The sequence below is a fragment of the Chryseobacterium sp. Y16C genome, assembly GCF_022488405.1.
GTDB classification, from domain to species: Bacteria; Bacteroidota; Bacteroidia; order Flavobacteriales; family Weeksellaceae; genus Chryseobacterium; species Chryseobacterium geocarposphaerae.
This window is the reverse complement of record NZ_CP092711.1, coordinates 633,307-748,649: the sequence shown is the minus strand read 5'-3', so window position 1 is coordinate 748,649 and position 115,343 is coordinate 633,307. Positions and strand designations below refer to the sequence as shown.

117 protein-coding genes, 1 tRNA gene and 1 pseudogene (2 of these 119 only partly in view) are annotated in these 115,343 nt (G+C 35.3%); 49 read left to right on the top strand and 70 right to left on the bottom strand.

Going from position 1 to position 115,343, the window contains the following annotated elements; all coding sequences use genetic code 11:
• Positions 1–549: the 3' portion of an aminotransferase class V-fold PLP-dependent enzyme gene (locus tag MKS83_RS03260; protein ID WP_240581946.1), read on the top strand. It extends 630 nt beyond the left edge of the window; 549 of the gene's 1,179 nt are visible here — the last part of the coding sequence; the start codon falls outside the window, past its left edge; its stop codon occupies positions 547–549.
• A gap of 85 nt (positions 550–634) precedes the next feature.
• On the opposite strand, the gene MKS83_RS03255 is transcribed toward MKS83_RS03260, so the two are convergent.
• The gene (locus tag MKS83_RS03255) at positions 635–1,288 is read right to left on the bottom strand and encodes a metal-dependent transcriptional regulator (protein WP_100375708.1); all 654 of its coding nucleotides are present in this window, start codon (positions 1,286–1,288) and stop codon (positions 635–637) included.
• Positions 1,289–1,373: 85 nt separating this feature from the next.
• Here MKS83_RS03255 and MKS83_RS03250 point away from each other — a divergent pair, with 85 nt between their 5' ends.
• Positions 1,374–2,405, top strand: a complete 1,032-nt coding sequence (locus tag MKS83_RS03250; protein WP_240581945.1) for a threonine aldolase family protein — start codon at positions 1,374–1,376, stop codon at positions 2,403–2,405.
• A 33-nt stretch (positions 2,406–2,438) separates the two neighbouring features.
• Here MKS83_RS03250 and MKS83_RS03245 read toward each other — a convergent pair whose 3' ends face one another.
• The 6 genes and pseudogenes from MKS83_RS03245 to MKS83_RS03220 form a co-directional block, all read right to left on the bottom strand.
• Entirely contained in the window at positions 2,439–2,939 is a 501-nt protein-coding gene (locus MKS83_RS03245) for a hypothetical protein (RefSeq protein ID WP_240581944.1), read from the bottom strand.
• A 73-nt stretch (positions 2,940–3,012) separates the two neighbouring features.
• Positions 3,013–3,567 (bottom strand): annotated as a pseudogene (locus MKS83_RS03240) (DUF4256 domain-containing protein).
• A 20-nt stretch (positions 3,568–3,587) separates the two neighbouring features.
• The gene (locus MKS83_RS03235) at positions 3,588–3,986 is read right to left on the bottom strand and encodes a DoxX family protein (protein WP_240581943.1); all 399 of its coding nucleotides are present in this window, start codon (positions 3,984–3,986) and stop codon (positions 3,588–3,590) included.
• Between the two features lie 18 nt (positions 3,987–4,004).
• Positions 4,005–4,583, bottom strand: coding sequence for a YdeI/OmpD-associated family protein (locus MKS83_RS03230; RefSeq protein WP_240581942.1), 579 nt, complete (start codon positions 4,581–4,583; stop codon positions 4,005–4,007).
• A gap of 95 nt (positions 4,584–4,678) precedes the next feature.
• Entirely contained in the window at positions 4,679–5,137 is a 459-nt protein-coding gene (locus MKS83_RS03225; RefSeq protein WP_240581941.1) for an SRPBCC domain-containing protein, read from the bottom strand.
• A 4-nt stretch (positions 5,138–5,141) separates the two neighbouring features.
• Complete coding sequence (locus MKS83_RS03220) at positions 5,142–5,465, bottom strand: ArsR/SmtB family transcription factor (RefSeq protein WP_240581940.1); 324 nt, start codon at positions 5,463–5,465, stop codon at positions 5,142–5,144.
• A gap of 515 nt (positions 5,466–5,980) precedes the next feature.
• Between MKS83_RS03220 and MKS83_RS03215 the strand changes: the two genes are divergently transcribed.
• The 11 genes from MKS83_RS03215 to MKS83_RS03165 all read left to right on the top strand — a co-directional run bounded on the left by MKS83_RS03215 (position 5,981) and on the right by MKS83_RS03165 (position 16,401).
• A complete protein-coding gene (locus MKS83_RS03215) occupies positions 5,981–6,454 on the top strand; it encodes a Dps family protein (protein ID WP_240581939.1) in 474 nt (157 codons plus the stop codon).
• Positions 6,455–6,511: 57 nt separating this feature from the next.
• Entirely contained in the window at positions 6,512–7,207 is a 696-nt protein-coding gene (locus MKS83_RS03210; protein ID WP_240581938.1) for a LytR/AlgR family response regulator transcription factor, read from the top strand.
• Positions 7,208–7,457: 250 nt separating this feature from the next.
• Entirely contained in the window at positions 7,458–9,680 is a 2,223-nt protein-coding gene (locus MKS83_RS03205) for a hybrid sensor histidine kinase/response regulator (RefSeq protein WP_240581937.1), read from the top strand.
• Between the two features lie 3 nt (positions 9,681–9,683).
• Positions 9,684–10,742 (top strand): NADH:flavin oxidoreductase/NADH oxidase, encoded by a 1,059-nt coding sequence (locus MKS83_RS03200; RefSeq protein WP_240581936.1) that lies wholly within the window; start codon positions 9,684–9,686, stop codon positions 10,740–10,742.
• A 20-nt stretch (positions 10,743–10,762) separates the two neighbouring features.
• Positions 10,763–11,311, top strand: coding sequence for an antibiotic biosynthesis monooxygenase (locus MKS83_RS03195; protein WP_240581935.1), 549 nt, complete (start codon positions 10,763–10,765; stop codon positions 11,309–11,311).
• Between the two features lie 326 nt (positions 11,312–11,637).
• Positions 11,638–12,195 (top strand): hypothetical protein, encoded by a 558-nt coding sequence (locus tag MKS83_RS03190; RefSeq protein WP_240581934.1) that lies wholly within the window; start codon positions 11,638–11,640, stop codon positions 12,193–12,195.
• A 493-nt stretch (positions 12,196–12,688) separates the two neighbouring features.
• A complete protein-coding gene (locus MKS83_RS03185) occupies positions 12,689–13,735 on the top strand; it encodes a cupin domain-containing protein (RefSeq protein ID WP_240581933.1) in 1,047 nt (348 codons plus the stop codon).
• Positions 13,736–13,740: 5 nt separating this feature from the next.
• Positions 13,741–14,433 carry a YoaK family protein gene (locus tag MKS83_RS03180; protein ID WP_240581932.1) on the top strand — a complete coding sequence of 231 codons (693 nt, stop codon included), beginning with the start codon at positions 13,741–13,743 and terminating at the stop codon, positions 14,431–14,433.
• A gap of 5 nt (positions 14,434–14,438) precedes the next feature.
• Positions 14,439–14,900, top strand: coding sequence for a redoxin domain-containing protein (locus tag MKS83_RS03175; RefSeq protein ID WP_240581931.1), 462 nt, complete (start codon positions 14,439–14,441; stop codon positions 14,898–14,900).
• Positions 14,901–14,902: 2 nt separating this feature from the next.
• The gene (locus tag MKS83_RS03170) at positions 14,903–15,421 is read left to right on the top strand and encodes a DsbA family protein (RefSeq protein ID WP_240581930.1); all 519 of its coding nucleotides are present in this window, start codon (positions 14,903–14,905) and stop codon (positions 15,419–15,421) included.
• A 158-nt stretch (positions 15,422–15,579) separates the two neighbouring features.
• On the top strand, positions 15,580–16,401 hold the full coding sequence (locus tag MKS83_RS03165; protein WP_100375689.1) for an alpha/beta fold hydrolase: 822 nt from the start codon (positions 15,580–15,582) through the stop codon (positions 16,399–16,401).
• Positions 16,402–16,572: 171 nt separating this feature from the next.
• Here MKS83_RS03165 and MKS83_RS03160 read toward each other — a convergent pair whose 3' ends face one another.
• From MKS83_RS03160 to MKS83_RS03150, 3 genes are all read right to left on the bottom strand, one after another.
• Positions 16,573–16,857: a bacteriocin-like protein gene (locus MKS83_RS03160; RefSeq protein ID WP_157798719.1), complete on the bottom strand. Its 285-nt coding sequence runs from the start codon at positions 16,855–16,857 to the stop codon at positions 16,573–16,575.
• 327 nt (positions 16,858–17,184) lie between these two features.
• Complete coding sequence (locus MKS83_RS03155) at positions 17,185–18,105, bottom strand: DUF3078 domain-containing protein (protein ID WP_240581929.1); 921 nt, start codon at positions 18,103–18,105, stop codon at positions 17,185–17,187.
• 58 nt (positions 18,106–18,163) lie between these two features.
• Positions 18,164–19,549 (bottom strand): MFS transporter, encoded by a 1,386-nt coding sequence (locus MKS83_RS03150; RefSeq protein WP_240581928.1) that lies wholly within the window; start codon positions 19,547–19,549, stop codon positions 18,164–18,166.
• A 146-nt stretch (positions 19,550–19,695) separates the two neighbouring features.
• On the opposite strand from MKS83_RS03150, the gene MKS83_RS03145 reads away from it, so the two are divergent.
• Positions 19,696–20,166 (top strand): Lrp/AsnC family transcriptional regulator, encoded by a 471-nt coding sequence (locus MKS83_RS03145; RefSeq protein ID WP_240581927.1) that lies wholly within the window; start codon positions 19,696–19,698, stop codon positions 20,164–20,166.
• A gap of 37 nt (positions 20,167–20,203) precedes the next feature.
• On the opposite strand, the gene bioA is transcribed toward MKS83_RS03145, so the two are convergent.
• From bioA to MKS83_RS03120, 5 genes are all read right to left on the bottom strand, one after another.
• The gene (gene bioA / locus MKS83_RS03140; protein ID WP_240581926.1) at positions 20,204–21,475 is read right to left on the bottom strand and encodes an adenosylmethionine--8-amino-7-oxononanoate transaminase; all 1,272 of its coding nucleotides are present in this window, start codon (positions 21,473–21,475) and stop codon (positions 20,204–20,206) included.
• A gap of 18 nt (positions 21,476–21,493) precedes the next feature.
• The gene (bioB, locus tag MKS83_RS03135) at positions 21,494–22,507 is read right to left on the bottom strand and encodes a biotin synthase BioB (RefSeq protein WP_240581925.1); all 1,014 of its coding nucleotides are present in this window, start codon (positions 22,505–22,507) and stop codon (positions 21,494–21,496) included.
• Positions 22,504–23,154 carry a dethiobiotin synthase gene (gene bioD, locus MKS83_RS03130; RefSeq protein WP_240581924.1) on the bottom strand — a complete coding sequence of 217 codons (651 nt, stop codon included), beginning with the start codon at positions 23,152–23,154 and terminating at the stop codon, positions 22,504–22,506. Before bioD ends, bioB begins: the two co-directional genes overlap by 4 nt.
• A 116-nt stretch (positions 23,155–23,270) precedes the next feature.
• Positions 23,271–24,380 (bottom strand): aminotransferase class I/II-fold pyridoxal phosphate-dependent enzyme, encoded by a 1,110-nt coding sequence (locus MKS83_RS03125; RefSeq protein ID WP_240581923.1) that lies wholly within the window; start codon positions 24,378–24,380, stop codon positions 23,271–23,273.
• Complete coding sequence (locus MKS83_RS03120; RefSeq protein ID WP_240581922.1) at positions 24,373–24,996, bottom strand: hypothetical protein; 624 nt, start codon at positions 24,994–24,996, stop codon at positions 24,373–24,375. The genes MKS83_RS03125 and MKS83_RS03120 overlap by 8 nt, the downstream gene beginning before the upstream one ends.
• A 65-nt stretch (positions 24,997–25,061) precedes the next feature.
• Between MKS83_RS03120 and MKS83_RS03115 the strand changes: the two genes are divergently transcribed.
• Entirely contained in the window at positions 25,062–26,543 is a 1,482-nt protein-coding gene (locus MKS83_RS03115) for a PLP-dependent aminotransferase family protein (RefSeq protein ID WP_240581921.1), read from the top strand.
• Between the two features lie 64 nt (positions 26,544–26,607).
• Here MKS83_RS03115 and MKS83_RS03110 read toward each other — a convergent pair whose 3' ends face one another.
• From MKS83_RS03110 to MKS83_RS03080, 7 genes are all read right to left on the bottom strand, one after another.
• Positions 26,608–27,126 carry a GNAT family N-acetyltransferase gene (locus MKS83_RS03110; protein ID WP_240581920.1) on the bottom strand — a complete coding sequence of 173 codons (519 nt, stop codon included), beginning with the start codon at positions 27,124–27,126 and terminating at the stop codon, positions 26,608–26,610.
• A complete protein-coding gene (locus tag MKS83_RS03105; protein ID WP_240581919.1) occupies positions 27,126–28,133 on the bottom strand; it encodes a S41 family peptidase in 1,008 nt (335 codons plus the stop codon). The genes MKS83_RS03110 and MKS83_RS03105 overlap by 1 nt, the downstream gene beginning before the upstream one ends.
• A 62-nt stretch (positions 28,134–28,195) precedes the next feature.
• A complete protein-coding gene (locus MKS83_RS03100) occupies positions 28,196–28,990 on the bottom strand; it encodes a helix-turn-helix domain-containing protein (RefSeq protein WP_240581918.1) in 795 nt (264 codons plus the stop codon).
• Positions 28,991–29,058: 68 nt separating this feature from the next.
• The gene (locus MKS83_RS03095) at positions 29,059–29,640 is read right to left on the bottom strand and encodes a nucleosidase (protein ID WP_240581917.1); all 582 of its coding nucleotides are present in this window, start codon (positions 29,638–29,640) and stop codon (positions 29,059–29,061) included.
• 15 nt (positions 29,641–29,655) lie between these two features.
• Positions 29,656–30,354, bottom strand: coding sequence for a DsbA family protein (locus tag MKS83_RS03090; RefSeq protein WP_240581916.1), 699 nt, complete (start codon positions 30,352–30,354; stop codon positions 29,656–29,658).
• 57 nt (positions 30,355–30,411) lie between these two features.
• Positions 30,412–31,578: an MFS transporter gene (locus MKS83_RS03085; protein ID WP_240581915.1), complete on the bottom strand. Its 1,167-nt coding sequence runs from the start codon at positions 31,576–31,578 to the stop codon at positions 30,412–30,414.
• Positions 31,579–31,584: 6 nt separating this feature from the next.
• Entirely contained in the window at positions 31,585–32,586 is a 1,002-nt protein-coding gene (locus MKS83_RS03080) for an alpha/beta hydrolase (RefSeq protein ID WP_240581914.1), read from the bottom strand.
• 90 nt (positions 32,587–32,676) lie between these two features.
• Between MKS83_RS03080 and MKS83_RS03075 the strand changes: the two genes are divergently transcribed.
• Positions 32,677–33,078, top strand: a complete 402-nt coding sequence (locus MKS83_RS03075; RefSeq protein ID WP_240581913.1) for a winged helix-turn-helix transcriptional regulator — start codon at positions 32,677–32,679, stop codon at positions 33,076–33,078.
• Between the two features lie 9 nt (positions 33,079–33,087).
• Here the strand turns inward: MKS83_RS03075 and MKS83_RS03070 are convergent, their stop codons facing one another.
• Positions 33,088–34,269: an MFS transporter gene (locus MKS83_RS03070; protein WP_240581912.1), complete on the bottom strand. Its 1,182-nt coding sequence runs from the start codon at positions 34,267–34,269 to the stop codon at positions 33,088–33,090.
• Positions 34,270–34,419: 150 nt separating this feature from the next.
• Between MKS83_RS03070 and MKS83_RS03065 the strand changes: the two genes are divergently transcribed.
• Positions 34,420–35,151: an MBL fold metallo-hydrolase gene (locus tag MKS83_RS03065; protein ID WP_240581911.1), complete on the top strand. Its 732-nt coding sequence runs from the start codon at positions 34,420–34,422 to the stop codon at positions 35,149–35,151.
• Between the two features lie 226 nt (positions 35,152–35,377).
• Here MKS83_RS03065 and MKS83_RS03060 read toward each other — a convergent pair whose 3' ends face one another.
• Positions 35,378–37,360: an LTA synthase family protein gene (locus MKS83_RS03060; RefSeq protein WP_240581910.1), complete on the bottom strand. Its 1,983-nt coding sequence runs from the start codon at positions 37,358–37,360 to the stop codon at positions 35,378–35,380.
• Positions 37,361–37,521: 161 nt separating this feature from the next.
• On the opposite strand from MKS83_RS03060, the gene MKS83_RS03055 reads away from it, so the two are divergent.
• Complete coding sequence (locus tag MKS83_RS03055) at positions 37,522–38,688, top strand: hypothetical protein (RefSeq protein ID WP_240581909.1); 1,167 nt, start codon at positions 37,522–37,524, stop codon at positions 38,686–38,688.
• Between the two features lie 66 nt (positions 38,689–38,754).
• Here the strand turns inward: MKS83_RS03055 and MKS83_RS03050 are convergent, their stop codons facing one another.
• Positions 38,755–39,381, bottom strand: coding sequence for a chloramphenicol acetyltransferase (locus MKS83_RS03050; protein ID WP_240581908.1), 627 nt, complete (start codon positions 39,379–39,381; stop codon positions 38,755–38,757).
• Positions 39,382–39,430: 49 nt separating this feature from the next.
• On the opposite strand from MKS83_RS03050, the gene MKS83_RS03045 reads away from it, so the two are divergent.
• From MKS83_RS03045 to MKS83_RS03020, 6 genes are all read left to right on the top strand, one after another.
• A complete protein-coding gene (locus tag MKS83_RS03045) occupies positions 39,431–39,721 on the top strand; it encodes a DUF3861 domain-containing protein (RefSeq protein WP_240581907.1) in 291 nt (96 codons plus the stop codon).
• A gap of 38 nt (positions 39,722–39,759) precedes the next feature.
• On the top strand, positions 39,760–40,623 hold the full coding sequence (locus MKS83_RS03040; protein ID WP_240581906.1) for an NAD(P)-dependent oxidoreductase: 864 nt from the start codon (positions 39,760–39,762) through the stop codon (positions 40,621–40,623).
• A 165-nt stretch (positions 40,624–40,788) separates the two neighbouring features.
• Positions 40,789–41,379 (top strand): TetR/AcrR family transcriptional regulator, encoded by a 591-nt coding sequence (locus tag MKS83_RS03035; protein ID WP_240581905.1) that lies wholly within the window; start codon positions 40,789–40,791, stop codon positions 41,377–41,379.
• Positions 41,380–41,445: 66 nt separating this feature from the next.
• On the top strand, positions 41,446–41,907 hold the full coding sequence (locus tag MKS83_RS03030; protein WP_240581904.1) for a hypothetical protein: 462 nt from the start codon (positions 41,446–41,448) through the stop codon (positions 41,905–41,907).
• 2 nt (positions 41,908–41,909) lie between these two features.
• A complete protein-coding gene (locus tag MKS83_RS03025; RefSeq protein ID WP_100375665.1) occupies positions 41,910–42,212 on the top strand; it encodes a DUF3817 domain-containing protein in 303 nt (100 codons plus the stop codon).
• Complete coding sequence (locus MKS83_RS03020) at positions 42,209–42,583, top strand: rhodanese-like domain-containing protein (RefSeq protein ID WP_240581903.1); 375 nt, start codon at positions 42,209–42,211, stop codon at positions 42,581–42,583. Before MKS83_RS03025 ends, MKS83_RS03020 begins: the two co-directional genes overlap by 4 nt.
• A 141-nt stretch (positions 42,584–42,724) precedes the next feature.
• On the opposite strand, the gene MKS83_RS03015 is transcribed toward MKS83_RS03020, so the two are convergent.
• Both MKS83_RS03015 and MKS83_RS03010 read right to left on the bottom strand, forming a co-directional pair.
• A complete protein-coding gene (locus tag MKS83_RS03015) occupies positions 42,725–43,549 on the bottom strand; it encodes a tyrosine-protein phosphatase (protein ID WP_240581902.1) in 825 nt (274 codons plus the stop codon).
• A gap of 6 nt (positions 43,550–43,555) precedes the next feature.
• Positions 43,556–46,471 (bottom strand): TonB-dependent receptor, encoded by a 2,916-nt coding sequence (locus MKS83_RS03010; protein WP_240581901.1) that lies wholly within the window; start codon positions 46,469–46,471, stop codon positions 43,556–43,558.
• A 257-nt stretch (positions 46,472–46,728) separates the two neighbouring features.
• On the opposite strand from MKS83_RS03010, the gene MKS83_RS03005 reads away from it, so the two are divergent.
• Positions 46,729–47,880: a helix-turn-helix domain-containing protein gene (locus tag MKS83_RS03005; RefSeq protein WP_240581900.1), complete on the top strand. Its 1,152-nt coding sequence runs from the start codon at positions 46,729–46,731 to the stop codon at positions 47,878–47,880.
• A 54-nt stretch (positions 47,881–47,934) separates the two neighbouring features.
• Here the strand turns inward: MKS83_RS03005 and MKS83_RS03000 are convergent, their stop codons facing one another.
• The 5 genes from MKS83_RS03000 to MKS83_RS02980 form a co-directional block, all read right to left on the bottom strand.
• Entirely contained in the window at positions 47,935–48,528 is a 594-nt protein-coding gene (locus tag MKS83_RS03000) for a Crp/Fnr family transcriptional regulator (RefSeq protein ID WP_240581899.1), read from the bottom strand.
• On the bottom strand, positions 48,528–48,914 hold the full coding sequence (gene ytxJ, locus MKS83_RS02995; RefSeq protein WP_100375659.1) for a bacillithiol system redox-active protein YtxJ: 387 nt from the start codon (positions 48,912–48,914) through the stop codon (positions 48,528–48,530). Before ytxJ ends, MKS83_RS03000 begins: the two co-directional genes overlap by 1 nt.
• Positions 48,911–49,276 carry a hypothetical protein gene (locus MKS83_RS02990; RefSeq protein ID WP_240581898.1) on the bottom strand — a complete coding sequence of 122 codons (366 nt, stop codon included), beginning with the start codon at positions 49,274–49,276 and terminating at the stop codon, positions 48,911–48,913. Before MKS83_RS02990 ends, ytxJ begins: the two co-directional genes overlap by 4 nt.
• Before the next feature lie 89 nt (positions 49,277–49,365).
• The gene (locus MKS83_RS02985; RefSeq protein ID WP_240581897.1) at positions 49,366–49,902 is read right to left on the bottom strand and encodes a YfiT family bacillithiol transferase; all 537 of its coding nucleotides are present in this window, start codon (positions 49,900–49,902) and stop codon (positions 49,366–49,368) included.
• 150 nt (positions 49,903–50,052) lie between these two features.
• Positions 50,053–51,195, bottom strand: coding sequence for a DEAD/DEAH box helicase (locus MKS83_RS02980; protein ID WP_240581896.1), 1,143 nt, complete (start codon positions 51,193–51,195; stop codon positions 50,053–50,055).
• A 164-nt stretch (positions 51,196–51,359) separates the two neighbouring features.
• On the opposite strand from MKS83_RS02980, the gene pncA reads away from it, so the two are divergent.
• Positions 51,360–51,965, top strand: a complete 606-nt coding sequence (pncA, locus tag MKS83_RS02975; RefSeq protein ID WP_100375656.1) for a bifunctional nicotinamidase/pyrazinamidase — start codon at positions 51,360–51,362, stop codon at positions 51,963–51,965.
• 140 nt (positions 51,966–52,105) lie between these two features.
• Here the strand turns inward: pncA and MKS83_RS02970 are convergent, their stop codons facing one another.
• Entirely contained in the window at positions 52,106–53,068 is a 963-nt protein-coding gene (locus MKS83_RS02970; protein WP_100376985.1) for a pseudouridine synthase, read from the bottom strand.
• A gap of 295 nt (positions 53,069–53,363) precedes the next feature.
• Between MKS83_RS02970 and aroB the strand changes: the two genes are divergently transcribed.
• The 3 genes from aroB to MKS83_RS02955 all read left to right on the top strand — a co-directional run bounded on the left by aroB (position 53,364) and on the right by MKS83_RS02955 (position 56,137).
• Positions 53,364–54,410, top strand: a complete 1,047-nt coding sequence (aroB, locus tag MKS83_RS02965; protein WP_100375655.1) for a 3-dehydroquinate synthase — start codon at positions 53,364–53,366, stop codon at positions 54,408–54,410.
• A gap of 260 nt (positions 54,411–54,670) precedes the next feature.
• The gene (locus MKS83_RS02960) at positions 54,671–55,324 is read left to right on the top strand and encodes a porin family protein (RefSeq protein ID WP_240581895.1); all 654 of its coding nucleotides are present in this window, start codon (positions 54,671–54,673) and stop codon (positions 55,322–55,324) included.
• 225 nt (positions 55,325–55,549) lie between these two features.
• Entirely contained in the window at positions 55,550–56,137 is a 588-nt protein-coding gene (locus tag MKS83_RS02955; protein ID WP_240581894.1) for a porin family protein, read from the top strand.
• A 75-nt stretch (positions 56,138–56,212) separates the two neighbouring features.
• Here the strand turns inward: MKS83_RS02955 and purF are convergent, their stop codons facing one another.
• The 5 genes from purF to MKS83_RS02930 all read right to left on the bottom strand — a co-directional run bounded on the left by purF (position 56,213) and on the right by MKS83_RS02930 (position 60,890).
• Positions 56,213–57,712, bottom strand: a complete 1,500-nt coding sequence (gene purF / locus MKS83_RS02950; RefSeq protein WP_240581893.1) for an amidophosphoribosyltransferase — start codon at positions 57,710–57,712, stop codon at positions 56,213–56,215.
• A gap of 103 nt (positions 57,713–57,815) precedes the next feature.
• Complete coding sequence (gene purC / locus MKS83_RS02945) at positions 57,816–58,535, bottom strand: phosphoribosylaminoimidazolesuccinocarboxamide synthase (protein ID WP_100375651.1); 720 nt, start codon at positions 58,533–58,535, stop codon at positions 57,816–57,818.
• 17 nt (positions 58,536–58,552) lie between these two features.
• Positions 58,553–59,251 (bottom strand): DUF3307 domain-containing protein, encoded by a 699-nt coding sequence (locus MKS83_RS02940; protein ID WP_240581892.1) that lies wholly within the window; start codon positions 59,249–59,251, stop codon positions 58,553–58,555.
• A 1-nt stretch (position 59,252) separates the two neighbouring features.
• Positions 59,253–59,858 carry a SatD family protein gene (locus MKS83_RS02935; protein ID WP_100375649.1) on the bottom strand — a complete coding sequence of 202 codons (606 nt, stop codon included), beginning with the start codon at positions 59,856–59,858 and terminating at the stop codon, positions 59,253–59,255.
• Between the two features lie 126 nt (positions 59,859–59,984).
• Complete coding sequence (locus tag MKS83_RS02930) at positions 59,985–60,890, bottom strand: AraC family transcriptional regulator (protein ID WP_240581891.1); 906 nt, start codon at positions 60,888–60,890, stop codon at positions 59,985–59,987.
• Between the two features lie 123 nt (positions 60,891–61,013).
• On the opposite strand from MKS83_RS02930, the gene MKS83_RS02925 reads away from it, so the two are divergent.
• The 3 genes from MKS83_RS02925 to MKS83_RS02915 are packed head-to-tail and all read left to right on the top strand — an operon-like array spanning position 61,014 to position 66,198.
• Complete coding sequence (locus MKS83_RS02925; RefSeq protein ID WP_240581890.1) at positions 61,014–62,243, top strand: MFS transporter; 1,230 nt, start codon at positions 61,014–61,016, stop codon at positions 62,241–62,243.
• A 2-nt stretch (positions 62,244–62,245) separates the two neighbouring features.
• Positions 62,246–63,724, top strand: a complete 1,479-nt coding sequence (locus MKS83_RS02920; RefSeq protein ID WP_240581889.1) for a trehalase family glycosidase — start codon at positions 62,246–62,248, stop codon at positions 63,722–63,724.
• Positions 63,725–63,750: 26 nt separating this feature from the next.
• Positions 63,751–66,198: a TonB-dependent receptor gene (locus MKS83_RS02915; protein WP_240581888.1), complete on the top strand. Its 2,448-nt coding sequence runs from the start codon at positions 63,751–63,753 to the stop codon at positions 66,196–66,198.
• Between the two features lie 74 nt (positions 66,199–66,272).
• On the opposite strand, the gene MKS83_RS02910 is transcribed toward MKS83_RS02915, so the two are convergent.
• Positions 66,273–68,141: an endonuclease gene (locus MKS83_RS02910; protein ID WP_240581887.1), complete on the bottom strand. Its 1,869-nt coding sequence runs from the start codon at positions 68,139–68,141 to the stop codon at positions 66,273–66,275.
• Positions 68,142–68,332: 191 nt separating this feature from the next.
• Between MKS83_RS02910 and MKS83_RS02905 the strand changes: the two genes are divergently transcribed.
• The 9 genes from MKS83_RS02905 to MKS83_RS02865 all read left to right on the top strand — a co-directional run bounded on the left by MKS83_RS02905 (position 68,333) and on the right by MKS83_RS02865 (position 76,757).
• Complete coding sequence (locus MKS83_RS02905) at positions 68,333–69,472, top strand: acyl-CoA dehydrogenase family protein (RefSeq protein WP_240581886.1); 1,140 nt, start codon at positions 68,333–68,335, stop codon at positions 69,470–69,472.
• Positions 69,473–69,488: 16 nt separating this feature from the next.
• The gene (locus tag MKS83_RS02900) at positions 69,489–69,986 is read left to right on the top strand and encodes a DinB family protein (protein WP_240581885.1); all 498 of its coding nucleotides are present in this window, start codon (positions 69,489–69,491) and stop codon (positions 69,984–69,986) included.
• Positions 69,987–70,190: 204 nt separating this feature from the next.
• A complete protein-coding gene (locus MKS83_RS02895; RefSeq protein WP_240581884.1) occupies positions 70,191–73,124 on the top strand; it encodes a reprolysin-like metallopeptidase in 2,934 nt (977 codons plus the stop codon).
• Positions 73,125–73,580: 456 nt separating this feature from the next.
• The gene (locus tag MKS83_RS02890) at positions 73,581–74,288 is read left to right on the top strand and encodes a glycohydrolase toxin TNT-related protein (RefSeq protein WP_240581883.1); all 708 of its coding nucleotides are present in this window, start codon (positions 73,581–73,583) and stop codon (positions 74,286–74,288) included.
• A 12-nt stretch (positions 74,289–74,300) separates the two neighbouring features.
• A complete protein-coding gene (locus MKS83_RS02885) occupies positions 74,301–74,717 on the top strand; it encodes a hypothetical protein (protein WP_240581882.1) in 417 nt (138 codons plus the stop codon).
• A 192-nt stretch (positions 74,718–74,909) separates the two neighbouring features.
• On the top strand, positions 74,910–75,377 hold the full coding sequence (locus MKS83_RS02880) for a nucleoside triphosphate pyrophosphohydrolase family protein (protein WP_087710124.1): 468 nt from the start codon (positions 74,910–74,912) through the stop codon (positions 75,375–75,377).
• A 1-nt stretch (position 75,378) separates the two neighbouring features.
• Positions 75,379–75,942: a thioredoxin family protein gene (locus tag MKS83_RS02875; protein WP_240581881.1), complete on the top strand. Its 564-nt coding sequence runs from the start codon at positions 75,379–75,381 to the stop codon at positions 75,940–75,942.
• A 5-nt stretch (positions 75,943–75,947) separates the two neighbouring features.
• The gene (locus MKS83_RS02870; protein WP_100375637.1) at positions 75,948–76,553 is read left to right on the top strand and encodes a DUF4230 domain-containing protein; all 606 of its coding nucleotides are present in this window, start codon (positions 75,948–75,950) and stop codon (positions 76,551–76,553) included.
• 12 nt (positions 76,554–76,565) lie between these two features.
• On the top strand, positions 76,566–76,757 hold the full coding sequence (locus tag MKS83_RS02865) for a hypothetical protein (protein WP_100375636.1): 192 nt from the start codon (positions 76,566–76,568) through the stop codon (positions 76,755–76,757).
• 170 nt (positions 76,758–76,927) lie between these two features.
• Here the strand turns inward: MKS83_RS02865 and leuB are convergent, their stop codons facing one another.
• The 4 genes from leuB to MKS83_RS02845 all read right to left on the bottom strand — a co-directional run bounded on the left by leuB (position 76,928) and on the right by MKS83_RS02845 (position 81,331).
• Positions 76,928–78,049 (bottom strand): 3-isopropylmalate dehydrogenase, encoded by a 1,122-nt coding sequence (gene leuB / locus MKS83_RS02860; RefSeq protein ID WP_240581880.1) that lies wholly within the window; start codon positions 78,047–78,049, stop codon positions 76,928–76,930.
• Positions 78,039–78,638 carry a 3-isopropylmalate dehydratase small subunit gene (gene leuD / locus MKS83_RS02855; protein ID WP_100375634.1) on the bottom strand — a complete coding sequence of 200 codons (600 nt, stop codon included), beginning with the start codon at positions 78,636–78,638 and terminating at the stop codon, positions 78,039–78,041. Before leuD ends, leuB begins: the two co-directional genes overlap by 11 nt.
• A gap of 116 nt (positions 78,639–78,754) precedes the next feature.
• Positions 78,755–80,137: a 3-isopropylmalate dehydratase large subunit gene (leuC, locus tag MKS83_RS02850; RefSeq protein ID WP_240581879.1), complete on the bottom strand. Its 1,383-nt coding sequence runs from the start codon at positions 80,135–80,137 to the stop codon at positions 78,755–78,757.
• A gap of 30 nt (positions 80,138–80,167) precedes the next feature.
• The gene (locus MKS83_RS02845) at positions 80,168–81,331 is read right to left on the bottom strand and encodes a 2-isopropylmalate synthase (protein ID WP_240581878.1); all 1,164 of its coding nucleotides are present in this window, start codon (positions 81,329–81,331) and stop codon (positions 80,168–80,170) included.
• Between the two features lie 147 nt (positions 81,332–81,478).
• On the opposite strand from MKS83_RS02845, the gene MKS83_RS02840 reads away from it, so the two are divergent.
• On the top strand, positions 81,479–83,023 hold the full coding sequence (locus tag MKS83_RS02840; protein ID WP_240581877.1) for a hypothetical protein: 1,545 nt from the start codon (positions 81,479–81,481) through the stop codon (positions 83,021–83,023).
• A gap of 153 nt (positions 83,024–83,176) precedes the next feature.
• Here the strand turns inward: MKS83_RS02840 and MKS83_RS02835 are convergent, their stop codons facing one another.
• On the bottom strand, positions 83,177–84,364 hold the full coding sequence (locus MKS83_RS02835; RefSeq protein WP_240581876.1) for a DUF4932 domain-containing protein: 1,188 nt from the start codon (positions 84,362–84,364) through the stop codon (positions 83,177–83,179).
• 93 nt (positions 84,365–84,457) lie between these two features.
• Between MKS83_RS02835 and thrS the strand changes: the two genes are divergently transcribed.
• The 5 genes from thrS to MKS83_RS02810 all read left to right on the top strand — a co-directional run bounded on the left by thrS (position 84,458) and on the right by MKS83_RS02810 (position 89,203).
• Complete coding sequence (thrS, locus tag MKS83_RS02830) at positions 84,458–86,395, top strand: threonine--tRNA ligase (RefSeq protein WP_240581875.1); 1,938 nt, start codon at positions 84,458–84,460, stop codon at positions 86,393–86,395.
• Between the two features lie 149 nt (positions 86,396–86,544).
• On the top strand, positions 86,545–87,045 hold the full coding sequence (gene infC, locus MKS83_RS02825) for a translation initiation factor IF-3 (protein ID WP_185116753.1): 501 nt from the start codon (positions 86,545–86,547) through the stop codon (positions 87,043–87,045).
• A gap of 223 nt (positions 87,046–87,268) precedes the next feature.
• A complete protein-coding gene (gene rpmI, locus MKS83_RS02820; protein WP_034676300.1) occupies positions 87,269–87,466 on the top strand; it encodes a 50S ribosomal protein L35 in 198 nt (65 codons plus the stop codon).
• Between the two features lie 121 nt (positions 87,467–87,587).
• A complete protein-coding gene (gene rplT / locus MKS83_RS02815) occupies positions 87,588–87,932 on the top strand; it encodes a 50S ribosomal protein L20 (protein ID WP_100375628.1) in 345 nt (114 codons plus the stop codon).
• A gap of 104 nt (positions 87,933–88,036) precedes the next feature.
• Positions 88,037–89,203, top strand: a complete 1,167-nt coding sequence (locus tag MKS83_RS02810; RefSeq protein ID WP_240581874.1) for a M28 family peptidase — start codon at positions 88,037–88,039, stop codon at positions 89,201–89,203.
• Positions 89,204–89,262: 59 nt separating this feature from the next.
• Here the strand turns inward: MKS83_RS02810 and hisIE are convergent, their stop codons facing one another.
• The 13 genes from hisIE to MKS83_RS02745 form a co-directional block, all read right to left on the bottom strand.
• Positions 89,263–89,850 (bottom strand): bifunctional phosphoribosyl-AMP cyclohydrolase/phosphoribosyl-ATP diphosphatase HisIE, encoded by a 588-nt coding sequence (hisIE, locus tag MKS83_RS02805; protein WP_240581873.1) that lies wholly within the window; start codon positions 89,848–89,850, stop codon positions 89,263–89,265.
• A complete protein-coding gene (hisF, locus tag MKS83_RS02800) occupies positions 89,847–90,599 on the bottom strand; it encodes an imidazole glycerol phosphate synthase subunit HisF (protein ID WP_240581872.1) in 753 nt (250 codons plus the stop codon). Before hisF ends, hisIE begins: the two co-directional genes overlap by 4 nt.
• Complete coding sequence (gene hisA / locus MKS83_RS02795) at positions 90,592–91,314, bottom strand: 1-(5-phosphoribosyl)-5-[(5-phosphoribosylamino)methylideneamino]imidazole-4-carboxamide isomerase (RefSeq protein ID WP_240581871.1); 723 nt, start codon at positions 91,312–91,314, stop codon at positions 90,592–90,594. Before hisA ends, hisF begins: the two co-directional genes overlap by 8 nt.
• Complete coding sequence (gene hisH, locus MKS83_RS02790; protein ID WP_240581870.1) at positions 91,311–91,895, bottom strand: imidazole glycerol phosphate synthase subunit HisH; 585 nt, start codon at positions 91,893–91,895, stop codon at positions 91,311–91,313. Before hisH ends, hisA begins: the two co-directional genes overlap by 4 nt.
• 1 nt (position 91,896) lies before the next feature.
• Positions 91,897–92,991, bottom strand: coding sequence for a bifunctional histidinol-phosphatase/imidazoleglycerol-phosphate dehydratase HisB (gene hisB / locus MKS83_RS02785; protein WP_240581869.1), 1,095 nt, complete (start codon positions 92,989–92,991; stop codon positions 91,897–91,899).
• A 60-nt stretch (positions 92,992–93,051) separates the two neighbouring features.
• Complete coding sequence (gene hisC / locus MKS83_RS02780) at positions 93,052–94,086, bottom strand: histidinol-phosphate transaminase (RefSeq protein WP_240581868.1); 1,035 nt, start codon at positions 94,084–94,086, stop codon at positions 93,052–93,054.
• On the bottom strand, positions 94,073–95,365 hold the full coding sequence (hisD, locus tag MKS83_RS02775; protein WP_240581867.1) for a histidinol dehydrogenase: 1,293 nt from the start codon (positions 95,363–95,365) through the stop codon (positions 94,073–94,075). The genes hisC and hisD overlap by 14 nt, the downstream gene beginning before the upstream one ends.
• A 1-nt stretch (position 95,366) precedes the next feature.
• Entirely contained in the window at positions 95,367–96,224 is an 858-nt protein-coding gene (gene hisG / locus MKS83_RS02770) for an ATP phosphoribosyltransferase (protein ID WP_240581866.1), read from the bottom strand.
• A 250-nt stretch (positions 96,225–96,474) separates the two neighbouring features.
• A complete protein-coding gene (locus MKS83_RS02765) occupies positions 96,475–97,575 on the bottom strand; it encodes a glycosyltransferase family 4 protein (protein ID WP_240581865.1) in 1,101 nt (366 codons plus the stop codon).
• Positions 97,559–98,233, bottom strand: a complete 675-nt coding sequence (locus MKS83_RS02760) for a glycosyltransferase family 32 protein (RefSeq protein ID WP_100375617.1) — start codon at positions 98,231–98,233, stop codon at positions 97,559–97,561. Before MKS83_RS02760 ends, MKS83_RS02765 begins: the two co-directional genes overlap by 17 nt.
• 15 nt (positions 98,234–98,248) lie before the next feature.
• A complete protein-coding gene (locus tag MKS83_RS02755) occupies positions 98,249–99,061 on the bottom strand; it encodes a 2,3,4,5-tetrahydropyridine-2,6-dicarboxylate N-succinyltransferase (protein ID WP_100375616.1) in 813 nt (270 codons plus the stop codon).
• A gap of 149 nt (positions 99,062–99,210) precedes the next feature.
• Positions 99,211–99,711: a C40 family peptidase gene (locus MKS83_RS02750; protein WP_240581864.1), complete on the bottom strand. Its 501-nt coding sequence runs from the start codon at positions 99,709–99,711 to the stop codon at positions 99,211–99,213.
• A 200-nt stretch (positions 99,712–99,911) separates the two neighbouring features.
• Positions 99,912–100,286 (bottom strand): hypothetical protein, encoded by a 375-nt coding sequence (locus MKS83_RS02745; protein WP_100375614.1) that lies wholly within the window; start codon positions 100,284–100,286, stop codon positions 99,912–99,914.
• 243 nt (positions 100,287–100,529) lie between these two features.
• Here MKS83_RS02745 and MKS83_RS02740 point away from each other — a divergent pair.
• Positions 100,530–100,603, top strand: a tRNA-Ala gene (locus MKS83_RS02740).
• A 55-nt stretch (positions 100,604–100,658) separates the two neighbouring features.
• Here the strand turns inward: MKS83_RS02740 and MKS83_RS02735 are convergent.
• From MKS83_RS02735 to MKS83_RS02690, 10 genes are all read right to left on the bottom strand, one after another.
• Positions 100,659–101,144: a MarR family winged helix-turn-helix transcriptional regulator gene (locus tag MKS83_RS02735; protein WP_240581863.1), complete on the bottom strand. Its 486-nt coding sequence runs from the start codon at positions 101,142–101,144 to the stop codon at positions 100,659–100,661.
• A gap of 3 nt (positions 101,145–101,147) precedes the next feature.
• The gene (locus tag MKS83_RS02730) at positions 101,148–101,636 is read right to left on the bottom strand and encodes a GNAT family N-acetyltransferase (RefSeq protein ID WP_240581862.1); all 489 of its coding nucleotides are present in this window, start codon (positions 101,634–101,636) and stop codon (positions 101,148–101,150) included.
• A gap of 237 nt (positions 101,637–101,873) precedes the next feature.
• The gene (locus MKS83_RS02725; RefSeq protein ID WP_100375611.1) at positions 101,874–103,289 is read right to left on the bottom strand and encodes an efflux transporter outer membrane subunit; all 1,416 of its coding nucleotides are present in this window, start codon (positions 103,287–103,289) and stop codon (positions 101,874–101,876) included.
• A gap of 84 nt (positions 103,290–103,373) precedes the next feature.
• Entirely contained in the window at positions 103,374–106,520 is a 3,147-nt protein-coding gene (locus MKS83_RS02720) for an efflux RND transporter permease subunit (protein ID WP_240581861.1), read from the bottom strand.
• 1 nt (position 106,521) lies between these two features.
• A complete protein-coding gene (locus tag MKS83_RS02715) occupies positions 106,522–107,706 on the bottom strand; it encodes an efflux RND transporter periplasmic adaptor subunit (RefSeq protein WP_240581860.1) in 1,185 nt (394 codons plus the stop codon).
• A 1-nt stretch (position 107,707) separates the two neighbouring features.
• On the bottom strand, positions 107,708–108,163 hold the full coding sequence (locus MKS83_RS02710; RefSeq protein ID WP_240581859.1) for a transcriptional regulator: 456 nt from the start codon (positions 108,161–108,163) through the stop codon (positions 107,708–107,710).
• Between the two features lie 115 nt (positions 108,164–108,278).
• On the bottom strand, positions 108,279–108,791 hold the full coding sequence (locus tag MKS83_RS02705; protein WP_240581858.1) for a GNAT family N-acetyltransferase: 513 nt from the start codon (positions 108,789–108,791) through the stop codon (positions 108,279–108,281).
• A gap of 258 nt (positions 108,792–109,049) precedes the next feature.
• The gene (locus MKS83_RS02700; RefSeq protein WP_100375606.1) at positions 109,050–109,280 is read right to left on the bottom strand and encodes a DUF2007 domain-containing protein; all 231 of its coding nucleotides are present in this window, start codon (positions 109,278–109,280) and stop codon (positions 109,050–109,052) included.
• A 61-nt stretch (positions 109,281–109,341) separates the two neighbouring features.
• Positions 109,342–110,670 (bottom strand): L-lysine 6-transaminase, encoded by a 1,329-nt coding sequence (gene lat, locus MKS83_RS02695; RefSeq protein WP_240581857.1) that lies wholly within the window; start codon positions 110,668–110,670, stop codon positions 109,342–109,344.
• A gap of 97 nt (positions 110,671–110,767) precedes the next feature.
• Positions 110,768–112,318, bottom strand: a complete 1,551-nt coding sequence (locus MKS83_RS02690; RefSeq protein WP_240581856.1) for an aldehyde dehydrogenase family protein — start codon at positions 112,316–112,318, stop codon at positions 110,768–110,770.
• Positions 112,319–112,455: 137 nt separating this feature from the next.
• Between MKS83_RS02690 and MKS83_RS02685 the strand changes: the two genes are divergently transcribed.
• Positions 112,456–112,653: a hypothetical protein gene (locus MKS83_RS02685; RefSeq protein WP_100375603.1), complete on the top strand. Its 198-nt coding sequence runs from the start codon at positions 112,456–112,458 to the stop codon at positions 112,651–112,653.
• A gap of 146 nt (positions 112,654–112,799) precedes the next feature.
• Here MKS83_RS02685 and MKS83_RS02680 read toward each other — a convergent pair whose 3' ends face one another.
• The 3 genes from MKS83_RS02680 to ccsA form a co-directional block, all read right to left on the bottom strand.
• Positions 112,800–112,988 (bottom strand): Arc family DNA binding domain-containing protein, encoded by a 189-nt coding sequence (locus MKS83_RS02680; RefSeq protein ID WP_100375602.1) that lies wholly within the window; start codon positions 112,986–112,988, stop codon positions 112,800–112,802.
• Positions 112,989–113,041: 53 nt separating this feature from the next.
• A complete protein-coding gene (locus tag MKS83_RS02675; protein WP_100375601.1) occupies positions 113,042–113,908 on the bottom strand; it encodes an SPFH domain-containing protein in 867 nt (288 codons plus the stop codon).
• A gap of 154 nt (positions 113,909–114,062) precedes the next feature.
• Positions 114,063–115,343 carry the end of a cytochrome c biogenesis protein CcsA gene (gene ccsA / locus MKS83_RS02670; RefSeq protein WP_240581855.1) on the bottom strand. 1,965 nt of this gene lie beyond the right edge of the window, so only the last 1,281 of its 3,246 coding nucleotides appear in the window; its start codon lies off the right edge, out of view; its stop codon occupies positions 114,063–114,065.

Genomic DNA, 115,343 nt, shown 5'->3' with positions numbered 1-115,343 from the left:
GGAAGGAAATTTATGAGAGGACCGAGAGGAACAGGATTTTTATATGTTTCGGATAGAATTCTGGAGCAGAATTATGCTCCCTTACTTTTAGATATGAGAGGTGCCAACTGGACGGAGTATGATAATTATGAATTATTTAAAACGGCAAAACGATTCGAGCATTGGGAAGTTTCCTATGCATCTTTACTGGGTTTTACTGAAGCTTTAAAATATGCCAATACGATCGGAATACATGCTATTGAACATTATAACAAAGGCTTGTCTGAGAAACTGCGGGAAAATTTGAGAGATAGTGGTTTCCAGATTTGGGATCAGGGAAATCGTCTTAGCAGTATCATTACTTTTTGCGGTCCGGATGGAGATTTAGAAAATATTCAGAAAGTCTTGAAAGAAAATAATATATTCTTTTCAGTGACTTATAAAAACTCAGCCTTAATAGATTTTACGAATAAAAATATCAACGGAATTGTAAGATTATCACCACATTATTTCAACACGGTTGAAGAAATCGAAAAGGTGTCAGAAATTTTAAATAATAGCTTGAGATAGGTATTCCATTGACTTATCGAAAATATTTCAGTAAAGGAATCTGTAGAATTACAGACATAAAAAATAGATTGAAACACAGTTCGATCTATTTTTTTACTAATATTTTATCAGTTGCTTTTCTGCTCAGAATTTCATTCTTCCCGTCAATTTCAATAGTAATTGATTTGTCGAAACTTTCAATTTTGATGACCTTGATCTTTTTATTCAAAAGCAGATTTCTCTCTGTTAAATAATTAAGAAAAGCATCATCAGAAAGGGTAACAGAAGTAAAGACTACCACTTCTCCAGGCTCGCAATTGCTTAATTTTTGTAAATCCTGAGCAATGATATTGCCGTCTTTATCGGGAATAGGTTCTCCGTGAGGGTCAAATTTAGGATAATTAAGAATTTCATCCATCTTATCAAAGAAAATAGTAGAATGTACGTGTTCCAGCTGCTCTGCAATCTCATGAACATTTTCCCAACCGAAATTCATTTTTTTTACCAGAAACATTTCTGTAAGCCTATGCTTTCTTACCACCAAAGCCGCTTCGCGATGTCCTTTTTCAGTAACGATAAGCGGTTTATAGGTTTCATAGATTACCCAGCCTTTTTCGGCAAACTTCTTCATCATATTGTTAACACTCGGCATTTTCACCGTTAAGAATTTGCTGAGCTCATTAATCGTTACTTTGCTTTCGGTATCAACCAAATGAAATAAAGCTTTCAGATAGTTTTCTTCGGTTAATGTTGTTTTCAAAATGTTAGATGATTTTCATTACAAATCTAACAAAATATTATGAATTATTGATGTTGGATATTTTAAGTTTTTTTAATTTTACTTTATGAAATTTTCATTCAAAAACGATTATTCGGAAGGTTGTCACTCCAATATTCTAAAAGCTCTTTTAGAGCATAATACCGATCAGCAGGCAGGGTATGGAGAAGATCAGTACTCTTTACAGGCTAAAGAACTCATTAAGCAAAGAATAAAAAAAACAGATTCGGAGATCTATTTTGTTTCCGGCGGAACTCAGGCCAATTTATTGGTAATTTCTTCCGTCTTAAGACCTTATCAATGTGCTATTTCAGCATCTACAGGTCATATTCTCAATAATGAAACCGGAGCCATTGAAGCGACTGGACATAAAATTTTAAGCATAGAGAAAGAGGATGGAAAACTGGCTCCTGAAGATATTATTCCGGTTCTGGAAAACCACAGAAATATTCCACATCAGGTAATGCCGAAGTTGGTTTACATCTCAAATTCTACAGAACTGGGAACAGTTTATACCTTAAAAGAATTAGAAGATCTTTCGAAATTCTGTGAGGATAATAATTTATATCTTTTTATGGACGGCGCAAGAATGGGACACGGTCTGACTTCCGAAATCAGTGATCTGACATTGGAAAAAGTTGCGGAACTGACTGATGTTTTCTATTTAGGCGGAACTAAAAACGGTGCATTAATTGGAGAGGCAATTGTAATTAATAATAAAGAGCTTCAGCAGGACTTTGCTTTTAATATTAAACAAAAAGGAGCTTTATTGGCAAAAGGAAGACTATTAGGAATTCAGTTTTTAGAACTGATGAAAAATGATCTTTATTTTGAGTTGGCAAAGCATGCCAATCAGCAAGCCATGAAAATCAAAAATGCAATGCAGGAAAGGGGAGTACAGTTTTTATCCGACACCTATACCAATCAGATTTTCCCGATTCTAAGTAATGATGTAATTCAAAAGCTCTCGGAGAAATTTGAATTTTATGTCTGGAAGAAAATAGATGAGAATTTTTCGGCTATCCGTCTTATTACTTCCTGGAATACTGATGATGAGCCCGTTAATGAATTTATTGAAATTATTAAAACGGAACTATAAAAAAATGCAACTTGATAAAGTTGCATTTTTAATTTATTTCAAAGCTTTATTAACAAGGTTGCAATCAGCAGTTTCCAGTTTTTGGCCATCTTTATAGCTGATGTTTTTTTCACTGGCATATTTTATCTGTCCGTTTTCTTCTTTATGGGCTCCGATACCTTCTACCAAAGTATTATCTTTTTGAATAAAGAAAATATCTCTTGCGCTTTTTTTGCCTTCAGATTCGAATTCATACGTCAGTTTTATGGTATCTCCCGATTTATAGCCGGAAATATCTCCTTTATTGCTGTCTTTTTCGAAGTTTTTGTAAGACATTTTCCCTGTAATGGTTCCCAGATTATCATCAATACTGGCAAATACAGAATCTTTTCCGGTAACTCCCATATAGCAGAACGATTTTGGGCCTAAAGTATCAATTACTTTTTCAGTAGTTGCAGTAGAATCTGTTTCTAACTTTGGAGCTGCTGTTTCTGTTTTTTTATTACAGTTTATTAAAAAAACAGATAATGTACTTAATAAGATCAACTTTTTCATAATCCTTTTGTTGTATTAGCTAAATTTCGAAGTTGCTAAAATAATCATTTTATTATTGAATTGATATTAAAAATTATACCTTCAAACATCCCCGGAAACCCCTGGCTGCATAATAAGAATCAGCTCCGTTGTGATAGGTGAAAACAGTATTGTAACGTCGGTCACAGAAAATTGCTCCTCCCAATTCTCTTATTGATACAGGAGTTTTTACCCAGCTCGAAGTTTTCAGATCAAATTTTCCTAATTCCTGAAGCTGACGGTACTGTTCTTCTGTTAACAATTCGATGCCCATTTCAGAAGCCTTATCGACTGCATTGCTTTCCGGCTTGTTGGCCTTTCTGCTTTCCCATGCAGGATAATCGTAGCACAGGCTTCTGCGTTTCGGGCTTTCTGGTGAACAATCAAAGAAGAAATATTCATCTGTTTTTTTATCATAACCAACAACATCAGGTTCACCTTCGGTTTCTTCCATTTCGTTTAAAAACTAAAGTTTTTCCGGATTTTTCTGCAGTTTTGATTGAATTTTTTCCCAATCCAAATTTTGATGACGATGCATATTTTTCTCAAAACGGGTTTTCAAAATCTTCAAAAGTTCTTCGGCTTGTTCCGAGGTCAGTTTCTTTTTCATATTAATTCAGTTTAAGTGGTTTAATTATTTACAGAAATTTTCCTATCGGCAGGTCTGAAATACCAGGAAATAATAACTAATATAAGCAATAAAACAGCAGGAAATGTTTTGCTGACCGGATCATTAACAACAATATGCGAAATGACAGCTCCCGACATTACAAAGAAAAACCCTGAGTAAGCCCATTCTTTTAATAAAGGAAATTTCGGAATTAAAATTGCAATAACGCCTAAGATTTTCCATACTCCAATGATAGTCATTAGATAAGAAGGATAACCCAGATTTGTAAAATTGGCTAGTTCGTCCTTATTTTTCATGAGCTGCACAATGGCTGTTGAAACCATTCCCAGAGCCATCCAAAGCGTAAAAAACCAATAGATGATTTTATTTCTTTTCTGGAATTTATTTTGTGTTTCCATTTTTATCTGTTTTTAAGTTTAATCATTCAGGCCTTTTCCATTAAGAATTTCGGGAATGTATTTTTCAATTCTGGAAGCTCTGGTTTTGGATTGTTTGGCGGAAGAAAAATAGAGTAGGTAAGCACGTTGTCTTCCTGGTGTTAAAGCTTTAAAAGCTTCTTTTAATGCTGAGTTTTCATCCAGTTTCTGTTGAAATTCTTTAGGCATTTCAAATTCTTTGGTCTTCTTCATCTCGACTTTTGCACCTGATTCTTCAACATCAACAGCTTCAAATAGATATGATTTAATAACTTCTTTTAAATCAATAATTTGCTGTAAACTGGTAAAACGGATTTGTCTTGCAGCTTGCACATTTTCAGTTTGTTGGATTAAGATGTTTTCAGGATCTTTCATTAAAGCACCTTTGAAAAAGAGTAGTGCACAATATTCTTTAAAACCGTGAATTAAGAATATATTTTTTCCCTCATAAGTATAACATGGACATCCCCATTTCAAATCTTCTACAAGCTCGGTTTCTAATGCAATTGCTCTTAATTTTTCGAATTCTTTTTGCCATTGTGTGGCCTTATCAAAGAAGAAATCAACTTTTGGGTTCATATAATTTGGATTATAATGTTTCGGGATATGTGTTGCGGGTTATATCAGCAATATAATTGATGGATTCAATCTCGAATCTCGTATCCCGCATCTTGTTATTTAAATAATTCTTGCAGACGGTTATGGGCCATATTGATGCCTTGTGCGAAAGGTAATTTCAACATCTGATCTCTGAAATCCAATGATTTATAAATAGTCTGAATGGTTATTTTGCTGATATCATCCGTAATTTTTTCAAATTCTAAAAATTCAAGCTGAACTGGAAAAGGCGTATTTTCCATTTGAAAAGTCCTTATAATTTTCTTATTCTGAACAATTTCATGAATGGTTCCATTGGCGCTGAAAACTACGTCGCCTTGAGGATTTGAGGTCTCAAAACGGTAGCTTCCGTGTTGTTTATTTTCAAATTTTGTCACTTTTGTACCCATCCATTGTTCGAAAAGTTCAGCTTCTGTATACGCTTTGAACAACAATTCGACAGGCAGGTCAAATTTTCTGGTGATGAAGATTTCCTGCTTGCCATCTTCAGCGTGTATTTTGGTTCTCAGTTCCATATTTCTACTTTTTTGATTGGTAATTTTTCATTAAGTCTTCAAGCTTATTGAATCTGTCATCCCACATTTTGCGGAAGGGCTCGATAAAGTCTGCAATTTCTTTCATTTTTACAGGATTTAAATGGTAGATAATTTCGCGTCCGTTTTGTTCAGGTCTTAATAATTCGCATTCTGTTAGGATTTGAAGATGTTTTGAAACAGTAGGTCTTGCAGTATCAAAATTCGAAGCAATTGCACCAGCTGTCATAGATTGAGCGGCAACCAACATCAATATGGATCTTCTGGTAGGATCTGCAATCGCCTGAAATACATCTCGTCTTAAATTCATTATGTAGTTATTTGACTACAAATTTAAATGAAGTTATTTGGCTACGCAAATTTTATTGATGATTTTTTTTATTAAATATTAAATTTTGACAGATTGCTGTGATTTATACATTGTAATAGTATTATTCAAATTAAACTATAAGAATCTAGCTTTGAATCTGCGGAGTTTTTTCTCGTACAGCGGAATCTCAGCAGTTTTAAAATATTGAAGAAAATGATTGGAGGAAATAAAGCTTGTACCAAATAGCAGAAGGCTTCTAGAAGAGTACGAAATAACAAAGTAAACTCTCCTATATTCATATTAAAAAAAATCCTATAATTTATATTATGTTAAATTGTATTTATGACCATAATCTATAATAGCACTGCTATTTAAAATTGCCTACATAATAAATTCAACATCTTTATATCCCATTCAACGACTCATTTTGCCCGTTCATCGAAAAATCTTTCAATTCCGCAATATTCCATCCGAACTTTACATCATTAAAAAAGAACAACTTAAATCTTACTATTATGAAAACAAAAATCGGAATTACAGAAAACAACACACGAGCTGTTGCTGATCAACTGGCAAAACTTTTAGCTGATGAAACTTTACTTTACATCAAAACCAGAAACGCTCACTGGAATGTTACCGGAGATAATTTCCACGCCAATCACCTTTTTTTCGAGGAGCAATACAAACAATTGGATGAACTGATTGACAGCGTTGCAGAACGTATGCGTAAAATCGGACATTATGCACCGGCAACAATGAAAACCTATCTGGAACTGACACATCTTACAGAATACAGCGAAAGAACCAATGACGGTTTAGGCTATATGAAAGACCTGTTGAGCGACCACGAAAGCATCATTGAATTCCTACGAGGAAACATTACCCCTTTTGCTGAAGAATTCAAAGATTACGGAACCAGCGATTTCATTACGGGTTTGATGGAAACCCACGAAGAAATGGCCTGGATGATCCGTTCATATTTCAGATAATTGGGAAAAGAAAAAAGGAATAATTATATTTGTGTAAAATCATAAATAACTATCCCTATGAAAGCTTTAATCGTCGATGATAACGACATTGCAAGAACAACATTATCACATTTGGCAAAACAAATTCCGAATCTTACGATTGTCAATGAATTTTCCAACGCGATTGAAGCTTACAATTATCTGCAGACCCATCCTGTTGATCTAATTTTCTTAGACATCGAAATGCCTGAAATGTCAGGGATAGAACTCACCAAAAATCTCTCAGGAAAAGAAACGATCATCATTTTCACTACATCTAATAAAGAATATGCACTCGAAGCTTTCGAATTGAATATCGCAGATTATCTTTTAAAACCTGTGATGCCGGCAAGATTTTTACAAGCGGTGAGCAAAGCACAGGCTATTCTTGAAAGCAGAAAGGAAAATGTAGAAGTCACGAAAGATGAGTTTCTTTTCGTGAGAGATTCCAATATTACAAGACGTTTGAAACTGGACGATATTTTTTATGCAGAAGCAATGGGTGATTACGTTAAGTTCTATACAAGAGAAAAAATGTTTGCTATCCACGGCAAAATGAAAACTGCGGAAGAACGTCTTCCAAAAGATCATTTCATCAGAGTTCATCGGTCTTACATCGTTTCTGTCGGTAAGATAGATACGCTTCAGGATGGTGGAATTATGATTAATGGAAAATTCATTCCCGTTGCAGATGCGTACAGAAAAGCGCTCAACTCGAGAATGAATGTTTTTTAAAATTTTAATTTTTATTGGGGCAGCTTAATCCGTCTTCCGCTCCCGCTTTTTTGTCATTGCGAAGAAATGAAGTTAGCACTTGAACTATTCAGTAATCGCAATGACAAAAAGAGCTCCGCTCAAGCCGGGCTGCAACAATGCGCCGTTCCAATTGCAATGCAAAATTCCCCTCCTTTGGAGGGGTGGCGAAAATTCAAAGAATTTTTAACGGGGTGGTTAACAATAATTTTAAAGTCAACATAATAGACTTATGAAAAAGATATCCTCAGTAATGGACAACAGGAGATTCAGTTACTTCATTATTCTCACATTTATTGCGGGGTCTCTCCTATTGATAGCCGTTCAGATTAATTCAGCCCAAAATACAAAGGAACTTATCCGTAACAATAACAAACTTCTCGAAGAATTACGTTCAAGCAATCATTTGCGTGAAATTGACCGTGATATTTTAGGTGTTGAAAGCAGAATCAGAGCCTCCATTGCAACCAATGACACCACTCACCTTGAAGGCATCGACCAAAAGATCAATCAGATAGAAAACTTTCTGGATTCCCTTTCCAAAGACAATGCCGATACAGAGGAAGAAAGATTAATTCACCGGTTGAGTGTTCTCGCGATGGACAAGAAAACAACGAAGGATAAATTATTGCTGCGTTATCATACCCTCGGAAATATGGACGATCAGACTTCCATTGCTAATCCAAGAGCCAGAAAAATATCGAACGAAATCACTTCTATCACTGCAAAGATCTATGAAAGTCGAAAAATTCATATGGTAGATCTCAGTAAAAAAAACGAGGAAATGGGACAGAAAGCCAGATTGTATGATATTTCCTTGCTGATTCTTTTGATCTTAAGCGGATCTATCGTTGGCTATCATATTCTTCGCCAGTTTAAACGTCAGAGATTGCTGATCCAGGAATTGGATATTGCGGAGAAAAAAGCTTCGGTTGCCGCACAGACCAAAGAAAATTTTTTAGCCAATATGAGCCACGAAATCAGAACACCTCTGAGCGGAATCTTGGGCTTTACTAACCTTTTACAAAAAAGACCATTGGATGAAACTTCAAAAGAATTTGTATCATCCATTCAACGTTCAGGAGAAAATCTGATGGCCATTATCAATGACATTCTGGATTTATCCAAAATCGAAGCCGGAATGATGCGTATTACCAAAGGAATATTCAGTATCAACGGATTGGTGAATTCTGTCGAAACGTTTTTTGTGGAACGTGCCAAAGAAAAAGGATTAGCGATTTCCAGCAAAATAGATTCCTCGATTCCTGATACTTTGAACGGTGATGCAACAAGGTTAACTCAAATTTTAGTCAACCTCATCGGGAATGCCATCAAATTTACCCATCACGGAAATATCAGTATCGAAATTTACAATAAGCAACAGACCAAAAGTGAAGTCATTGTCGGTTTTAAAGTCTCGGATACCGGAATTGGAATCGATAAAGAAAAGCTTAGCGAGGTTTTTGAAAGATTCAATCAGGGTGAAGATTCTACAACAAGAAATTATGGCGGAACCGGGCTTGGTTTATCCATTGTGAAAAGTTTAATTCAATTGCAAAATGGCGATATTGAGGTAATGAGTGAACAGGGAAAAGGTACGACTTTTCATTTTTTCATTCCTTATGCCATTGCGAAAGAACAGATTAATGTGGCGCCTTCTGTTAACATCAATTATTTCAAAGATAAATCCAATGTACCTTTAAAAGTTTTAATTGTAGATGATAACGCGATCAATCAAAGCCTGATGAAACATCTTTTGTCACAATGGAACATCGATTTCGACACTGCAAACAATGGTCTGGAAGCAGTAGAATATCTTAAAAATAATGATTGTGATCTTGTTTTAATGGACATTCAGATGCCACAAATGGACGGCTATACTGCAACACAAAAAATCAGGGAAGAATTGAACCTGAACCTTCCAATTATTGCAATGACCGCACATGCACTGGCTGGAGAAAGAGAAAAATGCCTGAGCCGGGGAATGAACGAATATATTTCCAAACCCGTCAATGAAGATGAATTATTTAAATTAATTTCAGGTTTCGGATTGAAAAAAGATAAAAATAATGGAATAGAAAGTAAAGGATATACTACTGTTTATCAGTATATTGATCTTACTTATATGAAATCCATCAGCAATGGTGACAAAGATTTTGAAAGAACAGTCACACAGCAGTTTTTAGACAAAATTCCGGATCATGTTCAGGAAATGGAATCGGCTTATGAAAATGTAGATTTTACGATTGTAAAACTGAGAGCGCATGATCTGAAATCCAGTGTTGCCATCATGGGATTATTACCTTTATTAGAAGAAAAACTGGAGTTTCTGGAAATGACCTCCGGACAAAATCAGCAATCAGCAGAAGCTTTGAAAATGGTGCAAAGTATTATCACATCATCACTTTCAGAAGCTGAAAAGTTTTTGCATCAATTACAGAATATTAAACCTTAAACAATGAATTTATTTAGCCCGATACAACTACGCAGTCTTGAACTTAAAAACAGGATTGTATTATCTCCCATGCAGCAATACAGCGCAAAAAACGGAGTTCCCGGCAACTGGCATCTTGTCCATTTAGGAAGCCGTGCCGTTGGTGGCGCAGGTCTTATCCTTACCGAATGTACCGCGGTTTCCGAAGAAGGCTTAGCCACTTTAAGCGACGTGGGAATCTGGAACAACGAGCAACAAAATGCCTGGAAAAACGTTGTAGATTTCGTTCACGAACAGAATGCTAAAATAGGAATTCAGCTTTGGCATTCTGGAGGAAAAGGAAGCCTAAAGCATCCCAACGAAAGAATGAAACCCCTTACCGTGGAAGAAGGCGGATGGATTGTAAAATGTTCCTCACCCACAGAGATCAACGGAGTGATTCCCGAGGAGTTATCCGTTGCAGAAATTCAGGAGCTTAAAAATAAGTTTGCCCAAGCTGCTGTAAGAGCGGTGGAAGCAGGTTTTGATACGATTGAGCTTCACGCAGGACATGGTTATCTTTTTCATCAGTTTTATTCTGCATTAATTAATAAAAGAACAGATGAATACGGTGGAAGTTTTGAAAACCGAATCCGTTTTTTAGTGGAAACCGTTCAGGAAGTGAGAAAAGTGATCCCTGAAACAATGCCTTTACTCGTAAGAATCTCTGCTGTAGATTATGTAGAAACTGAGGAAGGCTGGACACTTGATAACAGCATCCGGCTTGCAGAAATCCTCAAAAGCGAAGGTGTAGATTTTATTACCGCATCAGGCGGCGGCTTTACCAATGTAAGCAAAGACAGAGTTTTTCCGGGTTATCAGGTTCCTTTTGCTACTGCCATTAAAGAAAATACAGGGCTTTTAACAGGTGCTGTCGGAATGATCACATCTGCAAAACAAGCCAACGAAATTATCAGCGACAACAAAGCAGACCTGGTTATCATTGCAAGAGAGCATTTAAGAGATCCTTATTTTGCCATTCATTCTGCAATCGAACTGGAGCTTGATACAGAAATCCCTTGGCAATACAAAAGAGCTTTTTAAATTTGTAAAAAACTGATGATATGGAAAATCAAGGTGCATCTGTAGTAATTTCACATCATATTCTGGATGGAAAACAGCAGGAATACGAACAATGGCTGGATGAAATTGTTCCTTTAACCAGAGATTCAAAAGGTTTCATAGACCATCAGATTGTACGCCCAATTAAAGGTCTTACCTTTGTCTATACTGTTATTATCAGGTTCGATACGATTGAAAATCTCCGAAGCTGGATGGATTCTGATGCCCGTAAAAGGCTCATTGACAAAGCTGCTCCACTTTTCCGAAAAAATGACCATTATAAAATAAAATCCGGGCTCGACTTTCTTTTTGAAACTGAAAATGAAACAAAGGTTCCTGTACGTTGGAAGCAGTTTCTGGTAACCTGGTCAGCCATTTATCCTTTGTCATTAGTGATTCCATTGGTACTTCTCCCCTTTTTAAGGTTATTAAAAATTCCTGCTAATCATTATTCAGACGGACTTCTGATTTCAGGATGTATTGTTTTCCTGATGGTTTTTGCCGTAATGCCTAATTATACAAAGCTGATCAGAAAATGGCTTTTTAAATAATATTAATGACATAAAGAATCACTGTAAAATGCAGTGATTTTTTGTTTATAATAAAGGCTTTCCGCTTTTGTCTTTCCGTAGGAATCTCAACAAAGTATTTAAAATAATAATTTAGATTGACTTCGTCGAACCACTTCGTTAGGTTTCTTACGGAATGACAAACTTGATATATATTAAAAATTGTTACTATTTCTTTCTATTCATTAATAAATATCGCGCATCCCAACGACAGTTTCTGCCTGTTCATCGAACACCCATTGATTTTCAATTAAGTTGCCTGTAGCTTTACATCATCAATTAATACAAACAATTAAAACCAAAACATTATGGAAATTCTACAAACACCAGAAAACGCACTGTCTCACTCAAGTGTAACCGCTATCATCAATGCACCATTCGAAAAAGTTAACATCGCAGATTGGTTATTAAACTTACCCGATGCCGAATATCAAAGATGCTCAACACAGCACATCGGAGCCGCTATTTCTACTACTTTTGACGGCGAACCGGTTTCGTTAAATGTTGAAACAATCGGAGATGCTTTGATGGTTCAGCATTATGTAGCCACAGTGTATCGCCCGGATTATTGCAGAATGTTATCGATCTCCGATTCCATTACCAAAAACGGAAGAACGAAAGTTCAGGTTTTATGGGAGCTGAAAGCCACAAAAATTGATGACAACACGACTTTGTACACCAACGAAATTCACGCAACAGCAACTCCCGAGATGTTTGAATATCTGAAAGAGCACAATATTAATCTTGCAGATGCTGCAACGTCAAGACAAGCGGCCTCCGACGCTCACAACCACGAAGAAACACCCAACTTTGCAAAAAGTATCGAGAACAAAGCTTTGACAGGTAAATACAATCAGCCTTTTTAAAATAAACAATACATATTTTCATTAAAATCATTGGGTTTATCCGGTGATTTTTTTGTTTAAAAACAATCTGTTTGTAACCAAACGACTTTGCATTTTATTTCCCGCAATTTGTTTGGAACAAAATACATTTTACTTTAGTTTAAAACAACCCTGATTGCAACATAATAACTTTGCATTTTGTTTCCCGCAACTTGTTTGGAATAAAATGCGTTTTACATTAGTTTAAAACAACCCTGTTTATAACCAAACAACTTTGCGTTTTGTTTCCCGCAATCTGTTTTAATCAAATGCATTTTATACTAGTTTAAAACAATCCTGTTTGTAACTCAACAAATTTCAATTTCTTCTGCAACAATTCACCATCTGTCTCATCATAAAACTCAACGACTGATTTTGCCTGTTCACCGAATAGAAACTGAAAAAAGCCAGATTTGGAAGTAGCTTTACCATAGAAATTAAGAACAAGAGATAATCACTAAAAAATAATAATATTATGAAAACTTCAACTTTAAGCTTCAAATATGAGTTAGAAAAACAAAATCCCCGCACCAATGACGGTGGAACTACAAGAGGCGCTTCTGTAAAAGATTTCCCCGCTTCTATCGGTATTGCCGGAGTTTCTATGAGACTGCAGCCCGGAAGTATGAGAGAATTGCACTGGCACGCCAACGCAGCAGAATGGGCGTATGTGATTTCGGGAACCGTTCGTACAACGATTATTCATCCGGACGGAAAAAGCTATACCGATAATTTCGAACCGGGAGATGTATGGTATTTCCCCAAAGGGTACGGTCACTCGATCCAGGCGACAGGAACAGAAGAGTGCCATTTCATTCTGATCTTTGATAACGGTAATTTTTCCGAAGACCATACGTTCAGCGTTACAGATTTTGTATCCAGTGTACCGCCGGAAATTGCCGCTCAGAACTTAGGTTTAACCCTTGAAGAAGTGGCAGCATTACCGCAGAAAGAAGCCTATTTCGCAGCAGGAATTGTTCCGGATGAATTATCTTTCAATGCCACCCCAAGACCTGAAGAATCTGATATTGAATTAACCAATCTTCACCGTTATCCACTGCATTCCCAGCAACCGAGAATCATTCCTGGAGGTGGTTTGCAGAGATTGGTAACAAGTAAAGAATTTCCCATCAGCAAAACAATGGCTGGTTCTGTTCTGGAGTTGCAACCAGGTGCTTTGAGAGAAATGCACTGGCATCCGAATGCGGATGAATGGCAGTATTTTATTTCCGGACAGGCCGAGATGTCGGTTTTCTTAGCGGAAGGTACGATTGTTACGGAGCAGTTTAACGCTGGTGATGTCGGTTATGTTCCGATGGGAGCCGGACATTACATCAAAAATACAGGCGATACGGTCTGCAAAGTATTGATTGGATTCAACAGCGGAACTTATGAATCCATTGATCTAAGCGAATGGCTGGCCGGAAATCCAAAAGATGTTGTCATAACGAATTTTGGTTTAAAGGAAGGCGAAATTGAGAAATTCCCTTCGAAAAAAGTATTTATTCAACCTGAAAAATAACGGTTTTGATTGCGGAAAAATCTCTTCTGTCTTCCAAAGAAATCAAAGTACAGGAGAAATTGGCCATCTTTTTAGCCTTCATCGCAGGATATATCGACGCAACGGGATTGATCAAATGGAAAACCTATGTTTCCTTTATGAGTGGAAATACCACGCAATTGGGAGCGGCTTTTTCCAGTGAGAAATATGGAATCATCATTACATCAGTTACGGTAATTGGAAGTTTCTTAATTGGGATTTTTGCCGGGACATGTTTATCATTATGGAAAAAATGCAAGGTTAAAAGCATCGTTTTTTATATTGTTTCGGGAATTTTGATTCTTTATACTTTTATGAATTATTATCGTCGAATTCCTGTGATTCCTTCGATTGCCATCATCGGTTTTGCAATGGGAATGATGAATACGATTGTAACGACTGTTGGAAACCTGAAAGTGAATACAGATTTTGTAACCGGTACATTGAACAGCCTTGCTAAAAATATGGCAATATTCACGATGAGTAATGATGAAAATGAGAAGAACGAGGCTAAGGAAAATGCAATCTATCTCTTGCTTTTGTGGATGGGATTTTTGTCAGGTGCTGTGACAGCTCCCTTCTTATTAAGTATATGGAAAAACTGGATTTTGCTTTTACCTGCAGTTTTATTGCTAACTTGTAGAGGATTAATTTTCAATTCAATAACACCCAAAAACTAAATATTATGTTACAAAAAGGCACTGTTGCTCCTGATTTTACATTGTTTGCAACACCAGACCAGAAAATAACTTTATCTGAATTTAAAGGAAAGAATGTAATCCTAGCATTTTATCCCGCGGACTGGAGCCCGGTTTGCAGTGATCAAATGGCCCTATACAATGAAACTTTAAACTATTTCAAGAAATATAATGCTGAACTCTTTGGAATTTCCGTAGACAGCAAATGGTGTCATCTCGCATTTTCGCAATCCCGTAATCTACACTTTCCGTTGTTGGCAGACTTTGAAACCAAAGGAGAAACGGCAAGAAAATATGGGGTTTATGATGACGAAGAAGGAGAATGTAAACGCGCATTGTTTGTCATTAACAAAGAGGGTATCATCGAATGGAGTTACCTGTCTCCTACCGCCGTCAATCCAGGCGCAGACGGAATATTAGAAGCTTTAGAAAACCTTAACACACAATAATTATGTCACTAAAACCATCTGTCAGTACAACTGACCATGCCCAAGGTAACGATAATGCCGATCTTGTGATTGTAGAATACGGAGATTATCAGTGTCCGTATTGCGGAGCCGCTTATCCTGTTTTGAAAGAATTAATGAAAGAATTCGGAAGTCAGGTAAAATTTGTTTTCAGGAATTTTCCTTTGTCGGAAATGCATCAATACGCAAGACCTGCCGCAATCGCAGCTGAGGCCGCCAATCTTCAGGGAAAATTTTGGGAAATGCACGATGCGATCTACGAAAATCAGGGATCTCTGAATGAATTGTTCTTATTTGAGCTTGCAGAAAAAATAGGATTAAATGTTTCTCAGTTTAAAACAGATATTCAGAAGGCTGAACTGGAAGATAAAGTAGATTCGGATTTTGAAAGCGGAATTATGAGCGGTGTGAACGGAACACCTTCATTCTTCGTTAACGGTAATAAATTCAACGGCAGTGCGATGGATTTGTTTCAGCTGATACGTGAGAATGCGTTTGATTAACCACAAAAGGACTTTTAAGCAGTTTGTACTGCCCAAATAATTTTATATCAAATGAACGATTTTAACTTAGGTTAAGATACATTGAATTTAGCCGACCTACATTTGCTAAAGAATTAAGACAACAAAAATATTAATCACAACAATAAAAAAAGTAAATTATGAGCACACTAAAATTAAAAGACGGAACAGAGATTTTTTACAAAGACCAAGGCCAAGGACCAGTATTGATGTTTCATCACGGATGGCCATTATCTTCAGACGATTGGGACGCACAGGTTATTTTCTTCCTTCAGAGAGGTTACAGAGTCGTTACCCACGACAGAAGAGGTCACGGAAGATCCAGTCAGAATATTTATAACCACACGATTGAACAATATGCTTCTGACGCAGCAGAGCTGGTTGAATTCTTAGGTCTGAAAGATGTAATTCATATCGGTCACTCTACAGGGGGTGGTGAAGTGATCCGTTATGTGAACAAATATGCTAACGGAAGAGCGAAAAAAGCTGTGCTAATCAGTGCGATTCCTCCAGTAATGGTAAAAAGTGAAACCAATCCTGACGGTGTTCCGATTGAAGTTTTTGACAACATTCGAGACCAGACGATGAATAATAGGAATCAATTCTATTATGATTTGACTTTCCCATTTTACGGTTATAACAGAGAAGGAGCAAATATAAAAGACGGAATTCAGAGAAACTGGTGGAGACAAGGATTAATGGGGGGAATTGTAGCTCATTATGACGGAATCAAAGCTTTCTCTGAAACAGATCTAACGGAAGATCTTAAAGCCGTGGATATTCCTGTTTTAGTTATGCATGGTGAAGATGACCAAATCGTTCCTATTGCGAATGCGGCATTAAAATCAATTAAATTATTAAAGAACGGAAAACTGATTACCTACCCAGGTTTCCCTCACGGAATGCCGACTACAGAGCACGAAACTATTAATAAAGATTTGTTGGAGTTTATAGAAAGCTAACAATAAGGCAATCTCCATGAAAGCAAAAACCTTCTTTAAAATCATTAAAGAAGGTTTTTTATTTTTTTTAAAATTTATTCTGGTTATTCCTAAAACTGACATCTCCAATTTTAATAATAAAAAAACCGCTCTTTTAAAGAGCGGTTATACCATACTAAACTTAATTTTTTCTTAACAAGTAGATCCGCAAGCAAGTACTTTGATCGTAACAATACCGTTAACAACGCACTGAACATTGCATAATGTAGTTCCTACAACACCAACAGTACCTGTAACAGCACCGCCAACTGTTCCTACTACGCCACCTACAACACCACCAACTACTCCTCCTAAACCACCAATAGCACCACCTACGGCACCAACAGTACCTGTAACAACACCAGTAATGTTGTCTAGTAGCCCGTTTCCTGAAATAGTTTTCAACTCATTTCTGTTTAATTTTTTCAAATTTTTCATGTGATTGTAATTTATATGATTAATACATCACTAAGATATGAATAATAATGATATGTTTATATCTTTTTATAAAAAATAATTATTTTTTTTTATGATTTAATATTTCGTTAATATAATTGATATTTTATGTGAATTTCACTTTTGTTGCTATTTCGTTGATTTTCTAAATGTTAAAAAATGTGAAAGTATAGTTTGAGTTGTTTTTAAGGTTAATTTTTTTTCACTAATTGAATTTCTATTTCATATAAAATGGAATACAGCGTCTTTTTATAGATACAAAAGTGTTGTTTCAGGGGAGATCTAATAGTTTTTAGCTACCTGTTTACTTTACTTTTTGAGCCAGGATTGATTTTCTTTGTTCTCAGATCTCTTTTTTCCGTTATCAAAATTGTAAGCGAACCCAACTCCCAATGTCTGTTTCAGCTGTGTTTTCTCGATCTGGTTATGATCATACAATAAATCTAAGGTAACATTTGTGGAAATAAATTTATTGATCTTCATATTAAGAACACCACTATAGGAAAGAACTAATCTTTCAGGATGGTCGAGGTAATTAGAAAAAACCGAACCTGTATTGATCAGATTGATGTTCTCCATGATTTTTACCTTATATATAGCAGTACCTAGAAAACCAAATTGAAATAATGAAGAATCTCCATCGTTTTTAAGCCCATAAGTTCCTGCATATTGTAAATCTTTATCCAGTACGAAAGTCCATCTGGCATTGGCAGGTCTTAGGGTCATTGTGAAATTGTCATTCGGGCGATAGGTAACCCCTGCTCCCAAGTTCAAGTAACCCGGAGCCATAAAGTTGGAGATCTTTGGAGCTTCAGGATTATTGCCGTCTTCATAACCTGCTGCAAACTGAGTCTGTAAACTGGCTCCTGCAGAAATATACCAGTGTTCCGCGAATTCTCTACCATAATTGGTGGACAAATTGATGACATCCTGTGTTTTTCTCGTCCCTACTCCTTTAGTATTGTTTTGTCCATAACCTAAAATGATAATATTTTCCCAAAGATCTTTTCCTTTTTCATAAGTGAGATTGTAGTTGACCCCGGCAAGCCAGCCCACATTGTTGGCTCCACCACCAACCCAGTTTGAGAAGGCTGCCTGATTAAGCATTAATGTATTCTGACCTTGTATGCTCCATGCTTTTGTGGTGTCAATAACTGGAGCTTCAGACTTTTCCTGAGCTGATAGAAGCGCTCCCAAAGAAATACTAAGTGGTAATAAAATCTTTTTCATAGTCTATTAATTTCTATAAAATTAAAAATATTATTTCACTTATTGGTTATTAATTATGTTAATAATGGAGAGATGTTCGTACAGTTTTATACTCTTTTATAATAAAGTACAGTAGGAAAACCACTGCGATAAAACCGTATATGAAAAGTATAGATAAAGATAAAGTACTTACTGCCCATTCGGAAGGAAAAAATTGTGTCATTAATGTCATCAATGATAAACCGATTCCTGCACCTAAAAAATAACTGGTGCTTGTTAAGCTGGATGCGACTCCGTACTGTTGGGGTTCAGCATCGCGAATTCCCAATACGGATAAGCTCGTAAAGCATAATGTCATTCCGACTCCGGAAATGCAGGCTGCTCCGGTTAAGACCAGAACCGTTGGGTGATTAAGGTAAATGGCAAAAATTAAACATAATGCTCCTGTAAGCATAAATGACCAGCCTAAAATTCCAATTTGTACGGAATTTAGCTTTTTTGAGACAGCTGGAAGAATAAACTTGGCGATCAAGGCGGATAAAATACTAAAAGGAACAAGCATAAGTCCTGAATCGGCAGCGCTGTAGTCCATATCTTTTTGCAGCATCAGAGAAATGAGGAATAAAAAGGAGATGAAAAAAGCACCCAGGGAAAAGAAAGTAAGATTGGAAATTACCAGGGATCTGTGAGAGAACAGCTTAAGATCAACTAACGGATTGGAAATATTTTTTAAACGATAGATAAATGCACTCAATAAGACAAGAGACAGAATAACAGAACCTAAAATTAAAACGGGATTTTCCTGAATGTGAATGAATTCATGAGTGCCATAAGTCATTAGTAATAATCCCGAAACTAAAAGAATACCTGAAATCATATCTGTAGATTTCTGATTCTTGTTTTGTATATCCGAGGGAAGAAACTTATAAGACAATATAATTGTTATAAAAAGTATAGGTACATTAATTAAAAATACCCAGTGCCAACTCAGATACGTACTGATAATTCCTCCAATTGACAGACCACTCCCCGATCCGATGGCTGCAAAAGCACTGAAGATGCCTAATGCACGGTTTCTCTCCTGATCTTTCTGGAAAGTATGAGTAACAATGGATAATGCTGAAGGCATAATAAATGCGGCACCTAATCCCTGCAGTGCTCTGAATACTGCTAAAGTCTGAAAATTAACCGACATTCCTGCTCCTAAAGATGTGAGCATAAAGATTGCTCCTCCTATGATGAAAATCTTTTTACGTCCAATCTGGTCTGAAAGTTTTCCGCCAATAATTAAAAACCCACCAAAAAAAAGAACGTATAAGGTCTGCAGCCATTGTACGGTATTTGCGGTGATGTTGAACTGTGACTGAATAGAAGGTATGGTTAAATTAATAATCGCAATATCTAAAGCTTCAACAAAAGTTCCGATAGATGCTAATATTAAAATCAGGTTTTTTCTAGGCTGCATTATAACTATTTTTGTGTTTGCAAAATTAAATTTAATAGAACTTTTTATAAAATTTTAATATTAATTTAGAACGATTTTGTTATATTTATATGTTTAAAAGAATAATTGTTCTTTTTAATGTGTGATTATAATATAATACAGAACGTATGGCAACTGAAATATACACTCCGGATGAAAAAGACCTGTCCATTTTACGGATTCTGCAGAAAGATGCAAAACTGAGTATTCGTGATATTGCGGTAAGAATCAATTTAAGTCCTACTCCAACTCATGAGCGTATAAAGCGACTGGAGAAAATGGGAATCATTAAAGGATATACAACAGTTGTGGATCGGAAGAAGATCAATAAAGGCATGATGGTTATTTGTATGGTGGCTTTAAATGTTCATAACAAAAAAACGGCAGGTGCTTTTATTGAACAGGTTGGCAAGCTTAAGGAGGTAGTGGAATTTTACAATATAAGCGGAGAGTTTGATTTCATGCTGAAAATCCTGGCGGCAGATATGGATGATTTCCATGAGTTTTTCATTAATAAACTTTCCGAGATTGAGGGTATCGGCCAAACGAAAAGTATTTTTGTGATGAACAGCATTAAAGAAAGCTTTCAGATCATATAAAAAATGTCTCCAGTATGGTTGGAGACATGTATTGATTTTAATTTGGTTTTATCTGCAAGACCTGTAAGATAGTCTGGTAAATATATTCCATATCTTCAGCGGTAATGCAATAAGGAGGTACGAGATACATTACATTTCCTAAGGGCCGCATAATAATTCCCTTGTTTAAAAATTCCTTATAAAAGAATTTTCCAACCAGATTGAAATATGAAGTGTCTTGTTCTGTCTTAATATCCCATGCTAAAATAGTTCCTGTCTGACGGACATTTTCAACTTTCGGATGTTGACTTAAAATTTGAGAAAATTCTTTGTGCTTTTCAGTAATCAAACGAATATTGTCCTGGGTTTCTTTATTCAGTAAAAGCTCCATGCTTGCCAAAGCTGCTGTACATGCTAATGGATTTGCCGTGAAAGAATGCCCGTGAAATAAGGTTTTGTATTTGTCTTCCGACAAAAAAGCATTGAAAATTTTATTGGAAGACGTGGTAATTCCCATAGGCATGGTTCCGCCTGTCAATCCCTTTGAGAAACACATAATATCAGGTTTTTCCGTAAGATAATTGGCTGCGAATAATTTTCCTGTTCTTCCAAAGCCTGTGAAAACTTCATCCTGAATCAGTAAAATGTTTTGCTTTTTACAAAATTTCATTAATTCGGATAAGTCTTCAGGATTATGCATCAGCATTCCTGCTGCTCCCTGAACGAGTGGCTCATAAATAAAACAGGCAATTTCATCAGCGATATGTGAGATTTGAGATTGTAGGCTCTGTAAGTTCTCGGAAGTTGGCGTATCAATGAAGGTAACGTCAAACAACATATCTCCAAAAGGTTTTGTCCATATGCTTCTTCCGCTTACAGACATGGCTCCGAAAGTATCACCGTGATAGGCATCTTTAAAAGCGAGAATTTTTGTTTTTTTCTTTCCTTGGTTGTGAGCGAATTGAATACACATTTTTAAAGCGACTTCCACTGCAGTTGAACCATTGTCGGAGTAAAACACTTTTTCCTGATTATCTGGTAAAAGTTTCAATAAATTTTCCGAAAGCTGAATGGCTGGTTGATGGGTAAAACCTGCAAAAATAACCTGTTCTAATGTGTGTAGTTGTTCAGAAACTTTTTGAGCAATGTAAGGATGAGCATGACCATGTAAGGTAACCCACCATGAAGATACGGCATCAATATACTGTTTTCCTTTATCGTCAAAAAGATAAACTCCTTTTCCTTTCACAATAGGAACTGCGTCTTCTGCGGTCTTCATTTGGGTGTAAGGATGCCAGTTGACAAGCTTATCACGTTGCTGTAAATTCATATTTTAAAATTAAAAGAATTAACAGGTTGATTTCCAATTTTCAAACTGATTCATAGCTTTATCGACTTGTCTTTTCATTGGTTTTAATCCTAATGTCTGCAACAGTTGCATATCTTCCGAAACTCCGGGGTTTGGTGTTACCAATAAGGTTTCTCTTTCTCCTGTAAAAATGGAATTAGCTCCTGCCATAAAACACCATCCCTGTTCAAATTCTGTCATTTCTATTCTTCCCGCACTTAAACGGACCATTGAGGATGGCATGATGATTCTTGCTGTGGCAATCATTCTTACCATTTCCCAGGTATTTGTTTTTTCGTTATCCTGAAGCGGGGTTCCTTCTACTCTGGCTAATGCATTGATGGGAACTGACTCGGGGTGCTTAGGCATAGTTGATAAAGTCAGGAGCATAGAAATTCTGTCCTTATGAGTTTCTCCTAATCCGATAATTCCCCCTGAACATACTGTGATTCCTGCTTTTCTCACATTATTGATGGTGTTAATTCTGTTATCGAAAGTTCTTGTGGAGATGATTTCTTCGTAATATTGTTCAGAGGTGTCCAAGTTATGATTATAAGCATATAATCCGGCTTCCTGAAGGCGAATTGCCTGTTCTTCTGTCAGCATTCCCAAGGTACAGCAAACCTCCATTCCTAAATCATTGACTCCTTTTACCATGTCGATTACTCGGTCAAAATCACGGTTGTTGCGAACTTCTCTCCATGCTGCAGCCATGCAGAAACGGGATGATCCTCCTTCTTTTGCTTTTTTTGCGTGCTCAATTACCTGTTCTGTCGGAAGTAATGCCTGAACCTTGATATTGGTGTGATAACGGGCGGCCTGTCCGCAATATGAGCAGTCTTCAGGGCATCCACCGGTTTTTATGGATAATAAAGTTGACATTTGTACTTCTTCAGGATTGTGCCACTCACGATGAATTGTTGCTGCTTTATAGATGAGTTCAAGAAGCGGGAGGTTGTAAATTTCCTCTATTTCTTCCTTTGTCCAGTCATTTCTTAGTTGATTCTTATTCATGAGTCTATTTTTTCTAATTGTTTTACAATATTTTCTATACAGTCTTTCGTAATATTTTTCACATCAGGAATTCTGATGACTTTTGCTTCGGATGGCATATTTTTACAAATTACTCTTTCGGTATCTTGTGGGAAATCTCCGTTAAGGATGAGGTATTCAAGCTTTATTTTCCTTTGTGCTAAAGCTGAAATGGATAATAAAGTATGATTGATGCAGCCTAAGTAATTTCTTACCACCAATGCAGCAGGAATGTTTAGTTTTTCAATTAAATCAATGATAAATTCATGATCGTTTAAAGGAACCATCAAGCCTCCTGCTCCTTCTACGATGAGGTTGTTTTGAGTGTGAGGAAGACTGAATTCATTTAAATCAATGGTGATTCCTTCTTCTTTTGCGGATTGATGGGGTGAAGCGGCAAGCTGAAAGCAATACGTTTCAGGATAACAAATGGTGTTCTCTCCTGTCCATTCACTGATTTTGTTAGAGTCAGAATAATCCAGATCCCCTGACTGAACTGGTTTCCAGTAATCTGCATTGAAGTATTTCGTTAAAACTGCTGAACAAACGGTTTTTCCTACCTCGGTTCCAATTCCGGTGATGAAAAGCTGTTTTTGTCTAATGTTTTTTACTTCTATTTCTAAGTTCATGATTTCAAATATATATATCTACTTTGTAGCGGGTTTTTGTCATTTCGACGAAGGAGAAATCTATTCACGAATAGATTCTTCATTTCACGGCGTTTCATTCATAATGACAAACTACTTTAAATAAAGTCTTTAATAATCTTTGTCAATCCGAGAATCTCCTCTTCTGTATTGAAACTATGTAGGCAAATTCTTAATCGCTCTGTTCCTTCTTTTATCGTTGGACTAAAAACAGCGTATGTTAAAAATCCATTTTCAAACAAGGTTTCCTTTAAACTTCTCAATTGATGATTATCAGGAATTAGGATCGCCTGAATTGGACTTTTTTCTGAAGATGGACTGCTTAAATTCTGATCCCGGAAAGTTTTAATATTTTCCTGAAGTTTATTGGGTAATCCGTTATTCATATTTGAAAATTGATATCCTTCCCGAATGCTGTTCCAGAGAAAGTCATGGGCAGAAGTTGTATAAATAAAAGGAGATGAAAAATTAATGAGGTAAGATTTTATCAGATTATTACTTAAAACTGCGGCTCCATGACTTCCAAGAGCTTTCCCGTAAGTAATAACTGTTGCTAACACTTTATTTTGAAGCTGAAATTCATTGATCAAACCATATCCGAAAACTCCAAAAGTATGCGCTTCATCTACGATCAGGTGAGCATTGTATTTTTCTGTGATTTCAATAATTTCATGAATGGGAGCAAAATCTCCATCCATAGAATACAAGCTTTCAATGGCAACATAACAACGTCCGTTTTGCCTTTTTAAAATCTGTTCTAAATCTTCAATATCATTATGTTTGAACTTCAGTTTTTTAGCATTTGAAATTTTACAGGCATCATGTACCGAACGATGGATCATTTCATCGACAATAATAGTATCATGGCGTGTCGGAAGTGTTGAGAACAAAGAAAGATTGGCGTTGTATCCTGAAGGGAAAAGTAAAGAGGATTCGTATCCGTGCTCTTTTGCAATATATTCTTCAGTTTCATGTATAATCGTACTGTTTCCGCTTATCAACCTTGATCCGGTACTTCCCTTCAGTAGATTAGGGTTCTCAAGAATCTTGTTTAATAAGATATTTTGGAAATCTGTATTTCTCGCTAATCCCAGATAATCGTTAGAATAGAAGTCGGTTCCCTTTTGCTGAGGTTTTAAAACTCTTAAAGTCCCGTTTTCTTTTCTTTTTTCTAAAGCTTCCTGAAAATGAAGAGATTGACTAAGCATAATTCAATTGTAAAACCTCCTGTGAAATAGCGTTAATCCATTTTTCATGAAGTTCTTTTTCAATAGTTAGAACAGTATCAGCATGAGTTTTCCAGTCTTCTGAAAATTCATCCAGTTGATTGATCATTTCCTCCAAATGTCCTTCCTCTTCAAGAATAATCGACTTTACCATGATTTTTGAAGAAGTTTTGGTAAGGATTTCCTGGTAAACAGGATATAATTCATCGGCACGAACCTCGATTGCATAGGTTACAAATAGATAAGCCGCATATTTTAGTTCTTCTTTTGTTAATTGGAATACCTGCTGAAGATATTTACAGGCTTTGATGTCAAGAGAATGAAGGTATTGTCTGGTTGCTATGGGAGCTAAGAGCTCATTGCTGTTATATGTTTTACAATATTCAGGATTGATTTTCAGAATTTGCTTTTTCAGATAATAGGCATGGCGATGTTCTTCAGCGGCGTGTTTTAGCTGAATTAAGCTAACTTCCGTCGGATGTTCACAAGCAGAAATTTTCCTTGCACCGGCATTTTCCATGAATGAAAGTGTATTCAGCCATTTTGAATGAATCTCATCATGCTGAATTATTTTTTCTAAAAGATTGTAAAGTCCCATTCTCTTTTGTTTTGGTTCAAAAGTAGTATATTGCCGGATGGTTTAATGGTGCCAGTTTTTATGTTATGAGTAGTCCGGTTGAAATTCCTTATAAAAGTTTCATTAAAGTCGACAGAAATTCTGAATCTGCAATCTATATGCAGATCACTAATCAGTTAATCAATGCGATTCAAAGAGGTTTTTTACCTTTTGGAACCAAACTTCCGGGAACCAGAACGTTAAGCCAGAATTTAGAAGTTCATAGGAATACCATTGTTGCAGTGTATGATGAGCTTTTTGCTCAAGGCTGGGTAGAAAGCCTGCCCAATAAAGGAACTTTCATTATCGGTAAAAATGATGAAAAACCGATTGATTTTAATGATTTCGATAAAATAAACCTCAAAAACTATCCAAAATCCACTGGATTTAGTTTTAAAACCTCCAATATTTTAGACAATCCTTTTGAGCATTCAGATTGTGAATTTATTTTAAATGATGGCTCTCCTGATATCCGTTTAACCCAAATCGATCAGCAGTCCAGAATTTACAGCTCGACTTTAAAGAGAAAAGCCCATAAAATGGGACATTATAATCAGGACGGAAGTGAGTTTTTCAAAAAACACCTTTCCCAATATCTCAATTTATCAAGAGGATTACCGATTTCCAACAATAACCTGCTTATTACCAGAAGCACAGAAATGAGTATTTATATTGCTTCCGAGATCTTGTTGTCAGAAGGAAATACCGTTTTGGTGGGAGCTTTAAGTTATTTCTCAGTGAATATGATTTTCCAGAAAACGGGTGTTAAAATTGTTACAATTCCGATTGATAATGAAGGAATTGATGTAGAAAAAGTAAGAGAAATATGCAAACGGCAAACAATAAGAATGCTGTATCTTACTCCGCACCATCATTATCCTACAACAGTTACGTTAAGTGCTCAGCGAAGATTGGAATTGCTGAATCTTGCCCATGAGTTTGGATTCATTATTCTGGAAGATGATTACGATTACGATTTCCATTATGACAAAAGCCCCATTCTTCCTCTTGCCAGTGCAGATACAAACGGGATGGTGATTTACATCGGTTCTTTTGGGAAGTCTCTGGCTCCGGGGTTTCGTACCGGATTTATTGTAGCTCCCGAAAATCTTATGACTGAAATGAGAAAATATCTGGGAATTATCGATAGACAAGGAGATATTCTGATGGAGCATGTGTTGGGAGAAATGATTGCAGAAGGAGAAATCAACCGATATTTAAAAAAGTCATTGAAAGTTTACCAGGAAAGGCGGGATCATTTTGCAGATATGATTCAGGAGAATATTGGAGAATTTGTCCGTTTTCAAAAACCTGCGGGAGGTCTTGCAATATGGATGGAACTTGATGTTAAAATCAATCTTATGCAGCTCAGTAGAAACTGCTTGCAGAATAATCTTTTTATTCCTAAAACCCTTTTATATCAAAATCAGGAACTAACGGCAATGAGGCTTGGATTTGGTAATCTGAATATCCATGAAATGGAAAAAAGCGTGGGAATTCTTTCTGAAAATCTAAGGAAGTTACTATAATCACTTTTATTTAAAAACCGTAAAAGTACTATTTTATGCTTTTACGGTTTTTAAATTTATACTTTTAATGAAGTGTTTTTTTCATCATCAGATCAGTCTGCTCTTCATTCCCTAATTTGAAAATATGGGTATCAAACTGAACAAAACCATTTTTCTTGTAGAAGTTTACCGCTCTCAGGTTTTCTTCCCAGACTCCTAACCAAAGGTATTTTTTATTTTCTTCCTGAGCGATTTCCAATGCTTTTTCGTAGAGGATCTGTCCTACTTTTTTACCATGATGACTGCTTTTTACATAGATTCTTTCAATTTCCAGAGAAGTTTCATCCTGTAATTCTGTCTGCGCTTTTCCTGAGTTTACTTTTAAATACCCAACCGGAAGGCTTTCTTCCCAGGCAATAAAGAATTGAGAATCGGGATTATTGATTTCTGTGGTTAGTTTTTCCGTCGCAAAGCTTTTATTCAGATAGTTTTGCATTTCTTCTTCGGAGTTATGGGCAGAAAAAGTTTCATAAAAGGTTTTTCTTCCCAAGCTTTGTAGGGTTGATAAATCTTGTATCGATGCTTTTTTGATGAGTATTGACATTATTGGTTTAATTTAATGATAAGTTTTTTGATTTCGCTTTCTGAAAGTTCAGTTTTTGTTTTATGATTTATAATTTCCTGCAAAGCTAATAGATAAGCTGCCTTAAATGCATTTTCCTGACTTACAATTTTGTCTGGAATGATTCCGATATGTTCCCAGTTTTTCCCCGAATAAGTAGATGTTATTTTTCCGTCCGGAACCAATAAAAGATACTTGTTCTGAATATAATAAGGATCGACAGGATTAGCGGCGCCTCCGGTTTTTTCACCAATTACTTTTGCTAATTTTCTTTCCTGTAAAAAATAAGCCAAAGCCTCTCCGGCAGAAAATGTTTTCGGGCTTGTAAGAATATAAATGTTTTTGTTGAGATATTTTTTACCTGCAACGTTTGATTGTATTCTGTTTTTTACTGTTTTTCCTGAATTTCGGAAATAGGTGGTGTATAAAATTTCTTTTTCATCTAAAAAATAACTACAAAACTCAACAAGCATTGCATTGTCCCCGCCTCCATTTTCCCGCAGGTCTATAATTAGAGAATTAGTGTTAGTGACAAAATTCATGGCCGCTTCCAGGGGTTTCTTACTGGATTTCAGTTCTGCAAATCCTTTGTAATTAATATATCCGATATTGCCTTCCAGTCTTTCAACTTTTTCGAATCCATAATTCTCAAGACTGTTGCTGAAGTTGTCTTGCTTTTCCCGTTCTTTCTCGTTAATAGGATTTTGAGCGGAGTAATTGTCTAAATATTTAACAAAAAAATGTTTGTCTTTTGTCACTGTTCTTAACTTTTGAGTCAAATTTTTAGCAAATTCTTTTTCATCTAATGAATTGAAGTTTCCGGATTTAATTTCGATTTGAAATAAGGAGTCTATGCTTTTAAAAACCTTTTCGTCAATATAATTCTCTTTGATTTTGTCCGAAATTTCAGTGAGTATTTTTGTTTTATCATTTTGTGCAAATAGTAATGAACACAATAAGATCGAGCTTAGTAAGCCTATTTTTTTCATTGATGATTAATTTGATGCAAAAATATCTGAACGGGCAAAGTTAGAATTGTAAAAATGTAAACTCAGATAAAAAGCCAAAGATTTTTATCTTCCGTATTTACATTTTCAAAAAATTTATGAGGCTGAATTTTCGTTAAATCTTTAAAATTTTTAATGAAATGTGATTGATCATAGAAGAGGTTTTCATAAGAAAGCTCGGTCAAATTTTTCACACTTTTATTTAAACTAACAGAATTTCTAAACCGTTGAATTTTTCTAAATTCAGAAGCTGACTTACCTAAAAATTTTGTACATAGTTTGTTTACATATTGCCTTGAAATACTATGTTTTGCTGCAATCTCCTCAATTTTTAAATCTGAATCTAAATCATTAACAATAGACTGAACAGTGGTTAATTCTTTTTCCTGATATTTTGAAAGAAAATACTTTTCCAGCATATCAATCTGATTTTTTCTGTCTTGTTTAGTCAAGATAGTTTTCATAACTTCTTTACAATCTGATGAAATGATTTCCTGTTCTAAAAAACGGCTTTCAACCGAACTAAAAAAATGATAGATTCCTAAAGGCTTAAAATAAACGGTAATTTCATTGATGGGCTGTTTGTAACGAATTTCCACAGGAGAATTGCAACGCGAAACAAAGTCAATAAAAATATTTTCCTCATTGGATGCAGAAATTTCCACCTTGTTTTGATCGCGAAAAAACAAAACATTTTCACAAGCTGAAATAATAAAATAATTATCAGGAAATGTGATATAATTCAATGTTGCATTGGAATCATCTTTTGCAATAAAGTAATACCCTTCAATATATTTTTCAAGAACCGGGTGATTAGGTTTGTAGAAATTAACTTTCATTTTAAAATATCTGGACTGTAGAAATCATTTAAAAATAAAATCTGAAGAAAAGTCTTCAGATTTTAAATTTACGAAAATAGAATTTTGTTAAACGCTTCAGAAGCTAAATGAACCTGTACCGTCCAGTCATCAGCTGCATCGCTTCCTGCGTCGTCAGAAATATACTTTAAGCACAGAAACGGAATATTCTCTTTCATGGCAATTAATGCTAAAGGATAAGCTTCCATATCAACAATATTATAAACGGTTTCAGAATGGTTCATTTCAAAGCTGTCGCCACTTCCGCAAATCCCTTCGGGAAGGTCATGTTTTCTGAGTCCATATTCCAAAACGGGAGGTATTCCGGAAAGTGGAGTTTCATACAATTTAAATCCAAGACCTCTTACATCCATATCACGCTGAATGAATTTTGTGCAGCAAATAACCTCTCCCTTGTGAAAATTTTTGCTTCCTGCAGAACCTAAGTTTACGATTAGTTTCGGTTTTCTCCTGTGGATTTCTTTTGTAAGCTCCATAGCAGCATTTACTTTACCAATGCCTGTAATTAATTTATTTTTATCGTTAAAAACCTTTCCCGCTTCAGAATCTAAGGCAAAAACGAAAAGAATATCTTCAAGAGCAAATTGATGTTCTTTATTTATTGTTATCATGTTTTCCTCCTAAAATTAAATTTCACATCCGTCTGTATCACAAGAAGCTCCTTTATCAGAAAGGTTTTTTAGAGGACTTACTGTTTCATTATAAGTTTGTTGAAGAGCATTTTCAAAAAGTTCTACAGGCTGTGCTCCGGAAACCGCATATTTACCGTTCAAGACGAAGAAAGGAACTCCAGAAACTCCATTATTTCTTGCTTCCAGAATATCCTGGTTGATCTCATAATCAAAGTCTTCAGAGGTTAAAGCCTGTTTTGCTTCCTCTTTGTCAATACCCAAAGATTCGGCTAAAGAAATTAAGGTTTCAAGATCTCCCACGTTTTTCCCGTCAATGAAATGAGCAATAAAGAGCGCTTCTTCCATTTCGTTGGCTTTATTATATTTTTTTGCCAAATGCAATAGCTTGTGAGCCGAAAAGGTATTCGTAATTAAAGCTTTTTCAAAATTAAAATCAATTCCTGCTCCTTTTCCCATTTGCATAACCTGGCCAATCATTTGCTGTGCCTGAGCTTCAGGAAAACCTTTTTTCTCTTTGAAATATTCCGTAGTATTTTTGGTTTCTTTCGAGTCTAAAGTAGGATCAAGCTGAAAACTCTTCCACTCTACTTCCACTTCGTCTTTGAACGGCATTTTTTCCAAAGCCTTTTCAAAATTGTTTTTTCCTATATAACAAAACGGACACATTACATCCGACCAGATTTCTATTTTCATATCTTAAAAAGTTTATTCAAAATTAAGACATTTAATCCTCGCCAAAAAATTATTAAACTATTCTTTACAGACAATCGCCGTATTTTCTTTTTTCTCCAGAATGCTTCTGAAGATCATCATTAGAAATGCCAGTAAACCAAATATAAAACCAATCCAAGGGATATATTCTACTCCTTTTGTAACAATAACCCAACCTCCGATTGTTGTTCCTAAAGTAACCCCTAGATTTCCGAATGAAGTCGCTAAGCTATTGGCAAATTCTAAAGAATCGGGAACAGAAGAAATCATATAGGTGGAAGCATTTAAAAAACTAGGAGAATACATGAAACCCCAAATTCCGATAACGACGATTGTCGAAAATACATTTCCGTTTGAAATATATAATAATACTGGGATTAATACAGTTCCCGAAAGAAAAAATGCCGTTGTTTTTGTAACATTTTTATTCAACATTTTACCTGCAATCCAAGTCGATAAAACTCCTATGATTCCAAATACAAAAAGCATATAACTTATCATGGTTTCGTTCATGCCTTTAGCTTTATTCAGATAGTCAGCAAAATAACTATAGGTGGAAAACCAAGCCGTAATCATAAAAAAGTTAGTAGCCGTACTTAAAATAAAAGTAGGCTGAGATAAAATTTTAAGCTGACTTCCTGAAGATTTCTTCTCTTTTACAGGCATGGAGGGAAGCATAAAATAGATGGCTAATAATGCAATAAGGCTTACAATTGTTTGAATGAAAAAAGAATATTCCCAGGAATATACACTTGAAATCCATGTGGCAAAAGGGACGGTTGTTACCATTGCGACAGTTACTCCGCTAAATACGATACTCATTAATTCATTTTTTTTCTCTGGTGCTGCCTTTGAAACTGCAACGGATAAAGCTGTTGCTATATAAACAGGCTGTAAAAAAGCAGGAAGTATCCGTACCAGGATCAATATCCAAAAAGGTGGAGAAAAAGCGGAGATAATTCCTGTAACAAGAAACAGAAAAATAGAAATAAACATTATTTTCTTACGGTCGAAACTGGCAGTCAGTAAAGTCATAAACGGACCTGTAAGTGCTATAATCAATGCAAAAGCGCTTAAAAGATATCCGGCTTTATCAATACCTATTTTATAATGCTCTGCAATTTGCGGTAAAATCCCGATCACTCCGAATTCGGTTGTAATGACTGCTACAAATCCTAAAAATCCTATATAAGCGTATTTTTTCATTACTCTTTATCTTAAATTTTCTTTTACAAATGTTGCTATTTCATCAGTAGCTAACTTTGCTTCCTTTAAACTTCCCATATGCATAAAGCCGTGAACCATATCTTTGTAAAAGACAATCTTAACATTGATGCCGAAAGCTTCCATATTGTTGGCAAGTTGCTGGCCTTCATCTTTTAAAGGATCATGTTCAGCTAACAAAACAAGTGTTGGTGGTGTATGCTTAAAATTTTTAATTAATATCGGAATGGCTACAGGATTTGCCTGGTTTTCCGGTTGTGGTAAATACCAATTCCAGGCTCGGATTCCTTCTTCTTTATTAATAATTGGCCCGTTTTCGTAATCTTTCCATGATTGGGTATTCAATTTGTTATCGGCAGCTGGATAAATTAATACCTGAAATTTTAATTGATCTCCGAGCTGAGTGGAGATACTGGCCGCTAAAGCTCCGCCTGCACTATCCCCAATGATTCCTATTTTACTTTTATCTATATTTAAATTTTCTGCATTTTTAATGATCCATTCAACCGTTGATATACAGTCTTCAAACCCTGCAGGAAAAGGAAATTCAGGAGCGAGACGATAATCAATAAATACAATAGTTGATCCTGTTGCATTTGCCAATTTACGGACAATTGAATCATGGGTTTCAAAACTTCCCGAAACAAACCAGCCTCCATGAAGATAAATAATTGCTGATGACTTCTCATTCTGGCTTCCATTTGGTTTATACATTCTTAGAGGAATCTGATGGTCTTTCTGAGGAATATTAAATTCCTCAATTGTTTTTACGGCTTCTTTTTTACCGTTTAACTGAACTGCCATTGTTTCATATCCTTTTCGGCTCATGTCGACTTCATTTTGTGCGTCAAATACCTGTATTTTTTGTAGATGTTCCGTTATTTTTATGATTTCGGGGGTTAATTTCATTTCGTTGGTTTTATAATTATTCTTTATGGTGGTACAGGAAATTAATCCGGTTAATAGTAATATGCTGAAGAGTTTCTTCATGTTTTTGTTAATTGTGATACAAAATTAAAAGGAAGTCTTAAATTTGCATAGTACACAGTCAATTGTATGGTACTAACAAATTTCTAAGTAATGGCAAAAAGAAAAGAAAATTCAACGAACAGTATTAACGAACTATATATTACTCAGGAATGTGATCTTACCTATGCCGTATGTAAAATTGGCGGAAGATGGAAACTTTTAATTTTATGTAAGTTGGAGGATGGTAAACTGCGTTTTAGTGAAATTCGTAAAAGAATTAACGGAATTACTGAACGAATGCTTACTCTTCAACTCCGGGAAATGGAAAAAGAAGGTTTGGTAAAAAGAACTGTTTATGCAGAAGTGCCTCCAAGAGTGGATTATGAACTGACTGAAATAGCAAAAGAGCTGATCCCAATCTGGAAACAGCTCGATAAATGGGGTAAAAAACACCGTGAATTAATTCAGGGAGAGGTTATTACTGTTGATTGTGCTCAGCAGGATTTGAATTAAGTTTACCGATCAGTTACCAACAGAAATTCTTTTACTGAATATCAAATGGGCTATTAATGCTAATATTGCCATGGTTGCTCCTATAAAGCAGACACCGCTCCACTGTGCGTACTGCCATGCTACTGAAGCTGTCCAGGTACCTAAAGAACCACCAATAAAATAAGAAACCATATAAACAGTATTCAATCTGTTAACTGCATTGGATTTGATTAAAAAATAGTTGGTCTGATTCATAATATGGCTGGATTGAACGCCTAAATCGACTAGAATTACCCCGACAATTAATCCCCAATAAGTTTCTCCTGCAAAGTAAGTAAATGCCCAACTTCCTAAAACCACTAATAATGAATAGAAAATGATTCTGTTTAGATCTAAAAACTGTTGAAGTTTTCCCACTTTTGCTGCTGCTAAAGCTCCGACTGCTCCTGCTAAACCGAAACTTCCGACCACCGACGATCCTGCATTGAAAGGAGGTTTTTCCATGTGGAAAACCAGGGTTGTAAACAATGCACACATCGATCCGAAAGCCATCGCGCCACGGAAAGAAGCCAGTCTTAGAACAGGCTGTGTTTTTGCCAGATGGAATACGGATTTCATCAATTCACCATATGTTCCTTTAAAATTAGGCTGTAGATCAGGCAGCATTTTATACACTGCAATCCATACCAAAACCATGATTCCGGCTGCAATTCCGAACATGGCTCTCCAACCCCACATCTCCCCTACAATTCCGCCCACAAATCTGGATAAAAGGATCCCCAGTAATAATCCTGACATGACAATACCGATATTGGAGGACTTTTCTTTATCAGAAGATAATTCTGCGGCAATAGGAACGAATAATTGAGGTATCACCGAAGTGGCTCCGATCAGCAAACTGGCTACATACAGCATCCATAGCTTCTGAGCAAAAGTCATCCATAGTAATGAAGCAAAAACCAAAACCAGATCGATTAGAATTAATTTTTTACGGAAAAGTTTGTCTCCCAAAGGAACAATGAGCAATAATCCTGCTGCATATCCCAATTGTGTAAGAACCGAAATTTTACTCGCAGCAGCTTCCGGAATCTGTAAATCTTCAGAAATAAGAGCCAGCAAAGGCTGGTTATAATAATTATTTGCCACTACAAGTCCGGAAATTACGGACATCAACCAAATAACAGTACGAGATATACCGCTGGTAGAATTCATCTGCATAAATTTTGTGTAAGTTTTGAATTTTGCAACACAAAAATACTCATTTTAAGATTAAGCATTTCATTAGGAGTTCATCGGTTTTACCAATGATCCATATTGAGAAAAAGCTTTTTCTGTTTTAAAAATAATAAGGAACTTTACAGTATGAAAATTATACCATTAAAAGAAGGAAATTTTTCTACCAATAAAACCAAAGATTTTACGCTTTTAACAGATGAAAACAAAGACACTGTTAAAGGAATTAAAATGTCGGTCACTCCTTTTTTAATTATTACAGAAAATGATGCTATTCTGCTGGATGCAGGAATTGGATGGAGAAATGAAAATGGAGAAACGGTAATTTCTGAAATTCTCAAAAAAGAAAACATTGATCCAAATAAGGTAACTAAAGTTTTGTTATCACATCTTCATAAAGACCATATTGAAACAGTGATCATTAGAAATGAAAACGGATTTAAAGCTACTTTTCCTAACGCTGAAATCTATATTCAAAAAAGAGAATTGGATTTTGCTTTGGAAAATAAAGGAAATCATTCTTTTGATTTTGATACGCTGGAAAAATTAATTGAGCTGGATAATATAGTCTGGATGGATGAAAATAAAGGGAATATTACAGAGGAAATCTCCTTTGAGGTTGTTGGTGGTCACACTCCATTTATGCAGGTTTTCTGGATCAAGGAAAATAACGAAACTGTTTTTTACGGAGCTGATGACCTTCCACAGGAATCTTATTTAAAATATCATCTTGCCTATAAAAGTGATTTTGATGGTAGAAGGGCAATGGAGCTACGATTAAAATGGCAGCAGGAAGCGATAGAAAATCACTGGAAAATATTATTGTATCATGATCTTGATAAAGCCTTTATAGAATTTTAACCTAATATAATTTGGTTTTCTTTAAGTTTAAAATTAAGAACGGTATTTTTAGATTTCAATCATTAAGATATTAAGGCTCATTAAGATAAAAGCACTATCTATTTTTATAGGTATCTTTTAAATTTCTTAATGCCTTGATGGTTATTATAAAAAGAAACAAGATAGGTCCAAATAAAAAACTCTTCTCTAAAAACAGAGAAGAGTTTTTTATAATTGAAAAGTCAGCTTATTTTTGCTTCATTTTTCCGTTTTTAAATCTTTCACTTGCAGTCTGGTAATAAGAAATTGTTTCCGTAACCAAATTGTTGTTCTTAGATTTTACCTCAGATAAAGACTGGTCTGCTCCGGTGACATTGAACTGTTTTACTTTTCTTTTGTCATCGATTTGGGTGAAAACATTGTTTTTTAATAATCCTAACGTTCTGTAATTTCCTAAGAAAGCTCTTTCTTCTCCGGGTTTTGTCTGGTTAATATCTTTTCCATACAGACTTGTGTTGTAATTCCAGTTTAAATATCCGAATAATGTAGGCATAAGATCGATTTGAGAAGTCAGACGATCTATTTTTTCCGGTGTGTGATTAAGGTTGTAAATAATTGCTGGAATATGATGTTTAGCAATATTAATTTCCCATTTCCCGGCGCTGCTCGCACAATGGTCAGCAACAATTAAAAATACCGTATTCTTAAACCATGGCTTTGTTTTGGCAGTAGCAATAAACTGTCCTAAAGCATAATCTGTATATTTTACAGCAGCGTCTCTGTCGCCTTGCGGAAGATCGATTTTACCATTAGGAAAAGTATAGGGTTTATGATTAGAGGTTGTCATAACAAACTGGAAAAAAGGCTTGTTTTCCTGACTGCTTTTGTCAGCATATCTGATAGACTGCTTATAAAGATCTTCATCACAGATTCCCCACGCATTTTCAAAATTAACTTCTTTATCTTCGATAGCATATCTTTTGGTTTTAATTTCATCAGACAGTGGATTTCCTCTGTCTCTGTCTACAATATCAAAGCCCTGTCCTCCGAAGAAATTGTTCATATTGTCGAAATAACCGTCTCCTCCGTAAATGAAATAAGGATGATATTTTTTGGATTGCAGCACCGTAGAGATTGAAAATAAATTCTGATTGTTAGGTCTTCTTACAATACTGTTTCCCGGAGTCGGGGGAACACAAAGCGTTAATGCTTCCATCCCTCTTACCGTTCTGGTTCCTGTTGAATATAAATTGGTGAAAAATATACTTTCATTGGCCATTTTATCGTAATTCGGCGTAAGATTATTTTTATTTCCAAAAGCAGTTAAAAAATCTGCACTGAAGCTTTCAATAGCAATCAGGATGATATTGGGATTCTGTTCATTTTCCCCTTTCGTAAGTCTTGAAATATCATCATATTGAGCAGAAGTATACGTCTGATTATTTTGTAAAAGGTTTTGTTTTAATGTTTTATAAGCTTCCTGATCAGAGACTTTAGGGTAAAAAGTCAGATAATCCAGTTCGTTTGATTTGAAAGCCGTTACAAAAGAAAATGCACCATTTTTTCCCAGTTCATTAACAATAAGGTTGTTGCTGAATTCTGCCTGTTTGTTTTTCAAAACAACTGCTAAAAGAATGGTTACTACTGTAAGTGGCAGGTAATATTTTAATCTTGAGGAAAATGGTTTTTTATCTGCAAAAGTATTTCTGAAAACTTTTAGTTTTTTAAATATAACGAAGGTAAGAACGATTAAAAGGATCAAAACTCCGGCAATAAGTGGTAAAGGATACGACTGGTTGATATTTTCTACTACTTCATACGTATAGATAAGGTAATCTACCGCAATAAAATTAAATCTTGCTCCAAATTCGTCCCAAAACGGAATCTCTGCCAAAAGGCTGAAGTAAATGATGATAAAAATAAGCGTAAAATAGAAATAGCTGAAAATTTTATCAAAAACGGAACCGATAAATCTTTTGGGAAGAATAAAAAGGTAGGTCGCATATAAAAGCAGAAACAGGGATCCTATTGTAAAATCGAACAGAAATCCAGTGAGGAAAGCTCTTAAAACAGAGAATATGCTGAAATCTACATCATGTATCGAAACAATAAGAAAGCCTGTTCTTATTAAAAACGATAATGAAATGTATAAGGCTAAAATACTGAACAAAGCAGAAAATCTGCCTTTGAAAATCTTTTGGTTTAGAGTTGAAATACTTTTTGAGGACATAGTTTTAAAAAAACGTAAATTAACTATTAAATTTTGAATAAAATTTGAATTTGTTGAAATTTTATTGTAAAAATCTGTAATTATTATTTAGTTTTAATATATTTTACATTGTTTATTTCTTTATCAGGTGAGTTGTGTTCTATATTTGTAAACAAAAATATATGAAACTGTCATTATCCGCTCTTTTAATATTAAGCTCCACCTTATTCTTCTCGCAGAAAAATTTACCTGTGATAAAGTCTGATACAGAAAAGGTAACAATCATTGAAAGCAATGAAATAAAAACAAGCTGGTTCCTGAATTCTAAAGTAAAACCGGACACTTATACTACAGGAAAAAATGTAAAATTTAAAACTGTAAAATTAAAAACCGACATAGACTCTATTGAAGTTAAACTTAAACCTACCGAAAAATTTGATTTTATAGTACTGTATAAAGGTAAAGACTCTTGCCTTACCAGATTTGAAAGTCCCGAGATCAGAAATTTTTCTAAAATGAAGCCTGCCAGAAAAGATACGATTCCTTTTATTCTTACAGAACAGAATAATATAAAAATTAAGGGTAAGCTTAATAAAAAATATGATGTTGATCTGATGTTTGATACAGGAGCATCCGGTTTTTATCTCATAAAGGATGCAATAAAAAGATATCTGAACCCTAACGGGCTGCAATTAACAATGAAAGACATCAGTGATAATGACTTTAAAATAGGAAATCTGGAATGGCAACATGAGCAGGTCTATCCTATTGAAACTACAGGACATGGCTGTGAAGGAATGTTTGGCTGGGATGCTTTTGACGGTAAAGTTGTAGAGATTGATTATGATAAGAATATGATCATTGTTCATTCTACACGTCCTAAAATAAGCAGAGATTATGAAAAGTTTGAAATGGAGCTTATGAAGGAACATTTCTGTATCAATGCCGAAATGGAGGTCAATAATAAAAAATTCAAAAGCAGATTCTTATTTGATTCCGGTTTTCAAAAAACACTGATGCTGGATAATGCTTTGATAAAGAAAAGTGGTTATCCTAAAGCTGAATTACCGGTCATTGCAAAAACGGTGATGTACAATTCCAATAAAGACGAAATCCCTGTGGAAACGGTGCTTAATGAAAAACTGATTTTTGGAAAGTATGTTTTGAAAAATGTACCTGCTCAAATCAATTCTTACAGTCAGCCAGCCGGTTTTAGCACTCATTTTTTAGGTGGTGAAGTTCTTAAGCGTTTCAATACGATCATTGATTTCCAGGAAAATGTGGTGTATCTGAAGCCAAATCACTTATTCAATGAAGCATATAATATTCCTAAGAATGAAAAATCTTAAAACGTATAATGACTGAATGTATTAAAAATAGAAAACGGACAAAGAAATTTGCCCGTTTTTTATTGATCAAAGATCAAGCTGTCTTTGAAACTCTTCGATATATTTCGCTAAATGAAGTCCGTCTGCCAATCCGTGATGTGCTTCTATGGAAACAGGCATGAATTTTCTTCCGTTTCTGACACTGAATTTTCCAAATGCAATCTTTGGGATACATTCTTTCGGGTCAAAGTTTGTAGGATGTAATAACGCACTGAAAGAATTCCAGGGAATTGTTGTATGCCTGATATGATTAATCGGCAAAACATCATTGCTAATCCCTAAACCTGTTGAGTTGTGAACGGATTGTATCTGTTCCTGCAAATTGGCATTAAAAGTTTCAAAATCCGGAGAATAATGGAAAAATGAAAATCCAAATGTTCCGTCCGGTCTTCCAATTGTTCCGCCTACATGGACTTCATCAAATAAAATGACTTTTCCATCAACAATTCTCAATTTTAATTCATCTACGGTATTAATCGCCACCATCGATTTATAAAGGTAAACAGCATAAAAAGAATATCCCTTTTCTTTGGCATCATCATAAGCTTTTGTACAGTCAACCTCTGTTGTAAATCCGAAAAACGGACTTTTCATCCCTGAGAAAAATTCAAAATGTTCTTTTCTGTTCCAACTTTCAAAATCTATTACCTTCATTGATTTATTTTCTTGCAAATTTCCGGAAGTTTTACGAATTTTAAAAATTATGGAAAAAAGAAATAATATATACCATCTTGAGCTTAAAGAATTATCATTAAAAGATGGATCGGAAGGAAATAAAACATTAGAATTCAATTTCGAAAATCATGACGATCTGTTTCATATTTTTGAAGTCATAAAGTCGAAGAAAGTATTTGAAGACGAAAATACATCCCATGAATTTGCTTTAGGTTTAAAGCTTTTTACAGAAGTGATGCTCAAAAGCAAAAAGCATCCTTTATTTGCAGAATTCAGACCTGCCATGGTGGAATTTATGAAGAAACTGAAAAGTATTTAATGTAATTTTATAGCTTAAATCTTAAATAAGAACGGAATATGGATACTGAGAAAATAGGCTTTATAGGATTGGGAAATATGGGACATCCGATGGCGAAAAATCTGGAAAAGGCAGGTTTTCCGCTTTATGTTTTTAACCGGACCATAGAAAAAACGGAAGATTTTAATGAAAAATCTATCGTTTGCAATACTGTTTCCGATGTGGTGAAGAACAGTGATGTTATTTTCACTATGCTTACCAATGATGAGGCAGTGAAAGCTGTTTATGAAGAAATTTTAACCCAGAATGTTACAGGAAAACTTTTTGTGGATATGAGTACCATTTCTCCGGAAGCAACAAGCGGAATATCCAGCGCTGTAAAAATAAAAGAAGCAGGATTTATTGATGCTCCTGTTGCCGGAAGTACAAAACCTGCTGCTGAAGGAACATTAATAATTATGGTAGGTGGTGAAGAAAAAGATCTTCAACGTGCCAAACCTTATCTTGAGAAATTAGGAAAAACGATCAAACATCTGGGAGAGAACGGAAAAGGAATTGCTGCAAAACTTTCCGTTAACTATTTTATTTCTACCATTTATCAGGGATTGGCAGAAACAATTCTGTTTTCAGATAAATTGGGGATTGAAAGAAAAGATATGCTCGAAATCATCAATGAAAGTGCAAGCGGAAGCGGTGCTACAAAGGTAAAGACTCCTTTGCTGATTGAGGATAGTTATCCCGCTGCTTTTGCGTTGGATTTAATGCTGAAAGATATTTTACTGGCAAAAAATGCAGGTGCGGATTTTCCTCTCTCTAAAACGTTGATTGAAACCTATCAGGCTGCACACGACGCTGGTTGGGGAAAAGATGATGTGATAGGGATTATCCAGTTTTTAAGTAAAAATAGCCAAGTAAAAAGTTAAAAGTATTTTTAATCACCCAAGTCAGTTTAGAAGTGAAAAATAAAAATACTATGGTTGAGATAATGATTAATAGTTTATAAACTAAATTAAAGGGTTGTTTTTACGCAACTCTTTTTTCTTACTTAAAATATTTGTTCCTTTGTAAAAAAGACTGACTGGTATTTTATGAAAAAATCGGAAGCTACACGCCTTAATATTCTCCAGAAAGCATTTGAACTGATCTATGTCAATGGCTACCAAACAACCAGTGTGGATGAGATTATTGCTACAACGCAGGTAACCAAAGGAGCTTTCTATTATCACTTTAAAACAAAGGATGAAATGGGACTGGCCATTATCAACGAGCTTATGATTCCCGGCTTCAAAAATACATTTATTGAACCTTTTCAAAGTGTTGTAAATCCATTGGATGCAATTTATAACTTAATGTACAGTTTATTAATTGAGAATGAAAATTTAAAGGTCGAATATGGCTGTCCTGCTTCCAATTTTACACAGGAAATGGCTCCTTGGAATATCGAATTTACAAAAGCACTAAATCTTCTTTCTCAGCAATGGGAAAGCACTATGATTGAATCTATTGAAAAAGGAAAACAAAACGGTATTCTAAAAGCTTATGTGAATGCAAAAGAAGTGGCTGTTTTTGTCTTATCGGGATATTGGGGAGTAAGAAATCTGGGGAAACTGGAAAATTCAAAAGGAGTTTATCTTGTTTATTTAAAGGGACTTAAGTCTTATTTTGATACTTTGAAATAATTTTTTCATTAAAAACATACTAATTGGTATGTTTTTATTATACCTTTGTTCTGTTCATAAAAATTGATGATGTATCAGACACTCACCTTTCTACATTCCACTTTCAGATGGCTGGTTCTATTGAGCTTATTGTACTCGGTTTTCAGAGCTTACAAAGGATATTTTTCTCAAAAAGTATTTTCTAAGACCGATAATAGTGTAAGACATTGGACCGCAACTATTGCTCATATTCAACTGGTCCTGGGAATCATATTATATTCTCAAAGTCCGATCATTAAATACTTTTGGAAAAATTTTGACGAAGCAAAAGAATCTTTTGATCTTTTATTTTTTGGATTAATTCATATCTTCCTGATGCTTCTTTCCATTATTTTAATTACCGTAGGATCTGCAATTTCGAAAAGAAAAGAAGCTGATAAAGAGAAGTTTAAAACGATGCTGATTTATTTTCTTATTGCTTTACTCATCATTTTTATAGCCATTCCGTGGCCGTTCTCTCCTCTTGCTAACAGACCTTATTTCAGATAATTATGATTGATTTATTGAAAACCAAAATCGGACGTTTAAGGATTATTGCAATTCTTGAAGGAATTTCTTTATTAACCCTAGTATTTATAGCGGTTCCCATGAAGTACGGGTTTGATAATCCTGCCTTTGTGAAAATGATGGGGCCTATTCACGGTTCTCTGTTTCTATTGTTTTTATTCAATACTTTAAGTGTTGGAGTTGAGCAAAACTGGAAGTTTAAAGAAACGACCTGGAAAGTGCTTTTAGCGTGCATCATTCCGTTCGGAACATTTTATATTGACAGAAAAATATTAAGCAGATTATGAAAAATACGTTGATTTTCTGTGGAATCGCTTTACTGATCTATATTGTGTATCGAGTGTACAAATACCAGACACTGGATGATGGTTTGGATCAATTAATTAAAAAAGGAGCCATTATTCTGGATGTAAGAACTGAAAAAGAATACGAAACCGGTCATATTGAAGGATCAAAAAATATTTCCTTAGGAACGATCCGAGAAAGATATACTGAACTTGATCCCAATAAAATGTATATCACAGTTTGTTCACATGGTTTGAGAAGTGTAAAAGTGGAAACTATTTTAAAGGAAAAAGGCTTTAAACACGTGTATAACGGCGGAGCCTGGAGTGATCTTCAGAAAAGTCTTAATTTAAAAGTTTCAGAAAATAAATAAGCCGTGAGAACATTCTACACGGCTTATTTTAATAAAAATCTAACTAAGTATTTTTTATAGTAAAATTGCTAATGCAAGTCAAGAATAGATTTAAAGCAAGTTTAAATTAACAAGCTAAGCGAATTGATAATTCACAATCGATTACTTAAGATATTTCTGTTTTAAAACGGCAATTTCTCTCGGTCCCATCCCCATTTCTACCTGGAAGAAATTTTCTACGCTTCCGTATTTCTTATTGATGACTGTAAAAAAGTTTCTGATCAATTCCGGTCTTAACTCCATCTGCTGCTTGATTTCTGCCTCCGTCAATCCCGACATTTTTGAAAGCCCTGAATACATTCCTCTCATCGTTGGATTTTTTGCCAGATAATAATTGGAAGCTACATAATCACTTTCAATAATATCTTGAGAAACTCCTAAAATATATAAGAATAATGCTGATGCCATTCCGGTTCTGTCACGACCTCCCGTACAATGGAAAAGCAGGGCTTCATCGGGTTTTAAAGTCAATAGCTGCACAAATAAAGCTCTGTATCTTTCTCCAAAATAAGGGAGTCCTCCTTCTCCATACATATTAAACAGGAAATTCTTGTCTTTTAAAAACTTTGCCATATCCTGTGCTGTAGGAAGATTATTGCTTCCCGCGGGGCAAATAAGATAATTGGTATTCTGAGGAAGCCTGTCCGGAGCTTTTTTAGCCTCTTCTATTCCTCTGAAATCTACTACGGTTACGATCTTTTTATCTTTAAAAGTTTTCAGATCCTTATCCGATAATTTATCGATAGCATCACTTCTGAATACTCTTCCCAATGTTACTTCTTTTCCGTCCGAGGTTTTATATCCTCCTGTATCTCTGAAATTGTATGCTCCTTCCATCTTTACGACTCTGCGAAGACTGTCTTTAATTTGTGCATTTGATGCTGTTCCTAAAGCTGTAATAGCCATTGTAACGATTAATTTTCTCATATGATTTTAAAATATTTGCCAACGAATTCCCAATTGTCCTCTGCTTCCGTACCATTCATTGGAAGTGATTCTCTTTTTATTATCCCCCATATAAAGCCTTAAGCTTTCATCACTTAGATTATTTAACTCAATAAATAATTTAACTTTTTTGCTGATGTCATAGCTTGCTGAAAAATCTATGGTGAAGTTTTTATCTGACCAGATATAATATTGAGGGCCAAGATCTTTATTAATAGTTTCTAAAGACTTTCCTCTGAAGTTTCCGGCAAGACGGATCATTACTTTGTTTCCTTCGTAGTAAAGAATAGTATTAAAAAGGTTCTTCGACTGATTAGGAAGCGATGTGCGGTCTGTTGTGATCAATGCTCCTTTGGCATCATTCCTTGAAACATCTACTTTAGAATCGATATAGGTATAGTTAAACTCTAGCCCGAAACCATTCCAAAAGCCGGGTAAAAAATCAAAACGTTTATTGATTCCCATTTCAAAACCAAGGAGATTGGAATCTTTAAGATTTTTAGCCTGGGTTACCATATAATCTGTTCCGCTAATATTCATAATGGATGTGTCCTGAAAAACGATGTCTGAGATCTTTTTATAAAAGACACCTCCTGAAAGAATACCAATATTGTCAAAATAATACTCTCCCATCAAATCAAAATTATGACTGAAAGTAGGTTTCAGATCGGGGTTACCTCTGGTGATTTTGTTCGGACTGGTTGTATTGTCAATACTTGAACCGGGTGACATATCTCCGAAATTGGGTCTTATGAATGATCTTGTATAAGCAAACCTGATGTTTGATTTGGGCGAAATAGTATATCGTAAATGAAGCATCGGAAGAAAAGCATTATAATTACTTTCTACAGTTGACGGGCTGATTACGGTGGAAGTCGCATTTTCTTTAGTTGCTTTTGAGCCGTATAAAGTAAGCCTTGTGGTTTCATTTCTAAACCCTCCGACAATCTTAAATTTATCACTGGCTTCAATTTCTGCCATCGCGTAAGCTGCAAAAACGTTTTCTTCCCCGTTGTAAACGCTTGTCGCATTGGCGTCTGCACTTGAAAAATCCCTGAAACCATATTGTTGTAAGAATGCAGGAGAATACATCTGGAAAAGCTGATCTTTAGTTGGTGCATTCATAATGTATGAGCTGTAATTTCCGTTCATTCCGTTCAGGAAGGCTGTTCCTTTTGGCGGTTCATCGGTTGATAACTGAGACAATGCCAACAGCGCCGGAGAATTTGGAACTCCCAATGCTGCATTGGGTATGTAAACAGCATTGTAACCATAGGTACTGTTTCTGTCCTTTTCACGGTATTTTGCCCCGATTTTTAACGTAATATTTGAATTAACATCATATTTTAAGTTCAGTCTTGCTATTTTGTCTCTTTCATTGTTGTCAAGTTTCGCAATAACCAGTTGAGAAAGCAATAATTTATCTGCACTCATCACTTCATTCAGATTGGCAGTATCTGAGCTATAGTCCAAATATTCTCCACCAACTCCATTCGGTGAATCAAAGCTCCAGTAACGTTTTCCGTCATTCGCCAGATTGGCAAAACCTCCGGTGATCTTCTGTCTAAAAGTAGCAATTGGAAGCCCTTTAATATCATTGGTTGGAGGCGTATCAAGGAAATATTTAGCCTGATAATCACTTAACATCCAATCTAAGTTTAGTTTTTTAGAAACTGAGTGCTCTCCTCCTAATTCCATTCCGTATAATTCGGTTTGATAATGAGAATATCTGAAATTATACTGATAACGGCTGTTGTTATAGTCTACATAAGATTCATAAACCGGACGGATATCGTCAAATTTATTAAACATTCCGCGGAAATAGATTTTATTATTCGCATTCAATTTATATTCTAAACCTCCATTCAAACCAATCGTTCTTCTTGTTCCCATGTATCGTTTCATCATAATGGTACTGATAGAATTTTTTTGAACAATGTTGGAAGAGGCTGTATTATAAGTCACATCAAATGAATCGGCTCCCCATTGTCTGTCCCAGATAGCCCCTGAAAGGATAACTCCCAGTTTATTTTTGAAAAAACGATCGCCATAAACAATGGATCCGTTATAAGTGGCATTCTGTGAAAAAGTATTGTAGCCTCCTGCTCCACTTACGTTAAGAGTTTTCTTTGCCGGTGCTGTTCTTGTAATAAAGTTAATGCTTCCGCCAATAGCATCGCCATCCATGTCAGGAGTCACTGCTTTTGAAACCTGTACAAACTGAATCAGTTCAGAAGGAATAACATCCAAAACAAAAGATCTGTTTCCTAAAACATTCGCACTGGGAAGCCTGTTTCCGTTGAATAGTGCTGAAGTCCATGCAAAAGGAGTTCCTCTTACTGTAGCCTGATCTGCTTCACCGTGATATCTTGCAACCGCAACTCCCTGAACTCTTTGTACGGCTTCAGCGGCATTTCTGTCCGGAAGCTTTCCGATGGCATCGGCTGCAATGACTTCCATGATCGCGTTATTGTTTTTCTTGATCTCGTATGCTTTCGCCTGAGTTAAAGCATTCGGTCTTGAAATAACCACCTGCTGAATATCGCTTACCTTTTCTTTGTTCTTTTTCTCTTCAGGAGCAATCGTAATGTAGCCAATATCGTTTGTTCCTTCTTTTATGATAATAGGAAAAATTTTTGTTTCATATCCGATATATTCAACTTTCAGATTTATTTCTCCTAATCTTGGAGAAAGAAGGTTAAAATCTCCGTCTAATGATGAAATTGCTTTTGCATCCGCACCTACAATTGAAATGTTTGCTCCCGGAAGTGCTCCGTTTGTTTTCCCTACTATGGTTCCTTTGATTGACTGTGCATGAATGGTTCCCAAAGAAGCCATCAGGAAAAATGCAGATATCTGAATGATTCTTGACTTTTGTTTTGAAAAACCAATTGAATTGTTCATAGATTTTTTTTGATACAAATTTGGGACGCTCATCACTTGTTTTCGTCCGAGGGAAAAAATCAGTTCCTGTAAAGTGTCACTCGTTGGAAGAGTACTTTTATCTTTTTGATTTACAGGGTTTTAATTTTGTTTAACTGTTTGTTGTTTATTTATGAACTCAATATTAAATTGTAAATAGAATTTTTAATAGATAGATAACAGACTTAGGAATGATGAAATCATGATTTTGTATTTATTTTGTGAAAACCTAAGGAAGAATGCAATATATAGTTATTATTGGGGCTTTTCAGGCAGTTGTGGCACTTTGGCTTTTACAGTTCAGAGAGAGAAAATCAGTATCGAATTATCTGTTTATTTTTCTGCTTTCGGCGATTGCTGTTCATTTGACGATTAAGTTTGTCATCTTTAATTTTATCCTTGATGAAAGTATCAGACAGCAGATGAATACGTTCATAGGAGTTTGTTACGGTCCTTTGATCTATTTATATGCTCTGAGTAAAACGAAAAAGGAGTTTTCCGTTGCGACTAAGTGGTTTATTTTCATTCCGCTTTTTGTACTCATGATCGCTTATTTTACCATTTCCTGTGTATTTGTTATTTTAAATCATGTAGATCAAAAGCTTCTTGATGTATACAATAATTTCAGCCTGTATTTAATATTTGCAATTAACCTGTATTATCCTTTAAAAAGTATTTTAATGGTCAGAAAAACTAAGATTGAAAAGGTTGAATATGATGTAATTGCCAGAATTTCCTATTGTATTCTTTTTATGGAATTGGGAGTCATATTTTCCAAAACAATGCTTTATATCTATCCTGAAGGAGCTCAAATAATCAATCTGTCAATACGGGCTACCGCATATTTTTTGTTATTGGTGATCTGTCTTTTAATTGTAAGAAAGAGTTTAAAGACCGAGAATGTTGCTATTCCGCAAACTGATTCAAATGAGGCAGAACAACTGTTTGTCAATCAAATGTTTAATACTGATAATGTAATATTAAATACGGTTGATTACGAAATAAAATTCAGTGAGCTTTGGCAAAAGATGGATCAGTCTGTAAGGCAAAAACAACTGTACAGGGATTGTGATCTGAATCTCGATCAATTGGCACTGAAAACCGAAATTAACAAATACCAGATCAGCGAAATGCTGAACGCTTATAAGCATAAACCATTCTACCGCTACATCAATGAGTATCGTATTGAATATTTCAAAAATATTGTTGATAAGGCTATTGAGAAAGGTGAAAATATTAATTTTTTATCCTTTGCTTATGAAGCCGGTTTTAAATCTAAATCGTCCTTTAACCGATATTTTAAAGAAATAATTGGAAAAACACCATCAGAATATTACAAAAGTCTTGTGAGTGAAAATAAACAGCATTCCGGTTTTGAAATCAGTGCATAAAAAAATCATTCCCTAAAAAGAAAATGATTTTATATTTCGAATAAAGCATCATGCTTATTTGTTCGTTACAAAATTCTTTTTTGCCAGTTCTTTTCTTACACGGCTCAAGCTTTCAGGAGTAATACCCAAATAAGAAGCAATCATCCACTGTGGAACTCTTAACAGCAAATCCGGGTACATTTTAATAAAGCTCAGGTATCTTTCTTCTGCGGTTTCACCCAGTAAAGAATTGATTCTGTTTTGAAGGCTTCTTACATGCTTTTGAAGCAAAATATCATTCTTGGAAGCAATATTCGGAAATTGTTCTACCAGTTTTTTAAAGAAATCCGGCTGTAATAAAAGCACTTCGGAATCTTCTACCGCTTCAATATAATACACTGATTTTTCATTGAAATAAAGACTGCTTCTGTCCGAAATCAGCCAACTTTCCGGTGCAAACTGTATGATATGTTCTTTTCCGTTTTTATCAATAGAATACATCTTAAGCAGGCCTTTTTCTACAAAGAAGTTATATCTGCAGACTTCTCCGTATCGCAAAAGGAAATCGTTTTTAGCTACTTTTTTTACTTCATAATGAAGGCTGCATGCGCTTACATTTTCTACGGGAACTTCGAGAATGTTTGCTAAATAAGTATTAATATTTTTCATTATGATAACTGATTTATAGATATATTTTGATGCGAAGCGTTGTTAATTACTTTTCCGTTCTCTACGACAAGTAATTGTGGACTTTCATGTCTTACTCCAAGATCTTCCGCAATCTTATTGGAAAGAGGTCTGTAGGCCAGTAAATCTAAAAAATAAAGTTCTGCTATATCATCTGTATTTTCAAGACTTTCTATCTCTTTTTCAAAATTCCTTAAAACTGTTTTGCTGATAAAACAACTTGTTGAATGTTTAAATATGGCAACTTTATAGGCATAAGAATTGTCAATGGCAATTTTCAGATCATCCTCGGATTCTATTGGTTTCCAAAATGATTTTTGCTCTTTCGCTTCCTCTTTTCCTCCGAATATTTTATCAAAAAAACTCATACATTAAATTGTTTAAGATGATGGTCGAGGTGTTTATATTCCAAAAAACCCCAGTCCTTTTCCTTCATGTTTCCAAAAAGAATATGTTCTTTGGGTAAACTCTGTTTTTCAAAGGAATCCCAGTAAAAATCCAATGTTTTTAAAAGATTGTTTCGGGCTTCCTCAAAACTACATTCAAAATTAACAATTAGTTTTTGAAAAGTAGGCATATTATGAGGAATTCCGTTATTAAAAATATGCATTTCTTTTTTTGTGATAATTCCTATCATCCTGAAAATATAATTGATCTTTTGAAGTTCAATTTTCTGAAGAGGAATTTGCAATACTAAATCGCAGTGATACAGCATTTGAGCAGCATTCATCTTACCCCATTTTTTTTCAGAATCAGCTGACAGATTGCTGATTCTTGACTTAATCTCATCAAAAAAAACTTTGTTATGAAGCGTTTTTTTTACCAACCTTTTTCGATCTTCAGATTTTCGATATGAGCAAAATGGTGATTACAATGCCATGCGTATAAAGCAGTACAGTTTTTTAGAGTATAATTGATATTTTGTTCCGGATGATGAAATGTTCTGTTAAATTGTTCTTCGGACAAACTTTTTAATAAAACAGACCATCTTTGGTGAGTTCCTTTAATCATCCTTAAAGCCGGTTTTATAGGCATCGTTGCACTATCTGCCAATTCAGCCCATTTTGCTTCTTCATAAGGTTTTATGGTAGGATTATCTTCTGTTAATGCCAGTTTAAATCTTGTAAAGCTGTTGATATGGCTGTCTGCAATATGATTAATAAGTTGTCGGACTGTCCATCCTCCTTCTCTGTAAGGAGTATCTAATTGCTCATCTGACCAGTTTTCTACCAGTTTTTTTAATCTTTTAGGAAAATCGCTGATAATATCTATAGCATCGGATAATTCTTCTCGGCTAATGTTTTCAGGCTGAAGAAACTCACCTATTGGAAATTTTTTTAAATTTAAATCATTCATAAATACTCTGTTGATTAAAAAAATGTCTCTTAAATACGATAATTTAGGACAATTTAGTTTCTGTAAATTTATCAAAAATCCAAGAATTTCACCTATGAAAAAAGCTTCAATTCTATAAAAAACTGAAGCTTTTTTATTTAATCTGAAAGACTAATAACCATGTAGATTAATGTCCTCTGTTCTTTGCAAGGTCACTTTTTTCCCCATTTTTTTCTGGATCACACGAAAATGCTGTAATTCTGCATCTGTAAGTATATTAATTGCTGTTCCTTTTTCATTGGCACGTCCTGTTCTACCGATACGGTGAACGTAGTCTAAAGGTGAACGTGGCAGTTCATAATTGATAACATAAGGTAAAGAATCAATATGGATTCCACGGCCGATTAAATCTGTAGCAACCAGAATCTGAGCTCCTTTTCCTTTAAATTCTTCTAGATTATTTCTACGGGCACCCTGAGATTTCTGACTGTGAATGGCAACCGCTTTTATTTTATTCTTTTTCAGCTTTTCTACCAAGTTATCTGCAGACCTTGTAGAGGAAACAAAAATTAAAGCTTTTTCAATGTTTCTTTCTTTAATTAAATACCGTAAAAAAGGACCTTTATTTTCCGGGGCAACGTGATAAGCCAGCTGCTCGATATTATCCAATTCAACTTCCTGCTTTTTGATTTCAATAATCGTAGGGTTGATGGACAATCGCTCCTTCATTTCAGAAATCTTATCATTTAATGTTGCGGAAAACAACGTTACTTGCTTTGCTACAGGCATCATGGCAAAAAGCTTATTCATTTCTTCACCAAAACCCAGTTGAAACATCTTATCAGCTTCATCAATAACTAAATGCTGGATTCTGGAAATACTTAATGCATTGTGCTCAATAAGATCCAATAAACGACCTGGTGTGGCAATAAGAACTTCTACTCCAAATGCACCCTTCATTTGCGGATTGATGGAAACACCTCCATAAACAGCCATGGTACGGACTTCACGCTTTAAGTTTTCTGTAAAAGCTCTGAAAACTTCATCAATCTGAATCGCCAGTTCTCTTGTTGGAACCAATATTAAAACCTGAACATTTCTGTCTTTTTTAACTTCGGTATTTTGTAGTTTTTCTAAGATCGGCATCACAAAACAAGCCGTTTTTCCGGAACCCGTCTGTGCAATTCCCATCAGATCTTTACCTTGCAAAATAACCGGAACGGCTTGCTCCTGAATAGGGAACGGCTTTAAATATCCTAATTTTTTAACAGAACGGATAATATTGGATGATAATCCCAGAGATTCAAATGACATAAAAACGTATTTCGTGCAAAGATACGCTATTGAAGTGGGATATGTTAAAAGCGGAATAATGATTGTCTTCGTAGCTAAATGCCGATTTGGCCGAAAATTCAGATTTGGACAAATTTTTGAAGATTAGTTTTTGTAAATTTATCAAAAATTCGAGAATTCTAAATATGAAAAAAGCATTAATAATAGTCGATGTACAGAATGATTTTTGTGAAGGTGGTGCGTTGGCTGTTCCGGGAGCAAATGAAATAATTCCTTATATCAATCTTCTGATGGAAGAAAATGAGTACGATCAGATTGTACTGACACAGGACTGGCATCCTGCCAATCACAAAAGTTTTGCCAGCAATAATGGCAGAAAAGTGGGTGAAAGTATTATTCTCAATGGTATTCCTCAGTTTATGTGGCCGGATCATTGTGTACAGGGCACTTTTGGAGCGGAATTCCATAAAGATTTAAACAGAGATAAAGTAACTCATATCGTTCAGAAAGGTAAAAACACTGAAATTGACAGCTACAGCGGTTTTCAGGATAATAATCACTTCATGAAAACTGGTTTGGATGACTTCTTGAAATACCATGAAATTCAATTGTTAGAAATCGTAGGATTAGCGATGGATTACTGTGTGAAGTTTACCTGTTTGGATGCTGTAGCTAACGGATATGTTACCTGCTTACATTTTAACGGAACTAAGGCCGTTAATGTAAAACCTGAAAACGGAAGAGATGCTATTTATGAAATGATCCAAAAAGGTGTGACTGTTTTGGGATAATTATAATAATACCCAATGTCATTCAGAACGGAGCAATAATGTAGTGAAGATCTTAATTATAGATTCTTCCTTCGTCAGAATGACAAAAAAAGACGTTGAGAAAATCTTCAACGTCTTTTTGTATTTTTAAACTTAAAATTTTAAAGCATTTTAAGATTATTTACTTCCTGTTCTGTAAGGATTCTCCAGTGTCCTCTTTTGATATTTTTCTTCGTTAATCCGGCAAACATTACTCTGTCAAGAGCTTCCACTTCATAACCCAATCGTTGGAAAATTCTTCTGATCACACGATTCCAACCTATGTGGATTTCAATACCCACTTCATTTTTAGGCTTCCCTTCAATGAAAGAGATCTGATCTACAACCGCTACTCCTTCATCCAGACGAATTCCTTCTGCAATTAACTTCATATCTTCATGGGTGAGTTTCTTGTCTAACGTTACATGATAGATTTTTTTAGCATCAAATGAAGGGTGAGTTAATTTCTTCGTCATGTGTCCGTCATTTGTCAACAAAATAACACCTGTAGTTGATCTATCCAATCTTCCCACAGGAAAAACACGATATGGAGAAGCATTGGCTACTAAATCCATTACTGTTTTTCTGGCTTTGTCATCTTTTGTAGTAGAAATGTATCCTTTCGGTTTGTTTAAAAGAACATAAACCGGTTTTTCCGGAGTAATATTTTGTCCGTCAAAAACTACCTTATCTGTTTTCTGAACCTGATAGCCCATTTCAGTAACCACTTTTCCGTTTACTTCTACTAAACCTTGAGTAATCAGTTCATCAGCTTCTCTTCTGCTGCAGATTCCTGAATTTGCAATGTATTTGTTCAGACGAATAGTGTCTTTGTGGATATCTTTTTCAATTTTGTTCAGTCTTCTTTTTTGTACGAAAGATTTTGCACCATCCTGGTTTCTGTCATCACCACTTCCCGGTCTTCTACCATATTTTAAGCTGCCTCTTTCATACTTATCTCTCGTATCAAAGGTATTAGGTCTGCTTCCGCCTCTTTTTGGAGCTGATTTTCCGAACGATTTTTTTCCTTCACTCGAATTGGTAATGAAATCTTTTTGTTCAGTTTTTCCAAATTTCTTATCCATTCTATCTTGGTAACTTGTGCCACCACTCCTTTTGGAATCAGAATTTCTTTCTCCTGCTTTTGGAAAAGGTTTCTTAGAAGGTCTTGATCCTGAAGAGTTTCCAGATCTAGAAGCACGAGAATCATCAGAATTTTTTCTTGTTGAAATTCTTGGTCTTTTTGGTCTTTCTGAATTATTATTATCTCTGCTCATTCTAAATATTTGTGCAAAGATAGTTAATTTAGTTACGAGTTAAAAATTAAGAATCATAACTTTGCAATATAGATTTATAATTAACCCTATAGAAAATCTGAAAATGATAACAATATTAAATGATAATTTTTCTCAATTAAACGAATTCTTACACGAAAAATCGTTTAGTAAAATTTTTATTCTGGTCGATGAAAATACCCATGAATATTGTCTTCCTGTTCTTTTAGGAAATATGGAGACAGACTTAGGGTTTGAAATTCTTGAGATAGAAGCAGGAGAAGAGATGAAAAATATCCAGACGGCCAATCAGCTGTGGGAAATTCTGACAGAAATGCAGGCCGACAGAAAAGCATTGGTTATCAATTTGGGAGGGGGTGTGATTACGGATATGGGAGGTTTCGTAGCTTCTACCTATAAAAGAGGAATTCAGTTTATCAATATTCCTACAACTCTTCTGTCAATGTGTGATGCATCTATAGGAGGAAAAACCGGTATAGATCTAATGCATTTTAAAAATATGGTAGGAACCTTCACTTTCCCTGAACAGATTTTTATCTATCCTAAATTTTTAGAAACCCTTCCTTTCAAAGAATTGAGAAGTGGTTTTGCCGAAATGCTGAAACACGGATTGATTGCAGACCAAGCGCATTGGGAAAACCTTGTTCATATCAATAAGCTGGATACAGAAAGTGTGACTCCTTATATTGAGACTTCAATGAATATTAAGCAGAATGTTGTTGATCAGGATTTTCATGAAAAAAATATTCGAAAGACCTTAAATTTTGGACATACGATCGGACACGCGATTGAAAGTTTATGTCTTAGCCAAGGGAATCCTATTCTTCATGGGGAAGCCGTTGCAGCCGGAATGATCTGTGAAGCACATCTCTCCTATCTCGAAGGGTTGTTATCAGGAGAAGATGCTAAAGTCATTATTGAAAGCATTCAGAAATATTATCCGTACTTAGATATCAGTGATTTTAAAGATGAAGATATTTTTGCCCTCTTATTAAATGATAAGAAAAATGTAGACAGTAAAATTAATTTCTCTTTACTTTCCGGAATTGGAACCTGTATTTTTGATCATCAATCCAGCCAGAAAAATATAATAGAATCCTTGAATTTTTATAGAAATTTGAACAATGCTTAGATATTTTCTTTAGATTTTTAAGGCATTTTTAATGAAAAATATAATTTAGAAATGTTCTAAAGATTGTTGTGGTATTGACCTTATTTTTCTGAATATCAGTTTGATATACATTTTAACCGTCAAGCAATTTGACGGTTTTTTTATTGGATTTTTTCAGTTTTCATTTTTGGCAAGCAATTTGAAAGATACTCTGCGTCTGATGAAAACTCAGACGGTAGTAAAATTTAAAATTAGAATAGTAGTATTAAAAAATTAAAATTATGAAAAAGTTAATTTTAGGATTAGCAGTAACGGCAAGTTCATTGGCGTTTGCACAGCAGACCTCATCTTCATCTGGTTCATCTAGCCCGGTTCAATTTGGTATTAAAGCGGGAATGAACGTTGCTTCATTATCTAAAGATCAGGGATTGGATGATCAGAAATCTAAAATTGGTTTTAACGCAGGTGTTTTTGCTAATATTCCGGTTGCTAGTTCATTCAGCATTCAGCCAGAGGTTTTGTATAGTGATTTAGGGGCTAAAGTAACTACAAAAGATGTTATTTTAGGAAATACTTATACCACTGAATCTTCAAGAAACTTAGGATACATTACAGTACCTTTAATGTTCCAGTATAAGTTTGTTCCTAACTTCTATTTAGAAGCAGGTCCTGAGTTTGGTTTCTTAGTGAGCGCGAAGGATAAATTCAAAAGTTCTACCAACGGAAACTCTAACGGTTCTCAAACTGCAGAATTGAATAAGGATGATTTCAACACATTCAATTTTGGAGTAGGTATCGGAGCAGGATATTATTTTACGGACAATATTGGTCTTACTGCGAGATATGTTGCCGGAGCGACAGATATCTATAAGAATAACAATGGAGATGCTGTAAGAAACAATGTGTTCCAAGTGGGATTAGCATTTAAATTCTAATTCAAGTAATCTAAAACAAATTTTAATTCAATAAAAAATGTCAGGCTTAATTTAAGTCTGACATTTTTCATATGATGATCTACCTGAAAACAATATTGATTTTATTTTAGAATAGGAAATGTCACATTTATTATTAATAATAAATTAAATTAATAAAATTTGGCAGGATATTTGTATAATGAAGTTGGAAAATGATATAAATCATTAATTAAAAAAATAATAATTATGAAAAAAACAATTTTGGGAATTGCAATCGCAATCAGTTCTTTAACGTTTGCTCAAGAAAAAGCAAAATCTTCAGCTTCACCGGTATCATTTGGTGTAAAAGCAGGTCTTAACATTTCAACTATTTCTGGGGGAGACTCTAAAGCTAAAGCAGGGTTTTATGGAGGTGCATTTGCGAATATTCCTGTTGCATCAAGTTTTAGTGTTCAGCCAGAAGTTTTATACAACGGAGTAGGTGCAAAAGCAGATGGAATGGAAGATTTAAAAGTAAATTTAAGCTACATTTCCGTTCCTGTAATGTTTCAGTATAATGCTCTTCCGAACTTGTATTTAGAGGCAGGACCACAATTCAGTTTTTTAGTAGACTCTAAATTCAAATATCAGTCCGTATCTGTAAAAGGTAACGATTATATCAAAGGTTTTGATTTCGGAATCGGTATTGGTGCAGGATATTATATTACAGATAATTTTGGAGTAACAGCAAGATATGTTGCTGGTATAACAGATATTGCTAAAGAAACCGGAGGAGTTCAGGCAGAAGGAAAAAATAATGTATTCCAAATAGGATTAGCCTACAAATTCAACTAAACAGTTTTGATTTCAATAGAGAAAGGTCAGGTTTCGTAATGGAAACCTGACCTTTCATTTTTATTTTGAATTATTTTAGTTAAATAATTCTGTCTCCTCTCCTTTTCCTACAGGATATTCTTCTGTAAAACATCCGAAGCAGTGATTGGCAGAACCTAAAATGTTCTTTAAATTATCTATGCTTAAGAACTCTAAAGAATCTACTCCTAAATAATTTCTAAGCTCTTCGGTAGTCATGTTAGCAGAAATCAAATCGTCTTTTGACGGGGTATCAATTCCTAAATAACAAGGTGCAATGATTGGCGGAGAAACACTTCTGAAGTGAATTTCTTTTACACCAGCATCTTTAAGGATTTTAACCAATCTTTTAGAAGTCGTTCCACGAACGATAGAATCATCAATAATAACTACTCTTTTATCTTTGATTTCTGAAATGATCGGATTTAATTTGAGGTTCACTACTCTTTCTCTCATTTCCTGAGTCGGTACGATGAAGCTTCTTCCGATATATCTGTTCTTAATCAGCACCGGGCGGAAAGGAATTCCGGAAGCTTTGGCAAAACCAATGGCAGCAGGAACTCCTGAATCAGGAACTCCGATTACCAAATCAGCTTCCACAGGAGCCTGTTCCCAGATCTTTTCTCCGGATTTTTCTCTGATTTCGTAAACATTAATATTTTCTAGAGCCGAGTCAGGTCTTGCAAAATAAATGTACTCGAAAGAACAGATTCTTTGCTTAGCTTTCTCCTCATCTACCATAATTGAATGAAGTTTTCCAGGCTCATTTTCATTAGTATAAATGATTTCTCCCGGTAAAATATCACGAACATACTGAGCTCCGACAGCATCTAAAGCCACAGATTCTGAGGCAACAACATAAGAATTTTCGTTGATGGCTCCTAAAACCAAAGGTCTGATTCCGTTGAAATCTCTGAATGCGAAGAATTTATTTCTTGTCATTCCCACCACAGAATAGGCACCTTCAATTTTCTCCATGGTTGCTTTGATGGCTCCACGAAGTCCTAGGTCAAGATTCTTTTGGATTAATCTTAAAATAACCTCAGAATCCGAAGTTGCTCTGAAAACAACACCTTCAGCTTCCAACTGAGTTTTCAGTTCTTTTGCATTGGTAAGGTTACCGTTATGCGCAATGGAAAGGATAATCTGGTCATATTCGTTTTTCGCGAAAAATGGCTGGAAATTATACTTCTTTTTATCTCCCGCAGTCGTATAACGAGTGTGTCCGATTGCAGAATTTCCCATAAAAGTTTCAGGATCAGGGATCTCTTTATAAACGTCCAAAACCAATCCTTCATCTTTCATGTTAGTGATTTTTCCGTCTTTTAAGACAGAAATACCACAAGCTTCCTGGCCTCTGTGCTGTAATGCAAAAAGCCCGAACTGTGAAAGAGAAAACGTATCCAGATCATTGTCAGAATACATTCCGAAGATACCGCACTCCTCATTCGGAGCATCCAGTCTTTCTTCTTCCTGCGTTCTGAAAAGATTTCTTCCATACGTTTGAGTTTCAAACTGTTTTAAATATTCACTTTTATGAACGTCTAAACTTTTCATTTCTATTTTTTCTAATCTAGATTTTATTTTGATAGATCTTTAACTTGGATGCAAATTTTAATATTATGTTAAATTGAATTGCATCTTATGTAAATCTAAAATCTTATTTGTTAAGAACAGTTTTCAATCTGTTATAGATCTCAACATAAGCTTCTGTAACTTCACCAAGATCTCTTCTGAATCTGTCTTTATCTAACTTCTTCATCGTATCTTTATCCCAAAGTCTACAAGTATCAGGAGAAATTTCGTCTGCCAAGATAATCTCACCGTCAGAAGTTTTACCCAATTCAATTTTGAAATCAACCAAGATGATATTCATTTTATCGAAAAGATCGATCAGGATCTCGTTGATGTCTGAAGTCAATTCATACATTTCATCAAGCTCTTCATATGTTGCAGCACCTAAGAATACAGCGTGGTGATCGTTGATCAACGGATCTCCCAATTCGTCTTTTTTGTAGCAGATATCGAAGATGGTAACCGGAGATTTAATTCCTTCTTCCACTCCTAATCTTTGAGCCATGCTTCCTGCAGAATAGTTTCTTACCACCATTTCTAAAGGAATGATAGATACTTTTCTTACCAATTGTTCTCTTTCGTTCAATTGTTTAATGAAATGAGTCTTAATCCCTTTCTCATTTAAATATTCAAAAATCAAAGTTGTGATGGCATTGTTCATTTCGCCTTTCAAATCAACAGAACCTCTTTTTTGAGCATTGAATGCTGTAGCATCGTCTTTGAAACGTACGATTACTTGATCAGGATTATCGGTAGCAAATACTTGTTTTGCCTTCCCTTCGTACAACATTTCTTTCTTTTCCATTTCTTACTAGATTTATTTTATTGTTTAATTAAAATTCCTGTTAAAACAGCCATTCCAAAGCTCAGTAATGTACCAATCAATACATATTCTGTCAGTTTTCTTTGTTTGGCCTGTGCCAGGTCGCTGAATCTGAAAACAGATTTTGCAGCCACCATAAAACCTACGCCTTCCCAGTGATTCACCATGATAAAAGTGAAAACGAGTAAACGTTCTAAAATCCCGATATATTTTCCTGCGCTGGATAAAGATTCGGTTTGTATATTGCCTGCTGTCTCCGGAACGGGGGTCCAGGAAGACAGTAATATTTTAATAAAAATTGAAGCAGGTGTTGTTAAAAACAAGGCTGCCATCAGTATTTTTAAGAAGTCCTGATCTTTTAAAAATTCAAAATTGAATTCATTATAATAAAAAGAAACTCCTGCAATCACTGCAATATGTAGGGCCTGATCAATGAAAAACCAGTTTTTTTTATTTTTAATGGTTTGAAAACTGAGTTTTGCAGCATCAATAATAAAATGTGAAATTCCTACCAAAACAGCTACCCACCAAAGTTTTACATCCCAAAGAAAAATAAAACTTAAAGCGGTGTGAATCAGAACATGAAGGTACAAATATTTACTGTTTAGTTTTTTATTTTCCTTCTCTGCAACCCAAGAATTTGGCTGAAGAATAAAATCTCCAAGTAAATGTGCCAATATGAGTTGAATAAAAATCATCTTACAGTTCTGAAATTTTCTTTCTAAAATATTGATTAGTCTCTACAATAAGCTCGTAGTTTGCACGTTTCAGTCGCTGGCTAACCGAGGACTGTGATATATTAAACCTTTTTGCCAGGTCTTCTTGTGTAATATCTTGGTTCATAATCATTTCGTGAATGATTTCTGAGGTTGCCATGGTCCAGTTGTCAAAATCCTTAGACGACCATTTGAGAAGTATATTTAAATCCTTATTTACAGAATCATTAGAGGTTTTAATGGCAACGGTATGACCATCATTTTTCAGATCATTGAGCAATCTCCCGGAATGTACGTAGGCAGTTCCATTGGATTCGGTAATCTTTTCAGACGAAAAATTTTCTTCCCCGATTCCGATGGCTATTCTTACATCTAAATTTTCCTGACTTTTTATAAGTGATTTTATGGCTAAGAAACGCCAGAAAACGTCATCAATATTACATTTGAACTGAAACTCATCTCCTCTGTATATTTCCCATGTGTGAGGAGCGCTTCCCCAATTTTCGAGAAGATTTTTAAGCTTGGTGATCCAAACCTCTGTTTCCGCGTGTTGTGAATTTATAATATCTCCGGTAATGACCGCTATCATTTTGCAAATATAAGCATAATTACTTATAAATAAAAAATATAAGCGGAAACACTTATAGATATTGATTATTAGTGAATCTGCTTATATCAATAATCTGATTTTTTGATTTATATAAGCCTGAAATACTTAAAATAGCGCTTTACTTTTCACTTCATCCTCTACCTTTACATCTACATTTACTTTATTAGGAGCAAAGTTCTTCATAAACTCAGAAGGGGTTTTCTCCGTATACTTTTTAAACATTCTGTTAAAATAGGTCACATTATTAAAGCCGCAGCTGTAACTGCATTCTGAAATGCTTTTATCCTGTGCCATCAATAGGCAGGCTTTGTTGATGCGATACCGGTTTACAAATTCTGTAAAGGTGATCTGAGTTGCTTTTTTGAAAAAATTGCAGAATGCTGGTAATGTGAGATTGGCCAGCTTTGCTACATCTTCAATATTAATTTCTTTATCATAATTGTGCTCAACGTAAGTAAAAATATTTTCAAGCCGCGTTTTGTTTTTTGAAATAATCGTATAAGGCATGATTTCCCTGTTTAAAAGCTCATAGTTTTCACATTTTGAAAGTTCAAACAAAATTTCCAATAACAGTAAGTATCTTTTATAACCTTTCGAACTTAGTATTAATTTCAGTTTGGGAAGCATTGTTTTATGTACTTCATCATGAAAATGAATTCCATATTTAGACAGCTCTAGAAGGTTTTTAATAGACCTCGCCTCTACTTCCTGTTGTGGGAACTGTAAAATTTCTTCTTTGAACTGAAGGACAATTTCTTCGTGCGGATCAATGGAGTTTAAACCAAAACCTGAATGCGGAATATTGGAGCCGATTAATACCAAATCGCCATTTGTATAATTGCTTTTGTGATATCCGACATGTCGGGTTCCGCTCCCGGAAATTACACATACAAGCTCAATTTCGGGATGATAATGATATTCCCATTTAAATTCCGAAATGGGAGAATTGTTGTGAATCGTGCGAAAAGAACTCTTTTCATCGGGAATCACCCTTTCAAAAGTAACTTTCATTTAGTTAATCAAATTTTATCCCCTAAAATAATAATTATATTAATATAGTTCAAATATTGATTTATAATGTTAAATTAATGTGAAGTCAAATGCTTCTATCTTAGCCCACAAGAAATTATATGAATGAAAAATTTCAATATTAAGGCGGTTTTATTTTTAAACTATTTTGTTTTTGCAATTCTCCTGAATTCTGTAGGAACAGTGATTCTGCAGGTTCAGCAAAACTTCGGAATTTCAAAATCTCATGCCAGTGTTCTGGAAGGTTTTAAAGATCTGCCTATTGCGATCTGTTCATTCATATTAGCATCGTTTCTGCCTAAAATAGGAATTAAAAACTCTATGCTGATTGCTTTACTTTTAGTGAGTTGTATGTGTTTTGTAATGCCTTTCGCCAGTGATTTCTGGTTTTTTAAATTATTATTTACTATTGTCGGAGTTTCGTTCGCTTTAATTAAAATTTCAGTCTTCACCTCTATTGGACTGGTGACAAATACAGATAAGGAACATTCAAGCTTTATGGGTTATCTGGAAGGCTTTTTTATGATCGGCGTATTAATGGGAAATGTTTTATTCAGTTTGTTCATAGATGACCATAATCCAAGATCTACCCATTGGCTGAATGTTTATTGGGTATTAGGCGGAGTTTCAACATTGTCTTTTTTGTTTTTGTTCTTTACGAAACTGAATGAAAAGGAAGCTAAAAGCGAAAAGACGGATTTGCTGGGAGATCTAAGAAACAGTGCGAGTTTGTTTGGATACAGAAAAGTATTGTTCTTTTTATTGTGTGCTTTTCTTTTCGTTTTGGTTGAACAAAGTTTCCAGACCTGGACACCTACTTTTTACAAAGAAATTCTAAAAGTTCCGACCTCTATGAGCATTCAGGCGGGAGCGGTTTTGGCAGGAGCTTTTGCATTGGGAAGGTTTTTATCGGGCTTTTTTTCGAAAAAGTTTAGCTGGATCTACGTAGTTTCTTTTTGTGTTGTGGGTTTTGCGATCAGTATTTTATTGGTACTTCCATTGACTCATAATATTAATATCAATGCGGAAACAACTTGGTTAAATGCTCCTTTGGTTGTGTATCTATTTCCATTAATGGGCGGTTTATTAGCACCAATTTATCCAAGTATCAATTCGGTGATCTTAGCATCGATTCCAAAATATTTACATAGTGCAATGTCAGGTTTGATTGTAGTTTTTTCTGCAATCGGAGGAACAATCGGGTCAATTATTACCGGCTTTGTGTTTCAGGAATTCAGTGGACAACAGGCGTTTTATCTATCATTAATTCCTCTTTCACTGTTAATTATTTCGGCAATTTTCATGAATAAATTAAAAATAAATCCTAAAAAATAAATATGAACAAACAATTATATATCAACGAAATCCAGGCTCTTTTTGATGATGTTCAGCGATCGAAGATCTTCGAAGATCAGAAGATGATGACCGATGCGGTTCCGTTATTTCCAATTGCTGAAATTAATGCAAAATATCAGGAAGAGAAGCAGCTTGAGAATTTTGATCTGAAAAAATTTGTCCTATATAACTTTAATTTTTTAGGAGCAAAAATATCCATTCAGAGAGAAGACCATTTGCCGATTGAAGAGCATATAGAAAAACTCTGGGATGAATTGACCAGAACAGCTTACGAAGAAAAAGGAACATTGCTGAAACTTCCCAAACCTTATGTTGTTCCGGGAGGTCGTTTTAATGAATTTTTCTATTGGGACAGTTATTTTATCATGTTAGGCTTGCAGGTTTCCGGAAAGATTGAAATGATGGAAAATATTATTGAAAACTGTTCTTATTTAATTCAGACTGTCGGATTTGTACCTAATGCGAGCCGGACTCATTTTTTAAGCCGTTCTCAGCCACCCTACTTTTCGTTAATGCTGGATTTGCTTTTTGAAACGACAAAAGATAAAAATATTTACATCAAATATCATGATACTTTAGAAAAAGAATATGCTTTCTGGATGAATGGTGCTGAAAAACTGGAAAACGGGTCAAGTTCAAAAAGGGTATTGAAAACGATTAACGGAGATATTTTAAACAGGTATTATGACGCGGAGAATGAGCCCCGTCCTGAAAGTTATTTAATAGATATTGAGGATGCCGAAAATGCAGGCGAAGAATTTTACAGAAATATAAGAAGCGCCTGTGAATCGGGTTGGGATTTTTCAAGCAGATGGTTTGCTGATGGAGAAAATATACAGACGATTGAGACCTTGAACTTGGCTGAAGTTGATCTGAATTGCCTGTTGTGGCATCTGGAAGCAACATTGGCAAAATCTTCATCACTTCAAAATTTATCAGAAAAAGAAAATGTTTTTAAAGAAAAAGCAGAAAACAGGAAACAGATGATCGACAAATATTTCTGGGATTCAGATTCTGGTATTTACAGAGATTATCATACAAAAAAGCATGCAACAACCTCATCTGAACATATTGCTACTCTTTATCCTTTGTTTCTTGGATTAGCAAATGAAAAGCAGGCCGAATCTGTCGCAAAGAATATCGAAGAAAAATTCCTGTATCAAGGCGGTTTGGTTACCACTACGAAGAAAACCGGACAACAATGGGATCTTCCGAATGCATGGGCGCCGTATCAATGGCTTGGCTTTAAATCTATGAAAAACTACGGTTTTGATGACTTGGCAGAAAAGATTAAAAATAACTGGTGCGCCAATGTGGAAAGAGTTTATAGAAACACTGGAAAGCTGATGGAGAAATACAATGCATTAGATATAGAAACTGTTGCAGGAGGTGGAGAATATCCTAATCAGGATGGTTTCGGATGGACGAATGGTGTTTATCTTAAATTGAATCAAAATTAAACTAACTATAAAAAAAATTAAAGGCTATGAAAAAAAGATCGATTTTCTTACTTGCCGGCATTGCAACACTTTATTTTAATAATACGTATGCCCAGGAAACGACTCCACAGGATTCTACAAGAACGGCATCTATTGATCAGGTAGTAATCACAGGAAACTCCAATCCCAAAAAGAAAATAGAATCCAGTACAGCAATTTCCACTTTTACAGCGAAGGAAATTCAGAAACAAAATCCGATCAGTGCGGCTGCTTTATTGCAGAGAGTTCCAGGTTTTGCTGTGGAAACTTCGGGTGGTGAAGTCGGGAACAACCTTTTTGCAAGGGGGATTCCTTCTGCGGGAGCGTATGAATTTGTACAGGTTCAGGAAGACGGACTTCCTGTTTTTGAAGACGGGGCTTTGCAGTTTGCCAATGCAGATAACTTTTTCCGTGTAGATAATTCGGTAAGCAGACTGGAAGCATTGAGAGGCGGTTCAGGATCTATTTATGCAAATAATTCTCCGGGAGGTCTTATTAACTTTATAACAAAAGAAGGAAGTAACGATTTTAAAGGAACTGCAAAACTGGAGACCAGTACGTATGGTTTGATGCGTACCGATGTCAACCTTGGTGGTGCTTTGGTACAGGATAAGCTATTCTTTAATGTTGGTGGTTTTTACAGAACAGATAACGGAATCAGAAAAACAGGTTTTAAGGCGAACAATGGCGGACAAATCAGAATGAATCTTAAATATGTTTTTGATAAAGGCTATGCTAAAGTGTATTATAAAAAGCTTGATGACCGAAATACATTTTTCCTTCCTATTCCTTTGTCGCAGAATGGCAATGATCTGAAAGAGTTCTCGGGTTTTGATGCTAACTATGGAACATATAGCTACAGAGCGATCAGTCAATTGAATATTCCGCAAGCCGGAGGAGGATTTTTCAATAGAAATCTGGAAGACGGAATTCATCCGAGAGTTGATGTGTTAGGAGCCGAGTTCAAATATGACTTGGGAGGAAATTTCTCGGTCATTAATAAAACACGATATACGAATATTAACATGAATTACACTGGGATTTTCCCGGCGGGTGGTCCTCAGACAATGGCAGATTTTGCAAAGTCAGAAGGAATTACAGGAAATAATTATCAATATTCATTGGTAAGCAACGGAGCTATTGTAAATCCTGCGTATGTTCAGAAATTAGGATTCTGGGCAATCGATAAACAGATGAATAATTTTGTCAACGATTTACAGTTCAATTATAAGTTTGACAAAGGAAATGTAACGGCGGGGTTTTATAAATCCAATTGGAAATCTCATCAATACTGGAACTGGAGTAATATTTTGACAACGGCAACGGACAGACCTGAACTTCTGAACCTGGTTGATACTTCATTAACTCCAGCAAGTACAGGATATTCAAAGACGTACAATGGAGTTACAGATATGTCTTTCCTGGTTAGGGATTCTCAAATTCAGGGTAGCTTAAATGATCTTTATTTAAATTTAGATTATAATATCACTGATAATTTAAGCTTCAACGGAGGAATTCGGTACAGTAAAGATTCTTATAAGGGATATGGCGTAAATACGACAACTTCGAACCTGAACAATTCAGGATTAACAACAGATGGAACACATTCCTTCTTAACAACTACGGCAGACGATAATATGTCTGTTTTAGGAAACAAATACACGTATTGGTATTATGATGTAGACAGAGTGTCTTTCACAACGGCTCTGAATTATAAAATCAATAGAGAAAATGCTGTCTATGCCCGTTTTTCTAATGGTTTTAGATCTCCGAATGAAGAAGCATACTATAATAATATGAATAATTTGTCCGCAATAAAACCGGTTACGACCAACCAGCTGGAAGTTGGGTATAAATATTATTCAAGAACATTTGATGTAGCGGTGATTCCGTTCTATTCTACTTTGAAAAACCTTTCATTCACAGATGTATTTTCTGACGGAACTTCTGAAAATAAATTCGCCAATACCACCAACTTCGGGGTAGAATTGGAAGGATATGCAAGATTATTCAACAATTTACTGGAAGTGACTTTTAACGGAACGATTCAAAATCCGAAATATAAAAACTTCACAGGAATGGATGCTGCAGGTAATTTCTTTGATTACGACGGAAATACGGTAAGAAGAATGCCTAAATTCTATTTCAATATTTCTCCGGCAGTAAATATCACAAAAGAATGGAGAGCTTATGTAAGTATGAATTATTATGGTAAACGTTTCCAGGATGAAGCCAATACGGATAAAAATATTCTGCCTTCATTTTCTGAATTCGGAGCGGGGACTTCTTATCAGTTAGGAAAAATAAGATTTGCAGTTGACGGAACCAATATCTTTAACACAATTGGTATTACAGAAGGTGATCCAAGATCTCCGCTTACAGGAACAGGAGATATCAGAATGGCGAGACCAATCATGGGTGCTGCTGTAAGAGCTTCAATTACCTTAGATTTCTAAAATTAGATATTTTTAAATTGAAAAACGTCGGAAGATCTCCGACGTTTTTTATTGTTATATATTAAAATATAAATCTACTTTTTAATAAACGGATATATTTTTTCGTCAAGCTTTAATAAATAAGAGCCTGTAGATAAGTGCTGAACAGAAATATTCTTTTTGTTTCTAAATGGAGCTTTTTCCGTAGAAATTACTTTCCCTGAAAAATCTAAAATCTGTGCTGACTGTATATCTTCAGTTTTTCCGCTTACAAAAATGTTTTCATTGGCAGGATTTGGGTAAATTTTAAACTCATTTTCTTTTTGAGAAGTAGTGAGCTCCGAAGTTGATAATGATCCGAGATTTTGGCAATAATTGCTTGCATAGGAATCCCATTCAGAAAGTGTAAAGGTTGTTGTAGGTTGGGTTACACTTGCCTTTCTGTATAAAGAAACGTTCCCTAAGGTTGAAGAATTGCTGGTGCCTGAAATTCCAATAGCGTCTACGGTTGCCGATTTATATCTTAATTCCAAATACTGGCTTCCTGAATAGGTCATTTGTGGAGCTGCTGTTACAAATTTTGCCTGACTGATGCTGTAGCAGGAAAAATTAGCTTCAGGATGCAGCACTACGAATGTTTCATTATTCTGAACAATCCCTTCCAATTCGTATGGGTCGGGAAAATAATAGTTGCTTCCGCTTGAAAACTGAATAGATAATCTATAATCGCTCAGGTTTACAGAATGTCCGGTTTTATTGGTAATTTCTAACCCTTTATTGTTTGAAGTTCCTTCCAGGTATTTTGTAACCATCAAGTCTTTAGCATAGACATCCGAAGCTAAGGTTGTGGTAGATGCAACATTGCTGTCGGAAGAAAGCAGGTATCCGTTGTCATAAGCTTTAACGGTAAAAGTATAAGCTGTTGAAGGTGTCAGATGATCTACACTAAAGGTTGTATTTTTCGTTGCTCCAACCAAAGTTCCGTTCTGGTAAATTTTATAACCGATTACATCCGTACTTGAACTCGGAGTCCAGCTTAATGTTGTAAAATAAGCGCTGTTTTGTGTTACACTTAAGTTGGTGGGTGCTTGCGGAGCCACAGTATCGGGAGTTTGCCCCCAGATTGCATTTACCCAAGCTGGGTTATCAATGAAAGGATTTCTGTTTTTCTGTATAGCATATACTGCATTGTTTCTGTCGATTTCCCTTTGAGAAACCGGGTCTTGCTGATGCCACTGAAGAAGCATGGCGATATAAGCCGGATCATAACCTCTTTCTTCCGTCCCATCCAGAGGGTTGGTGTCAGAAGCGGGATTTGTATTGTTGTTAAAATTAAAAGTTCCTAACTTACCTTCGTACCTTACGGCAAAATACAGTAAACTTCTGGCTACATCACCTTTAAATTCATTAATAGGCTCATAGACACGTCCCGTATAAGTTATTCCGGGAATGGCACAGTTCCCGATTTTTGAAGTGTTGGTAAATGTATAATATATAGTGGAACCCGCGATTCCATAAGGGTAATTGCTTCTTAATTGGTTTATTCTCGCATCTGTAGGAACCACATAGAATAAATCGGAATACATTGGATAATTACTGTAAAATGTGCTTTGAGGCATCATGTGTTCCCGGTTCCAACCCTGTCCTTCTGCACTTGCACTTCCGATAATGTTTGCGGTTGTATATTCATAAGCATCCGGTCCTGTAGGGATTTCGGAGTAGATGTCTAATAAAATAGTCGTATTGCTTGGACCGTAATCATAATATTTATCTAAATCAGTCTGGTTGTAATAATTAGTAAGATCACTGTAATGCCAGTTGATATTCTTGGCAGAAATAATATCATGAAGCTTTGATTTCAGTGCGTAGCCGGTTAATCCGGTTGTACCATCATAATACCCTGCAGGAGCTTGCGCTGCAAGATATGATGAAATCAAAATTACAGGAAGTAGAAGTTTTTTCATGTTTTAGTATTGGGAAGCAAAATTAGTAAATTATTAAACTTCTTTTTAAGAAAAATTTATTAAAAAATCATTAATTGTCAGAATATAAAAAATTGAAAATTAAAGCTTTGTTCATAAATTACTATGGAGGAAATAATTTTTTTGGGCGTTCCGTCAATTTATTTATCTTTGGGAACTAACTATTATCTATTATGAATACAGAGACTATTGACAACATTAAAATGATAGCGGAAACAGCAAGAGAGTTTGCTGAGAAGAATATCAGACCTAATATTATGGAGTGGGATGAAAGCCAGACTTTTCCTAAAGATTTGTTTCATCAGTTAGGTGAGATGGGTTTTATGGGGATTGTTGTTCCTGAGCAGTACGGAGGTTCTGGTCTTGGTTATCATGAATATGTTGCAATTCTTGATGAGATTTCTCAGGTAGATCCTTCTATCGGTCTTTCTGTGGCGGCTCACAACTCTCTTTGTACCAATCATATCTACGAATTTGGAAATGAAGAGCAAAGAAATAAATGGCTTCCTCAGTTGGCTTCAGGTAAAGTAATCGGAGCTTGGGGGTTAACAGAACATAATACAGGTTCAGATTCAGGAGGCATGTCTACAACAGCGGTAAGAGACGTAGATGACTGGATCATTAATGGAGCTAAAAACTTTATTACTCACGCGATCTCTGGCGATATTGCTGTGGTAATGACAAGAACAGGTGAAAAAGGAGCTAAAAATAACTCGACGGCTTTTGTTTTAGAAAAAGGTATGCCTGGTTTTACTTCCGGTAAAAAAGAAAATAAATTGGGAATGAGAGCTTCGGAAACGGCGGAGTTAATCTTCGATAACGTTCGTGTACCGGATTCTCACCGTTTAGGAGAAGTGGGTGAAGGTTTCAAGCAGGCTATGAAAATTCTTGACGGAGGTAGGATTTCTATTGCTGCATTAAGTTTAGGAACAGCCAGAGGAGCTTATAAATCAGCTTTAAAATATGCTAAAGAAAGACATCAGTTCGGAAAATCAATTTCTGAGTTCCAGGCGATCAATTTTATGTTAGCAGATATGGCAACTGAAATCGATGCTTCTGAATTATTGATTCAAAGAGCGGCAACATTGAAGAATGCTAAGCAAAAAATGACAAAAGAAGGAGCTATGGCAAAATTATATGCTTCTGAAGCTTGTGTAAGAATTGCTAATAATGCAGTTCAGATTTTCGGGGGATACGGATATACAAAAGATTTCCCGGCTGAGAAATTCTACAGAGATTCTAAACTTTGCACCATCGGAGAAGGTACTTCTGAGATTCAAAGATTAGTGATCGGTAGAGATATTACAAAATAATTTAAAACATAAACAAATGATTAAGCAGGCTTTGTTGGGTGAGTTTTTGCATGAAGCAGAAAATACCCGAAAACTTTTGAAAGCAATTCCTGATAGCGCTTTAGACTGGAAGCCGTCTGAAATTAATTGGACCGCAGTTCAGTTGGCTTCTCATATTTCAGAGGTTTATAACTGGTTTGAATATACCTTTAATCAGGATGTTTTTGATATGGGAACATATCAATATGACAAAGGAGATATTTCCAAAGCTGAAAATATTGTGGCTAAGTTTGAAGAAAATGTAGCTAAAGCTCAGAAAGCTTTGGAAAACTCAGACGAAGGGACTTATTTCAACGAATGGACAATGGAAATGAACGGAAACGTACTCTTCCCTCCTATGCCGAAAATTCAGGTAATTCGCTCGTTCCTTTACAATCACTTGTATCATCACAGAGGAGAATTGGTCGTTTATTTAAGATCTACAGGAAATAAAGTTCCCGGATTATACGGACCAACAGCAGACGACAAGTCTTAGAAATTTAGAATTATCTTATTATAATTGAATAGCATACGTATTTTGCGTATGCTATTTTCTTTTTATGAGAATATAATATTTAAACTATTTTTAATGCATTGCATAATATTTTAAATAAATAATCTAAAAATTTCTTAAAAAAATTTGTTTTTCGTAATATAAAATTTATTAGCTTTGATATTCCACAAACAAAATAAAGATTATATGAGAAAACAACTATCGATGATCGGAGTACTTCTGATCTCAGGAATTTCTTTTGCGCAGACCGACCGTCTTTGGTCTGAAAGTTCTAGAAAAACAACTTCGGAAATTTTTGAAAACAAGTCTTCTATTACGACTCCCAGGATTTTCAGTCTGGATATAAACGGACTGAAGAACGCTCTTGTAAAAGCCCCTAAGAGACTGGCGGCAGGAGAAAAATCAGAAATCATTATTTCTTTCCCAAATTCTGAAGGAAAAATGGAAAACTTTAAAGTAAGAGAAAATTCGAATTTTGATCCTGCATTGGCTGCAAAATACCCCGAAATCAAGTCGTATGTAGGAACGGGCTTAGAAGATCCTAATTCTACAGTTTACTTTAGTATTTCTCCTTTGGGCTTGTCTTCAATGGAAATCTACGGAGATAAATCTGCAGTTTTCATCGAGCCTTATACAAAAGATCTTTCTACTTATATAGTGTACAAAAAATCTGATAAAAAAGATGATCTGAGTAAATTTGAATGCACCGTAATTGATGTTGCTCAAAAAGGAGCTGCAGGTACAACAAATCTTGCTGCAAGACCGAACGCAGATGATGCCGTGTTGAGAACATTCAGACTGGCACTATCTTGTACCGGAGAATATACCACCTACTTCGGAGGAACTAAGGCAAATGCTTTGGCGGCAATGAACAATACTATGACTCGTGTAAACGGTGTATTTGAAAAAGATTTTGCTGCCAGAATGGTGTTAATCGCTAATAATGACGCGGTAATTTATACCAACGCTTCTACCGACCCTTATTCTGCAGCCTCAGGAATGAGCAACTGGAATTCTCAGCTTCAATCTACTTTAACTTCAGTTATTGGTGAGGCAAATTATGATATCGGACACTTGTTTGGTGCTTCCGGAGGAGGCGGAAATGCAGGTTGTATCGGCTGTATCTGTACCAATGGTTCAAAAGGAAGCGGTTATACTTCACCGGCAGATGCAATTCCTTCAGGTGATAATTTTGATATAGATTATGTGGCTCATGAAATGGGACATCAGTTTGGTGGAAACCATACTTTCTCAATGAATAACGAAGGGACGGGAGCAAACATGGAACCGGGATCAGGATCAACGATTATGGGATATGCGGGAATTACAAGCCAGGATATTCAGCCGCATTCGGATGCTTTCTTCCATGCCATCAGTATTCAGCAGATCACGAATAATATCAAAGCTAAAACCTGCTCTGTAAATACTGCCACAGGAAATTCAATTCCAACAGCAAATGCAGGTTCAGATTATACCATTCCGAAAGGAACGCCATTTATGTTAACCGGAGCAGGAACTGATGCTAACGGAGATTCATTGACTTATATTTGGGAACAAATGGATAATGCTTCTTCCTCACAAACAGGAGCAAGTTCGGCTGCTAGTGCAACAAAAGCTTCCGGACCGACTTTCAGATCCTGGACTCCACAAACAACTCCAATTAGATATTTTCCAAGAATGGCTTCTGTATTAGCAGGAGCAACTACAACGGCAGGTTCTGAAATTACAGTGGAAGCTTTATCCAATGTAGCAAGAACTTATAACTTCAGATTTACAGTTCGTGACAACAGAGCCGGAGGTTCCGGAAATAATTCAGATGATGCAGTAATTACTGTGAATAGTACAGCTGGACCTTTCAGTGTGAGTTCACAAAATACGGCAACAACCTATTCAGGAGGTACTTCTCAAACCATAACCTGGAATGTAGCGGGAACTACGGCTAATAATGTAAATGCAGCAAATGTAGATATTCTTTGGTCCACAGACAGCGGAAATACATGGACTACTCTATTGGCGGGAACTCCAAATGATGGAAGCGAAGCGGTAATGATTCCAAATGTTTCTACAACTACAGGAAGAATCATGGTGAAGGGTTCCAATCATATTTTCTTCGATGTAAATAACGCAAATATTACTGTAAATGCAGGTTCAGGATCTTCGGATACTGTGGCTCCTACAGCCCCTACATTAGCAGCTTCAGGCACTACTTCTACAAGCACAAATCTTTCTTGGTCAGGAGCAACAGATAACGTAGCGGTTACAGGTTACGATGTTTATCAAGGTTCTTCGTTGATCGGTTCCACAGCATCTACTACTTATACTGTAACAAGTTTAACTCCTTCTACAACTTACAGCTTTACCGTAAAAGCAAAAGACGCAGCAGGAAATATTTCAGCAGCAAGTAACGCCGTTTCTGTTACCACTCTTGCAGGCACTTCAGTAAGTTATTGTACAGCATCAGCAACCAATACAGCTGATGAAAGAATTGGAAATGTAAGCTTCGGAACTATTAATAATACTTCTACAGGAACAGCAGGATATGAAGACTTTACTTCAGTTTCTACAAATGTAACAAGAGGTAGTGCATATACTATTTCTATAACTCCAACATGGACTTCTACGAAATATAGTGAAGCTTACGCAGTTTATATTGACTACAATAAAGATGGCGATTTCGCAGACAGTGGAGAATTAGCTTGGTCTAAAGCAGGTTCTACAACGAGTCCGGCTACAGGATCAATTACAATCCCTGTAACGGCAACTTTAGGAACTACAAGAATGAGAGTGATGATGAAATACAGTTCTGATCCAACATCGTCTTGTGGATCATATACGTATGGACAAGTTGAAGACTATACTTTGAATATTGTTTCATCAGGAAGAGGAGATTTACTTGATACTAAAGATTTAATACCTGATATTAAGCTGTATCCGAATCCGGCGAGAGATATTTTAAATGTTTCAAATTCGGCTTCAGAAGACTATAAAATCTTCGATATGGGTGGAAAACTAATTAAATCAGGAAAACTTGAAAGAAGTTCTGTTAATGTGAGCAGCCTTATCAAAGGAGCATATATTATTCAGATTGGTGAAGTGTCTAAAAGATTCATCAAAAACTAATACCATTATTACATTATGTGTGACTGCCTGTGAAAACAGGCAGTTTTTTTATTTATAAAAATCATTTTCTTGTAATTAATACATTCATAATCAGGTTAAATAAAAATATGAATCTTTCTTTTATAATTTATTATCCCTGCAAGAATGGTAATTTTATCAAAAAAAGTCACAGATAAATGAATTTTTTATTTAATTTTATCATCAAATTATTCCTATTGTACCGCCTACCGACTTGTCTTTTAAGGAAGTTCTAAAATGTATTTTTAGCAAATAGGTAATATTGTTTTCTTAGATTTTACCATACACTTTCATTTCAAATGATTTGAAAAATCCGTTGCATATAAAGCGTCTCCTATAAAAAATGGAGAAGAAACCCGTATACGAAATCTTTTCTTGACAAGCTTTGAGGTGAGCTGAGGGCTCACTTCTTCTATTTACATAATTTAAAACATTTATATGAAACATTTATTTAAGTATTTATTTTTTTTATCAACGGCTTTTCTTTCTATAGCCTGTAGTTCAGATAATGATGTAGAAACGGATATCCCTCCTGTTAAAACCGTATTCTACAAAAGTGCCAACGAATTTGCTTCAACTTACGATACAGGCGGAAAAGTAGATCAGCAGACAAGAGATTATATATTTGAACTTTACAGACAGGGGAAATGGGGAGAATTGGAGGCTCTTTTTAAAGTTAATAATTTGAATGGAGGATGGCCACCTGCCAACGGAGGATATAATATTGTTGATGATGTTTCTTTTCAGGCAGGACAAAAGTTTGACAGATACAGCGGTGCTGTCGGTACTTATAACGGAACTGGAGTTCCTACTTTAGGAGGAAGTTTTACAAGCCCTATTATCAACGGATATGTCTATACTTTCTCACAAAGAGCTTTAAACCAGCCTGAAACTGCGTATGATTTCTATTACGAGATAGATGTGTTAAATAATTTATTACCTTTCAAATCTCAAACTGCTGACGTTATCCCTTGGTTTGGTCAAGTTGGAGGAGGAAAACAGACGATGTGGAAAATTCCGATTGATATTACAACGGGTTATCAGAAAACCTGGAATAAATTAGCAGAAGAAGGATATGTAAAAATCACCATCAAAAAAAGTCCGAGTGGAAAGTATAATAGCCTGGTCGGTACGGTGATACAATAATAAACAAACCCAATGCATTCAATATCAAACAAAATAATTCTAGGCAAGAAAGCCCTTATTGCAAAAAACTATTTTATCAACGATGAGATGAGTCCGTCGGCTGTAGTGAAATTCACGTGCAATAAGTGTGGTCATATAAATACAGTTGAAATTACCCCTTATGAATCGGGATTCCCAATTTTTCAGCTCTATAATGAAGATAAAGTACTGGCTAAAACAGATCTTTTAAAGAACAATATGGTAACGAAAACATCACCCGGAAGAATTCATTTTGGGGAATTAACGGTGAATGAGCTGCCTACGTTATATTTTGGAACAAAGTGTGAATCTTGTCAATCCAATTATATAGGAGTTTTCAGTTATGGAGAAAAACAGCCGGGATTAACGGTTTTAGACCTTTCAGGAGTTTGGGAATATCAGAAATTGTAAATTAATTGTTTGTCATTTCGACGAAAGGAGAAATCTAAATTATTATCAAAAAGATTCTGTATTTCATTCAAAATGACACTACATATTATTAATTAGAAGATACAGTAATTCAGCAGGATGGGATTTTATTCTAAGAGGCGTTGTATATTTTCCGAAATCGTTTTTTATATTTGCTTTAAATAAAAAATATTCATGGATAAAATTGATAGTCTGAACCAGGTAGCAGAATTCCACACCACTTTTAAAGCCCCTATTTTAGATACTCCACAAATTCCTTCACCGGAAAGATGCAATCTTAGAGTTGAGCTTTTACAGGAAGAGTTAAACGAATTGAAACAGGCGATTGCAGATAACAACATTGTAGAAATTGCGGATGCATTATGCGATTTACAATATGTTTTGAGCGGTGCCGTACTGGAATTCGGACTTGGCAGCAAATTTGTAGAACTATTCAACGAAGTTCAGCGTTCCAATATGTCAAAAGCTTGCGATAATGAAGAACAGGCACAGGAGACGGTTGAATTTTACAAAGCAAAAGACGTAGAATCATTTTATGAAAAATCGGGTGAGAAATTTAATGTTTACAGACAGGCAGATCATAAAGTCCTGAAAAATAAATATTATTCTCCGGCTGATTTGAAGACAATTATCGAAAAATAATATGAAAAAACTCATTACAAATGTTGCCGTTATTTCCTGTTTGGCTTTTACAGGTCAGCAGGTCAGTGCTCAAAAAGTAGTCGTAAACCGAGAGGTTGAAACAACAAATGACGGCAAAATGCTTTTAGGAAACCAGCTAAAAGATCAGTTCCTGAAAGCTCCGTATGCAGACTGGTATGTGAAAGAGCATGATGAATATGCAATGGATCAGAAAGCAATTAATGATCTTAAAAAGGATAAAATCAATTCTTATAATATTACGGTTTTCATGGGGACATGGTGTGAGGACAGTCATAGAGATTTCCCGAGGCTAATGAAAATTCTGGAAGAAGTAAAATATCCGGAAAATAAACTGACGATTATTGCGGTAAATCGTAAGAAAGAATCTCCAACAGGAGACGAAGGCCGTTACAATATTCAGAAAGTTCCTACGATTATTGTTGAAAAATATGGGAAAGAAATCGGAAGAATCATAGAAATGCCAACCACAGGATATATTGAAAGAGATTTGGTGAATATTCTGAAGAAAGATGACCAGTCTGTAATCAACGAAATTTTAAAATAACAGGTTTGAAAAATACCAGATTCATAATACCGTTCATAGCAGGAGCCCTGTTGATGGTTTTATTATTTTTTGGATTGAAATCCTGTCTGAATCTTGGCGGAAAAACTGAGCAGTCAGATTATTACATTCTGACCAATCAGATTTCCAAAATGAATAAAATGGTGGTGATCGAGCAGAACTTTTCTTCCATGCAGAAAACCAAAATGGGATACGAGTTTTTCGGAAAAGAAGTTTCCAGTAACAGTATTATTACGTATACTAAGACCAATGCCCAGGTTTCTTATGATCTTAATAAGATGAAAATTAAGGTTGATTCCATTAATAAAAAACTGGTCATTACAGACCTTCCGGAAGCTGATATAAGAATTACACCGAGTGTGGAAATTCAATCGTTGGATGACTCTTTTTTTAACAGGATTTCAGAGAAAGATATCAGAAACGTTACCCAGAAAGCAAAAGAAACTGCCGTTAAATCTGTAGATCAGAATAAATTAAGATCCGAAGGGCATAAACAATTAATGGAAAATCTGAATAATATTTTCGTTTTGGCAAAGGCTTTGAATTATAGTATAGAAGACCAGACCGGTAAGCTGGGTATTTTAGGACTATAAAATTCAAAAATTATGGACTCAAAAGAAAATAAAAAAGGAAAAGAATCTGCGAACAATGCAGAAACAAAGAAACAAAATCAGGATTTTCCCAATATTCCTGCTTCGTCAAAAAAAACGAACCCACCTGATATTGATAAAGAAGATGTTCAGGAATCTTCAAAAAACAAATCCGGAAAAACAGATAATACAAAAGAGAAATCTTAAATTATACAAAAGGTTCGGTCTCCATGAGACCGAACCTTTTTTTTCAAAAAAAAATATAAAAATAAAAGTCAAACATAGTAATGAACTGACAGTGGTCAATTCGCTTCGCTTGTGAATTCCCCTAACTATTTGACTATTGACTCACGAAGCAAAATTGACAGATCACTTTATTACACGATTGTAGATTTTCCAAGTTGTACATTCTCGAAATTATAATATGTTTTTTCAGAATATTTGATATAATCTGCAATGAAACTTCCTACTTCATCGGTTGAATAAGGCTGTTCTGCATTGAGATCGATGGTGACATATTTATTTTCTATAGCATGTTCTACAGATTCTTTTAGTTTTTCAGCAGCATGATCCAGTTTTAAATAGTCAAGCATCATTGCTGTACTCAAAATTGAAGCGATCGGATTGGCAATTCCCTTCCCTTTTGCTTGTGGATAAGAACCGTGAATAGGTTCAAACATAGCATTTTCATTTCCAATAGAAGCGGACGGAAGTAAGCCGATAGAACCTCCGATTACACTCGCTTCATCAGAAATAATATCCCCAAACATATTTTCTGTAACAATCACATCAAACTGTTTCGGATTTAAAATCAACTGCATGGCTGCGTTATCTACAAACATGAAACCAAGTTCCACATCAGGATATTCTGTTGCAATTTCCTTACAGATTTTTCTCCATAATCTGGAAGTATCCAAAACATTGGCCTTATCGATTAAGGTTAATTTTTTTCTTCTTTTTTGAGCTTCCTGAAAAGCCATATGAACAATTGGAGCAATTTCATCACGGTTATACTTACAGATATCATAAGCGTACCCTTCTTCTTCATCCGTAAACTTTTCTCCAAAATAAATTCCGCTCACCAGTTCCCTGAAAATCTGAATATCTGTTCCTTCAATAATCTCTTTTTTCAAAGGGCTTTTTTCAATCAAAGAATTATATGTTTTCAAGGGTCTTATGTTGGCAAAAAGACCAAGCTCTTTGCGAAGTTTCAATAATCCCTGTTCAGGACGAACTTTCGCATCCGGATTATTATCAAATGCAGGATCTCCGATAGCCCCGAAAAGCACTGCATCAGATTCTTTACAGATCTCTAAAGTTTCATCCGGCAATGGATTTCCGGTTTTAAAAATGGCTTCTGCTCCCACCAATCCATATTTAAATTCGAATTTATAGTGAAAAGCCTCAGCAATTGCATCTAAAATTTTAATGCTTTCGTTCACCACTTCCGGTCCGATTCCGTCTCCCGGAAGAACGGCAATTTTAAAGTCAGTTTTCATATACTTTTTGTGTCTTTAGTTCAAATTCCTGGATGGCCTGTTTTCTGCTGATTAAAAAATCAATATCATCATAACCGTTCATCAGGCATATTTTTTTATACGAATCAATTTCAAAACTTTCGCTTTTATCATTGAAAGTAATGGTTTGTTGCTCGACATCTACCAGAATTTCTTTTTCAGGGTTTTCTGTAATATCGTTCAGGATTTCCTTTAAAAACTCTTCCGAAACTTTTACCGGCAATAATCCGTTATTTAAAGCATTTCCTTTAAAAATATCAGCAAAAAAGCTCGAAATAACGACCTTAAAACCATAATCTGTTAAAGACCAGGCAGCGTGCTCGCGACTGCTTCCGCAACCGAAATTATTTCCTGCTACAAGAATTTCACCGCTGTATGTAGGGTTATTTAAAACGAAATCGGGATTAGGTTCATTCGTATGAACATTATAACGCCAGTCTCTGAAAAGATTATCTCCGAAACCGTTTTTATCAATACTTTTTAAAAATCGGGCAGGAATAATCTGGTCTGTATCTATATTTTCAACCGGCAAAGGAATTGCCCGGGATTTTATAATGACTAATTTTTGCATTGTGTTAAATTATTAATGTGAAATGTGAATTTTGCTTTGCAAGTCAATGGTGAATTTTTAATTGTTTTTTTATATTGACCATTGATCTTCACTTATGAAATAAATTCACTTTATCATTAGTTTTCAAAAACTGATATTTTCCCTTCAATGGCAACTTTTGCAGCCGTTAAAGGGCTTGCTAAAATAGTTCGGGCGCCCTGTCCTTGTCTTCCCTCAAAATTCCTGTTGGAAGTGGAGACACAGTACTCTCCTTCCGGAATTTTATCATCATTCATAGCTAAACATGCAGAACATCCTGGTTGCCTGATCTGGAAACCGGCTTCATTGAAAATTTTGTCTAATCCTTCTTCAAAAATCTGTTTTACCACCTGTTGAGAACCCGGAACAATTAAAGCCTGAACGTGTTCTGATTTGCTTTTCCCTTTTATATAATTGGCTGCTGAACGGAAATCTTCAATTCTTGCATTCGTGCAGCTTCCGATGAAAACATAATTAACTTTAATATCGGAAAGAGCCTGTCCGGCTTTTAAACCCATGTATTTCAAAGCTTTTTCCTCAGATTCATTTTGCGGATTCGGAATATTTTGGTTGATAGAGATTCCCATTCCCGGATTGGTTCCGTAAGTTACCATCGGATAAATTTCAGAAGCATCGAAAGAAAATTCTGCATCAAAAACCGCTTCATCATCTGTTTTTAAGGTTTTCCAATATTCTAGTTTCTCTTCCCATTCTTCTCCTTTTGGTGCGAAAGTCCTGCCTTTGACATAGTTGAAAGTGGTTTCATCAGGAGCAATCATGCCTCCTCTGGCTCCCATTTCAATGCTCATATTGCAAACAGTCATTCTGCCTTCCATCGACATTTCTTCGAAAACATTTCCGGCATATTCACAGAAATATCCTGTTCCACCATCAGTTCCTACTTTTGATATGATATATAAAATTACATCTTTGGGCTGAACATTTTTATTAAGCTTACCATTTACAGTAATTCTCATTGATTTTGGTTTGTTCAGCAGTAAACATTGACTCGCAAAAACCTGTGCAACCTGACTGGTTCCGATGCCAAAAGCAATAGAGCCGAAAGCACCATGGGTAGAAGTATGACTATCACCACAGACAATACTCATTCCAGGCTGTGTAACGCCTAATTCCGGTGCAATGATGTGGACAATTCCTTGATATTGATGTCCTAATCCGTAAAGTTCGATATTGTTTTTTCTGCAATTTTCCGTTAATTGTTCAACCTGATTTCTAGAAGAATCATCACGGATCGGTTTATCCTGATCCAGTGTCGGAACATTGTGATCGGCCGTAGCAACAATCTGTTTGGGTCTGAATATTTCTAAGTTTCTGGATTCCAATTCTGCAAAAGCTTGTGGACTTGTTACTTCATGAATCAGATGTTTGTCGATGTATATAATTTGAGGTCCGTCCGGAATCGTTTCTACAACGTGAGCATCCCAAACTTTGTCAAAAAGAGTTTTTTTATCGTTGTTCATTTTAATTTTAGCACATTTAAATCAATTATCCTACCCTATTTTTTTTGTCACTCTTTCGATGATAGAGCTTAAATCATCATTGTTGACTTCTTTTTTCATATCGGCAACTTTCAGAAATTCCTGGTATAAAAAATCAAGCTCATTTTTGGTAACATCAAAACCTATATGCTTGAATCTGTAAGCTAAAGCCGAACGTCCGCTTCTTGCTGTTAATACAATTGTAGATGCATTTACCCCTACTTCTTCCGGATCTATGATTTCGTACGTTTCTCTGTTTTTGATGACACCATCCTGATGAATTCCCGAACTGTGAGCAAAAGCATTCGCACCAACAATTGCTTTGTTGGGCTGAACCGGCATTCCCATCAATTCAGAAACCAAAATGCTCATAGGGTTGAGCATTTTGGACTGAACGTCAGTATATAATTTTAAATGTGCGTGTTGTTTCAGAATCATTACCACTTCTTCCAAAGCTGTGTTTCCGGCTCTTTCTCCAAGTCCGTTGATGGTACATTCGATCTGTCTGGCTCCGTTTACGATTCCTGCAATAGAATTTGCGGTTGCCATTCCCAAATCGTTATGACAGTGACAAGACAGGATTGCCTTGTCAATGCCATTTACATTCTCTCTCAAAAATTTTATTTTTTTTCCATATTCTTCGGGTAAACAATATCCTGTCGTGTCTGGAATATTAAGTACTGTAGCTCCGGCTTTGATTACAGCTTCACAAACTTTTGCCAAATATTCATTATCTGTTCTTCCTGCATCTTCGGCATAGAATTCCACATCTTCTACGAAGGTTTTAGCGTATTTTACAGCCTGAACAGCCCTTTCGATAATATCTTCTCTGTTGGAATTGAATTTGAATTTAATATGAGAATCCGAAGTTCCGATTCCTGTATGTATTCTTGGTCTTTTAGCGTATTTTAAAGCTTCTGCAGCCGTATCGATGTCTTTTTGATTGGCTCTTGTCAATCCGCAAACTTTCGCGTTTTTTACCAGCTTTGAAATTTCCGAAACGGAATGAAAATCTCCGGGACTGGAGATTGGAAAACCTGCTTCGATAACATCTACACCCAGTTCGTCCAGTTTTTCAGCGATAATCAATTTTTGTTCGGTATTTAATTTACACCCCGGAACCTGCTCTCCATCACGCAATGTGGTATCAAAAATTTCGACTTTTTCGGAATTCATAATGAAGTTTTTACTTAATTTTGATTCAAAACTAGAAAGTTGAAAAGGTTTTTAGTTTTAGGTTTCTATAAAAATTACAATATTCAAAATATTGATTTTTAATTTTAATTATTTGAATAACAGTATTTTAAATTCTATAAATTTACAATGGCAGAATTGCAGAAAGATTTTTTATTTGTATTGATTAAGTCATTAACAACCTCTGAAAAAAGGCAATTCAAGCTCTATGTAAACCGTCTCGGGATTAATGTGGATGCTAAATTTCTTCTCTTATTTTCAGAGATTGATAAGATGAAGGAATATGATGAGAATATTATCGTTGATAAGAAAATTTCAACCAAACAGCAACTGTCAAATCTTAAAGCCCATCTTTACAAGCAGATTTTGGTGAGTTTAAGAATGAATCCCAGTCATCAAAACTATAGAATACAACTCCGTGAGCAGCTTGATTTTGCGAATATTTTATATCAGAAAGGACTTTATAAACAAGCACTGAAGATTTTAGATAAAACGAAACAATCGGCTTTAGGTTTAGACGAAAAAAGTATTGCTTCGGAAATTATCAATCTGGAAAAAGTAATTGAATCACAGTTTATTACACGAAGTATTGAAGGTCGTGCAGAGGAATTGATCCAACAGTCCACCGAAATCAGTAAACAAAACCATTATGCTACGGAACTATCCAATCTGTCACTGAAATTATACAGTGAAATGCTGACGCATGGTTATGTGAAAAATGATGAAGACCGGGCTGAAGTCATGAAAGTTTTTAATGCCCAGATTCAGAAAATTAATTTTGAAAAGCTTAATTTTACTGAGAAATTATGGTATTTTAAAGCGCATGTCTGGAAGAATCAATTGCTTCAGGAATATAAATATACATTGAAATATGCTTATCAGTGGGTGGATTTATTTCACAAAAATCCGGACATGATTATAAGTCATCCTGTATGGTATATTAAAGGAAATACCTACCTCCTGAAAATCCTGTTTTTATATGGAAATATTGATATTCTGGAAGACAGCTTCAATGAGTTTAATAAAATTGTCCATTCTTCAAGTTTTGCTCAAAATGAAAATATTCAATCACTTGTTTTCCTGACCTATTATAATACCTTAATGAATATTCACTTTGTGAAAGGCGAATTCTTTTCTGGCTCTAAGCTGATTCCGGAAATTGAACTTAAAATGGAAAGATTCCGTGATAAAATAGATGAGCATCATTTCATGATTCTTTACCTGAAAATGGCGGCTATGTTTTTTGGTAGTAAGAAGTTTAAAGAATCGATAAAATATTCATTAAAAGTCATTGAGTCTAAAGGAAATGTTCAGGAAGACCTGCTGTTCCATACGAGAATTTTGATCTTAATGGCAAAACATGAATCGGGGAATGATGAAGATTATGACGAGTTTATAAAAGCAGCTTCAAAATTTACAAAAAAAATGAAAAAACCGGATGAGTTTCATTTTGAAAGCATTAAATTCTTTAAAAACCTGAATAATTTAACCCCAGACAAACAACTGAATTCCTTTAAAGAATTTGATAAAAAGTTAGAGGTCTTTGCTGAAAATGAGTATTATCGTAGATCTTTGTTTTATATAGATATTCACGGTTGGGTAAAATCTAAAGTAAGAAATGTGGATGTCATTGAGATTATTAAGGGAAAAGTGCGATATAAGAGAAAGCATTGATTTTTTAATGTAGCGTTTTAATTTGAACCATTAAGGAATTAAGGTAAATGAAGAAAGTCAAATAGCGAAATAGATTTTATAGCGTAAAGGCTTTTAACTTAATTTTCTTAATTCCTTAATGGTTAAATAATGTATAAATAAATGTTTTAAAGATTACTTTTTCACTTTCTCCAATTCAGAATTTATAAAATCAATATTGCTGTTTTCAAAAACTTCAAGTAATTGAGGAACGAAATCACCAAAACTTTTATATTGTACTCTGTTGGTGTCGTATTCTTTTATTTTATCTTCCAATTGAGGCAAAAAGATAAAATTATTCTTTAAATGATATTCTTCAAGTCTCTTTGCTCTTTCAAAATCTTTCTGAATTTTTGCGGTTTCGATCTCCCCTAGTCTTACAAGATGTTCTGAAACACAGGTTTCATAATCTCCATAACCGCCGGTTTTAATCATTGTTTCTTTCAAATTTGACTTTTCAAATAAATTTTTGAAATTTTGAAGGTTTGCAGAACGTTTGTTAACTTCTTTGTTCACAAATGAATGTCCAAATTCATGTACACTTAAAAATCTAGCCTGGAATTGGTTATCATAACCGAACTGTCCTTCTTTCTCAACTTTTACAAAGGGACTTGCAATCTCATAAATATTTTTTGCCCCAGATCTTAAAACTAAATTGGCACCTATTCCTCTTCCTTCTCCGTCGGAAATAGGCCACATCATCATGGGAGAAATGAGAACGACATACCTGTTGAATTTTTCACCGTAAAATTGTTCCATGGCATCGGTAAAACCAACCGGAATCTGTTTATTATATTCATAAACTGCACCTTGATAAAAGTTTTTATTTTCATTAAAAAACGTTTCAATCTTCTCTTGAATATAGAATTTTGAAAGTTTATCAAGATAATTTTTGATTAAATCAGTTACTTCTTTGTTTTGTGTTTCATTTAAACGGGAAAACTCGAAATGATATACATTCAGCCAGTCATTGGAAGGGAATTCTTTGTGATATACCAAAGATTGCATTAAAGCGTCATTTCCCAATCCGTATTTCTCCATAATGATGTCATTGAGTTCTGCAGTGGCTACTGCAATCGGAGAATTTTTCAAATAACCGTATTGATCTAATGCTTTTTTAACGATGGGTTGATAGGTGGAGCATTCTTTAATTTTATATAATTCAAAATCTTTATTGTTTCTCCTGTGTTCTGCTGAAAGGATTTCTGCGAGAAAATAGGTTTCAATATTTTTGTTATAATCGACTGAAAATTTTGATGCTTTTTTCTGGGAAAAATTGAATGTAGAAATTGTAATTGAGAATACTAAAAATATTTTTTTCATTATTTAATATTAATTCTGGGGTTAAGTATATGCGAATATAGTATTTTAACTAAAAAATGCGTATTTTTGCATCTTAAAATTTCTTAGTAAACAATGATAAAAATTACACTTCCAGACAATAGTGTCAGAGAATTCGAGGCGGGAGTTACTCCGCTAGATGTGGCAAAATCTATAAGCGAGGGATTGGCTAGAAATACCATTTCCGCAGTTGTAAACGACAAACAAGTAGAGACGACCACGCCTATCACCACGGATGCTACGGTACAATTGTTAACCTGGAATGATGATCTTGGAAAGAAAGCTTTCTGGCATTCTTCTGCCCACCTTTTGGCGCAGGCTATCCTTGAATTTTATCCTAATGCTAAGTTGACCATTGGTCCTGCAATCGAAAAAGGATTTTACTATGATGTAGATTTCGGTGACGAAACTTTATCTGATAAAGATTTTGAAAAGATTGAGAAAAAAGTATTGGAAAATGCTAAAAAAGGCTCAACATTCTCATTATACCCTGTTTCTAAAGAAGAAGCTTTAAAAGTATATGCAGATAATCCTTATAAAGTGGAACTGATCTCTAATCTGAATGATGGAGAAATCACTTTCGTAACGCACGATAATTTCACAGATCTTTGTCGTGGAGGACATATTCCGAATACAAGTATTGTGAAGGCAATGAAGATTTTAAATGCTGCCGGAGCATACTGGAGAGGAAATGAGAACAATCCTCAATTAACAAGAGTATATGGTATTTCCTTCCCAAAACAGAAAGATTTAACAGAATATCTAGAGCTTTTAGAAGAAGCTAAAAAAAGAGATCACAGAAAACTGGGTAAAGAGCTAGGAATTTTTGCTTTTTCTGAAAAAGTTGGTCAGGGATTACCTTTATGGTTACCAAAAGGAGCAGCTTTAAGAAAAAAATTAGAGAATTTCCTTTCAGAAGCTCAGAAAAAAGCAGGTTATGAATTCGTAATTTCTCCACATATCGGAGCAAAAGAATTATATGTAACTTCTGGACACTGGGATAAATATGGAGCAGACAGCTTCCAGCCTATTAAAACTCCAAATGAAGGGGAAGAATTTATGCTGAAGCCGATGAACTGTCCTCACCACTGTGAAATCTACAAAACTTCACAATGGAGCTATAGAGATTTACCAAAAAGGTATGCAGAATTTGGTACGGTATACAGATATGAGCAAAGTGGTGAGCTTCACGGCTTGACCAGGGTTCGTGGGTTTACTCAGGATGATGCGCACTTGTTCTGTACTCCGGATCAGTTGATGGATGAATTTAAGAAAACGATCGATTTGGTTCTTTATGTTTTCGGGTCATTAGGCTTTGCTGATTTTACGGCACAAATTTCATTAAGAGATCCGGATAATAAAGAAAAATATATCGGAACCGATGAAAATTGGGAGAAAGCTGAAAATGCAATCGTAACGGCTGCTACTGAAAAAGGCTTAAATACAGTTACTGAGTACGGCGAAGCTGCGTTTTATGGTCCTAAACTGGATTTCATGGTGAAAGATGCTTTAGGTAGAAAATGGCAGCTTGGAACCATTCAGGTGGATTATAACTTACCAGAAAGATTCGATCTTTGGTATACAGGAAACGATGGTGAAAAGCACAGACCGGTAATGATTCACAGAGCACCATTTGGTTCTATGGAAAGGTTTATTGCGATTTTGATTGAAAATACAGCTGGAGATTTCCCATTATGGCTGGCTCCGGATCAATTTATCATCTTGCCAATCAGTGAGAAATATGTAGATTATGCTAAAAAAGTTTCTCAATTACTGGAAAATCACGATATTAGCGGACTAATTGATGACAGAAATGAGAAAACGGGTAAAAAAATCCGTGATGCAGAATTGAAGAAGATTCCATTCATGATTGTAGTGGGAGACAATGAAGAAAATGATGGCACAATTTCTGTAAGAAGACGTGGAGAAGGTGATTTAGGAGTAATGAAGATTGAAGATTTCGTTACTTATTTCAAAGAAGCATCAAAAACAGGATTTGAGTTTAATGCTTAAATCTAAAAATATCATTCTGAATACTTTTAAAATTAATTTTATTCAGAATGATTAATAAAATAGAAGTTAACCAATAAAATTATAATACAATAGCACAAAGATTTAACAACAGGGGCCCACAGAGACGTCCGGTACAAGAGGACGCTCACTTGATCAACGATAAAATTCGTGTGAGAGAGCTTCGTTTAGTGGGCGATAACGTAGAGCCGGGAGTTTATCCAATTGACAAAGCAAGACAGATTGCTCAGGAACAGGAATTGGATCTGGTAGTGATTTCCGATAAGGCTGAACCATTTATTGCGAGAGTATTGGACTATAAAAAGTTCTTATACGAGCAAAAGAAAAAGCAAAAGGAGCTTAAAGCTAAGCAGGTAAAAGTAGTTGTAAAAGAAATCCGTTTCGGACCTCAGACTGATGAGCATGACTACGAATTCAAGAAAAAGCACGCTGAAAAATTCCTTGAAGAAGGTTCAAAGCTGAAGACCTACGTATTTTTTAAAGGCCGTTCTATTATCTTTAAAGATCAGGGAGAGATCTTACTTCTGAAACTTGCTCAGGAATTAGAGCACGTTGGAAAGGTAGATCAACTTCCTAAGCTTGAAGGAAAGAGAATGATTATGATGATGAGTCCTAAAAAGCCGGCTAAATAATTCAAAACAATTTTCAGAAGTAACACACTGCTGAAAAGATCATACAAAAGAGATTTCTGAATGAAGTCTCTTTTTTGTGTATTCTACATATCTTGGATTCTTGGTTGTGGAAAATTTCTTTTTCAGTCTCATTTTTTTTTCTTAATTTTGCAGACTATTATTCCTGAAATGTTTAGGAATAGCCAAGACAGATATTGATAACAAAACAATAAAAAGCAAAACAATGCCAAAATTAAAAACGAAATCAGGTGCTAAAAAGCGTTTTGCTCTTACTGGAACAGGTAAGATCAAAAGAAAAAATGCTTACAAAAGCCACATCTTAACTAAGAAAGAAACTAAGCAGAAGAGAAATCTTACTACTACTTCTTACGTAGCTAAAGTGGATGAGAAAAGCGTTCAACGTCAATTAGCCATTAAGTAGTTTTTATAAATCTATATTCGGTTTATAAGAATTCAAACAAATTCAACAATTTAACCCTGAAATGGAGCAGCTAAGAGTAATGAAATAATTTACCGCACATTTCAAAAAAACAATTTAAATTATGCCAAGATCAGTAAATGCCGTAGCTTCAAGAGCACGCAGAAAGAAAATTTTTAAGCAAGCTAAAGGTTTTTTCGGTAGAAGAAAGAACGTTTGGACTGTAGCTAAAAACGCGGTAGAAAAAGCAATGCAATATGCTTACCGTGGTAGAAAAGAGAAGAAAAGAAACTTCAGAGCACTTTGGATTACTCGTATCAACGCGGGAGCTAGAGAGCACGGAATGTCTTACTCTCAATTTATGGGAGCTCTTAAAAAGAACAACATTGAGCTTAACAGAAAAGTTTTAGCAGATTTAGCAATGAATCACCCTGAAGCTTTCAAAGCAGTTGTAGATCAAGTAAAATAATGTAAAATTTTTGTTATCAATATAAATCCCGGGTTTTTTGCTCGGGATTTTTTTATTATCTACATTTGTCATTTATTAATAAAGTTTAAAATCGAGAATTTCCAGTGAAAAAGATCAGTACTCTCCTATTTTTATCAGTTATTGGGTTTTGCAGTAAGGCACAAAGTTTTATTCAGGCTTATCAAACGAGAGCCAATCAGGTTTCTCAAACGAATGTTACAACACTTTTGCAGGAGTTTGGTAATTTAGGAGTAAAAACTACCGGTTCTACGGCGAATACTGATGCCTTGAATTGGTTAAAAGCAAAATACCAATCGTTTGGCTACAATGCAAGCCAGATTACGGAAGATTCTTTTACTTATGGAAGCTCAACTTCTAAAAATCTGATCATTACGAAAACAGGAACTTTATATCCTAATACTTATGTTATCATCTGTGGTCATTATGATACGATCGTAGGGCCTGGTGTTAGTGATAACGGAAGTGGAACTTCCATCATACTTGAAGCGGCAAGAATCCTGAAAGATGTTCCTACGGAATACTCGATTAAATTTATTCACTTTTCAGGAGAAGAACAGGGATTGGTAGGAAGTACTCACTATGTAAATAATGTGGTATTCCAGAATAATGTTCGTCAGCTGAACTTACGTGTAGTATTTAATATTGATCAGGTAGGTGGAAAAATTGGAAATACAAACAATACGATTAATTGTGAAAGTGATCAGAGCGGTCAATCAGGAAATGATGCTGCGTCTCTCTCTTTTACGCAGCAATTGGCAACTTGTACTACGTTATATTCTCCGCTCCAGACGAATATGTCCAATGCTTATTCTTCAGATTATATGCCTTTTGAAAACCAAGGAGATATTATCACCGGCTTTTATGAAACGGTAAGAAGTCATAATGAACATACGGTAAATGATACTTTTGCGAATGTGGATCCTACTTATGTTTATAATGTAGGAAAAGCTTCGGTGGGTGCTCTTCAGCATTTTGCAATTGCGAGTACAACATTGGGAACAACTGATATTACGATCAATAAACTTGATGCAGTTAGAATTTATCCTATTCCTGCGAAAGATATTCTTAATATTGAGCTTCCTAAGGATATCAGGAATTTTAATTTTGAGATTACGGATTTATCCGGAAGATCTTTGCTTAAAACAGAAAATGAAACAAAGATTAATGTTTCAATGCTGAAAAAGGGAGCTTATTTAGGCATTATCAAATCTGAAGATAAAACTGCGGTGAGAAAATTCTTAATTAAATAGTGATTTTTTTTCGGCGGACTTTGCCCGCCGAAAAAAAAATTCTGCAAGTATATTTTATATTACTTGTTACGTTTCAGTAATATTTCCTCAATATTTTCTAAAGTCATATTCTTGGCTTTTAATAAAATCAAATAATGATAAAGTAAATCTGCTGCTTCATTCTTAAACAGCTCATTATTGTCGTCTTTAGCTTCTATTACCAATTCCACAGCTTCCTCTCCTACTTTTTGAGCTACTTTATTGATTCCCCTTTCAAATAATGAATACGTGTAGGAACCTTTAATTTTTTCATCAATTCTCCGGTTGATTTTTTCCTCCAATTCATATAGAAAGCCTTTAGAGCTTTTGTTGCCGAAGCAACTGAAACTTCCGGTATGGCACACTACATTTTTAGGTACAGCTTTAATTAAAACCGTATCCTGATCACAATCAATATCAATACTTTTTACCGTTAAAAAATTTCCCGATTCTTCCCCTTTCGTCCAAAGTTTGTTTTTTGAACGGCTGAAAAATGTGACAATACCTTCGTTTTTTGTCTTTTCAAAGGCTTCTTCGTTCATGTATCCCAACATGAGAACCTGCAATGTTCTGTTATCCTGAATAATAACAGGAACTAAACCTTCACCTTTATTAAAATTTATGTTCATCGTACTGCAATTTTTTTAGTTTTCAATCCATCTTTCAAATCTCCGATTTTTACTTCTCCAAAATGGAAAATACTTGCTGCTAAAGCTCCGGTTGCTTTTGTGTGTTTAAAGACCTCCTCAAAGTCCTCAATTTTTCCGGCTCCACCGGAAGCAATTACCGGAATATTTACGTTTTCGGAAATCAATTTTGTAATTCTCAAGTCAAAACCTTTTTTTGTTCCGTCTCCGTCCATCGAAGTTAAAAGAATTTCTCCGGCTCCTAATTCTTCAACTTTTTTTGCCCAATCTAACGTTTTTAAATTAGTCATTTCCCGACCTCCTTTCACATGAACCCAATCAGAATTATCGACAAATTTCGTATCAATGGCAACAACAATACATTGACTTCCGAATTCTTTCGCCAGGTCAGAAATTAACTGCGGATTTTTAACGGCAGAAGAATTGATGCTTATTTTATCTGCTCCGGCTTTCAGTAATTTTCTTACGTCTTCAATTGTTGAAATTCCACCTCCAACAGTAAACGGAATACTCAGTTCTTTTGCAATTTCTTTTACCAACTCAGCGAAAGTTTTTCGTTTTTCGATTGTTGCGGTAATATCCAGAAAAACCAATTCGTCGGCGCCTTCCTCTTCGTATTTTTTTGCTAATTCTATCGGATCTCCGGCGTTTCGTAACCCTTCAAAATTGATTCCTTTTACCGTCTTTCCATCTTTGATATCCAGACATGGAATAATTCTCTTCTTAAGCATTTTCAATAAATTTTTGCAGTTCTTTTAATTTAATCCTTCCTTCATAAATCGCTTTCCCGATAATTGTTCCGGAACACCCGATTTCTTTCATTTCATAAACATCTTCAATCTTCGAAATTCCGCCACTTGCAACCAGTTGAATGTTGGTGTCATTTAAAATTTCTTTATATAAATCAGTAGAAGCACCTTCCAACATTCCGTCTTTTGAAATATCTGTACAGATTACATTTTTTACGCCTTCTTTCTGATACTTAAGAATAAAATCAATGACATCCTGATTACTTTCTTCCAGCCAGCCGGAAGTTTTTATTTTTCTGTTGTCACAATCTGCCCCTAAAATAATTTTTTCTGAACCATACTTTTTAATGAGATCAAAACAAAATTCAAGGTTTTGAACGGCGATACTTCCGATCGTAATTTGTTTTGCTCCTGAATTAAAAGCAATCTCAATATCCTCTAAGGTTTTTAAACCACCTCCGAAATCAATCTCTAATGAAGTTGCTCCAGCAATATTTTCCAATACTTTTTGATTGACGATATGTTTAGATTTTGCGCCATCCAAATCAACCAAGTGCAGGAATCTTATTCCAAAATCTTCAAATTCTTTGGCTACTTCTACCGGATTTTCATTGTATATTTTTTTCGTTTTGTAATCTCCTTTTGAGAGGCGTACACATTTTCCGTCGATGATATCAATGGCAGGAATGATTTTCATAACTTAAGTTTTAAAAAGTTTTCTAATAATTGACTTCCAATTTTTCCGGACTTTTCAGGGTGAAATTGCATTGCATAAAAATTATCTTTTTGTAAGGATGCGCTGAAGGGTAAAATATAATCACAAACCGAAGTTGTATTCTCCGAGAGTTCACAATAATAGCTATGAACAAAATAAACATCACTTTCCTCTTCAACCCCTGAGAATAAACCTGAGTTTAAGCCCGAAATGATATTCCATCCCATGTGCGGAACGATATCTTTTGCAGGAAATCTTTTTACATTGATATCGAAAATTCCCATTCCTACGGTATTTCCTTCCTCATTATTTTTACACATCAGCTGCATTCCCAGGCAAATTCCCAAAACGGGCTGTTTCAATGCCGGAATTAGCTTATTCAAGCCTCTTTCCTTTAAGCTTTTCATGGTGGAAGATGCTTCTCCTACTCCAGGAAAAATCACTTTGTCTGCCTTGCTGATCAGCTCAAAATCATCGGTAATGATGGATTTTGCTCCCAATCTGTTCAAGGCATTCTGTACAGAATTTACGTTTCCGCCGTTGTATTTTATAATTGCTATCATGTTATAAACTTCCTTTTGTTGAGGGTAAATTAAAATTATGATCAGATTGGTTGACTGCCATTTTGATTGCTTTTGCGAAGGCTTTAAAAATAGATTCAATCTTGTGGTGTTCATTTTCTCCTTCCACTTTGATGTTGAGATTACATTTAGCAGAATCGGTAAAAGATTTAAAGAAATGCTCAAACATTTCGGTCGGAACATCGCCTATTTTTTCACGTTTAAAGTCGGCGTTCCAGACTAACCAAGAACGTCCTCCAAAATCAAGGGCAACCTGAGCCAGACAATCATCCATCGGAAGCAGGAAACCATATCTTTCAATTCCTTTTTTCTTTCCTAACGCTTTTAAAATAGCCTCTCCTAACACAATTCCCGTGTCTTCGATTGTGTGGTGCTCATCAACCTGTAAATCCCCATTTACTTTAATCTTTAGATCTAAATTGCCGTGTTTCGAAATCTGCTCCAACATATGATCAAAAAAATATAATCCCGTTGAGATTTCGGAATTTCCACTTCCGTCAAGATTGACTTCAATTTCAATATCGGTTTCATTGGTTTTTCTTGAGACTTTAGATTTTCGCGGAATTTGCTTTAAATATTGATAGATTTCAGTCCAACTTTCAGTTGTTAATTCTGCATTTTCATTCAGAACCTTATTAACGAAAATCGCTTTTGAACCTAAATTTTTGGCCAACTGAATATCTGTCAACCGATCCCCGATTACGAAGGAATTTTCAAGATCATAATCTCCGTAGATATACTTTCCCAACATCCCGATTCCCGGTTTTCTTGTAGGTAAATTTTCGCTTTCAAAACTTTTATCAATAAGAATATCATTAAAAATAATTCCTTCATTTTTTAATGCTCGGAGCATCTTTTCATGAGGTTTTATAAAATTTTCATAAGAAAAACTCTCCGTTCCCAATCCATCCTGATTGGTTACCATGACCAATTCAAACTCCAATTCTTTGGCAATTTTTGAAAGATTTTGAAAAACACCCGGGTAAAATTCCAGTTTTTCTAAAGAATCTACCTGGAAATCTGTTGGCGGTTCTATGATTAATGTTCCGTCACGGTCTATAAACAATACTTTTTTCATTTCTAAATAATTGTCAATCTGTTATTTTTTACTTTATCAAACCTTATAGGTTTTTAAAACCTATAAGGTTTCGAACTGTTTTAAAATTTGAATTAATTGAGTATTTTCTTCCCGATTTCCGACATTAATTCTGATACAGTTAGAAATTTGTGGACTTCTTTTGCTGGTCAGAATTTCATTTTCCAATAGTTTTTCATAGACTTTTTCTACGTTTTCAAACTCAATGAGAAAAAAATTGGCATCTGTTGGATATACTTTTTTAATACATTTTACAGACTGAAATTCATTTTTAAGCCAGGAAATTTCATTTAAAGTGTTTTCTATATTTGAATTTACAACTTCTTGTTTATTAATGATTTCAATTGCTTTATTTAAACTTAAAAAATTGACATTATAAGGTGCTTTTACGGTGTTGATTAACTTTATAATTTCCTGGGAGGAATAAGCGATCCCGACTCTCGCTCCCGCCATTCCCCAAGCTTTTGAAAAAGTCTGAAGAACAATCAGATTAGGATACTTCTCTAATAGTTCAGTACAAGATTTCTTTCCTGAGAATTCTATGTAGGCTTCATCAACAACTACGATTCCATTAAAATTTTGAATGTAAAATTCAATGTCTTCTATAGAATTTCCGGTAGGATTATTGGGTGAACAAAGAAAAAAAACTTTGGATTTAAAATCTTTTGAAATGGTAAGAAAATCATCCTTTACGATTCCAAAATCTTCATTTAAATCCAGTTTTATAACCTTGTTTTCATTGATAGAGGCATAAAAACCGTACATCGCAAACGAGGGATTCATCATTAAGATGGAGTCTTTCTTAGGTTCACAGAAAACTTTTATGATCAGGTCAATTAATTCATCACTCCCATTTCCTACTGCAATCTGCTCAACCGGAATATTTCTCATTTCTGAAAGCTTTTGTTTTAAGTTTTTCTGAGTAGAATCAGGATAACGATTCAGCTCACCAAAAGGACTTTCATTAGCATCCAGCAAAACGGGATTGTCAAATTCATTCTTATCCCTAAAACTAAAATAAGGCTGTAATTCTAAGATATTCTTTCTTACTAAATTATTGATATTAAACTCTTTCATTTTCTTGTTTTAATCTGATACTTACGGCATTTTTGTGAGCAAATAAACCTTCTGCTTCTGCCATGATTTCTATTGTTTTTCCTAAATTCTGAAGTCCTTTTTGTGATAAATTCTGGAATGTAATCTTCTTCACAAAACTGTCTAAAGAAACTCCGCTATAATTCTTTGCAAATCCGTTGGTCGGAAGCGTGTGGTTGGTTCCGCTTGCATAATCTCCGGCACTTTCACAAGAGTAATTTCCAAGAAAAACTGAACCCGCATTCTGAATTTTTGGAATATATTTTTCAAAGCTCTCTAAAGCTAAAATTAAATGTTCCGGAGCATAGAGATTGCTAAATTCAAAGGCTTCTTCCAGTGTACTTAATAAAATGAAATGACTGTTTTTAAGGGCTTCTTTTGCCAATTCATTTCTGGGTAGTTCTTTAAGCTGCTTTTCAGTTTCTTTAATGGTTTGGTTAAAAATTTCTTCATCTGTGGAAAGAAAAATCACCTGACTATCGCTTCCGTGTTCAGCCTGGGAAAGCAGATCTGCTGCACAGAATGCCGGAACTGCCTTTTTATCTGCAATCACCAACACTTCGCTTGGTCCTGCAGGCATATCAATCGCTACATTATAGTTTTGAGCAAACTCTTTTGCAGCTACAACGTATTGATTTCCAGGTCCGAAAATTTTATACACATTGGGAATGCTTTCTGTTCCTAATGCCATGGCTGCAATTGCCTGCGCTCCGCCTACTTTAAACAGGTGAGTTACTCCGCAAAGCTTTGCGGTATATAAAATAGCCGGATTGATATTTCCGTTTTTATCCAGAGGCGTACATAAAATGATTTCTTTGCAACCTGCTAATTGAGCAGGAATAGCAAGCATTAAGACCGTTGAAAACAAGGGGGCTGTTCCTCCGGGAATGTAAATTCCAACTTTTTCAATAGCTCTGTTTTCTCTCCAGCAAACCACTCCTTTCGTAGTTTCAATCTTTTCTACTGCAGTAATTTGTGAAGCGTGGAATTTTGTTATATTTTCTTTTGCCTGCTGAATAGCTTCTTTTAATTCGTTGCTGATTATGCTTTTCGCATTTTTTATTTCTTCTTCAGAAACTTTTATGTTTTTAATTTCTGCCCCATCAAATTTTTTATTGAAATCAATTAATGCCTGATCTCCACTTTTTTCAACTTTATTAAAAATATCAGCAATTAATTGTGTCAATTTTTCCTTTTGTAGAACGGGTCTTTTTACCAATTCCGGCCAGCTTTCTCTTTGAGGATATTTATTAATTTTCATATTAAATTACCATTTTATCAATTGGAATAATCAGAATATCTTGTGCACCTTTATCTTTGAGTTCGTCTATGACTTCCCAAAAACGTTCTTCATCAATCACCGAATGAATGCTGCTCCACCCTTTTTCTGCCAATGGAATTACGGTAGGGCTTTTAAGAACAGGAAGGGTTTTGGAAATAAGATCAATCCTTTCATTCGGGACATTCATCAGGATATATTTTGAGTTTTTCGCCTTTAATACCGCTTTGATTCTGAATAAAAATTTTTCTAAAATGTATACTTTTTGTAAGCTTAACTGTGATGTTTTTGCCAGTACAGCTTCTGATTTTAAAAGAGTGATTGTTTCTCTCAAACCATTTTTAAATAAGGTGCTTCCAGAACTTACAATATCGCAGATTCCATCGGCAAGACCGATATTGGGAGCTATTTCTACTGAGCCAGAAATGATGTGGATATCGGCTGAAACATTATTTTTCTGAAGAAAGTTTTTAAGGGTATTTGGATAAGAGGTAGCAATCTTTTTTCCCTGAAAATAATTGATATCATCTGTTTCAATTTCCTTTGGAATGGCTAGAGAAACTCTGCATTTTGAAAACCCAAGAGGCTGAATGATTTCAATATTTTTTTGTTTTTCGACTAAAAGATTTTCCCCGACAATGGCAATGTCCACTACTCCGTCTTCCAGATATTGAGGTATGTCGGAATTACGCAGATACATGATTTCCATCGGGAAATTGTCTACAGAAACTTTGAGCTGATCTTTTCCGTTGTTGATGAAAATCCCACAGTCTTTGAGAAGCTGAAGAGATTCTTCGTAAAGCCGTCCGCTTTTTTGTATGGCTATTTTTAATTTACTCATTTCACTTTTGTTGTGTCTGAGCAAATAAAAATGGTTAAATTGAAAAAATTTCCCGGGATAAATTTAGAAACAAAAAAACCGTCTATTTACTCAGACGGTTTTTAATTATTTTGATTTTTAACATACTATATCTCAATCAATTCCGTCTAGCAGATATGATGGTGATAATGATGTACTGTTAAAAAATTGGGTTTCATTGTTGAAATTTTGTGGTACAAATGTAGGACTTATTTTTAAACTTCCAAGAATTTTAAGAAGTAATTTTTCTGTAAAGCGTCATTACTTCGTTGGCAATAGGCTCGTCATTGAACTTCTGAACGAACTCAAAACTCTTTTCAGCACGGCGTTTTCTTTCGGATTCGTTCTCCCATAAAAATTTTATTTTTGACTGAATATCCAAATGATTTTTAGGATCAATATACACAGAATCGGGCCCTCCTGCTTCCGGAAGGCAGCTTGTATTGCTTGTAATGGTAACCGTTTTTGAGAAAAGTGCTTCTATCACAGGGATTCCGAAACCTTCGAAAAAACTTGGATAAACAAAAATATCGGCTAATTTATAAATAACAGCCAATTCATCCATAGAAACACCTTCTAAAAAATGAATCTGCTTTTCCATCTTATTCTTTTGAATAAAACCAGCTATTTTCTGAAAGTATTTTGTTTTTTTTCCGACTACAACCAAAGGAATATGGGTTCCGTTGATTCCTTTGACAATGTTTAAAAGATTCTTCCGATCTTCGATGGTTCCGACATTTAAAATAAATCTTTCAGGCAGACTGAATTTTTCTTTGGTAGCCTGAATAAATTCCTTGGATTGTTCTTCTTTGAAAGCCTTGTGACATCCCTGATAAATTACTTCAATTTTGCTTTCGGGAACTTTCAAAAACTGGACAATATCTCTTTTGGTCTGTTCTGAGATCGCAATGATTTTATTGGCAGAATTCGCTGCTTTTTTAAACTTCCAAAAATGAATTTTCCGGTCAAAAAAAGAATAATATTGAGGATATCGAACGAAAATCAAGTCATGAATCGTTACGATTTTTTTGATCGGGTTTTTATCCCATTTTAAGGGTAATTCACCCGATAATCCATGGAAAATGTCTGCATTTTGTTTTTGTGCATCCTTTCCCATTTTAAACTGTCGGGACATATTTCCTTTGGAGGTTTCAACAAAATGAACATTGGAATTTTCTAAAATTTCTTTGCCTCTAACTGATTTGTTTTTATGCAATAAAATATATTCGTTTTCCGGAAAATATTTTGATAAAATACGGATCAGATCGCGGGAATAGTTTCCTAATCCTGATGTGTTATGGAAAAAACGTTTTGCATCATAAGCTATCTTCATTCTCCGGTCTTATGATGTTTTGAGTCAATTGTTTCTTTTTCCAGTGTTCGGATTTGTCTTTATAAAGGAAGAATTTACCAAGTTTATACTTGAACTGCATTTTATTGTCATAGTGAGGCCCCAAAAACCGGTGAGGAATATTTGGATTTTCTTTAAGACATTCTTTAATTGAGTCTGTATAAACAGTTGGACCTGTGGTTTTATGAACATTGTGAGGATATGGATTATTTTTAATGTTTTCCATGATGTTCTCCAATGTTCTTTGTAGAAATGGGTGTCCGGCTTCATACACCAGACCCCATTGTACATAATATGTTGGCGGATCTTCATCCGTCACTAATGCAGTATCATCTTCGCGAATCAGTTTTCGTAATGGAATATTGATTCCGCTGTCGATATCCAAATATACTCCTCCTTTTTTGTACAGGATGGCATATCTGAAAAAATCTGCCTTAGCCGCTCCTATAGTCAGCCTGTTGTAGGCTTTCAGATATTCAGGCGGAAATTCATCTTTAAAGAATTCGGTTATCCTTTTATCATCGTAGAAATGATATTGATATTCAGGATTTTTCTTAAGCATTCTTTTAATATGAAACCTCGTAAGCCAAGGCAGCTTATCGGTTTTAAAAGTCTGAAAGATCTGTTTAGGAATGGCCATAGTTTTACTGTGAATTTAAACTGCTACATTGTTATCTCTCAATGCATCGTTAAGAGATGTTTTTTTGTCTGTAGATTCTTTTCTCTGTCCAATGATCAAAGCACAAGGAACCTGATATTCTCCCGCAGGATATTGTTTTGTATAACTTCCGGGAATTACTACTGAACGTGCAGGAACTCTTCCTTTGATTTCAATAGGTTCCGGACCTGTAACGTCGATGATTTTTGTTGAAGCTGTTAATACAACATTAGCTCCTAAAACGGCTTCTTTTTCTACGTGAACTCCTTCCACTACGATACATCTTGATCCGATGAAACAATCGTCTTCAATAATTACCGGAGCAGCCTGAAGCGGTTCCAGCACACCACCGATACCAACACCACCGCTTAAGTGAACGTTTTTACCAATTTGTGCGCAGCTTCCCACTGTAGCCCAAGTATCAACCATTGTTCCCGAATCTACGTAAGCTCCGATGTTTACGTAGGAAGGCATCATAATAACTCCCGGAGCAATATAAGCTCCTTCTCTTGCAATAGCATGTGGTACAACTCTTACTCCTTTTTCAGCATAGTTTCTTTTCAAAGGCATTTTATCATGAAATTCAAACGGACCTACTTCGATAGTTTCCATTTTCTGGATCGGAAAATACATTACGACAGCTTTTTTCACCCATTCATTCACCTGCCATCCGTTTTCTGTAGGCTCAGCTGTACGAAGTTCTCCTTTATCAACCAAAGAAATAACCTCTCTGATAGCCTTTTGGCTGTCTTCATTCTGCAATAAATCTCTGTTGTCCCAGATGTTTTCAATAGTTTGTTGTAACGACATGTTTCTTGTTTAAAATTATTTCGCCAAAGATACAAAAAAGTTGATCTTATTTTGAACCGTGAAAGTTATAAAAATTTGAATATTCTGTCGTTTCTTACTGTTTTATTAAAAATGTAATTGTCTAAAAAATCAATCTTATAAATGTGAAGTTATAAGACTCTTTGAGCGTGCAGATAAGCCTTATTCCAGTATTTTTCGTTGAGTGAAGAAATAATCACTCCTTTTGAGGTAGAAGCATGAATAAATTTAACTTCACCATCATTTCCGATGTCATGAACGATTCCTACATGGGAAACCCTGCTTCCTCCTGCTGTTGCAAAGAATAAAAGATCCCCCGGTTTTACTTCTGTGATGTCAATCTTTTCTCCGGCTAAAGCCTGATCTGAAGATCTTCTGGGAAGTTTGAAATCGTTTTCTTCAAATACTTTTACGGTAAATCCTGAACAATCGAAACCGGAAGATGTGTTTCCTCCGAACTTATAAGGTGTTCCAATATATTTTTCAGCATCTTTTAAGAGGGAATTGATGGATTTAGATACTTTGCCATCAAATTTTGAATCAAGCCTTCTAAGATTTTCTGTTCTTGTTACAGATTTATTTTTTTCAGCAGCGCTTTTTGAGCTTCCGCAGGAAATGATAATTGAGGACATAATCAGTAAAACAGATAGTTGCTTTATTCTCAGATGATTTGCAAGTAATCCCAATTTCATGCGCTTCCGATTGTTAATGATGTATTGCAAATATATAAATTTAGTGTATTATATCTTATTCGGAAACTGTTAAATTAAACAGTTTGGAAAATAAAAAAAACCGGAAATCATTTTCCGGTTTTTATATATATTCTTAAATTTTAATTTTTATCTTTTTCACCCTGCCATGTTCCTGATCTTCCAGGGGTAGGAACTGAATTTACCCAAGTTCCGCTTCCCTTTTTATCAGTGGTAAGATTGCCTCTGAATTCTCCGTCTGACGGAAGACCTACCACCGCATTTATGTCTCCGGAAGAACTAACATTCCCGGAAATATTGTAATTTTCCTGATTCACATCAGAATGCATTGTTCCGGTAACTTTTCCATCATCTGCAACAACAATATTCCACACCCCTTTATCACTTCCTTCATAGGTTCCATGCCAAGTTCCGATAAAATCATAAATGCTGTCGTCATCCGAGTTACATCCGATAAATAAAAAAGCTGTTAATAAGAGAAAAAAAAGTTTCTTCATAGTATAATAAAAGTTTTATGAAATAAATCTTGTTGAGTTTGAATTTGGCAAATATATAATTTTAATTTAATTTCTTAAGCTTTTTGAAATGTTTATTTTTCAGTAATTAAAGAAAGATTTAATTTCAATTGATATTGTAATCAAATTCATAATAATCAATTTCGTAAAAAACTATTTACAAATTATTTACAATAATGGTTGAAGTTTGTAAATAATTTCTATTTTTGCAATCACAAAACAAATGGGGAATTAGCTCATCTGGCTAGAGCGTTAGACTGGCAGTCTAAAGGTGACGGGTTCGATCCCCGTATTCTCCACTAAAAAAGAGTTACAATTAATCGTAACTCTTTTTTTATGAAATTAATTCTGTGACTATTTGCTTTCTTCATTCTTCAACTGCAAAACCCTCTGTAAAAACGATTGATTCGCAATTTTTTCTTCCGCTTCATTAATTGCTTTGAGTAAATGATTTTCATTATCTGATATTTCGCCCAATACTTTTGAAATGATTTCCCAGACCGGTTTCATTTTCTCTATCAGTTCTATTCCTTTCGGAGCCAATTCTATCAGACGTTTTCGTTCATCGGTTTTATCTTTTTTAGACTGAATTATTTGCTGTTTTTCAAGCTCTTTTAAAAGACTGATGGTAGAAGGATGGGTATACCCTATTTCATTGGCGATCTCTACAACACTTAGTGTCTGTTTATGATGCAGTGTAAAAACAACCGGAAACCATTTGGGCTCAAAATCGATTCCGAATTCTTTATAAACTAAGGCTCCGTCTTTGCGTAACTGCTCACTGAGGCGTTGCAAACGAGTAGATAAAGCAAGGGTTCCGGATTCATTTATAATATTCATAGGTTATGATTTTAGATCAAGAAAACAAAATACATTATCGGCACTCATCAAAGGGAATTTTGCAGGAAGCTCTTCCTTGTTAATTATTTTAAAATGATTCCGTTCGTAAAAACGTAAAGCAGCTTTGAGTATCGATACGGTTCCCAAATATACTTCTTCTATTCCGTTTTCATGACAGTAAGCAATGAGGACTTCTAATAATTGCTGGGCAATATTATGTTCTTTTCCCCTGAATTCTTTTTTTACAAACATCTTTCGGATGGCAGCAGCATTTTTATCAAACTTCACCAAAGCAATGGTTCCTACAAGTTCTCCATCTTTGAAAGCTCCCCAAAAGTTTCCGCCACTGGCGACATAGAATTCTTCGATTTGCATAAGATCGGGCTGATCTTCTATGGTGATCGGAACATTAAATTCTTTTTGTTGGATATTCAAAATTAAATCAATGATTGATTCTGAATAGGTATTGTTTATTGTTTTAATTTCTAACATTGTATTAATTTGTGTACAAAACTACGTAGTTAGCTACATATATGCAAGTGAAAATGTAAAATTATATTTAAGATGTTGATAATAAGTTATTTAATTAATCGTAACAAATAAAGTAAGATTCTTCACTATACTTCGTTTTATTCAGAATGACAGACGATTTGATTTTAGTTCTCATTAATAAAAAAACGTGCATTGAAGTTAATCAATACACGTTTTAATTACTTTAGATATCAGAAATTATTTCCAACCGCCTCCTAGAGCCTGATAAAGCTCTACTCCTGCTTTCATTTTGCTGTATTTTGCATTGGCAATATTCAACTCTGCATTTAATGAATTGACACTTGCATTGAGTACTTCAAGATAATTGGCCATCCCGTAGTTTACTAATTCCTGGGAGTAATCTACAGATTTTTTATAGGAATCCAGTTCTTTTTGTTTTAGCTCTATATAAGAATCCTGAACCGAGAATACACGAATTGCATCAGAAACTTCTTTTCCGGCAGTAAGAACTGTTTTTCTGAAATTCAGATAGGCCGTTTCCTGATTGGCAAGGCTTACTTCATAGTTGGTTTTGATGGTTCTTTTGTTTAAAATAGGTTGTGCTAAACCTGCTACAACACTAGCAAATAAAGAATTGACACTGAAAAGGTGATCAATATCCATGGATTGCAAACCTCCGTTTCCTGTGATTTTTAAAGTCGGATAAAACTGAGCTTTGGCAGAGTTGGTCAGTTCAAAAGCGTTCATTAAGTTGTATTCCGCTCTCATTACGTCCGGTCTGTTTGATAAGAGCTGAGCAGGGTATCCTAATTTTAAATCAATCGGAACATTCTGAGCAGCCAAAGACGATCTTTCAACCGAATGAGAAGGTTCTCCCATTAATAAACTCATTGTATTTTCCAATAATTGAATCTGGGTATCGATGTCAATTAATAAGGATTTTGCATTATACACTAAAGCTTCACTCTGCTGCACAGCGACTTCTGTAACAGTTCCTGAAACTTTTAAAGCTTTGGTGGTTTCTAAATTTTGCTCACGAACTTTAATGGTTTCTGTGATAATTTTTTTCTGTTCATCAAAAGTTAATAACTGATAATAAGCAGAAGCAATAGAAGCAATCAAATCACTTTTTACGGCTTTGTGGGCAGCAACTGTCCCTAAATAATTCGCCAACTGAGCTTTTTCCTGGGCTTTTAATTTTCCCCAAAGATCAGCTTCAAAACCGATACTTGCTGTAAGGTCAAGCTGATTGATATATCTTCTCTGCCCGAATAGCTGTCCGGTCTGCGTATTCAAAGACTGGGTTTGAAAAGTGTAGCCGGGACCAACCGTTACTGTTGGCTCATAAGCAGCTTTACTTTGTTTTAGATAGGCCTCCGCAGAATTGATGCTCTGTAAAGCAATTCTTATATCGAGGTTGTTTTCCAAAGCCTTTGAAATATGTCCCTGAAGAATAGGATCTGTGAAGATCTCTCTCCAGGAAACATTCGAAATGTTTGTACTGTCAGCAGGAAGCATATCTGTACGGTACAGTTTTTCGTCAACAACATTATCGGGTCTGTGGTATTCTTTTCTTGCCATACATGATGATACGGCAGCAAGAATTGCGACTGAAAATGTTATTCCTTTTATGATGTTTAATAAACTCTTCATTCTTTAAAAGTTTAAAGTTTTATGTTTAAGGTTTCGCATTCTGGTCGTTACACTTTGAAAACAAAACCTTAAACGAACTTAATTTTATTCTGCTAAATTGATTTCTTCTTTTTTGATAGGTTTAATTTTCTCCTGCAAATATTCGAAAATCACGTATAATACAGGAATTACGAATAATCCTAAAATAGTTCCTATCAACAATCCTATTGCTGCACCGGTTGCAATGGAACGGTTACCTACCGCACCGATTCCACTTGCCAAAACCAGTGGCAATAAACCGAAGATGAATGCGAATGAGGTCATCAGGATTGGTCTTAACCTCGCTTTTGCAGCATTAATGGCAGACATAACGATGGTTTCACCATGATGTCTTCTCTGGACTGCAAATTCTACAATCAGAATGGCATTTTTAGCCAATAATCCAACCAACATGATCAGGGCAATCTGGAAATAAATGTTGTTTTCCAAGCCCATAATTTTCTGTCCGAAGTAAGCTCCCATTACCCCAAGAGGAAGGGAAATTACCACGATAAGCGGAAGAATATAACTTTCATATTGTGCAGAAAGGATAAAATAAACGAAAATCAAACTTAATCCGAAGATCAATAAGGTCTGAGATCCTGAATTTAATTCTTCTCTCGTTAATCCTGTGAATTCTACAGCGTAATTTTGGTTCAAAGTTTCATCAGCCACCTGCTGAACGGCTGTAATAGCATCCCCGGAACTATATCCTGCAGAATTTGCTCCCGTAATTTTTACTGAAGTAAACAGGTTGTAACGGCTTACAGATTGTGGTCCGTACGCTTTTTTCATCGAAACGAACTGAGAAATCGGTGACATTACTCCTGAGCCTGTTTTTACATACAGTTCATTAAGGTTTTCAATACTTTTTCTGTTATCAGGAAGAGCCTGAACCATTACCCTGAACTGTTTTCCGTATTTGGTAAAGTCAGCAGTATAAATACCTCCGATATAGCCCTGCATAGTAGCCAGGATATCACTTACGGAAACTCCCATCTGTTTAGCCAATGGTACATTTACCTGCATTTCGTACTGAGGATATTTTGTATTGAATGAAGACTGTGCAAATTCGATTTCTGGTCTTTGCATCAGTTTCCCGATGAATTCATTCATTTTATTGTCTAAGTCTGCATATTCTCCCCCTGATTTATCCAATAATACCATCTCAAAACCGGCACTGTTACCGAAACCGGGTACACTTGGTGGCTGGAAGAATACAACTTTTGCATCAGGAACTGCTCCTGAAATTCCGAATAATTTTTTCGTGATATCTTCAGAAGTCTGACCGTCTTTTTTCCGTTCTTCAAACGGCTTCAGTTTGATGAAGGCAAGACCGTTGTTACTACCGTTTCCTGATAAGAAACCTCTACCTGTAGAAATTGTAACGTTTTGTACTCCAGGAACTTTTAAGGCTTTTGCCTGAAGAGTTTTCAATGCGTTGTATGTTCTTTCCATAGAGGCTCCCGGAGGAAGCTGAACATCAGTAAAGATGATCCCTCTGTCTTCTGTAGGTACGAAACCTTTTTTCATGGTAGAACTTGCCCAATATAAGATTCCTGCAGTTACCGCAAAAATGATTAGTGTCACCCATTTATGTCTCAATAAGAATACAAATCCTTTTCCATAACGTTCGGTAGCTGTTTTAAAAGCAATATTAAACTTATAGAAGAATTTTTGAAGGAAATTCATGTTTTTATACTCTGCATGATGTGCATCATGAGGTTTTAAGAATAATGAACATAAAACCGGACTCAAAGTCAAGGCATTAATCGCAGAAATGATAATCGCAATAATAAGTGTGATCCCGAACTGTTGATAGAATACTCCGGTTGGTCCTGTAATAAACGTTACCGGAACAAATACCGCCGCCATTACTAAGGTAATTGAAATAATTGCCCCTGTAATCTCATCCATTGCTTCTACGGTTGCTTTTTTAGCATCGGAAATACCGTGTTCCATCTTGGCGTGAACGGCTTCGACGACGACAATCGCGTCATCCACAACGATACCGATCGCCAATACCAAGGCAAATAACGTTAACAGGTTTAAGGAATATCCAAATAAATTCAGGAAGAAAAATGCTCCCACAATGGAAACCGGAACCGCAATTGCCGGAATCAGCGTAGATCTGAAATCCTGAAGGAAAATAAATACTACAATAAATACTAATATAAATGCTTCGATTAGGGTATGAACCACTTTTTCGATGGATGCATCCAGGAATTCATTCGTATCAAAGTTGAACGTATATTTAATTCCCTGAGGAAAGCTTCCTTCTGCAGATTTTAGATAGGCTTTAATATTTTTAATGATCTCCTGAGCGTTTGAACCCGGTGTCTGGAAGATCCCCATACTGATAGATGGGTTGTTCCCGTTTTCACCGATCCCTGTATAAGACTGACCCGCCAGTTCCACTTTGGCAACATCTTTAAGCATAAGGTTTTGTCCGTCAGGAAGTGCTTTTATGATGATATTATCATATTGTGCCTTATCGTTGAATTTACCAACATATTTAATGATGTATTCGAAAGAGCTTCCACTGTTCTGTCCGATAGAACCTGCAGCCGCTTCTCTACTCTGCTCATTGATTGCATTGGTAACATCGGTTGGAGTTACTCCGTAAGCTGCCATTTTAGCAGGATCCAGCCAAACTCTCATCGAGTAATTTTTACCTCCGAAAACATTGGCGTCACCTACCCCGTTAATTCTTTTTAAGTTTGGAATAATATTAATATTCAGGAAGTTTTGAAGATATACATCATCTAAATCTTTGTTTTCAGAATAGAAAGACATATACATCAAGGCACTTGTCTGTTGCTTTTGGGTTACTACTCCGGAACGTGTAACTTCACTTGGTAATAAAGGAGTTGCTCTGGTTACACGGTTTTGTACGTTTACCGCAGCAATATCCGGGTCGATTCCCTGTTTAAAGAATACCTGAATCTGAGCCGAGCCATCGTTTCCGGCTGAAGAAGTAATGTAATCCATACCTTCCACCCCGTTGATCTGTTCTTCCAATGGTACCACAACACTCTTCATCACAGTTTCCGCATTGGCCCCTGTGTAGTTTGCAGAAACACTTACTGTAGGAGGAGCAATATCAGGATACTGTGTAACCGGCAGCGAGATCAATCCCAAAACCCCGAGAATCACAATCAGGATTGAGATTACCGTGGATAAAACCGGTCTGTTTATAAAATTTTTAATCATTTTAGAATTTCGGTTTTATAGATTGAACAAGACTATCCATTTTTATAGGCTTTTTAATAACTGCTGTTCCTGGTTTCAAACCTCCGATACCTGCAGCAATGATCGTTTCACCTTTGTTGACTCCTGATTTGATCAGGGCTAAATTGTCGATTCTGTCGATCACATTTACCACAACATTCTTAGCAGTATCTTTTTCCACTTTGTAAACGTAAACAATACCTTGTTGTTCGTAGGTAGCACTTTCAGGAACTACTAAAACATTTTCATAGGTTTTTGGAAGTCTGATGGTACCGCTATTACCATTACTCAATAGTTTTTGAGGATTGGAGAACCCGACTCTGAACTGAATGGTACCCGTTGTAGCATCAATCTGTCCTGTCATTGTTTCAATTCTACCCTTTTCTCCATAAATGCTTCCGTTGGCCAATTGTAACTCTACCATAGGCAGATTTTTAATCTTTTCAGCTAAAGAAGCACCGGGAGATTTTTCAAGGAAGTCAAAATACTCCTTTTCATTCATTGAAAAGTAAGCATATAATTGTGAAGTATCTGAAATTGTGGTTAAAGGAGTCTGATCGGTAGGCCCTACTAAACTCCCTACTTTTAAAGGAAGCTTGCCGATAACTCCGGAAATAGGAGCACGGATGATAGAATATTCAATGTTGGCTTCTACTCCTTTATAGTTAGCAACAGCTTGTCTTTTTGCGGCATTAGCCTGCTGTAACTGAGCCTGAGCCTGAGCTAAATTTGCTTGGGCAGTTTGTAGCTGAACATTACTGATGATGTTTTTTTGAACAAGTGGTTTTAGTTTGTTCACCTCCACCTGTGCTGCATTTACAGATGCCTGAGCGGCTGCTATATTAGATTCTGCGGCACCGATTCCTGCTTTAGAAGCGGCTGCATTTTCATTTAATATATTGGTTTCAAGACGGAACAAAGGCTGACCTTTTGTAACGTACTGTCCCTCGTCTACTAAAACCTGTGTAATATACCCCTGTATTTTAGCGCGAACGTCATTATTTATTTTTCCCTGAATGGTAGCGGGAAAAGTCTGATATCCGACTATATTTTTTGCCTCCACATTCACTACAGGATATGGTTTTGCACCATCCTGCTTCGGAGCTTCTTTTTTGCAGGCAGTGAGTGAAAGCGCTGCAATAGAAAGTATAACTAGTTTACTGTTCATTTTATAGTTTATTAAGAGATTCCTGAATATTAAGTATGTTTTTATTTAAGAGTGCTTTGTAAGCCTCTATTTTTTCGTTGTACCCATCGTCATGATTTTTTTTAAATTGATCTAAGTCATCTAGTAGTTTTAATTCGTCTTGCATCTTTTGAACTATTTTTTCAAATCTTATCTTCTTATATTCGTCATTGATGAAAAAATACCGCTTTCGTTCGTCCATTTTATTATGATCTACAATGAGCTGGGCTTTCAGTAGTAAAGAAATACTTGTAGAAACCGAGCTTTTGCTTGCAGAAAGAACTTCCACAAATTCATCAAAAGTAATCCCCACCTTTTCATAATCGAAAAGCAGGTAGGCATAAATTTTTGAAGCTAGTGGAGGTACGTTGAAAATGGTGCCATAGAACTTTACAGCATCCTGAAAAATTTTTTCGTCAATTTCTATACTCTTATGCATGGTATATAATTTGAGCAAATGTAAAAATTAGTTCAGAACTAAACGAACAAACCCAATAGAGTTTCTCAATATTGGGTCTTTTAAAAATTCAATGAAAGTTGATTTAACTTTTTGATCAAATTATAATCTTCTCAAAAGCTTTTCTCATTCCGCCGGCCAAACAAACCTCTCCACAATAAGAATATCCCTTTCCTTCAAGAATTTTCAACATGGCAATATTGTCGAAGTTGGTATCAACTTTAACACTTTGAATACCATTGGATTTAGTGAATTCTTCAATGTGGTCAAACAGCTTTTTCACCATTCCCTGTCCTGCAAACTTTTCATCTACAGCTACCCGATGTACCACAACAAATTCTCCATTGCTCAGCCAGGCTCCTTCTATGGTGCTGTAAGCAGGTTCATCATTAAGGATCAACGCACTGTACACTGCAATTTCACCATCTACGGTCAGTACATATCCGAATCCTTTTGCAATATCGCTTTCTACCGTATCCAGGTTGGGATAACCTTGCTGCCATTGTGTACTTCCGTCTTGTCTTCGTCTTTCAATGGCCTGCTGCAAAATACTCCAGATTATATCTCTGTCTTCAATTTCTGCCTTTCTTAATTTAATTTCTGAATTCATTGCTGTGATAATTTCAATTAAAGATTGATTTTTAATTAAATGAAACTATTGGTTTATTTGTTTGAGATGCTTCGGCAAGCTCAGCATGACAGTGCATAAATGAAAGTTAGTATTAGAGATGTCATGCTGAGCTTGCCGAAGCATCTTTATGTTTTTAATTCATTTCAAAATTTTAAAAATTTGAATTAAAAAACCGAAAACTAATTGAAATTAATTTTCGGTTCGAAGTAGTAAAATTTAAAATTATGAAATTGTTTTTTATTGATTTTCACTTTGTTGAAGATATGCATCGATAATATCAAATGCTTTCTTCTCATCCTGCAAATCTACCATTACTTTTAGCGAAGTTGCCGTAGGCGTTGTCGTAAAAGTCAGATAATTGTTTTCTACCGCATTTGTAATCTGCGCGTCGTCCAATTTAGATTTGATTAACTGAATTTCTGAGGGTTTGTCACTTTCAAAAACTGATACTCTTGTGCTTCTTTCCATATTCTTTTCCGTTTGAGTATCTAAATATATGACAAAATTTTTAAAATCCCAAATCCGGATTTTAAATTTTGTTAATATTATTTTCGATTTTATCTATTGCAAGCTTGATTTCTTCCTTGGTTACATTTAAATGAGGTCTGAATCTAAGTGACTGATCTCCACAGGAAAGAATAATCATTCCGTCATTCCAGAGTTCATCTCTTAATATATTTCTTTGTTCAGAAGTTGGAAGATCAATAGCACACATCAATCCTCTTCCTCTTGCATTTGATAATTTATCAGGATATTTTTCTGCTAATTTTTTTAATTCTTCCAATAAATAATCTCCTACAATTCTTGCGTTTTCTACTAAATTTTCTTTTTCAATCACCTCCATTACCAACTGAAAACGCAGCATATCGATAAAGTTTCCTCCGAAGGTAGAATTGATCCTTGAACTTTCTCTGAAAACGTTATTGGGTATTTCATCAAATTTCTCTTTATTCGCTAAAACCCCGCAAACCTGTGCTTTTTTTCCGAAAGAAATAATGTCCGGTTTGGCTGTGAAGTGCTGGAAAGCCCACATTTTTCCTGTAATTCCGATCCCGGTCTGAACTTCGTCGAAGATCAATAAAATCTCATTATCATCACAGATTTTTCTCAATCCTAATAAGAACTCGTCTCTGAAATGATTATCACCACCTTCTGCCTGAATGGGTTCAATAATGATACAGGCTACTTTATCGGGATTCATCAGAATAGCTTCTTCAATCTGAATTAAAGCCAGTCTTTCATTCTTGGTCGTTTCTTCCAGGTTTTCCTCTGTGATTGGGAAAGTTAATTTAGGATTAAGAATTCTTGGCCAGTCAAACATCGGGAAATATTGATATTTTCTTGGATCTGAAGTATTTGTTAAGCTTAATGTATAACCACTTCTTCCGTGGAATGCCTGTCTGAAATGAATGCAGATTCCGGCTTCCTGGTTGAGACCTTTTTCAAAATTCTTTCTGGTTTTCCAGTCGAAACAAGCTTTCATTGCGTTTTCAACTCCTAAAGTTCCTCCTTCAATAAAAAAAGCGTACTGCAATTCTTCAGGAATTACAACTCTTTCAAAAACTTCTAAAAAATGCGCATATTCTTCGGAATAAACATCTGCCAAAGTTGGTTTATTAACAGCCATTTTTCCTAACCATGCTGATTTCTCAACAATATAAGGATGGTTATAGCCAACGGAAGCCGAGGCAAACATCGAAAACATGTCTAAATATTCTCTGTTGGTAAGCTTATCGTACAGCCAGGATCCGTGAGATTTTTCAATATCCATTACGAAATCAAAACCATCTGCCAAAACATGTCTTCCTACGGTTTCTTTTACTTTATTTGCTTGTATATCAATTGTTGTGTTTTCCATATTGTATGTGATTTAAAGATCTAAAGATTTAAAAATTAAAAAGACTCTGCTATAAATTTTAAAATCTGTAAATAACTTGAATGGTTAAATTAATTTTTTATAAATCAAATTTAATTCCTTGTGCTAAAGGAAGTTGCGTTGTATAATTAATAGTGTTGGTTTGTCTTCTCATATAGTATTTCCAAACGTCTGAACCCGATTCTCTACCGCCTCCTGTTTCTTTTTCACCGCCGAAAGCTCCTCCGATTTCTGCTCCGGATGTTCCGATGTTTACGTTGGCAATTCCACAGTCTGAACCTGCATGAGAAAGGAATAATTCTGCTTCTCTTAAGTTCTGCGTCATGATTGCAGATGACAATCCCTGAGGAACATCATTTTGAATGGCAATCGCCTCTTCCAGTGTTTTATATTTAATTAAATATAAAATCGGTGCGAAAGTCTCGTGCTGAACAATTTCGTAAGAGTTTTTCACTTCAGCGATGCAAGGTTTTACATAGCAACCGGACTCATATCCTTTTCCTTTTAAAACTTCACCTTCAACGATGAATTTTGCGCCTTCTTTTTTACCTTTTTTAATGGCTTCCTGATACATATTTACTGCATCTGTATCGATAAGCGGTCCCACGTGATTGGTTTCATCCAAAGGATTCCCGATCTTTAATTGTTCGTAAGCTTTTACCAGTCTGTTTTTCACTTCATCATAAACACTTTCGTGAATGATCAGTCTTCTCGTGGAAGTACATCTTTGTCCCGCGGTTCCCACTGCTCCGAAAACTGCTCCGATGATCGACATATCAATATCTGCATCTTTAGAGATAATAATCGCGTTGTTTCCTCCCAATTCCAGGATCGATTTTCCGAATCTCTGTGCAACATTGGTAGAAACCATTCTTCCTACTCTTGTAGAACCCGTGAAAGAAATTAAAGATATTCTTTTATCATCAACCAGCTTCTGCCCGATTTCATGATCAGCAACCAATACACTTGAAATTCCTTCCGGAAGGTTGTTTTCTTTTAGAACTTCATTCATTATATTCTGACAGGCAATGGCGCAAAGCGGCGTTTTTTCTGAAGGTTTCCAGATGGTAACATTACCACAAATCCATGCTAAAGCCGTATTCCATGACCAAACTGCTACCGGAAAGTTGAATGCTGTGATAATTCCTACAATTCCAAGCGGATGATATTGTTCGTACATTCTGTGTCCCGGTCTTTCCGAATGCATCGTATAACCGTGAAGCTGTCTGGAAACTCCCACTGCAAAGTCACAGATATCGATCATTTCCTGAACTTCTCCTAAGCCTTCCTGCAGCGATTTACCCATTTCATAAGAAACCAATTTTCCAAGATCGTCTTTATATTGTCTTAGTTTTTGTCCCAGTTGTCTTACAATTTCCCCTCTCTTAGGAGCCGGAATCAACCTGAATTCTTTAAATGCTTTTTCTGCCGTTTCAATTACCTTATCATAATCTGATTCTCCGGAAGTTTTGATTTTGGCAATCAAATTACCATCTACAGGTGAAAAACTTTCTATTGTTTTTCCTGATGCGAAATATTTTCCGCCTACCGAAGTTCCTTTGTTTTCCTCTTTAATTCCTAAGTTTTTCAGTGTTTTTTCGATTCCGAAATCCTTTATTTTTTTAGACATAAAAATTTTACTTTTCGTTTTCTCTAAAGATAAAAATATTATACGAACCTCAAAATTTAATTTTTTTTAACTTATTTTTTATTTGGACTAATTATAAACGTGATTATCTTTGTAAGGTAAATATTTGAGTTTCAGAAATGGAAAATAATAAAGATGTAAAAGAATCTGAAGAAGTAAAGAAAAATTCCAAATGGAAAAGTCTTGTGAAGAAGTTTGGAATCGGAGGTATTATATTCTTTACGGTGAAGGGAATCATTACTTCTACCCTTATTTATTTTCTGGGTAAAAATTTCTGGACAGTAATCAGTAATTATTTTACGACAATTTTTGATTAATTTAATTGATATATGGAATGTAAAAAGCAGAGAATTTTCTCTGCTTTTTCTTTATTAAACATTTTTAATTTCTGCCATTCTGAGTGAAGAATTTTCAAGATTCAATGGATTTCTCCTTCGTCGAAATGTCAGTGTCTAAATAAAATTTATTCTTTTTTCTTTCTTCCGGAGTTGATTAAGTTTTGATGAAGCAAGTACTCAATCTGTCCATTTACACTTCTGAATTCATCATTGGCCCATTTTTCCAGAAGTTTGTAAGTAGACTCATCTATCCTGATCACAAAAGATTTTTTGCTTTTGTTTTCGGAAGAAGCTTGAGTTTTATCTGATTTCATTTTTTTAATTTTCTAATTCTTGGCTTAATGCAGATTTTTGTTGAAACGACAGATCAATTATACAAAGTTCCTGCATTTAAGATAGGTGTAGCCGCTTTCTCACCACATAAAACAACCATTAAATTGCTTACCATGGCAGCTTTTCTTTCGTCATCCAGCTCTACAATATTTTCTTCGGATAGTTTTTTTAAAGCCAAATCTACCATTCCAACTGCTCCTTCCACAATCTTAGTTCTTGCTGCTACAATGGCTGTTGCTTGTTGTCTCTGAAGCATAGCTCCCGCAATTTCTGATGCATAGGCAAGGTGCGAAATTCTGGCTTCCTGAATGACGATTCCTGCTTTTGAAAGTCGGTCTGTAAGTTCCTGCTCCAGGATTGAATTGATCTTATCTCCTCCTTCTCTTAAGGTAATTGGAGCATGATCGTCTTCCAGATTGTCATAAGGAAAGCTCATCGCCAAATGACGTACAGCAGCTTCACTCTGCATTTTTACAAAATCCGAATACCGTTCTACATCAAAAGCAGCTTTGTAAGTATCTCCTACTTTCCACACGATAACAACGGCAATTTCAATCGGGTTTCCCATTTTGTCGTTCACCTTTAAAGTTTGCCCCTGAAGGTTCTCCGAACGTAAGCTGATTCTTTGAGAGGAATATAATGGGTTGATGAAAAATAACCCGTTTTCTTTTACAGTTCCTACATATTTTCCAAAAAAGTTCAATACTCTTGAGTGGTTAGGCTGGATAATCATCAATCCTTTCATGAAGAAACAAAATGCAAGAAAACAAAGGACAGAAAGGACAACGAAAGTAATGTTCCTGTCAACTCCTGTTATGAAAAGATAAATAGCGGCTACGAAAAGTATTAAGCATATTACTAAAGCTAAATAGCCGGACATTGGTTTTAAAACTTTTTCCATGGTGTAAATTTTAATTTGATATTATTTTGATATCATAAAGGTATTATTAATTTTTGAATAATTTTTATATTCCTTGAATTTTTATTTGCATAGCTCACCGGCAAAAAAAATCCCAGGACAACTTCCCGGGATTTTTTATTGATGATTTTAAGAATTATTTTTTAGTTAATGCTTTAAATTTAAAGTAAGAAGCAATAGATAAGGCTAACATTGTTGCTAATCCTATATATACCCAAGCCGGAACCGGAACTGGATCTCCAGCTGCATAAGAGTGAAGTCCGCTTAGGTAATAATTAACTCCAAAATACGTCATTACCATTGAACAGAAGGCAAACATTGTTGCCACGTGAATAGCCCATCTGCTTCTTAATCCCGGAACTAATCTCATGTGTAATACAAAAGCATATACCATGATTGAAATAAATGCCCATGTTTCTTTTGGATCCCAGCTCCAGTATCTTCCCCAGGATTCGTTTGCCCAGATTCCTCCTAAGAAGTTACCTACCGTTAAAGCAAACAAACCTATTGTTAAAGACATTTCAGACACAATTGCCAATTCCTTCAATGTGGTGTCGTGGTGAATTTTGTAGGTCTCTTTATTGGAAATAATATAGAATACTAAACTGAGTACCGCTATGATCATTGATAAAGCAAAGAAACCATAACTTGATGTAATGATTGCTACGTGAACAATTAACCAATATGATTTCAATACAGGGACAAGCGGAGTGATCTGCGGATCAAGCGCTGAACCTCCGTGAGCAAATCCCATCATAATAACCGCAACCATAAATCCTGCTGCAGGAATTAATGCATTTGAGTTTCTGTAAAGCAATAAACCTGCGGTAATACCTACCCAAGAAATAAAGATAATGGCTTCATAACCGTTGCTCCAAGGTGCGTGTCCAGAAATATACCATCTTGCCACCAATCCTAAGAAATGGAAAACGTAGCCGATAATTCCAAGAGCAATGATTGCTTTGATGATTTTATTTAAAACTTTTTTAGGTTTGAATAATTCTACAAAACCTAAGATTAATAGTAATCCACCAATTATAGTATAGAAAATTAGTAATTTGAAGTTAAGATTCACTTCATTCATGAAAACTTCAAGATCTACTTTAGATTTTGCAGGAACTACAGCTTTCCCCCATTTCTGCTGATAGTCTGAAAGCTTTGCCAACTCTTTATCTGCTTTGCTCCAGTTTCCTGATTGCTGAGCTTGCAATACTTCTGCAAAATAGGGTCCCATCACTTGCTGAGATTCCATATCCGGTTCAAATTTCTGGTCAAGCCAAGAATGCCAGGTGTGGTTTGCATCATTTTTCACAGGAACAATTCTCATAAACTGACCGCTAAAGAATTCATTAAAAATCTGAACTCTTTCGTTTACAGCAATTACTTCTTTGTCATAATTGGTCTGTTCTGCCGGTTT

Excerpts from the sequence above, each read along its gene's own strand:
- hisF (WP_240581872.1), bottom strand. The coding sequence starts at position 90,599 with ATGCTTAAGAAGAGAATTATTCCATGTCTGGATATCAAAGATGGAAAG.
- MKS83_RS02735 (WP_240581863.1), bottom strand. The coding sequence starts at position 101,144 with ATGAATATTATAAATGAATCCGGAACCCTTGCTTTATCTACTCGTTTG.
- MKS83_RS02755 (WP_100375616.1), bottom strand. The coding sequence starts at position 99,061 with ATGTCGTTACAACAAACTATTGAAAACATCTGGGACAACAGAGATTTA.
- MKS83_RS02880 (WP_087710124.1), top strand. The coding sequence starts at position 74,910 with ATGGATAAAATTGATAGTCTGAACCAGGTAGCAGAATTCCACACCACT.
- leuB (WP_240581880.1), bottom strand. The coding sequence starts at position 78,049 with ATGAAAACTGACTTTAAAATTGCCGTTCTTCCGGGAGACGGAATCGGA.
- MKS83_RS03170 (WP_240581930.1), top strand. The coding sequence starts at position 14,903 with ATGTCACTAAAACCATCTGTCAGTACAACTGACCATGCCCAAGGTAAC.
- MKS83_RS03060 (WP_240581910.1), bottom strand. The coding sequence starts at position 37,360 with ATGTCCTCAAAAAGTATTTCAACTCTAAACCAAAAGATTTTCAAAGGC.
- MKS83_RS03055 (WP_240581909.1), top strand. The coding sequence starts at position 37,522 with ATGAAACTGTCATTATCCGCTCTTTTAATATTAAGCTCCACCTTATTC.
- MKS83_RS03100 (WP_240581918.1), bottom strand. The coding sequence starts at position 28,990 with ATGAAAGTTAATTTCTACAAACCTAATCACCCGGTTCTTGAAAAATAT.
- MKS83_RS03085 (WP_240581915.1), bottom strand. The coding sequence starts at position 31,578 with ATGAAAAAATACGCTTATATAGGATTTTTAGGATTTGTAGCAGTCATT.
- MKS83_RS02750 (WP_240581864.1), bottom strand. The coding sequence starts at position 99,711 with ATGTCCTCAATTATCATTTCCTGCGGAAGCTCAAAAAGCGCTGCTGAA.
- MKS83_RS02720 (WP_240581861.1), bottom strand. The coding sequence starts at position 106,520 with ATGATTAAAAATTTTATAAACAGACCGGTTTTATCCACGGTAATCTCA.
- MKS83_RS02700 (WP_100375606.1), bottom strand. The coding sequence starts at position 109,280 with ATGGAAAGAAGCACAAGAGTATCAGTTTTTGAAAGTGACAAACCCTCA.
- thrS (WP_240581875.1), top strand. The coding sequence starts at position 84,458 with ATGATAAAAATTACACTTCCAGACAATAGTGTCAGAGAATTCGAGGCG.
- MKS83_RS03205 (WP_240581937.1), top strand. The coding sequence starts at position 7,458 with ATGAAAAAGATATCCTCAGTAATGGACAACAGGAGATTCAGTTACTTC.
- bioB (WP_240581925.1), bottom strand. The coding sequence starts at position 22,507 with ATGAATAAGAATCAACTAAGAAATGACTGGACAAAGGAAGAAATAGAG.
- ytxJ (WP_100375659.1), bottom strand. The coding sequence starts at position 48,914 with ATGAGTTTTTTTGATAAAATATTCGGAGGAAAAGAGGAAGCGAAAGAG.
- MKS83_RS03095 (WP_240581917.1), bottom strand. The coding sequence starts at position 29,640 with ATGATAACAATAAATAAAGAACATCAATTTGCTCTTGAAGATATTCTT.
- MKS83_RS02985 (WP_240581897.1), bottom strand. The coding sequence starts at position 49,902 with ATGAATGATTTAAATTTAAAAAAATTTCCAATAGGTGAGTTTCTTCAG.
- MKS83_RS02930 (WP_240581891.1), bottom strand. The coding sequence starts at position 60,890 with ATGAAAGTTACTTTTGAAAGGGTGATTCCCGATGAAAAGAGTTCTTTT.
- MKS83_RS02955 (WP_240581894.1), top strand. The coding sequence starts at position 55,550 with ATGAAAAAAACAATTTTGGGAATTGCAATCGCAATCAGTTCTTTAACG.
- MKS83_RS03195 (WP_240581935.1), top strand. The coding sequence starts at position 10,763 with ATGGAAAATCAAGGTGCATCTGTAGTAATTTCACATCATATTCTGGAT.
- MKS83_RS03150 (WP_240581928.1), bottom strand. The coding sequence starts at position 19,549 with ATGCAGCCTAGAAAAAACCTGATTTTAATATTAGCATCTATCGGAACT.
- MKS83_RS03080 (WP_240581914.1), bottom strand. The coding sequence starts at position 32,586 with ATGAAGAAACTCTTCAGCATATTACTATTAACCGGATTAATTTCCTGT.
- MKS83_RS02935 (WP_100375649.1), bottom strand. The coding sequence starts at position 59,858 with ATGATAGCGGTCATTACCGGAGATATTATAAATTCACAACACGCGGAA.
- bioA (WP_240581926.1), bottom strand. The coding sequence starts at position 21,475 with ATGAATTTACAGCAACGTGATAAGCTTGTCAACTGGCATCCTTACACC.
- MKS83_RS02915 (WP_240581888.1), top strand. The coding sequence starts at position 63,751 with ATGAAAAAAAGATCGATTTTCTTACTTGCCGGCATTGCAACACTTTAT.
- MKS83_RS03050 (WP_240581908.1), bottom strand. The coding sequence starts at position 39,381 with ATGAAGGTAATAGATTTTGAAAGTTGGAACAGAAAAGAACATTTTGAA.
- MKS83_RS02925 (WP_240581890.1), top strand. The coding sequence starts at position 61,014 with ATGAAAAATTTCAATATTAAGGCGGTTTTATTTTTAAACTATTTTGTT.
- MKS83_RS02990 (WP_240581898.1), bottom strand. The coding sequence starts at position 49,276 with ATGAATGCTGCTCAAATGCTGTATCACTGCGATTTAGTATTGCAAATT.
- MKS83_RS02710 (WP_240581859.1), bottom strand. The coding sequence starts at position 108,163 with ATGCATAAGAGTATAGAAATTGACGAAAAAATTTTTCAGGATGCTGTA.
- MKS83_RS03210 (WP_240581938.1), top strand. The coding sequence starts at position 6,512 with ATGAAAGCTTTAATCGTCGATGATAACGACATTGCAAGAACAACATTA.
- MKS83_RS03045 (WP_240581907.1), top strand. The coding sequence starts at position 39,431 with ATGGAAAAAAGAAATAATATATACCATCTTGAGCTTAAAGAATTATCA.
- hisG (WP_240581866.1), bottom strand. The coding sequence starts at position 96,224 with ATGAGTAAATTAAAAATAGCCATACAAAAAAGCGGACGGCTTTACGAA.
- MKS83_RS03040 (WP_240581906.1), top strand. The coding sequence starts at position 39,760 with ATGGATACTGAGAAAATAGGCTTTATAGGATTGGGAAATATGGGACAT.
- MKS83_RS03020 (WP_240581903.1), top strand. The coding sequence starts at position 42,209 with ATGAAAAATACGTTGATTTTCTGTGGAATCGCTTTACTGATCTATATT.
- MKS83_RS03160 (WP_157798719.1), bottom strand. The coding sequence starts at position 16,857 with ATGAAAAATTTGAAAAAATTAAACAGAAATGAGTTGAAAACTATTTCA.
- hisB (WP_240581869.1), bottom strand. The coding sequence starts at position 92,991 with ATGAAAAAAGTATTGTTTATAGACCGTGACGGAACATTAATCATAGAA.
- bioD (WP_240581924.1), bottom strand. The coding sequence starts at position 23,154 with ATGAACTTAGAAATAGAAGTAAAAAACATTAGACAAAAACAGCTTTTC.
- MKS83_RS02690 (WP_240581856.1), bottom strand. The coding sequence starts at position 112,318 with ATGTCTAAAAAAATAAAGGATTTCGGAATCGAAAAAACACTGAAAAAC.
- MKS83_RS02890 (WP_240581883.1), top strand. The coding sequence starts at position 73,581 with ATGAAACATTTATTTAAGTATTTATTTTTTTTATCAACGGCTTTTCTT.
- MKS83_RS02885 (WP_240581882.1), top strand. The coding sequence starts at position 74,301 with ATGCATTCAATATCAAACAAAATAATTCTAGGCAAGAAAGCCCTTATT.
- MKS83_RS03245 (WP_240581944.1), bottom strand. The coding sequence starts at position 2,939 with ATGAAAAAGTTGATCTTATTAAGTACATTATCTGTTTTTTTAATAAAC.
- MKS83_RS03225 (WP_240581941.1), bottom strand. The coding sequence starts at position 5,137 with ATGGAACTGAGAACCAAAATACACGCTGAAGATGGCAAGCAGGAAATC.
- leuD (WP_100375634.1), bottom strand. The coding sequence starts at position 78,638 with ATGCAAAAATTAGTCATTATAAAATCCCGGGCAATTCCTTTGCCGGTT.
- MKS83_RS03175 (WP_240581931.1), top strand. The coding sequence starts at position 14,439 with ATGTTACAAAAAGGCACTGTTGCTCCTGATTTTACATTGTTTGCAACA.
- MKS83_RS03000 (WP_240581899.1), bottom strand. The coding sequence starts at position 48,528 with ATGAAAAATATTAATACTTATTTAGCAAACATTCTCGAAGTTCCCGTA.
- MKS83_RS03250 (WP_240581945.1), top strand. The coding sequence starts at position 1,374 with ATGAAATTTTCATTCAAAAACGATTATTCGGAAGGTTGTCACTCCAAT.
- MKS83_RS03070 (WP_240581912.1), bottom strand. The coding sequence starts at position 34,269 with ATGAATTCTACCAGCGGTATATCTCGTACTGTTATTTGGTTGATGTCC.
- MKS83_RS03200 (WP_240581936.1), top strand. The coding sequence starts at position 9,684 with ATGAATTTATTTAGCCCGATACAACTACGCAGTCTTGAACTTAAAAAC.
- MKS83_RS02865 (WP_100375636.1), top strand. The coding sequence starts at position 76,566 with ATGGACTCAAAAGAAAATAAAAAAGGAAAAGAATCTGCGAACAATGCA.
- MKS83_RS03125 (WP_240581923.1), bottom strand. The coding sequence starts at position 24,380 with ATGCTTAGTCAATCTCTTCATTTTCAGGAAGCTTTAGAAAAAAGAAAA.
- lat (WP_240581857.1), bottom strand. The coding sequence starts at position 110,670 with ATGGAAAACACAACAATTGATATACAAGCAAATAAAGTAAAAGAAACC.
- MKS83_RS03120 (WP_240581922.1), bottom strand. The coding sequence starts at position 24,996 with ATGGGACTTTACAATCTTTTAGAAAAAATAATTCAGCATGATGAGATT.
- MKS83_RS03215 (WP_240581939.1), top strand. The coding sequence starts at position 5,981 with ATGAAAACAAAAATCGGAATTACAGAAAACAACACACGAGCTGTTGCT.
- hisIE (WP_240581873.1), bottom strand. The coding sequence starts at position 89,850 with ATGAACATAAATTTTAATAAAGGTGAAGGTTTAGTTCCTGTTATTATT.
- MKS83_RS03065 (WP_240581911.1), top strand. The coding sequence starts at position 34,420 with ATGAAAATTATACCATTAAAAGAAGGAAATTTTTCTACCAATAAAACC.
- MKS83_RS03110 (WP_240581920.1), bottom strand. The coding sequence starts at position 27,126 with ATGTCAATACTCATCAAAAAAGCATCGATACAAGATTTATCAACCCTA.
- MKS83_RS02715 (WP_240581860.1), bottom strand. The coding sequence starts at position 107,706 with ATGAACAGTAAACTAGTTATACTTTCTATTGCAGCGCTTTCACTCACT.
- MKS83_RS03010 (WP_240581901.1), bottom strand. The coding sequence starts at position 46,471 with ATGAACAATTCAATTGGTTTTTCAAAACAAAAGTCAAGAATCATTCAG.
- MKS83_RS02705 (WP_240581858.1), bottom strand. The coding sequence starts at position 108,791 with ATGAATTCAGAAATTAAATTAAGAAAGGCAGAAATTGAAGACAGAGAT.
- hisA (WP_240581871.1), bottom strand. The coding sequence starts at position 91,314 with ATGAAAATCATTCCTGCCATTGATATCATCGACGGAAAATGTGTACGC.
- hisC (WP_240581868.1), bottom strand. The coding sequence starts at position 94,086 with ATGAAAGAGTTTAATATCAATAATTTAGTAAGAAAGAATATCTTAGAA.
- MKS83_RS02970 (WP_100376985.1), bottom strand. The coding sequence starts at position 53,068 with ATGGATAAGAAATTTGGAAAAACTGAACAAAAAGATTTCATTACCAAT.
- MKS83_RS02725 (WP_100375611.1), bottom strand. The coding sequence starts at position 103,289 with ATGAAGAGTTTATTAAACATCATAAAAGGAATAACATTTTCAGTCGCA.
- MKS83_RS02760 (WP_100375617.1), bottom strand. The coding sequence starts at position 98,233 with ATGGCCATTCCTAAACAGATCTTTCAGACTTTTAAAACCGATAAGCTG.
- MKS83_RS03005 (WP_240581900.1), top strand. The coding sequence starts at position 46,729 with ATGCAATATATAGTTATTATTGGGGCTTTTCAGGCAGTTGTGGCACTT.
- MKS83_RS02980 (WP_240581896.1), bottom strand. The coding sequence starts at position 51,195 with ATGTCATTTGAATCTCTGGGATTATCATCCAATATTATCCGTTCTGTT.
- MKS83_RS02900 (WP_240581885.1), top strand. The coding sequence starts at position 69,489 with ATGATTAAGCAGGCTTTGTTGGGTGAGTTTTTGCATGAAGCAGAAAAT.
- pncA (WP_100375656.1), top strand. The coding sequence starts at position 51,360 with ATGAAAAAAGCATTAATAATAGTCGATGTACAGAATGATTTTTGTGAA.
- MKS83_RS02835 (WP_240581876.1), bottom strand. The coding sequence starts at position 84,364 with ATGAAAAAAATATTTTTAGTATTCTCAATTACAATTTCTACATTCAAT.
- MKS83_RS03035 (WP_240581905.1), top strand. The coding sequence starts at position 40,789 with ATGAAAAAATCGGAAGCTACACGCCTTAATATTCTCCAGAAAGCATTT.
- aroB (WP_100375655.1), top strand. The coding sequence starts at position 53,364 with ATGATAACAATATTAAATGATAATTTTTCTCAATTAAACGAATTCTTA.
- MKS83_RS03190 (WP_240581934.1), top strand. The coding sequence starts at position 11,638 with ATGGAAATTCTACAAACACCAGAAAACGCACTGTCTCACTCAAGTGTA.
- MKS83_RS02840 (WP_240581877.1), top strand. The coding sequence starts at position 81,479 with ATGGCAGAATTGCAGAAAGATTTTTTATTTGTATTGATTAAGTCATTA.
- MKS83_RS02675 (WP_100375601.1), bottom strand. The coding sequence starts at position 113,908 with ATGGAAAAAGTTTTAAAACCAATGTCCGGCTATTTAGCTTTAGTAATA.
- MKS83_RS02730 (WP_240581862.1), bottom strand. The coding sequence starts at position 101,636 with ATGTTAGAAATTAAAACAATAAACAATACCTATTCAGAATCAATCATT.
- MKS83_RS02685 (WP_100375603.1), top strand. The coding sequence starts at position 112,456 with ATGGAAAATAATAAAGATGTAAAAGAATCTGAAGAAGTAAAGAAAAAT.
- MKS83_RS03155 (WP_240581929.1), bottom strand. The coding sequence starts at position 18,105 with ATGAAAAAGATTTTATTACCACTTAGTATTTCTTTGGGAGCGCTTCTA.
- leuC (WP_240581879.1), bottom strand. The coding sequence starts at position 80,137 with ATGAACAACGATAAAAAAACTCTTTTTGACAAAGTTTGGGATGCTCAC.
- MKS83_RS03165 (WP_100375689.1), top strand. The coding sequence starts at position 15,580 with ATGAGCACACTAAAATTAAAAGACGGAACAGAGATTTTTTACAAAGAC.
- MKS83_RS02940 (WP_240581892.1), bottom strand. The coding sequence starts at position 59,251 with ATGATTTTTATTCAACTCATATTGGCACATTTACTTGGAGATTTTATT.
- MKS83_RS03015 (WP_240581902.1), bottom strand. The coding sequence starts at position 43,549 with ATGAGAAAATTAATCGTTACAATGGCTATTACAGCTTTAGGAACAGCA.
- MKS83_RS03235 (WP_240581943.1), bottom strand. The coding sequence starts at position 3,986 with ATGGAAACACAAAATAAATTCCAGAAAAGAAATAAAATCATCTATTGG.
- rplT (WP_100375628.1), top strand. The coding sequence starts at position 87,588 with ATGCCAAGATCAGTAAATGCCGTAGCTTCAAGAGCACGCAGAAAGAAA.
- MKS83_RS02960 (WP_240581895.1), top strand. The coding sequence starts at position 54,671 with ATGAAAAAGTTAATTTTAGGATTAGCAGTAACGGCAAGTTCATTGGCG.
- MKS83_RS03145 (WP_240581927.1), top strand. The coding sequence starts at position 19,696 with ATGGCAACTGAAATATACACTCCGGATGAAAAAGACCTGTCCATTTTA.
- MKS83_RS03115 (WP_240581921.1), top strand. The coding sequence starts at position 25,062 with ATGAGTAGTCCGGTTGAAATTCCTTATAAAAGTTTCATTAAAGTCGAC.
- MKS83_RS02680 (WP_100375602.1), bottom strand. The coding sequence starts at position 112,988 with ATGAAATCAGATAAAACTCAAGCTTCTTCCGAAAACAAAAGCAAAAAA.
- MKS83_RS02845 (WP_240581878.1), bottom strand. The coding sequence starts at position 81,331 with ATGAATTCCGAAAAAGTCGAAATTTTTGATACCACATTGCGTGATGGA.
- MKS83_RS02920 (WP_240581889.1), top strand. The coding sequence starts at position 62,246 with ATGAACAAACAATTATATATCAACGAAATCCAGGCTCTTTTTGATGAT.
- MKS83_RS03030 (WP_240581904.1), top strand. The coding sequence starts at position 41,446 with ATGATGTATCAGACACTCACCTTTCTACATTCCACTTTCAGATGGCTG.
- MKS83_RS03105 (WP_240581919.1), bottom strand. The coding sequence starts at position 28,133 with ATGAAAAAAATAGGCTTACTAAGCTCGATCTTATTGTGTTCATTACTA.
- hisD (WP_240581867.1), bottom strand. The coding sequence starts at position 95,365 with ATGAAAATTAATAAATATCCTCAAAGAGAAAGCTGGCCGGAATTGGTA.
- purF (WP_240581893.1), bottom strand. The coding sequence starts at position 57,712 with ATGAAAAGTTTAGACGTTCATAAAAGTGAATATTTAAAACAGTTTGAA.
- MKS83_RS02875 (WP_240581881.1), top strand. The coding sequence starts at position 75,379 with ATGAAAAAACTCATTACAAATGTTGCCGTTATTTCCTGTTTGGCTTTT.
- purC (WP_100375651.1), bottom strand. The coding sequence starts at position 58,535 with ATGGAAAAGAAAGAAATGTTGTACGAAGGGAAGGCAAAACAAGTATTT.
- MKS83_RS02745 (WP_100375614.1), bottom strand. The coding sequence starts at position 100,286 with ATGAAGAAACTTTTTTTTCTCTTATTAACAGCTTTTTTATTTATCGGA.
- MKS83_RS03075 (WP_240581913.1), top strand. The coding sequence starts at position 32,677 with ATGGCAAAAAGAAAAGAAAATTCAACGAACAGTATTAACGAACTATAT.
- MKS83_RS02895 (WP_240581884.1), top strand. The coding sequence starts at position 70,191 with ATGAGAAAACAACTATCGATGATCGGAGTACTTCTGATCTCAGGAATT.
- MKS83_RS03025 (WP_100375665.1), top strand. The coding sequence starts at position 41,910 with ATGATTGATTTATTGAAAACCAAAATCGGACGTTTAAGGATTATTGCA.
- hisH (WP_240581870.1), bottom strand. The coding sequence starts at position 91,895 with ATGATAGCAATTATAAAATACAACGGCGGAAACGTAAATTCTGTACAG.
- MKS83_RS03220 (WP_240581940.1), bottom strand. The coding sequence starts at position 5,465 with ATGAATTTAAGACGAGATGTATTTCAGGCGATTGCAGATCCTACCAGA.
- MKS83_RS02765 (WP_240581865.1), bottom strand. The coding sequence starts at position 97,575 with ATGAAGATAGCTTATGATGCAAAACGTTTTTTCCATAACACATCAGGA.
- rpmI (WP_034676300.1), top strand. The coding sequence starts at position 87,269 with ATGCCAAAATTAAAAACGAAATCAGGTGCTAAAAAGCGTTTTGCTCTT.
- MKS83_RS02910 (WP_240581887.1), bottom strand. The coding sequence starts at position 68,141 with ATGAAAAAACTTCTACTTCCTGTAATTTTGATTTCATCATATCTTGCA.
- MKS83_RS02905 (WP_240581886.1), top strand. The coding sequence starts at position 68,333 with ATGAATACAGAGACTATTGACAACATTAAAATGATAGCGGAAACAGCA.
- MKS83_RS03185 (WP_240581933.1), top strand. The coding sequence starts at position 12,689 with ATGAAAACTTCAACTTTAAGCTTCAAATATGAGTTAGAAAAACAAAAT.
- MKS83_RS03090 (WP_240581916.1), bottom strand. The coding sequence starts at position 30,354 with ATGAAAATAGAAATCTGGTCGGATGTAATGTGTCCGTTTTGTTATATA.
- MKS83_RS03230 (WP_240581942.1), bottom strand. The coding sequence starts at position 4,583 with ATGAACCCAAAAGTTGATTTCTTCTTTGATAAGGCCACACAATGGCAA.